The sequence below is a fragment of the Streptomyces sp. NPDC107562 genome (genome assembly GCF_055657325.1).
Genome location: NZ_JBVKBE010000005.1, coordinates 267656 through 379386, shown reverse-complemented (window position 1 = coordinate 379386; position 111731 = coordinate 267656). Strand labels below are relative to the sequence as shown.

Here is a 111731-nt window from a genome sequence, read left to right as displayed (position 1 = left end):
ACCGGGAACGACGGGAGCCGCCGTCTGGGTCCGGCCGGTCGCCGACGAAAGCGGCTGGGGTGCCGACATCGGGTGCATCGGGCTCATGGCCGTCGCGAAGCTCTGCGCCGTCGCCGCCGTGTGCGCGTGGCCGGACGCCGACACGTGCGCCGGTCCGCCCGCGGCCGCGATCATCGCCTGCCGCTCCGCCAGCGCCCGCGCCCCGGCGCGCAGCAACGCCCCCGCCCGTTCGTCGTCCAGGGACCGCAGGAGTGCCGACGCCTTCTCGTCGCGCGGCCGCAGGGCGTGCCAGAAGTCGACCGGCGGGACCAGCCGGGTGCCGGCGGCGTACTCGCCGCCCTGCTCCAGCGGCGTCAGCCGCCCCAGCTCCCGGGGGTCGCCGCCGCCGCCTCCCATGAAGAGGGCTATCTGACGGTACTGCGCGACGACGAGGGGCTCGGCGCCGCCGGGCAGCCGCAACGCGCCGAGCGGCACGTGGGGTGTCCGGCCGTCGTGCCGCGCCGGCAGCGTGGCGGTACGGCCGTCGGGCGTGCCGACGGTGACGCGCGCGTCGTCGCCCTGGCCCTCGCTGCGCACCCACCGGCCGAGGACCGTGCCGTCCGTACCGAACGGGCTTCCCTCCAGGCCGGGTTGCAGGGGCAGTACCGCACAGTGGTGTTGGAGCAGGCTCGCGCCCTCGCGGATGCCGGAGCGCAGGAACGCGGGCAGCGAGGCACGCCCGTGCGTGCCGGTGGCCGGGTCGTACTCCAGCCACACCTGCTGCCGTCCCTGCCGCCCCTGGCGCCAGTACGAGGTGCCGTCCCCCAGGATGCGGCGGGCCGGCGGCAGGACCGTGTCCCCGGCGTGCAGGACGCGCCCACCGGTGGCCCGTCCGCCGCCCGGCAGCGGGATCGAGGTCTCGCCCGCGTCGCCGGAGCCGCCGTACCAGCGCGGGACGCTCTCGCCGCCGAGGGTGAACACCTCAAGGGGGCGGGCCGACCAGTAGCCGTACTGCTTGCCGTCGTGGTGCCACGTCACCAGCAGCTCACCGTCGGTGTGCCGGAACGTCGGACGCTGCCAGCGGTCCAGCTCCACCGGGATCCGCAGGTCGTGCTCCAGCAGGATCTCCTGCGGGCCCACGACGATCGCCTTGTGCCGGCGCGAGAGGATCAGCGCCGGCCAGGCCTCCTGGACGGCGAGCGTGTCGTCCTCGCCGCGCCGGGTCTCCGCGTCCAGCCGCCGCAGCGCCTCTTCCAGGGCCGGCCACCCGAGTTCGTCCGGGATGCCGGCGCGCAGGGTCACCCCGAGCAGCGGTGCCACGTCGAGCGCGGCCACCCGGGCGACCGCCTGCGGGCCGACCTGGGCCGCCACCGCACGGAACGGGCGCATCCGCTCCAGCGCCGCGCGCGCGGCGGGCAGTCCGGCCGCCTCGACCAGTTCCGCGGCGGCGTCCTCCAGCCACTCCCGGAGCACGTCGGCGAGCACGGGGTGTCCGGCGACGCCCTGCTGCAGCCCGGCGTCGGGGCGATGACCGCTCAGATTGCCGATCGCCGAGCGCAGCAGGCGCCTCAGGCGCGGGTCCGCCGCGACGGCCGTCAGATCCCGTCGCCCGGGCCCGGTCTCCTGAAGCCACTGGCTGACGGGGAGGAAGACGTCGACGTCCGCCCCCGGCAGCGTCAGCGGCACGTCCTGTGCCGCGCACAGGTCCAGCAGGTCGAGGTCGGCACCGGCGTGCCAGCGGCCCGTGAACAGGTCCACCGGGCGGTCCTCGGCGCGCAGGCGCGCGGCCATGCGCCCGACGAGGGCGAGGGTGGCCTGCGAGCGGCCGCTGACCGAGCTGCCGTGCTTGCGGTGCAGCGCCCACCGGCTCAGCCACTCCGCCGCGTCGACGCCGTCCGCGTCCTCGGCCTCGCCCGTCAGCAGCCGGTCCGCACCGGTCTCGGCGAGCAGCGCCAGCCAGAAGTCGTCGTCCTGCGCGGACCGGCCCAGCCCGGCCGGCATGATCTCCAGCAGCCGGACCCGTACGGCGGGGCGCTCCTCGGCCAGGACGACGAGTGTGGCCCGGTAGGAGTTCCAGAAGGACGCGGGTGCACGGACCGCCGCGGGCGAGACGAGCAGATCCGCGACCAGGGCGCACTCCTCGGTCACCCGGGACAGCCCCGCCGCCTTGATCAGGGTGCGCGCGTCCTGGGGCAGCGAAGCGTACGGCGGCATGCCCGCCGCGCAGCGCTCCACCGTCAACTGCCGGAACTGCGCCCAGGCCTCGGCCGCGGTGAGGCGCGCCGCGAGGGCCTTCACGTGCTCCTTGAGCGCCTTGACCGTCAGTGCCCCGGCGAAGGCGAACTCCAGGAACACGGCCCGCTGCCGCTCCTCGTCCACCGCGAGGGCGTGCACCCGCTCCGCCTCGCGGGCCTTGCCGAAGAAGGCGGCGGCGTAGGTGGTGTTGTCGTGCTGGAGGAAGACGCGGGCCGCCTGCTCGTAGAAGGTGGGCAGGAAGTGCGGCACCGCCCGGCCGAGCCGCCCGCCGAGCGCCTCGAAGCCCTCCTTCGCCGTGCCGGGGCGGGACTTGGCCTGCCGCGCGAGCCGCTCGACGTCCTTGACCAGCGCGAGCGCGTGGTGTCCGTTCGCCGGGTCGTTGACCAGGGCCCACGCGGGGAAGCCGAGGGTCTCCCGGCGCACCTGCCCCACCTCGCGGACCTCCGGCTCCCGGGCCAGTCCGAGGAAGTCCAGGGCGAGGTCCTCCGCCTCCCCGAGCGTGCCCGGCACGAGCCGGACGACCTGGCGCTCGTCCAGCGCGGGATGCGTGTAGGTGCGGACGGTGAGGACGTCGGCGTCCTCCCGGCCGGTGGTGCCGGGGGGCAGGACGGCGCCGGCGTCCAGCAGCGTGGCGGCGGTGGTCTCGTCGTAGGTCGTCATGCCGCACGCTCCTCGTCCTCGATGTCGCGCCCGGCGTACAGCGCCGCCGCCATGCGCATGCCCTCCGACCAGGCCACCGGCCCGACCTGACCCAGCTTCAGCGTCCGCCCCGCGGGATCGGTGAAGACCAGGGGGCCGGTCTCGGTCTCCTCGTAGCCGTCGTAGTCGCCGATCCACACCCGGGCCTCGACGCCGCGGCCGTCCTCCAGCACGGAGCACACGGCGTGGCCGCCCCGCACCCGGTAGCCGAGCTGGGTCGTGCGGCCGTGCAGGAACCGCAGTTCCTTGAAGGCGCCGCCCGCGTACTCCTCGACCGAGGTGGCCTCGGCGTCCAGGACCGCGGGGCGGTGCCAGACCTCGCGGAAGAGCTGCTGGGCGCGCTGCTCGACGCCGAGTTCGACGGCGAACTCCCGCAGTTCCTCCAGGTCGTCGAGGAGCACGGGGTGCGGCAGCCGGACCAGGGCGGGGGTCAGCCGGACGGTGTCGCCGTCCAGGTCGACCAGGCCGAGGCCGCGCTCGGGGTCGGCGTCCCGCAGGAACCCGGCCACCACGCCGTCCGCGCCGGTGACCACCAGGTCGCGCAGGGCGGCCTGCCAGGCCGGGTCCGGCCACACGCGCGCCAGGACCGCGAACGGCACCGGCAGCGAACGCACCATCCACCGCTCCACGTCGGCCAGGCACTGCCGTTCGTGCCGCTCCAGCCACTCGACGAGCTGACGCAGTCCCACCACCGCCGGATCATCGGCGATCTTGGGCGGAACGGACTTCAGCCGCCGTCCGGCCGCGTTGCGGCACACCACCTTGCCGTCGTCGAGGGCGACTTCGTAGTCGCCGGCCGACACCCACCCCATGCGTGCCTCCCGCACCCGCAGTGATCAAGTGACGGGAACTGTAGAGCAGGCCTGTGACAACGCGGTGCGGGTGCGGCATGCAGGGGGTGGCCGCGGGCCGGCGTCACCCGCAGACCGTGCCGTGCCGCGCCCCTTGGCGGGACGGGACGTCCCCCGCGCAGGCCTCTCTCACGTGGGCGTGAGCACCATACGGAAGCGGGCGCGACCGGTGAGCATCTTCTGGTACGCCTCGCCGACCTCGCTCAGGGGCACGACCTCCACCACGGGACGGATGCCGTGCAACACGCTGAAGGCCATGGTCTCCTGCACGTCCTGCGCGGTTCCGGAGGGGTGACCGCGCATGGTCCTGGCGCGCATGATCAGTTGAGCCGGGCTGATCGGTACGGGAGCGGGATCGATCCCGATGACCACGAGCTCGCCGCGAGGGGAGAGCCCGTCGACCGTCGCCGCGATGGCGTCGGAGGCCCCGGCGGTCGCCAGCACCACCTTGGCGCCGCCCAGGGCTTGCAGGGCGTCCGCGACGCCTGTCGAGCCGGTGCTGTCGACGTAGTGGTGAGCGCCGAGCTGCTTGGCGAGATCGGCCTTGCCCGGGCCCCGCGCGATGGCCACCGTCTCAAAGCCCATCGCCACGGCGTACTGGACCGCGAGGTGACCGAGACCACCGATGCCCAGCACGGCGACCAGGTCACCCGGCAGTGCGGGGCTGCGCCGCAAACCGTGGTACGTGGTCACGCCCGCGCAGGCCAGCGGTCCCGCGTCGGCTGCCGTCAGCGAGTCGGGAATCCGGGCCAACGCGTCCACCGGCGCGACGAGGGACTCGGCGAACCCTCCCTCGTACGCCCAGCCGGGAACCTTGAGGGTCTCGCACACGATGAAGTCGCCCTGCCGGCACGGGGTGCAGTGACCGCAACTGCCGCCGAACCAGCCCACGGTCACGCGGTCGCCCACGTTCCACCCGTAGTCCTGGGCGCCTTCGCCGAGTTCCTCGATCCGCCCGGCGACCTCGTGCCCGGCGACCACCGGGAAGCGCACCCCGGGCACGCCACCGCTCACGAAGAAGTCGTCGCTGTGGCAGATGCCGCAGGCCTCCACGGCGATGCGCACATGACGGGGCCCCGGGTGCGGCACCTCACGCTCGACGATCTTGAAAGGTCCACTCGGGGTGGCGACCTGGGCGACTCGGTAGGTGCTCATCTCTGTCTCCTGATCACGCGCCTGACGCGAGCGAGCACCTCCATCGCACCACCGCCCCGGGAGCAGGGCAACCGGACCGCCCTTGCAGCGGGTAACGTCACCTGTCAACATGGTGACGTGAATCTGGAGCATGCCTTTCCGTGCGGAGATCCCGCCCTCGACTTCGCGGCGACGCTGCGCGCCCGGCGGTCGGTGCGCTTCGAGATGTTCGTCTCCGGGGACCGGCTGGACGCCTGGTACCTCGAATCCGGCATCGTCGACGCCGTGACACCGGCAGGCGCGTCCGACGTCGAGCGGGCGGTGACCGTGCGCGAGGCGATCTACGAGCTGGTCACGGCCCGTGTCGCCGGCGAGGAGTTCGACAGGGGGGCGCTCGCGGTGGTCAACAACGCGGCCCGCAGGCCACCGGCCGCGCCGCAGCTCACCGCGACCGGGCGATGGACGGACGCCACACAGGAAGAGGCACTGTCCGTCGTGGCACGCACCGCGGTGGAGCTCCTCAGCGGCCCGGACGTGCCGCTGATGAAGGAGTGCGGCAACCCGGAATGCACGCGTGTGTACATCGACCGGTCGCGCGGCATGCGCCGGCAGTGGTGCGGCATGGACTCCTGCGGGAACAAGCTGAAGGCGGCGGCCTACCGCGCGCGCAAGAAGCAGGCCCAGGCGGTCGGCTCCCGGTGATGCCTCGCCGGCCTTCGTCACCCCCTTGACGGGTGACAGGCAACGATGCGAATATCGTCACCACCTGAGCTGGTGACGTGAAGGCGTGAAGGCCGGGGTTCTGTCCGATCCGACGCGTGCGTGAGGGCGAGATGACACACGAAGAGACCGTTGACCCGACGGGCGCCGAGGCCGTGCGCCGTGAACGGTTCGGCAAGCTGCCGGAGCGGATCCGCCTGGAGGACACGGTGGAGGAACGGCCGGCCGTGCTGCCCGATCCCGCGAAGGACACGTACAACCCCGACGAGTGGCTCGTGCGCACCTGCCTGTGAGCCACCTGTCCGTCCCTCGAGGAAGGAGTGCCATGAATCTACCCAGGATCCTCGCGGTTCCGGCAGCGATCGTCGGTGCGGTCGCGATCGCGTTCGGCTGTTTCGCGCAGGTCTTCTGAATACAGCGAGAAGGCCGGTGGCACGGGGGTGAGGCCCGTGTGCGCCGGCCTTCTCCGTGCGCCCCCACGGCAAGCGCGACGAGCGCGGCCTTGGGGGCTTCGTCATGTGCTTCGCCATGTGCCGAAGCGGGGCCGCGGCATCTCTTTCGAGTGCCACGGCCCCGCGGTGGGCGGCGTGCCCGCCCGTGCTCCGTCGGCCGGTCGCCGCGCTACTCGGCGGTGGCGTTGATACGGACCTCGATGTTGCCCCGGGTGGCCTTGGAGTAGGGGCAGATCTGGTGCGCGGCCTCGGCGAGTTCCCGCGCCGTGCTCACGTCGACACCCCCGATGCGCGGGTTCAGGACGGCGGAGAGGCTGAACTCGCCGTCGTCGCCATGGGTGAGCGTGACGTCCGCGGTGATGGAGGTGCTGGTCAGCTTGATCTTGCGGAGGGTCGCGGCGCGACGCACGGCACCGAGGAAACAGGCCGCCCACGCGGCGGCGAAGAGCTGCTCCGGGTTGGTCGCGTCGCCGGCGCCGCCGAGTTCCTTGGGAATGGACAGGCTGTGCTCCAGCAGGCCGTCGGTGGAGCGGGCGGTGCCGCCGTTGCGGCCCTCGCCGATGACGTCGACCGTGCCGGTGTAGCTGACAGACATGCTGATCCCTCTTTCAGGTTTCCGGGTGCCTCACGGCGACGCCTCGTGCGTCACCGGTTGAAGCGGTGACGTAAGCATGACCCGCCTGTCGTCACCAGTCAAGCCGGTTACGGTGGGCGGATCCTGTCTGTCGGCTACGCCGGGCGCCGCGTGGCCTGGTACCTCGACCGCCCCCACACCAGCAGCGCCGAACAGGCGGCCCACGCCCCGAGGCAGAGCAGCGGGACCAAGGTGTGCGCGCCCCCGAAGTAGCTCAGGTTGGTGATCGCCCGCACCGCGGCCCCGGGCGGCAGGAGCGCCGAGACGAAGTGCGCGACGCCGGGCAGCAGGTCCTCGCCGATCGTCGCCCCGCTCGTGGCGTTGCCGATGGTCAGCAGGAGCAGCGTGGCCATCGGAATGCCCACCGGGCCGAAATACGTGCCGAGGAGCTTGGTCGTGAACGCCGCGGCGGCGGCCAGCAGGGCCAGGGTGAGGGCCAGGAGGGGGAAGGGCGCGGGCACCGCTCCCAGCACCGGGCCCGCCAGCGTCGCGGCGACGACACCCGCGACGACCGCGAAGCATGCCATCACGGTGAAGCGGTGTCGCAGGTGCAGGAGTTGCGACAGGCCCAGAATGCTCTGCGCGAGGGCGAAGCCGGAAAGGGTGACGCCGAAAGCGACGTAGAAGGCCGCGAAGCCCCGGCTGTCGTAGAGGGCCAGCGGTACGACGTCCTTCACCGTCACCGTCCTGCCCGCGCCATGGCCGTAGGCGGATATGAGGCTCTTCACGGCGCCCGTCGTCGACGGCCCGTTGGCCCCCGCGACCTCCAGGGACAGCCCGTCGGCTCCCCGTGGGAGCAGCACCCCGGCGACGTCGCGCTGTTTCAGCGCCTCGTCGGCCGCGGTGGCGCTCGGCTCGGGATGGACATCGACGCTGTCGCCGAGAGCCCGCTGGATCTGTGCCGACAGGTGGCTCCCGACCACCGCGACCGGGATCCGGTGCGGCTGCGGAGCGCGCGCCAGGCCGACGTAGCAGCTGATGAAGGCGGATACGACGACGAGCGCGATCAGGGTCGGCTGGAGCCAGGATCGGACCGGCGGCCGCTTGGGGGGAGCCGCATGGTGCGGACGGGAGGCGGCGGGGGCGGTGTCCATGGAAGGGCCTCGAAGGTCTCAGGTGGGTGGCGCCGGCAGGGCGACAGGGCCCTGGCGGGGGAACGTGCTCGACGGCTCGCCGTTGAGTCTCGAAGCGACACAGGTGAACGAGATTAGCTTATGTCGGTGCCGATTCCCGCAGGCGTGTCCCTGCGTGGGTGCGCGTCACCGGTTTGACAGGTGACGCGTGTGCTGTGAGGCTTCACCCGGCTCATCGGTTCCGTGCCAGGCGAGTGGCGTGGACCCCTGCCTACATTGAGAAGCGAAGAGAGAGGCCTCACATGATCAGCAGGCGGACTTTCGGCAAGGCATTGGGCACGAGCGTGGGGTCGGCGTCCTTGGCGGGTGCCTTCACCCCCACGACGGCGCACGCGTCGACCGCCCCGTCCCACGCGGGGAGGCAGGGCGCCGCGCGGACCGGGGCGGCACGCGGTGCGTCCAGGGCGGTCCTGACCGCCGACAGGAGTGTGCGCGCAGGCGTGCTCGACATCGGCTACGCCGAGGCCGGTCCGGCGCACGGCCCCGTGGTCGTCCTCCTGCACGGCTACCCGTACAGCATCCAGAGCTATGTCGACGTGGTGCCGCTGCTGGCGGCGGAGGGATACCGGGTCATCGTCCCCCACCTGCGTGGACACGGCACGACCCGGTTCGTGTCGGACAGGACGTTCCGCAACGCCCAGCAGTCCGTGATCGCCCTGGACATCATCGCGCTGATGGACGCCCTGAAGATCGAGAAGGCGCTCCTCGCCGGCTACGACTGGGGGTCGAGGACCGCGGACATCATCGCCGCCCTGTGGCCGCAGCGCTGCAAGGCGCTGGTGTCCGTGACCGGTTACCTCGTCACCAACCGTGAGGCCAACAAGCGGCCGCTGCCGCCGCAGGCCGAGTGGGCGTGGTGGTACCAGTACTACTTCGCCACGGAGAGGGGAGTGCTGGGACTGGAGGAGAACCGGGACGAACTCGCCCGGCTGATCTGGAAGTTCAACTCCCCGACCTGGGACTTCGACGACGCGACGTTCGAGCGCACCGCCGCCGCCTTCTCCCATCCCGACTACGTCGCCATCGTCGTGCACAACTACCGCTGGCGGCTGAGCCTGGCCGCGGGCGACCCGCGCTACGACGCCCTGGAGAAGAGGCTCGCCGCGGCGCCGGCCATCGGCGTCCCGACGATCACGCTCGACGGCGAGGTGGACCCGTTCACGCCTCCTGGTGACGGAGCGGCCTACCGCGACAAGTTCACGGGGAAGTACGCTCACCGGACCCTGAAGGGCATCGGCCACAACGTTCCGCAGGAGGCACCCGAGGCCTTCGCCCAGGCCGTCATCGACGTGAACGGCTTCTGATCCTCCCGCTCGCGGCGCGACGATGTCAGGGGGCGGTGCCGGCCGCCCGCCGACGGGCGCGGTAGGCGCGCAGGTTGGCGGCGTTGCCGCACACCTTGACGTCGTGCCAGACCCCGCTGTTGTTCCGGGAGCGGTCGAAGAAGGCCACGGCGCACCGGGGGTTGCGGCAGGTCTTGATCCGGTTCCAGGAGCCGTCGAGTTGTGCCTTGAACACCTCGACGGCGACCAGGGAGGCCACCGACTGCCAGCCGCTCCCGCGGGGGACCGGACACACTCGACCCCCGTCCCACCGCATGCCCATGGAGAGGGTCGGCAGCGCCGGGAAAGCCGGCCCGTCGGTCCCGGCCGGGTCGCCGCCGGGGGTGACGACGGTGCGCCGCAGGTCGTCGCGGAATGCGCGCAGACCCTCCAGTTCCACGGCGTCCAGTTCGAGCCCGGAGAGGCCCTGGGGCGGGTCGGGCAGGTGGGACAGCGCCTCGCGCAGCCAGTTCGCGGCGGATGCGGGGTCGGCGAGCAGGTCCTCCCGGAGCGGCTTGCCCGCGGCGATCGTGTTCATCAGTTCCTGCACGAAGGCCAGCCCTCCGGGCGCGGGCTCGACGCCGTAGCGGCGAAGCGCCGACCAGCTCACGTCGACCCCCTTGTCGTCCAGGCCGTGCCGACAGACGTCTTCGGCTTTCACATCTTACGGGGGAGGGACGCATCGGCGTATTCCGGGTGGCTGCGCCCCGCGGAGTGGCTTATGCATGGAACAACGCAAGCAGCCGAGGCACCGAGGAGTACGGCGTCATGACCCCAGGCGACGAAGCGATCACGTGTCCGTTCGACTTCAGCGAAGGCATGGACTTCGACCCCTCCCTGGCCGAGCTGATGGACCGCGAGACCATCGCCCGGATCCGGCTGCCCTACGGTGACGCCGACGCCTGGCTCGTCACCGGTTTCGAAGGGGTACGGCGGGTGACCACGGACCACCGGTTCAGCCGGGCGGCGATCGTGGAGTACGACTACCCGCGGCTGACCCCGGAGCCCATCGTCTCCACCGAGTCGATCAACGTGATGGACCCGCCGTACAGCAGCCGGCTGCGGCGCCTGGCGTCACAGGCGTTCACCCAGCGGCAGGTGGACGCGATGCGCGGGCGGATCACCCGGCTGGCGGACACCCTGCTCGACGAGATGGCCGCGCAGGGACCCGGGGCGGACCTGGTCCACCACCTGTCGGACCCGCTCCCTCAGCACACCATCTTCGACCTGTTCGGCATCCCCCGGCACGACTGGCCGCTCATGCGGCAGAACCTGCAGCACCTGCTCGCCACCGGCCCGGACAGCCGTACGACCGCCGCGACCGCCAAGGCCGATCTGCGGGCGTACTTCATCGACATGGTCCAGCAGCGGCGCAGAACGCCCCAGAAGGACCTGATCGGGGCGCTGGTCTCGGCGAAGGTCGGCGAGGACACGCTCGACGACCAGGAGATCGCGGTCATGGCCCTGACGCTGACGCTCAGCGGGCAGGACACGGCCACCTGCCAGATCAGCAACATCGTCTACCTGCTCCTGACGAACCCCGAGCTGATGAAGCGCCTGGACAGCCGGCCCGAGGACCTGACGAACGTCCTCAACGAGCTGCTCCGCGTCATCCCCTTCCGCAAGGGAGTCGGCATCCCCCGGGTGGCGTTGGAGGACGTGGAGATGGAGGGGGTGCAGATCCGCAAGGGCGACTTCGTCCACGTGTCGTACCTGACGGCGAACCGCGACCCCGAGCGCTACCCGGACCCCGACGTCATCGACCCGGACCGCCCCGCCCGGCCGCACATGACCTTCGGCTGGGGCGGACACCGCTGCATCGGCGTGCCGCTGGCCATGGCGGAGCTGGAAGTGGCCATCGGACGGCTGTTGCAGCGCTTCCCGGGGCTGCGACTGGCCGTGTCGCCCGAGGAGGTGCGCTGGGACAAGGGGACGATCCGGCGCTTCCCGATCGAACTGCCCGTCACCTGGTAGCGGCGGGCCCTCCCTCCTTCTCCCACGCCGTGTCGAGGACCAGCTCCGCCAGCCGGAACACCAGTTGGTGCCGGGGCTGGTCCGAACGGCCGTAGAGGCAGACGTGGTACGCGCCGTCGCCGTACCGGAAGATCTCGCGCCGCAGGGTCCGGCGCAGCGCGAACTCCGGTTCCCCGGTGATCGCCGCGTCGCGCAGGGCGGTCTCCGCCTCCTCCCGCGTGCCGTGGAACCTGGCGACCGTCCTGGTCGCGTAGTCGGTGTCGAGGGTCTCGACGGTGATCAGCCACAGAGCCATGAACTTCCCCCTTGGAGGCACGCGCCGTCGGCGTGCCGTTCGTCATGAGGGAATCATCGGACCGACGTCACCGCTGTGCGGCCTGTTCGATGAGGTTCTGCAGGTACAGCCCCCGGTGGGCGTCCAGTTCGGCCGGGGTGCCGGTGCGCACGGCGGTGGCGAAATCGCGCCGCAGGACGGGCCAGCACTCCTCATGGTCGATGCCCGCCGTGTCGTAGACCGCCTGTGTCCCCGAGCCGAACAGCTCGATGCGGGTCAGGGCGCGCGGTACCTCGACCGCCCCGGACAGCGAGGCCTGACTCACGGCGCCGTTCTCGTGTTCCATGGTCAGCTCGATCCAGCGGCGCGGGTCTCCGGTGCCGCGGATGTGCGTGATCGGGCCGATCGCGGCGTCCAGGAGGTCGATGAGGTGCGGCCCCAGGTCCAGCAGCGCTCCGTGCTCCAGCCGCCAGCCGGTCGCGAAGTCCCCGCTCAGGAAGGCGCCGTGCAGGTAGCAGGAGCGGGCGCCGGTCACGTCGAGCGCCCGGGCGGACTCCACGAAGGCCCGGGTGGTGGGGTGATAGCGCTTGGTCAGGACGAGCTGGGAGACGACCCCGGCCTCCGCCACGGCGTCGGCGACCCGGCGCGCGGACGCCAGGTCGGGGCCGAGGGGCTTCTCCAGCAGGACGGCCTTGCCCCGCTTCGCGGCCATCGGGGCGAGCTCGGCCTGGACGGCGGGCGGGACCGCGAAGGCGACGGCCTCGCAGCGGTCGAGCAGGTCCTCGAAGTCGACGGCCACGTGCGCCCCGTAGGGCTCCGCGGTCTGCTGGGCGGCCTCGGGACGGCGGGCCCAGACGGCGGCCAGCCGGGTCTCGGGCCCCGCGGCGAGCATCCGCGCGTGCATGGCGCGGGCCCAGGGGCCGGCACCCACGAGGCCGACCTCGACGGGCCGGTGGGTCCAGGAGGCGGGTGTGCTGGTCACGACGTTCCTGTCTGCGGGGGACAGCTCGCGTGCTCGGCGAGCGTCAGGCGGTTGAGGCGGGCGTCGGCGCGGGCCGGTGCGTAGAGCAGCTCGACGACCATGGCCGTCGCCCCGATCAGCCCGGCGTGGTCGCCGAGGCGTGAGGTGACGATCTGGAGGTTGGCGGTGGTGCGGGGCATGGCGCGCTGGTAGAGCAGCTCGCGGACACCGGTCATGAAGGGGACGCCCGAGAGGTCCCCGGCCAGCATCAGCACCCCGGGGTTGAGCAGGGTGACGACGGTGACGAGGACCTCGCCGACCCGTCGGCCGGCCTCGCGGGCGAGCCGGATGGCGTCCGGTTGCCCCTCGTCGAGGAGGCGTTTGACGTCGTGTCCGGAGGTGGTGTCCATGCCGAGGGCGGACAGTTCCTTGGCCAGTGCCCGACCGCTGGCGACGGCGGCCAGACAGCCGTAGGAGCCGCACATGCACAGGGCGTCGGGCCGGTCGTGCAGCCGGATGTGACCGATGTCGCCGGCGCCTCCGTCGACGCCGCGGTAGACGTCGTTGCCGACGACGACACCGGCGCCGATGCCGGTCGACACCTTCACCAGGACGAAGGCGGAGCAGTCGGCGTGGTTGGCCTGGTGCTCGGCCAGCGCCATGAGGTTGGCGTCGTTGTCGAGGAAGACCGGCACGGGGCCGTCCTCCATGCTGGGGCCGACATGGTCGGCGTACGCCTTCTGCATGCGCTCGCGAACGGCGTACCGGTCCCAGCCCGGCATGATCGGGGGTTCGATCACCTGGCCCGTCTCCCAGTCCACGGGGCCGGGGACCGACAGGCCGATGCCGGCGACATGGCCGGGTTCGACGCCGGCGGCGCCGATCAGTTCCGGGAGCCATTCGGCGAGTTGGTCCAGCACCCGGTCCGGGCCCGTGGTGATGTCCAGGGGCCCGGCGTGCTCCGCGAGGATCGTGCCGGCCAGGTCCAGCACGGCGACCCGGGCGTGCCGCGTCTCCAGGTCGACGGCGATGACCGACGCGTGCGACGGGTCGAAGACGATGCGGTGCGAGGGGCGGCCGCCGGTGGAGGTACCGGTGGTGTGCCGCAGCCACCCCGCGCGGTTGAGGACGTCCAGGCGCTGCCCGACGGTGGAGCGGGACAGTCCGGTGGCGCGTTGCAGGTCGGCGCGGGTGTGGGCACCGCCGCTGCGGATCAGTTGCAGCAGTTCGCCCGCGCTGACCTGGTTCGGCGTCATCGGATGTCCCCTCACGGTGTCAGCTCTTGTCGGCGCCGCTGGTCAGGCCCTCGGTGAGCAGGCGCTCCGCGGCGAAGAACAGAAGTACCACGGGGATCGTCAGGACCACCGAGCCGGCCATCAGGACGGTCTTGGAGACCTCGATGCCGTTGGAGAGCTGGGCCAGTCCGAGCGGGACGGTCCACTTGCCGGGCTCGGCGGCCAGGAAGAGCAGCGCGAACAGGAACTCGTTCCAGGCGATCATGAAGATGTACAGGCCGGTCGCCATGAGCGAGGGCAGGGCGAGCGGCAGGATCACCTTCCGGACGGTCTGCATCCGGCTGGCGCCGTCGAGGGCGGCCGCCTCCTCGATGGAACGGGGAATGGTGACCAGGTAGTTGCGGAGCATGTAGATCGACACCGGCACGGTCTGGGCGACGTAGACGATGGCGAGTCCGACCAGGCTGGAGGACAGCCCCAGTTTGGCGAAGACCACGAACAGGGGCACGGCCAGCAGCGTCGCCGGGAACATGTAGACGGCCAGGAATATCGCGCTGACCTGGCGGTGGCCGAAGAACTTCAGCCGGCTGACGGCGTAGGCGCCGGGCACGGCGGCCAGCATGGTCAGGGCGACCGTACCGAGCGAGACCAGCGCGGAGTTGAGCAGGAACTTCAAGAAGCCCTGGCCGCCGGCGTCGGTCGAGCGCAGCACGTCCTGGTAGGTGGACAGGGTGAAGTCCTTGGCCGAGATCCACAGGGATCCCGGGTCGAGCAGCAGCGCGTCGATGGGCTTCAGCGACAGCAGCAGCATGTAGTAGAAGGGCACCACGGTGATCACCGCGAGGAACGCGATGACGATCCACCGCAGGACTCCGAAGAATCCGTCCTCGAACCGTGCCCGGGTCATGGCGGCCTTGCGGGTCACGACTCCTCCTTGACCTTGTTGCCGAAGAACTTGAAGTAGAGGCCGAGCAGGATCATGAGCACCACGGCCAGCGCGAGAGCCTGGGCCGCTGCGGCCCCGACGTCGTAGCGGGCGGTGAGGAAGTCGTAGACCCGGACGGCGGCCACGTCGGTGCCCGCGCCACCACCGGTCAGGAGGTAGACGTCGTCGAACTTGTTGAAGGTGAGGATGAACCGCAGCACACACAACAGGGCGATGACGGGCATCAGCTGGGGCAGCAGGATGTGGCGGAAGCGCTGGCTGTGGGTGGCGCCGTCCACCAGGGCGGCCTCCTCCAGGCCGTCCGGCACCGCCTGGAGCCGGGCGAGGATGAACAGGAACGCGAACGGGAAGTAGCGCCAGCACTCGAAGGCGATGACGGTCAGCAGGGCCAGCGGGATGTCGAAGTGCAGGCCGAGCAGGTGCACTTCGTACTCGCGGGTCGAGAGGAAGGCGATGGGGTCGTCCCAGCCGAACAGTCGCCGGCCCCAGTCGTTCACCACGCCGTACTGAGGGCTGAGGGCGACCTCCCAGACGAAGGCCACGGCCACGACGGGGGCGACGTACGGCAGCAGCATCGCTGCGCGCAGCAGACCGCGGCCGCGGAAGGGCTTGCGCAGCGCGAGCGCGGCGACGAGTCCGAGGGAGACGGAGCCGAGCGTGGCACCCGCGGTGTAGAGGAGCGTGGTGCCCAGGCTGGACCAGAATCCGGCGGAGTCGAAGACCTGGGCGAAGTTGTCCAGGGACCAGTTGCCGAAGAGGCCCATGCCCTGGATGTCGACCAGTTTGGCGTCCTGGAACGCCAGGAGCACGGTCCACAGGATGGGCAGGATGACCACCACGAAGACCACGAGGAACGTGGGTGAGACGAACGCGAGTCCGGCGCGGTTCTCGCGACGGCTGGCGGTCATCGGGCGGCGGCCCCGCGGTGCGGGCCGCTCGGCGGGCCCGGGGCTGGTGTCCCGGCGCTCTGGCGCGCCGGCTGGAGCTGTAGTCATGAGGGGACCTTCGTGACGTGCAGGCGGGCGGCTACTGCAGGGACTTCTTGAGGGCGGCGACCTCGTCGCCGGCTTCGCGTGCCGCCTCCGCGGGGGAGGCCTGGCCGCTGGTCATGGCGCCGATGGCCTTGGGCACCGGCAGTTCACCGTTGGTGGCGCCGACGAGTGCGCCCTCGCCCTGGGTGATGCCCCAGCGGCGCATGTTGCTGACGCCGTCGGCGAGCTGGTTGAGCAGGCTCGCGGGGAAGACCTCGTCGAAGGGCTTCTTGGTGTCGACGCCGATCTCGCTGTGCCGCCACGCCTCGATGTAGCGCTCGGGCTCGGCGGCCGTGCCCTGCCGGACGGGGATCTTGCCCTCGGGCGCCATCCCGAACCAGGACTCGTAGCCGCTGCCCATCATGTACTGGATGAACTCGCGGGAGGCGGCGGTCTCGGCGGTCTTGGTGGTCACCCAGGAGGTGATCTCGCCGAACTGCGCGGCCTCGGTGGCGTCGGGGCCCTTCATCGCGGTGACGATGCCGCTGTGGGAGGAGAGGTACTCCGTGTCCTTGCGGCACTCGGGGCAGCTGGGCAGGGCGTCCTTGCGCAGGCCGGCGAGCTCGTCGAGCAGGAACGACGACCAGATGATCATCGAGGAGCGGCCCGCGAAGTAGGTGGCCCGGGTCGAGTCCACCGTCTGGGTGCCGGGGGCGCCGTAGGTGCGCGCCAGCTCGTCGTAGGTCTTGAACGCGGTCTCGCACTGCGGGGATTCGAGGGCGATCTCGTGGTCGTCGCCGACCAGCTGGCAGTCGTTGGCCAGGGCCACGCTCTCGAAGCTCTGCGAGGTGAAGACGTCACCGGGGTCGGTCGCGGCCGAGATGCCGTCGTTGCCCTTGCCGCTGAGCGCCTTGCCGGCCGCGAGCGCCCGCTCGTAGGTGTCGGGGGCCGCCAGCTGCTTCCGGTCGAACTGGTCCTTGCGGTAGACCAGCAGCTGGAGCCAGGCGTCGGAGGGCACTCCGAGACTGGTGCTCCCGTCGGAGGTCAGGTCCAGGGCGTTGGCGTTGAAGGTGTCGCGCCCCAGCTCGCCGATGATCTCCTTCGGGATGCTCGTGTTCAGCAGTCCGTTGGTGTACATCTGCCAGACCTGGCCCATCGGGGCCGCGCCGATGACGTCCGGCAGCGTGCCGGAGGCCGCCGCCGACATGATCAGCTGGGGCATCTGCCCCTCGTCGACTCCGACGAGACGGACCTTGATGCCCGTCTTCTTCTCGAACCCGTCGATGATCTTCTCTTGCACGGCGATGCGGTCCGGGAGGTTCTCCTGGGACCAGACCGTGATCTCCCGGTCCGGCTTCCCCGGCCCGGTGCTGCTGGAGCAGCCCGACAGCAGCCCGATCCCCAGGGCTGCCGTGACGCCCACCGCGATCGTCGTCGATCGCCGGCTCTTGGTGCGCATTGCGTGTCCTCGTTCCGACTTACGTCTACTGAGAACGCATCACAGCATCAGTTTTGCTTGTTGACAAGACATAAGTTGGGGTTATTGTCGACGCAACCGAAAAACCTGCAACTCTTCCGGAGCCCTCCGTGGAACGCGTCGTTCAATTCACAGGCCCCCGCCAGGTGGAGGTTGCCGAGCACGACAGAGCCGATCTGCCGCCCGGACACCTCCGCGTCCGCACCCGCTACTCGGGCATCTCCGCCGGTACCGAGCTCACGGCCTACCGCGGCACCAATCCCTATCTGACGCGGACCTGGGACCCCGAGGCGCGGCTGTTCCGCGACGGCGCGGCCGGCATCGAGTACCCGGTGGCAGGCTGGGGCTACTCGGAGGTGGGCGAGGTCGTCGAGGTCTCCCCGGAGCTGGAGGGCACCCCCGGGCTGCCCCGGCCCGGCGACCTGGTGTGGGGCATCTGGGGTCACCGCAGCGAGGGCGTGGTCCCGGCCGAGCGCATGATCGGCCACACGCTGCCCGCGGGCCTGGAGCCGTTGGCCGGCGCCTTCGCCCGGGTCGGCGCCATCGCGTACAACGCCGTGCTCGCCGGGGACATCCACGTCGGTGAGGACGTCGCCGTGTTCGGGCAGGGCGTCATCGGACTGCTCACCACCCGCCTCGCGCAGCTCAACGGTGCCCGCGTCACCGCGGTCGACGCGCTCGACGGCCGCCTGGAGACCGCCAAGCGGTACGGCGCCCACACCACCCTCAACGCCCGCACCGACGCCGTCGCCGAACGCGTCCGCGAGGCCACCGGCGGACTCGGCGCCGACCTCGCCATCGAGATCAGCGGTGTCTACCCCGCCCTGCACGACGCCCTGCGCTCCGTGGCCGTCGGCGGCCGCGTGGTCGCCTCCGGCTTCTACCAGGGCGACGGCATCGGCCTGCGCCTGGGCGACGAGTTCCACCACAACCGCGTACAGCTCATCTGCTCCCAGATCGGCGGCGTGCCCCCGCAGCTGTCCGGCCGCTGGACGGTCGAGCGTCTGCAGCAGACCTTCCTGCGGCTGGTCGCCGAGGGACAGGTGGACGTCACCTCCCTGGTGAGCCACGTGGTCCCCGCCGCCGAGGCCGCCGACGCGTACGTGCTGCTGGACGAGCGCCCCGCGGAGGCGCTGCAGGTCGTCCTGGAATTCTGAGAGCTCTGAAAGGCCCCCCTCATGCTCAAGACCGCCGTCCAGGAGCAACTCCTGCCCGGAGACACCCTGCAGGCCAAGTGGGACTTCGCCCAGCAGGCCGGCTACGACGCCATCGAACTGCGCGGCAAGGGCGACCTGGACTTCGCCGCCCGCCTCGACGAACTCCGCCAGGCCCGCAAGGACGGTGTGGTCATGCCCACCGTCTGCGTCGACATGCTGCACTTCCTCGGCGCCTTCGACGACGCGCAGCGCCGCGACGCGATCGCCCAGATGAAGTCCCAGCTCACCGTGATCGCCGAGATCGGCGGTCTGGGCGCCCAGACCCCCGCCTCGTACGGGATGTTCTCGCGCCGCCTGCCGCCCTTCGTACCCCCGCGCACCGAGGAGGAGGACCGCGAGGTCCTGCTGGCCGGACTGACCGAGCTCGGCGAGCACGCCCGCAAGGAGGGCGTCGCCCTCTTCCTGGAGCCCCTCAACCGGTACGAGGACCACATGGTCAACCGGCTCGAACAGGCCGCCGACCTGATTCGCGCGACCGGCCTGGACTCCGTGCGGATCGGCATCGACAGCTACCACATGAACATCGAGGAGAGCGACCCCGCCGCCGCGATCCTCGCCCACGCCGACGTCATCGGCCACGCCCAGGTCTCCGACTCCAACCGCTTCCAGCCCGGTGCCGGACACCTCGACTGGCCCGCCTGGCTCGGCGCCCTGCACACCATCGGCTACGACGGCTACCTGGCCCTGGAGTGCCGCCTGACCGGCGACCCGGTCGACGCCGTCCGCTCCGTTCCCGCCTTCCTCAAGAGGTCCGGCGCGTGAGCTCCCTCCTGGACCGACCCGTGCCCACCGCCTCCGCGCACCTGACACTGCGGCGCGGTGCGGCGCGGGTCCTCATCGACAACTGGACCGGTGCCTCCACCGTTCCCTCCCGCACCCTCTACCCCCACCAGTGGAGCTGGGACTCCGCCTTCATCGCCATCGGCCTGCGGCACCTGTCGGTGCGCCGCGCCCAGCAGGAGCTGGAGTCCCTGCTCGCCGGGCAGTGGGCCGACGGGCGCATCCCCCACATCCTGTTCAACCCCGCCCTGCCGCACGACGCGTACTTCCCGAGCCCCGACTTCTGGCAGTCCTCGCACGCCGGCCGCGCGGCCGGCGCCCCGTCGGCACCCGAGACCTCCGGCATCGTCCAGCCACCGGTGCACGCCCTCGCCGCCTGGCTCGTGCACCGGGCGGACACCGGAGAATCGCGCCGCCGGGGCTTCCTCGCCCGTGTGTATCCCCGGCTCGCCGCGTGGCACGAGTACCTCCTGACCCGCCGCGACCTCGGCGGCGGGGGACTGGCGGCCGTCGTCCACCCGTGGGAACCCGGCATGGACAACAGCCCCTGCTGGGACCCGCCCCTGCAACGCGTCACGCCCACCCCGCCCGACAGCTTCCAGCGCGCGGACCTGGACCACGGGCACCCCGCCGACCGTCCCACCGACCTCGACTACGGCCGCTACGTCCGCCTCGCGACCGACTACCGGGAGGCGGGCTACGACGACCGCGTGGTGCGGCACGGCTTCGCCGTGGAGGACCCCAGCTTCAACGCCCTGCTGATCGTGAGCGAGTGGGCGCTGGCCGAGATGGCCCGGGACCTCGGTGTCACCGGCGAACCCCACACCGCGCGAGCCGAGGCACTGACCCGGCGCCTGGTGGACCGGCTCTGGGACGCCGAAGCAGGCCTGTTCCGCGTGCGTGACCTGGGCAGCGACACCCTGATCGACGAGCGGAGCGTCAGCGGGCTCGTCCCGCTGGTCGTCCCGCATCTGCCGCCCGGCGTCGTCGCCGGCCTGCGCGAGACGCTCGACGGCCCGCACTTCACGGCGCCGGCCACCTCGCTGGTGCCCAGCTACGACCTGACCGGCCACGCCTTCGCGCGCACCCGGTACTGGCGGGGCCCGGCCTGGTTCAACACGGCCTGGCTGATCGAGCGGGGGCTGCGCGTCCACGGCCACCATGCGCACGCCGAGCGCCTGCGCCAGGGCTTCCTCGCCGAGGCGGGCAAGTCGGAGTTCGCCGAGTACGTCGACCCGACCACCGGCGCCGCGCGCGGGACCCGGCACTTCTCCTGGACCGCCGCCCTCACCCTCGACCTGCTGTGCGCCGACCCCGAGGAGAGCACCTCATGACCGCGGCCGACACCCGCGTCCAGTTGGTCCGCGACGCCACCTTCGCCCGCCTCGACAGCGAGGGCGGCATCACCGGCACCCGCGGCAGGACGCCCGACGGCGTGTTCGTGCGTGACGGCCGTCACCTCAGCCGCTGGCAACTCACCGTCGACGGCACCACCCCGACGGCCCTGGTGCCGGCCACGGCGGAGACGGACGACACCGCCACCGGCGTCCTGACCCCCCAGGGCACCCGCGACAACCCGCCCGCCTTCACCGTCTTCCGGCGGCAGACCGTCGCCGCGGGAACGCTGACGGAGCACCTGCGCCTGGTGAGCAACCGTCCCGACCCGGTGACCGCCCGCGTCGACCTCACCGTCGACGCCGACTTCGCCGACCTGTTCGAGCTGCGCGCGGACGACCGCCACTACCCGAAGCCCGGCGCCCGGTACGAGACCCGGCCGACCGACGAGGGCCTGCGCTTCGACTACCGGCGCGGCGACTGGCACGCCCGCACCACCGTCACGGGCAGCCCGGCCCCCGACGCCACGGAGCCCGCCGGGACGGCCGCGGACTCCACCGCGCACACCCTGACCTGGCACCTGGAACTGGACGGCCACGGTCAGGCCGAACTCCACCTGACCGTGCGCGCCGAGCCGCACGGCCCGGCGGTCCGCGCCCCGGCCGCCTCGGACCCGCACCGGCGGACGGCCGCACCGGCGGACGACTTCACCCGCACCTGCGAACGCGGGCTGGCCGACGTCGACCTGCTGACCATCCCGGTCACGGGAGTCGACGGCGAGGAGGTGTACGTCCCCGCCGCCGGAATCCCGTGGTTCCTCACCCTGTTCGGCCGCGACTCCCTGCTGACGTCGTACTTCCTGCTGCCCTACCGACCGGAGACGGCCGCCGCCACCCTGAGCGCGCTCGCCGCGACCCAGGGGACGGACCACGACGCCTTCAGCGGTGAGCAGCCCGGACGGATCGTCCACGAGACCCGCCACGGCGAACTCGCCCACTTCCGCCAGATCCCCTACGGCCGGTACTACGGCGCCGTCGACGCGACCCCCCTGTTCCTGGTCCTCCTGCACGCCCACCACGAGGCGACCGGCGACCGCACCCTGGCCGTCCGTCTGGAGCAGCACGCCCGGCGGGCCGTCGACTGGATGCTCACCGACGGCGGCCTGGACAAGCACGGCTACCTCGTCTACACCCCCGACCCCGGCGGTCTCGTCAACCAGAACTGGAAGGACTCCGCGGGCGCGATCTGCTTCACCGACGGCACCCAGGCCGAGGGCCCGATCGCGGTCTCGGAGGCCCAGGGCTACGCCTACGACGCACTCGTGCGCACCGCGGCACTCGCCAGCGACGTCTGGGGGGACGAGGCATACGCGCTCCGCCTGCGGGAGGCCGCCGCCCGGCTGCGCGCCCGCTTCCTGACGGACTTCTGGATGCCGGGGGCCGACTTCCCGGCCCTCGCCCTGGACGGGGCGGGCCGCCAGGTCGACGCCCTCGCGTCCGACGCGGGGCACCTGCTGTGGTCCGGCATCCTCGACACCGACCGCGCCCACCGCGTGGGCCGGCGCCTGCTGGAGGCGGACTTCTTCTCGGGCTGGGCCATCCGCACCCTGGCCGCCGGACAGCAGCCGTACCACCCGCTGTCCTACCACCGCGGCAGCGCCTGGCCCCACGACAACGCGGTCATCGCCCTCGGGCTGGCCCGCTACGGGCTCACCGACGAGGTCGCCACGGTCGCCGAGGGACTCCTCGCGGCGGCGGCCCGGCACGACCACCGCCTGCCCGAGGTCATCGCCGGCTACGCCCGCTCCGGCACCGCGGGCCCGGTGCCCTACCCCCACTCCTGCTCACCCCAGGCATGGGCGGCCGCCACCCCGCTCGCCCTGCGGACGGCGTTGCGTCAGGCGTGACGCCACGGAAGTGGCTGCGGTGTGGTGTGGATCACTTGCCCTAGGCTCGCTGCGGAACCGGAACACGCAGCGTCGGAGGGCGGGGCGCCATGCTCGCCGTAGCGGTCATCGCGGGGATTCTGTTCGTCTGGTCGCTGCTCGCGCACCGGCTCTCCCGCTGGAGCATCACGGCGCCCCTCGCCATGATCGCGGCGGGCGTCGCGATGACCGCCGGACCGCATCCGCCGCTCCGCTTCGACCTCGACACGGAAGTGTTCGAGCACGCGGTGGAGGTGATCCTCGCCCTGCTGCTCTTCGTGGACGCGGTCGAGGTGCCCGGGTCGGTGATCAGGCGGGAGAGGGGGCTGTTCGTACGCCTGCTGTCCGTGGCGCTGCCCCTCACGCTGTGCGCCGCCTTCCTCACCGGGTACCTCCTCTTCCCGGACCAGCCGGCCTGGCTGCTCGCCGTCCTCGCGACCGTCGTGGTCCCGCTGGACCTCGCCCCGGTCGCCGCCGTCGTCCGTGACCGCAGGATCCCGTCCCGGCTGCGGGACCTCCTGAACGTCGAGGGAGGGCTCAACGACGGCGTCGTCTCGCCGGTGTTCCTCCTGTGCATCGCCATCGGCGTCGAGTCACGCGGAGCCGACGCCGACTACCTCGACGCCCTCCTGACGGCGGTGGTGGCATCCGCCTGGGCACTCGCCACGGGCGCGGCGGTGGGCTGGGCGAGCGGTCGACTGCTGCGCGGGTCCTGGGCCCACGGCTGGACCACGCCGACGGCCGTCAGGCTGGGCGTCCTGGCCGTGCCCCTGGTCGCCTACGCCTTCTCGGTGGCCGTGGGAGGGAACGGCTTCGTCGCCTCGTTCGTCGCGGGCGTCTGCTTCGCCCCGGCGATGCGCCATCTCCCCGGCACCGCGGTGGAGATGACAGAGGATCTGGTGACCCTCCTGACCCTCGCCCTGTGGTTCCTGTTCGGCCAGATCGTCAACAGCGTGTTCGCGCACGGCCTTCAGGTCTCCGTGTTCGGCTACGCGCTGCTCGCCGTGACCCTGGTACGCATCGTCCCCGTGCTGATCGCCCTGGCGGGGACGGGCATGAACCCCGCCGACAAGCTGTTCCTGGGCTGGATGGGCCCGCGGGGCGTGACGTCGATCGTGTTCGGATCGCTGGCGATCATCGACGTCCCGGAGCGCTACGACGACGTCATCGCCAAGGTGATGGTGATGACCGTCCTGGTCAGCATCGTGCTGCACGGTCTGAGCTCGGAACCGGTCGCCCGGCTCTACGCCCGGCCCGGCGGGGTCGGTGCCCTGTGGCGCGGCCGGCCGCCGGGGTCCTCCTGAAGCCCGGGGGCCGGCGGACCGACGGCCGCGACCTCCTCCCCTGCGGGAGGTCGCGACCGCCGGTCCACCAGGGCCGGTGCCGGGTCAGCACTCGCCGCGCCACGTCACCTTGGTGAAGACGGCGTTGGCGCCGAAGCTCTGGGAGAAGGCGCCCGGCCCGGGGTTGAAGTGGATGCAGTCCGAGAAGCGGCCGCCGTCCTCCCAGCCCCACTCGACCTGAATGTGGTCGTAGCCGGGGAACGGGTTGCCGTTGTTGAAGATGGACATGCCGACCGCCCTGCCCGACCAGTCGGCGTCCGACTTCAGCACCAGCCGGCCCTGCTGCATGATGTCGGAGTAGATGCAGAAGTAGCCCTTTGGGCATCCGGGCGGATTCGGCGCGGCCGAGGCCGCCGGCGCCGTGCCCAGCACACCCGCGACAGCCGCCACCGCGGCCAGGGCTCCGAGTACACGCTTGCCCATCGCTGTTCTCCCTCACGTGAAGGTCGTCCCACCAGGTCGTCTCACCCGGGGGACGGCGCGTCGGTACCCGCCGTATGAGCCGCGCGCCGTCCCGGTAGGCGGGTCAGCAGACGGGCACCCCGGGCACCTGGTTCTCCGGCACGCTGAGGTAGATGTTGGTCATGTAGCCGTTGTACTGCGGCAGATAGGCCCACCAGTCGTTGACGTAGGGCGGCACGCTGACCTGCTGGCCGCGCTTCTGGCAGCCGACCAGGACCTCGACGCCGGCCGGCAGCGTCGTGAGCGGGCCGGAGGTGGTCGTCGTCTGGGTGCGGACACGGACCCCAGAACCCCAGGTGCCGACCCAGGTACCGGCCGGGCGGGTGGCGCCGGGAACGTTCAGCGAGCGGGTGAGGCGCCCGACGTCCGAATACGCCTTGCCGTAGGACGTGCCGGTCGGGTGCAGGGTGTAGACGACCACGATGGAGCGGTCGCCCGCGCCCACCACGCCCGTCGTGTGCAGCGCGGGACGCGCGAGGTCGACGGCGTCGGCCCCCGCCGGGGTCCGGGCGCCCGGGTCGGCCGCCGGACCGGCGTGCGGCTCCTTCGCGGCCGTCCCGGCCGCCGCGGCCGGTGCCGTGCACCCACCGGAACTGAAGCCCGACCAGCCCTGCTTGACGGCCCAGGGCCGGTTGAAGGAGCCGGCGATGCCGAAGTGCTGGTCGTAGCCGTCGGTGGCGCAGCGGGTGGACTGCCGCAGGTTGCCGAGCAGATAGTCACCGACCGCCGCGGGAGCGGTGTCCAGCAGGTAGCGGTAGATCTTCACGGTGTCGCGGGCCGAGAGCGCCGTGTAGCCCCAGAAGCCGGGGTGCGTGGCCGGCGGCCGGGCGGTGTCCGTCAGGCCCAGACGCGGGATCATCCGGTCGATGATCGCGCCCCCGCCGTTGTTCGCCCAGAACGTGCTCGCGGCCGCGTCGTCGCTGCCGCGCAGCATCGAGTCGATCCTCGCCCGGTCGGCGGCGGGCAGGGAGTCGGGGGTGCGGTTCCACAGGACGTCGAGGGCGATCAGCAGTTTCACCACGGACGCCGACCGGAACTGCCCCGCGGTGTTCAGCTGCTCGGTGAACGCGCCGGTCTGCCGGTCGAAGACGGCGACGCCCGCCGTCACCCCGGCCGGCACCTCGACCTGGACCGCCGCGGGCGGCGCGGAGGCCTCGGCGGAGGCGGCGGTCGCGGTGGTGCCCACGAGCGCCGCCAGGGCGGCGGCACACACACCGGCGTGCACCACGCGACGACGGGCGGACCGGGCCAGGCGCCCGCCACGTGCGCTGTTCAGAGTCTTCATGGTCATCCTCAGGTCGGGTGGTGGTGCGTCGCTCGCACCATCGGCTGGACGGCGCCGCACGCCACGCCGTATGAGGACCGGGCGGCCCGGGAGCAGGACGGGGCCGAAAGGCCACGATCCGGCCCGGCGCTCATACGACGACCCGCCCCCCACCGTCCCCCGGGTACGGGCCGGGGGCCGCCACCACCCGCGGGGGACGGCGCACCTGGCCCGGCACGCACCCATCCGGCCCTGCCCGGGCCCGACCCCTCCGGGAGAGCACCCATGTCCCAGCGCAGCACCCGCCTCGCCGCGGCCGGCCTCGCCGCCGGCGCCGCGCTCACCCTGTTCGCCACCACCGGCACCGCCCACGCGGGCGCCGCCGGCTTCTACGTCTCCTTGCAGACGAACAGCAACGTCCGCTCGGCGCCCGGCACGCAGAACGTGCCGGTGCTCAACACCGGCTCCACCAGGAACCGTTATTACATGGACGGGGTCTGCTACGTGCACGGCCAACCGGTCACCGCGGGCGGCTACCACACGGACGTCTGGTACCGCGGCACCGTCCACGACGGCGTCGACCTGTCCAAGGGCCCCTACCGGAACGTCTGGGCCTGGGGCGGCAACGTCAACGTCGGCCAGGACCCGGCCGACTCCGTGGACGTGTGCCCGAGCTGACGCCGAGTGCCGAAGCGCATGCCGATGCCCCTGGGACCACCAAAGTGGTCCCAGGGGCATCCGGCTGAGTGCGGCGGGTACGAGGCTCAGCAGGTCGGCAGACCGGCGTCGCGCTCGTCGTTCCCGCCCCCGACGAGGAAGATCTCGCTCATGTAGGCCGACGGCGCCATGCCCACCGCTGGGGTCTTCACCCACCAGGTGTGCCAGTAGCCGCCGTACTCCGCACGGCCGCCCTTGACCTGGCACAGCACCCTCAGCCACCCGCTGTCGGGCGACGTCGCGATGACGTCGGCCTGCTGGTCGGGCCGGGCGCGCAGATTGACGTTCGAGCCCCAGATCGGGCACCGGTAGGTGCCCGGGTAGTCGGGGTCGCGGGTGCAGGGCGCCGCGTCGGCGGCCTGCGCGGACGTGGTGAGGCCGGGTGTGAGGAGGGCCGCGGCGGCCAGGACGACCGCCGCGACACCCTTCCCACCGGCACGGAGGCCGGTCAGCACGTACGCACCCCCGGCAGCCAGGCGTCGGGGTGGTCGATGTAGATGTTGCTCACGTAGCCACCGAGGCCGGGGATGTAGGACCAGGCGTCGTTGCTGTAGCCCTCCGCGTTGACCAGGTCACCGCGCTTCTGGCACTCGACGAAGACCGCCGTCGGCCCCGTCAGCGTGCGCACCACCGCCGCGTTCAGCCGGGCGTCGGCCCGCACCCGGACACTGGTGCCCCAGGTGGTGAAGTTGGTGCCGGGCGTGCCGCTGCCCGGTGTGCACGGCAGGCTCACCCCACGCGCCGCCAGGTACGCCACCGGGTCCGAGCCGCGGGTGCTGGACGTGGAGCTGTGCGCCTCGAAGTGCAGGTGAGGGCCCGTGGACTGGCCCTCGGAGCCCATGCGCGCGATCAACTGACCGCCGCCGACCCGCTGGTTCACGGAGACGAGGCGCTCGTACATGTGGCCGTACTCGGTGACCGTGCCGTCGTCGTGCCGGATGCGGATCCACTGGCCGTAGCCGCTGGCGGTGCCGGAGACGATGACGGTACCGGGACCGGCGGAGTAGATCGGCGTACCGCGGTTGTTGGCGATGTCGACGCCGTCGTGACCGGAGTGGTAGCCCTGGGTGACGGTTCCGGCGGTCGGGCAGGAGCCGGTGTAGGCGGCGGGCCCCGCGGCCGGCGCGGCGTCGGCCGCGCCGGCCGTGAGCGGGACCAGCCCGGCCGCGGCGACCGTGGCGACGAGCATGCCGAGGGACTGGGGACGCGTGAGTGCGCGCATGACGAGTTCTCCTCCGTGCGGAAAGGGTGGTGGGGTTCGGTTCACTGGTCCGGGCCGCGCCCGTGGATCAGCAGGTCGGGACTCCGGGCAACCAGGCCTCGGGAGCGTCGATGTAGATGTTGGAGATCCAGGCCCGGTACTTTGGCAGATACGACCAGGCGTCGTTGCTGTAGCCCTCGGCGTGGACCATCTCGCCATGCGCCTGGCACTGCACGTCGACCGCGGTCGGGCCGGGCAGACGGGTCACGGGAGGCTTTCCGGTGCCGGGCTCCGGGCGCAGGCCCACCTGGGTGCCCCAGGTCATGAAGCGCTTGGTGCCGGCCGGCGGCTGCTCGCCGCCCGCGATCCGCAGGGCGCCCGCGTACTGCGCGTTGAGCCGCACGTCGCTGACCATCACGAGCGTTCCCGACTCGCGGGCCTCGACCATCTTGCCGCCACCGAGGTAGATGGCGATGTGGTGGACGCTGCCCAGGTTCGCCGGGTTCGAGCCCCACAGCAGCAGGTCGCCCGGCTGCAACGGGCCGAGGCCCTGGTCGCGGCCGAACCGCGCGGTGGCGCCGCTCCACTGGGCCTGGTTCCAGGAACCCTCGGGCAGGGCGATGCCGGCTCCCTGCCAGGCCGCGTACTGCACCAGGTGCGAGCAGTCGAAGCCCTTCACCTGGCTGTCGTGGGCGCCGGGCCCGCCGCCGGGGTAGTCCTGGCCGTACGTCGGACCGTGGATGGAGCCGCCGCCCCACGAGTAGGGCACCCCGATCTGGGAGCACGCGGCGTCGACGATCGCCTGCGCCTGGGCGGAAGCGCTCGCCAGGGCGCGGCAGTCGGCGGCGGCCACGGTCTTCGACGGAGCCGGTGACGACGCGGCCAGCGCCGTCCCGGTACAGGTCAGCGTGGTGGCGAGCAGCAGTCCTCCTGCCACCGCCAATGTGCGGTTCGTGCGGCGCATGCGGGTCCCCCTGAGGTGGTTCGGCGCTGTGCGGATGAGTCGGGTACGGATGCGTGGTGTACGGGCGTGCGGTCCAGGGACGGGCCCTTCGTCCGTGGGCCCGCGGGCGGGTCGGTCAGGGCCCGGCGGTCGGTCGGTCCGCCTCGGGCCGCCGGTCACGCCGTGGGCGTGGGCCGCGCGGTCCCTCGGGCCTTCGTGGTGGAGACGGGCGCCGCGGCCGGTTCGTATGCGTCGAGCGCGGCACGGATCTTGGCGAGTCCGCGCATCCGGTTGCGCTGCACCGTGCCGCGGTGGGCGCCGAGTCGTTCGCCCGCCATGTCGTGGGTCAGACCCTCGATGTCGACCAGGATCACGGCGGCCGCCTCCTTCGGGGAGAGCCCGCGCAGCAGCGCCGTCGCCACCGCCTCGGCCTCCCGGCTCGCGAAGCCCCCGTCCCAGCTCCGCTCCGGCAGCCGGTCGGTGGAACGCTCCTGCCGGGAGGGGTGCCGCCACTGGTCGCGCAGCAGGTTCAGCGCCGCGGCACAGGTGTAGGCGTACGGCTGCTGCTGCCGCACCAGGGTGCGGGCGCGCGCCCGCCGCGAGAGCCTCAGATACGTCTCCTGCAGCAGGTCGTCGGCGTCGTGCGGGTTGCCGGTCAGGGCCAGCAGGCGGCGCCGCAGCCTCGGCATCACGGCGGTGAAGGCCTCGTCGAACTCGGCCGCGGTCATGTGCTGGTCGAGGATCGCCGTGCCCGTGTCCGTGGTCTGCGCGGTCAGGGACGACTTGTTCGTCATCGTCGGTGCGATGCAGCTGCTTTCCATGGTGTTCCCCCGGGGTCCGTCCGTCTCGTACTGCGGTGGGTGTGGCGGTGGGTGTGTGTCTGCCTCGGGGCCGGCGCGTCACGGCCCGGGCAGGGTGGCGGGCCCGTACTTGGCCGAGGGCGCCGCGGTCATCAGCGCCCAGTACCGGTCCCCGTGGGACCAGTGCCACCACTCCGTCGGGTAGTTGACGAAGCCCGCCGCCGTCATCGCGCGGCTCATCACCGCCCGGTTGGCGCGGGCCTCGGCGTCGATGCCCGCCGCGCCGGTGCGGCAGCGTCCCTCGCTCTCCTCGGGGGTGGCGTTGACCTCGGTGCCCAGCGGGAGTTCCGCGCCGTCCGCGGTGCACAGCGTCAGGTCCACCGCGCCGCCGCTGACGTGCGGGGCGACCTCAGGGGGCGAGATGTACGCGCTGGCCAGCTCCCGGATCCGGTCCGGCCGTGCGTCCGGGTGGGCGGCGCGCAGGGTGGTCGCGTACTCGTCGAAGTAGCGGCGCTGCAGGGCGGCCGGCCGGAATCCCTCCACCATCAGCAGGCGGATGCCCGGGGGCAGCGCGTCCTGGGCGATCAGGAGCCGGCGCAGGACGCCGGCCCTGACATGCGCGTACGAGCCGTCGCCGTCGGCCTGCCGGGTGTCGACCCGCAGCGCGTCGACCTCCCGGACGTCGGCCAAGGGCTCGCCGTTGTCGGCGACTTGGGTACCGGCCACTCGGTGGTCCGAAAGCAGGATGATGTCCGTCACGCTCACAGCGTGGCGGGGGGCTCTGCAGAAGCTCTGCAGATCCGCTGCATGGCCTGCTGCATGGCCTGCCGCAGAGCCTCGGGTAGAGCTCCGTCCGGTCGGCTGCGGGGCCGTGGGCGGGTTGCCGGGCAGGGCCGGCACCCCCGGGTGCGGCGCGTTTTCGTGCGAAACGGGCGGCACGCGGAGCGACATGGGCCGAATGGCCCGTCCGCGCTCCGCGCACCGCCCGCCCCGTGGACCTGGCGACCGCGCCTGTGCCCTCGGTCGATCAGAAGCAGTCCTCGAAGTTCTGGGAAACTCCGGGAATGGGCTCGTAATTGTCGCCCCCACGCACGTATACGGCGCTGATCCAGCCGCGGGGCCCGCCGGCGTCCACCGCGACCCAGTAATTGTTCTCGTAGGGACCGTCCTTGACGGTGTCACCCGTGCTCTGGCAGTACGCCGTGACGTTCATCCGGCTCACCTTGATCCCGCTGTAGGGCGGGCAGTCGAAGGAGGCGCACCCGCGCATGTTCACGTCGGTCCCCCAGACGTAGACCGTGGTGGTGGCCGCGGCCTGGGGGGCCGGCGCGGCCGCGATCAGGGACACCCCCGCGCCGCAGGCCACCGCCGCGGCGGCCGCCGTGCGGCGCAGTCGGCTGATGCGGTTGGTCGTCTTTCCGGTCATGGAGCCCTCCGTCTGGTCGGTGTGAGGTCGTCACTGCGCCCGGATGACGGCCCCCGGGTGCGGCCCGTATGCGTCACTTCGGGAACCGCTCATACGGAGGGGCGGCCCGTTCCGTCCCCAGGTGGAAAGTCGGACAGTCTCTTCCGCGAATTGGGAGGAATTCTCACCGGACACCCAGCGATTTTTGGCCACTTTCCGTTCCCACCGCTCTGCCGTGAGAAGAAGGGCAGTGCGGTATGAGGCATGCCTGTCCGCAGGTGCCGGTATGTTGTCCCTGACTCGCGGGAACGTGAATTCGGGGGACAAGGTGGACGTTCGCCTTCTGGGTCCGGTCGAAGTGTCGAGCGGGGGGCAGCGGATTTCGCTGAACGGTGCGAAACCGACAGCGATACTCGCGGCTCTCGTCGTGCACCTGGGGGAGGTCCTGTCCGCCGAACGCCTGGTCGACCTGGTCTGGGAGGAGGAGCCGCCCGCCACCGCGCGGGCGCTCGTCGCCTCGCACGTCTCCGGACTGCGCCGCGCCCTCGCCGGACGGGAGGGCGGCGACGCGATCCGCACCCGGTCACCGGGCTACGTCGCCGAGTTCCCGCCCTCCGCCGTGGACGCCCGGCGTTTCGAGGACACGTGCGCCGCCGGCCGGAACGCGGCTCTCGACGGGCGCCCCGAGGAAGCCGTCGACATCCTCCAGGGGGCGGTGCGTCTGTGGCGCGGCCAGGACGCGCTGGAAGGGCTCGGCCAGAGCTTCGCCCGCGTCGAGGCCATGCGTCTGACGGAACTCCGGCTGGAGGCGCAGGAGTTCCGTTTCGCCGCCGAGCTGGACCTGGACCGCCGGACGGATCTCGTCGCCGAACTGGTCGCGCACGTCGCCGCCCACCCCCTGCGGGAGCGCCCGCGCGGCCAGTTGATGGCCGCGTTGTTCCGTACCGGCCGGGTGGCCGACGCGCTGCGCTGCTACGACGAGGGCCGCCGGCTGCTCCGTACGGAACTGGGCCTCGACCCCGGACCCGAACTGCGGGCGCTGCACCAGGCCCTGCTCCAAGGGGACATCACGGTGCTCGGGCCCCCGGCGCGCGGCGCGACCGCCCCCGCCGGACACGGTCCTGCCGGACGCAGCCCCGCCGCCCACGGCCCCGCCGGGCCGGGATTCGCGTCCGCCGAGGAGAGCGCGATCCGCCCGGCCGCCGACACGGACGCGCCGCCTGTGCCCCGCCCCCAGCGGTCCCACGACGACACACGTCGTCCCGTTCCCTCACAACTGCCGCCGGACGTGGCCGATTTCATAGGGCGCACCGAACAGATCTCCTGGGCGACCGCCCTCCTGGAGCAGGTACGTGACCCACTGCGCACCGCGCCGCCCGTCGGGGTCATCTCCGGCCGGTCCGGCACCGGCAAGACCGCTCTCGCCGTCCACGTCGGCCACCGCACCGCCGCGCTCTTCCCCGACGGCCAGCTCTTCGTGGACCTGCGCGCCTCGGACTCCGAGCCTGTACGGACCGTCGACGCCCTGACCCGGTTGCTGCGCGCCCTCGGCGCCGACCCGGGCACGGAGGTCCGCGACGAGGAGGAACTCCTCGGCCTGTACCGCACGCACATCGCGCGCCGCCGGGTCCTGCTCATCCTCGACAACGCCGTCAGCGAGGCGCTGCTGAGGCCCCTGCTGCCGCCGGGCGGCGGTTCGGCGGTACTGATCACCGGCCGTCGCCGGCTGGTCGCCCTGGAAGGCGCCACCCACCTCGATCTGGGCGTGCCCTCCGAACCGGAGGCGCTGGACCTGCTGGCCCGCGTGGCAGGCCCGACCCGCCCCACCCTGGAGCCGGGCCAGGCCGCCGAGATCGTCGCCCTGTGCGGCCGGCTCCCGCTCGCCCTGCGCGTCGCCGGCGCCCGGCTCGCCGCCCGCCCGCACTGGACGCCCGCCCGGCTCGCCGCGCGCCTGAAGGACGAACGCCGCCGCCTGGACGAACTCCAGGCGGGCGACCTGGAAGTGCGCGCGAGCCTCGGACTCGGCTACGCCGACCTCGACGCCCAGGAGCAGCGCGCCCTGCGCCGCCTGGCCCTGATGGACCTGCCCGACTTCGCCGCCTGGGTGGCCGGACCGCTCCTCGACGTGTCCTCGCACGAGGCGGAGGACGCGGTCGAGCGACTCGTCGACTGCCACTTCGTGGAGGTCGTCCGCACCGACGAGACGGGCCGGACCCGCTACCGCATCCACGACCTGGCGCGCGAGCACGCCCGCGAGCGCTGTCTGGCCGACGAGGACCCGCACGAGCGCGAGACGGCGGTCCGACGACTCGTGGAGAGCTGGCTGGGCCTGGCGCGCAGCGCGGCCGCCCGCGGTCCCGGCGGCGCGTCCCGGCTCCTGCCGGGCACCGCCTCGCAGGAACCGGCCGACCTGGCGGGCGAGCCGACGGCCTGGTTCGCCGCCGAGCAGCGCTGCCTGCTGGCCGCCGTCACGCACTGCGCGGAGCACGGCATGTCCGACGCGGCCCGTGAACTCGCCGCCGCCCTCATGGCCGCCTCCGCGGCGCTGTACAACCAGTTCGACTCCTGGTCCCGCTCGCACGACGTGGCCCTGGAGGCGGTACGCCGGGGCGGTGACGTGGAGGGCGAGGCCTGGCTGCTGAGCGGACTCGGCCAACTGCGCCTGGAGCAGGACCGCTTCGACGAGGCCCACGCGTTCTTCGCCGCGGCACTGCGGCTGTTCGAGGAGCGGGCGGTGCGCCGAGGCCGCGCCGAGGCACTTTCCGGCATGGGCGCGGCCCGTCGTGAACAGGCCCGCTTCGCCGAGGCGTTGACGCTGCTGACCTCGGCGCTCGAACAGTACCGGGAGCCGGAGGACATCGCGTCCATGGCCCATGTGCTCTACGGCATCGGATGCGTGCACCGGGACCAGGGCCGGCACGAGGAGGCCTGGGAGGCCCTCTCCCAGTCGCACCGGCTGTACGTCACCGCATGGGACCGCCACGGCGAGGCACTGGCGCTGCGCGCCCTGGGTCTGTGCCACCGGGCGCGGGGAGACCTGCCCGCCGCGGAGTCGCTGCTGCGCCGGGCGCTGGGCATCTTCGAGGAGACGGACGACGCCTTCGGTGTCATGTACGCGAGTCAGTCGCTGGCCAAGGTCGAGTTCCGGCAGGGCCGGCTGGCCGAGGCCCGGGTCCGTCTCGACCGGTGCCTGGAGATCACCCGCGAGCGCCAGGACATGTTCGGCGAGGCCCTCGTCCTGCGCACCCTCGGCGAGTGGCACCTCGCCGCGTCCGAATGGGAGACCGCGACCGAGATCCTGCGGCAGGCGCTCGGCCTGTGGGAGAAGCTCGCGCTGCCGCTGTGGCGTGCCCGCACCCTGCGCGACCTCGCCCGCGCCGAACTGGCCAAGGGCGCGCCGGCGGCGGGACGCGAACTGGAGGAGGAGGCGCGGCACATATTCCGCGAACTCGGCAGCCGGGAGGCCGTGGAACCCCTGGAGCCCGACGACGGTGTTCCGGCCCGCTGAGGCGGCCTCGCGCGGGCGACGCGGCCCGGTGGTCATACGGCGGGCGGCCTCCCCCCGTCGCAGGGGTGGACGGCGCGGCACCCCGCCGCCCGCGACCACCGGCGGGAGAGGACCCCATCATGACGGAGACGTCACCACGCACGGACGTACGCACTCAGGAGAGCCACAAGAGCCACGAGAGCCACAAGAGCGGCGCGGGACGGCGCTCCGCGCTCGGAGCGCTGCGTTCCTTCGTCGGACTCTTCGTGGTCGCCGCCTCGATCCTGCTGTCGTTCGCGCAGCCGGCGGCCGCGCACCCGCCGTCCGGGTCCGTGTACGTGTGGGCCAGCGACGTGCGGGTGCGTACCTGTCAGAGCACGTCCTGCGACCTCGCCACCACCGAGCGGCTCACGCGCGTGCGGGTCTCGGCCTACTGCCAGGTGGACAACGGCGCGGAGGGGCGCGTGACCGACGGTCCCTACACCAACACCTACTGGGTCCAGGTCATCACGCCCGGCACCAGGACCCTGGGCTGGATCTCGGCGGTGTACGTCAGCGGCGGCTCCAACAACAGTCCGGTGCCCGGAGCGCCGGTCGACAGCCCCAGCGACCCGACCATCGACTGCGAGTACCCCTGACCGGCACGGAATCCGACGTAATCCGGAGGAAGCATGAATACTGGGCACCTCGTCAAGGCGATGACCGCCACGGCCCTGACGGCCGGGCTCCTGGCCCTGGCCCCGGCCGCCTCGGCGGCGCCGGAACGGCCCGCCGTCACGACCGTCAGGGCGGACGCGTCGGCGGCCCTGACGTCTGTCTACATCTGGGCGACGAACGTGAACGTCCGTCATGACGGGGCGGACGCGGACTGCGTCTTCTACCCGTCGCGCGCCTCCTGCCCCACCGTCGTCGCGACCGTGTCCCGTACGACGGCCAAGGGCCACTGCCAGCGCGAGGGGGAGACCATCCACGACAGCGGCTACAGCAACCGCTGGTGGACGCTGGTCGAACTGGCGGACGGAAAGATCGGCTGGGTCAACAACATCTACATCCAGGGCGGCGAGAAGATCGCCGGGGTGCCCGACTGCGCCTGGTGACCGGCATGCCCCGGAGGGACCGCCGACGCCCGTCCACCCGGACGGGCGTCGGTGTCGTTTCATGGATCCGCAATTCATGCATATGAACACAGTTCATGTTCCAAGTCATCGTTCCGTCCGCAGTCTTGACCGGAACAGAGGTCGCCGCCACCGTTGTAGCTCACCAACGGGGGAGCTTCCCGTCGGGACCCTGTACGCCACGATTCACGTACATGAATCATCGTGCGGGCCGTGGAGTTGACGGACACGAAGGGAGTCGGCCGTGACGGCAGACGAGCGCCGGGGGAGCGACGCGCACCCCGTCGGAGGGATCACCAGACGTGGCCTGATCGCCGGTGCCGCGCTCGTGGCGGCCGGCGGAACGGTCGGCGCCGCCCCCGCCGACCGGGGAACCGGCCGGGGAATCGACCGCGGACAAGTGCCCACCCTCTGGCGGGAGTTCGCCCGGAACCCCTATGCCCACCCGCAGATCCCGTACGTCGGCCGCGCGGGCTTTCGCGGGGGAGCCGAGCGCCTGCCGCGCCGCCCGGTCGTGGCCGACGTACGCGACCACGGAGCCGTGGCGGACGGCACCGCCGACTCCGCCCCCGCCATCAACCGTGCCATCGCCGCCGCCGGAGAGGCCGGCGGTGGCACGGTCACCATCCCGCCCGGCACCTTCCGCATCGACGACCTGATCCGCGTCGGACACTCCAACGTCGTGCTGCGGGGCGCCGGCAGCGGCCGTACCACGCTGTACGCGACGCGGAACCTCACCGAGCTGATCGGTGCCTACGGGTCCCGGTACGGCGGCGACAAGTCCTCCTGGTCCTGGGCGGGCGGCCTCATCTGGATGGCCCCGCAGGCCCGTTGGACCTCGCTGGTGACCGCGATCCGGGCGCGGCAGTGGCCCTTCGAGGGCTGGACCGGCAACCGTCGTGACGAGTTCCGTCCCCTCACCTCGGTCGAACCCGCCCGGCAGGGCTCCTGGACCGTGCGCGTCGCCGACCCCTCGCGGCTGCGTCCCGGCGCAATTGTCCTGCTCCGTCTCTCCGACGACGCGGGCCACACCCTGCTGGAGCACATGGCGGGCGGCGGCCCCGGCCCGGAGGCGTACTTCTGGGACGACAAGACGAAGCTGACCTCGTACGTGCCCTACGAGTGGCCGGTCCGCGTCACACGCGTCCGCGGCCGTGAGATCACCCTGGAGCGTCCCCTCCCGCTCGACGTGCGCCCCGAGTGGCAGCCGCTGTTCACCACCCTCGTCACCCCGCTCACGGGCGCCGGGGTCGAGGGCCTGACCCTGGAGGCGGTGGAGACCCCCCAGGCCCCCCATCTGCTGGACAAGGGCCACAACGGCGTCGTACTGCAGTGTGCCTACGACTGCTGGGTCGACGACGTGACGGTGCGCCACGTGGACAACGGCTTCGGCCTGGTCGCCGCCTCGGCGTGCACACTGCGCCGCACGCGAGTGGCGGGACGGGGCACCCATCACCCGTACTACTGCCGCGAGGGCTCGCACGACAACCTCGTCGAGGACTTCACCATCGAGGAGCGCACCACCCCCGCGCCCGCGAACACCCAACTGCACGGCATCAACGTCGAGGGCCTGTCCTCGTACAACGTGTGGTCGCGCGGCCGGATGGCGATGGGCACCTTCGACAGCCACCGGGGCATGCCCTTCGCCAACGTCCGCACCGACATCACCGTCCACAACAACGGCCGCCACGGCGGCGACGCGAGCGCCGGCCCGCTGTTCGGCGCGCGCTTCACCCACTGGAACATCCGCGTCACCAACGGCCGCGCGGGACTGATGAAGATCGACGGCCTGGCACCGCGCTCCGCGACCGTCGGCATCAACGAGGTCACCGAGTTCGACCAGATCGACGTCCCCGACTTCACCGGTGATCTGCGCTCCCGCCTGGAGCTGTACGGCACCACCGACGTGGTGCGCCCGCGCAACCTGTACGACGCGCAGCGCGACCTGCGCGGGGACCGAAGGAGCAGGCAGCCATGAGTCCTTCCCGGCGTACGGTCCTCGCCACCGCGGCGGGCACGGTGGACGGACTGCGTGCCGCGGCCGACCACGCGGTGGAGAGGATCGCGTCGGCGGCGAGGTGCACCCGTTCACCGAACGGCTCTCGACGGCGGCACGAGGTCGCCGGCTGGCGCGGAGCGTCGTAGGAGCGGCGGGCCGCCGCGGGTCAACACCGGTCCGTGCGCGGTACGTCCGGAGCGGCGGTGTCCGCGTCGTCGGGCACCGCGCAGCCGGCGGGCGCATCGCCGCGGCCGTAGTGGTGGGTGGTGAACATGTACAGCAGGCCCGTGACCACGACCACCGCACCGCACAGCAGGACGATCCAGTTCTCGAACCACGGATCCTGCGGGTTGCGCGGCCAGGCGATGTTGACGATGGCGAAGATGCCGTAGGCCAGCGCCACCGCGTTCACCGGGAGGCCCCAGCGGCCGAGGGTGAACTCGCCCAGCGGACGCCACCCCTTGAGCCGCGCGCGCAACGCCGCCAGGACGACCATCTGGAAGCAGCCGTAGATGCCGAGGATGGCGAACGAGACGATGTCGGTGAGCGCGTCCTGCGAGACCAGCGAACCGAAGGCGATGAGCAGGGGTACCGCCGCGGACACCAGCAGCGCGTACCCCGGGACCGCGCGGGCGTGGGAGAACCGCCGCAGCAGCCGGTGACCCACGATCATCTCGTCGCGGGCGTAGGAGTAGATGAGCCGCCCGGCCGCCGCCTGGAGACTGATCGTGCAGGACAGGAAGGAGATGAGCACCACGGCCATCACCGCCCGGGCCCCGAACTCGCCCATGGCGTCGAACAGCACGCCCACCACCGGGTCGGGGTCCGCACCCGAGATGACCGCCTCGTAGTCGGTCACCGACAGCAGCAGCGACAGGCAGGTGAACGTCGCCGCGGCGCCGCCGATGTAGAGGGTGCGGCGCATCGCGCGGGGGATGACGTTGCCGGGGCGGGCTACCTCCTCCGCGGTGTCCCCGCATGCCTCGAAGCCGTAGTACTGGTAGAAGCCGATGATCGCCGCCGCCAGGAACACCGGCAGGTAGGAGCCGTTCCCCTCGGTGCCGTAGGTGTCGAAGACGACGCCGAGCCCGTGGTGGCGGTGCGTGACCAGCAGGTACACGCCGACGACGAGGGCGCCGACGAGTTCGCCCACGAAGCCGATCAGGGCGGCCGCCGACAGCGCCTTGGTCCCCGCGTAGTTGATCAGCACCGCGACGACGATGAGGACCGCGGTGCACAGCACGGTGGTGTGCACGGTCGGGGCGAAGCCGAAGAGCAGGGCGATGTAGGGGCCGGCGCCGTAGGCGACGGAGGTGATCGTCACCAGCAGCGCCCACATGTACACCCAACCGGTCATCCACGCCCAGCGCTTGCCCCACAGCCGCCGGGCCCACGGGTAGACACCGCCCGCGACGGGGTACTGGGCGACGATCTCGCCGAAGACCAGGGCGACCAGGAACTGTCCGCAACCGGCGAGCAGGAACGCCCAGATCATCGGGGGCCCGCCGGTGGCGAGCGCGGTCCCGAAGAGGGTGTAGGTGCTCACCACCGGTGAGAGGTAGGTGAAGCCCAGGGCGAAGTTGGCCCAGGGGCCCATGTCCTTGCGGAACTCCGAGCCCGGCTCGCCCTCGGGGGTGCCGGACGCCGGTGCGGTGGGCTGCGGACCGGTCACCGTCCCACCTCCCGTCCCGCCGGACCGGGACGGCCCGTGACGAGGTCGGCGGCCCGTACGGCGGCGAGCGGGACGGTCACCACGCCCTCGACCACTCCGAGAGGTCGGCGTCGGAGACGACCTCCGGGTGGAAGCCCAGGGCCGGATGCGCGGCGGGACCGGCGCCGCGCAGCCACATGCGGCCGACGGAGCGGGCGCGCGGCACGTTCGGCGTCATGCGCACGCCGTGCCGCGGCACCTGGCAGAAGTGGAGGGCCGACTCGGCGCCGGGCGCGGTGCTGATGGCCATGCGGTGCCCTTCCAAGGTGGCCGTCGGCGGGCGGGCGGCGAGCACCGCGCGACCGGGCGCGGTGGAGGGCGGCTGTCCCGGCCGGGACCCGGCACGCGGCCGGGGCCCGAGATGGGGAGCCACCGAGAACTCATGTCCCGCGCACGGGACGTCGTCACTTGCGGTAGCCGAGGATCGTCATCATGCCGGATTCGGAGTGGTACTGGTTGTGGCAGTGCAGCATCCACAGGCCCGGGTTGTCGGCGTAGAAGTCGATGACGAGCTTGCGGTGCGGCAGCACATGGGCGGTGTCCTTGCGGGCGCCCACCGCGTCGATGCCGGTCATCGCGAAGGTGTGACCGTGCAGGTGCACCGGGTGCCACATGTCGGTGGCGTTGATGAGGCTGATGCGGATACGTTCACCCTCCTGGATCGGGATGCGCTTCTCGATGGAGTAGGGCTCGTGGTCGAAGCCCCAGTCGAATTTCTCCATGCCGCCGGTCAGCTTGATGCGCATCTCCCGGTCCGGCTCGTCGTCGCTGAGGGCGACGGACTCGTGCGGAACGAGGCGTCTGGCGGGCACCAGCATGCCGTCGAGCTCGTCCGGGTGCGCGGTGGGCGGGGGGAGCGCGCCGTTGCTGGTGCGCAGAACCGCCATCGCCCTCGCGCCCTTGCCCTCGGCGATCGCGACCAGCGGGAACACCCCGTCCCCGGCGGTGATCATCACGTCGTAGCGCTCGGCCATGCCGAGCAGGAGCGCTTCCGTCCTCGTGTGCTCGACCGGGTAGCCGTCCGTGTGGGTCACCGTCATCTCGTGACCGCCGAGCGCCACCCGGAAGGCGGTGTCGCCGCCGGCGTTGATGATGCGCAGCCGGATGCGGTCCCCGGGGCGGGCCTCGTAGACCGAGGGAGCCCCCGGGAGGCGGCCGTTGATGAGGTAGTGCGGATAGTCGACGTTGCCGCCCATGCTCTCCAGGACGCGGCTGTACGAGTCGTGCAGGACGCGGTCGGGTCCGGCGGCCCTGGCGGAGGCCGACTCGCGCGGGCTCGCGGACTTGGCGCTGTTGGGGCCGTGCGCGCCCTCACCCATGTCCATCGGCATGGCCTCGCCGCCCCGCAGCTGACCGAGCACGCGGTCCGGAGTGGACCCGGAGACCCCGTCGACCCAGTCGTCCAGGACGATGACCCACTCCTTGTCGTAGGAGAGCGGCTCCTTGGGGTCCTCGACGATCAGCGGCGCGTACAGGCCGCGGTCGAGCTGCATGCCGGAGTGCGAGTGCAGCCAGTAGGTGCCGGGGTGCGCCACCGCGAAGCGGTAGGTGAAGTCCTCGCCGGGGTTGATGGAACGTTGCGTCAGACCCGGTACGCCGTCCATGTCGCAGCGCATCCGGATGCCGTGCGAGTGCAGCGTCGTCGCCTCGCGCAGATGGTTGGCGAGGGTGAGGTCGAGTACGTCGCCGGCCGTGATCCGGACCTCCTTCCCGGGCAGGGCGTCGCCGTAGGCCCATGTCCTGACGGTCCGGCCGCCCAGGTCGATGGACGCCTCGGTGGCGGTGAGCTTGTACTTGCGGACGGGACCGGACCCGCGCTTCTTCTCGGCGGCCAGGACTTCGGGATCTGACGGGTTGACGTATCCCTTGGGTCCCTTGGGGATGAAGTTGCCTGCACTGTGCCTGGCGCCCCTCTGGCCGGTGGCCCCGCCTTCGGATGGTGCGCCGGACCCGGAGCAGGCGGCCAGAGTTCCCGATCCGGCGGCCACGATCGAGGCACCGAGCAAGGTGCGCCGCGTAAATTTCTGCATGAACGTATAAGACCTGTTTTGTGCGCTTATATGTGAGATTCGGAGCGGCGCGTCTCACGAATCACGGGCACGGCCCGAGGGAAGCCGCGCCGGTAGCAGGCATGCGGTGCGCACGGCGACAACGAGGAGCTCGGCGTCCCCCGGGCGATCCCCGGCGGCGGTCTCGATCCCGGTGAGACTCCGCTGCGGGCCGCGAAGCGCGAGCTGCGCGAGGGGACCGGTGCGCCGGCGATTGCGGTGGCCCTCGGATTCGTCCCCCGTCGCTGACGCGGGCCGCGGTGAACGACGCCGTACTTCTGTTCGGCCGTCAGATGGCCACTCCGTATACTCCGCCGGAACGCCCCCCGTCCGACACCTGGCCAGAGAGTCCGCATACCGCCATGAAGAGCGCCCTTCCTCCGCTGTCGCCCAACTACGCCACCCAAAGGAACCGCGCCTACCAGGAGAGTGTGGAGGTGCACGGGAAGTGGCCGGTCGAGTTCCAGTTCCGCCCGGCCCAGGGCGACCACCCGCACCTCCTCGTCGTGTTCTCGTCCGTGGGCAGCAAGTACGGGTTCGGCAACGCGCTGGAGAGCGTCAAGTGCAACATCCTCCGGATCCGTGACCACTTCGACGGCGCGGCCTCGTACTACGTGGCGAGGAACATGGACTTCACCGTCACGGATTCCATACAGGCCCTCATCGAGGACCACATGCGGCGGCTGCGGGTGACCCGGGACGAGGTGACTCTCCTCGGCGCCTCCAAGGGCGGGAGCGCCGCGCTCTACTACGGACTGAAGTACGACTACAAGAACATCGTGGCCTCGACGCCGCAGTACTTCCTGGGCAGCTACTCGAAGGGCCACGGGCAGCTCGGCGACGCCGTCCTGGGCGAGGGGCAGCCCGACGAGAACGTCGCGACGATGGATGCCGTCATGAAGGACGTCCTGGCGCGAAGGACCGACCTCAAGCGGAACATATACCTGGTCTCGTCCCCCGGTGACTATCAGTACGAGCAGGAGGTCAAGCACTACCTCCCCGCCCTGCGGGAGTACGAGAACTTCAACTTCCTCTTCGTGGAGTCGCCCACGGTGCGGCGGCACGACGAGGTGGTACGGCAGGCGCTGCCGTCGATCCTGAGCATCGTGTACTCCCTGACGGAGGGCGCCGCGCCGCGCTGGGGCGAGGTCCGGATCGGGTCCGACGCGCAGGACCCGGCGGCGGCCGCCGAGCACCTTGCCGGGCTCCGGGCACGTGACACCGTCCTGGCCACCCTCCAGCGTGCCGAGTTCGCGCAGGGGAGTCTGCGGCTGAAGGGACAGGCCTTCCTGCCGGGCGTGTCGCCGGACGGCCCGGTGACCGAGACCAAGCGGCTCGTCCTGGAGAAGGACGGCGAGACCTGGACGTACCCGTTGGAGTCGACCAAGGAGATCAGGCTCTACCGGGACTACTTCGACGAGTACTTCTGCGAGTACGCCATGGGCGGTTTCGCCTCGGAGGGCGAGCTGACCTTCAGCGGCCTCCCGCGGGGCACGTACGACGTCTCCGTCTGCGTCACGAGCGAGGACGAGGGGATCGAACGGCGGACGCGGCTGATCTCCCAGAACGCGGTCGACCGGCGCCAGGCCTGTGGCGACTCGGAGCTGCTCCTCCGGGGCGGCAAGGGCGGGCTCAAGCTGGTCAAGCGGAACATCGTGGGACACGACTCGGCCGGGGTCTGCTTCTCGCCCGGGAAGGTGGAGGAGCGCGACCGGACGATCCACGCGGAGGGAGTGCTCTTCCTGCCCGGACGGAACGCCGACCGTGACACGCACGCCTTCTACTACCTCGTGCTCCAGGGCAAGGGCGAATGCCACTCCTTCCCCCTCGGGGTGCGCAAGAACCCGGACGCCGTACGCCCCCACAAGCTGTCCGGAGACCTCGGCACCTACGACTTCGGCTACTTCACGTCGGGAAGCGGGGTCGACGTCTCGGGGGTGCCGGCCGGGAAGTACACCCTGCTGGTGTCGATGAGCGTCGGCGGTGCCCTGTTCACCAGGAAGGCCGGGAAGGTCACCCTGAAGAAGGACCGCTGAGGACGGGAACCTCGCCGGGGAGACCTCGTGCGAGCACGCGTGGCCGCCGCGTCTCATCATGAGACTGTTATGGTCGGGACCATGAGACGGACGTCTTTCGATGGCTGGCCCTGCTCGATCGCCCGGACGGTGGACATCCTGGGCGACGGCTGGACGTTGCTCGTCCTGCGGGAGGTCTTCTACGGCGAGTCCCGCTTCGACGGCTTCATCGGGTCGCTGGGCATCGCCCGCAACACCCTCGCCGACCGGTTGCGGCGTCTGGAGGACGCGGAACTGCTGGAGCGCCGCGTCTACCAGACCGAGCCCGTCCGTCACGAATACCTGCCGACGGAGAAGGGCCGCGACTTCTTCGGCGTGCTGGCCGCCCTCAACGCCTGGGGCGACCGCTGGCTCGCCGGCGAGGAGGGTGTCCCGGTCGTCATGCGCCACACCGGCTGCGGCCACGACACCGAGGCCCAGGTGGTGTGCTCCTCCTGCGGCGAGCCGCTGCGGCACGCCGAGGTGGCCGTGACCACGGGGCCCGGTTACCCGGACCGCCTGCTGAGGCGGCCCGATGTGCGGGCCCGCTTCGGCCTCGACCCGCAGGGGTGAGGGGGGCTCACGCCTCGGCGTCGAGTTCGCGGACCAGTTCGATCGCCCTGCCCAGGGTGTCCAGCCGGTCCTGGAGGGTCTCGCCCGCCGGGTACAGGCGGACCGTGTCCACGCCGACGTCGCGCCATACGCGCAGTCGCCCGCGGACCATCTCCTCGGTGCCGATGAGCGTGGTGGCCAGCACCATCTCGTCGGTCACGAGGGCGGCCGCGCCGTCGCGGTCACCGGCCTGCCAGCGCTTCCGTACCTCCGCCGCCACCTCGGCCCAGCCCTGGCGGCTGTAGGCCCGGTTGTAGAAGTTGGTCGACGCCGAGCCCATGCCGCCCAGGCTGAAGGCGAGTTCCTTCCTGCGGCCCGCGACCAGGGCGCCGAGCGCCTCCTCGTCCGCCGCGAAGGAGACCTCCGCGCCCTGGCACACGTCGATGTCCGCGCGGTCGCGCCCGGCGGCGTCCAGACCCTCACGGAGCGGTGTGAAGTAGGCGTCCGCCGCGCCCTCGGGGACGAAGCTGGTGCCGAGCCAGCCGTCCGCCACCTGCCCGGTGAGCCGGAGCATGGCCGGTGAGAGGGCGGCCAGGTACAGGGGAACCGGATACTCGGCCCGCACGGAGAGCCGCATGGGCACGGCGTCCCCGCCGGGGAGCGGGATCGCGAACTCCGAGCCCGCGTGGGAGATCTTGCCGCCCGCGATCGCCTGCCGCACGATCTCGACGGTCTCGCGCACGCGCGCCAGGGGGCGGGCGAACGGCACGCCGTGCAGCCCCTCCATCACCTGCGGTCCCGAGGGGCCGAGGCCCAGCAGGAAGCGTCCGCCGGAGAGGTTGGACAGGGTGATCGCCGTCTGTGCGAGGGCGACCGGGGAGCGGGTGCCGACCTGCATGATCCCGGAGCCGAGCAGCATGCGTTCGGTGCGGGCCGCGTAGAAGCCGAGGGCGGAGGGGGCGTCGGATCCCCATGCCTCGGCGACCCAGCAGATGTCCAGGCCGAGCTTCTCCGCCTCGACGACGAAGTCGGCCTGCCGGGACCAGGTGCCGAAGCCGGACGCCTCGACGGTCGTCGCGGTGCGCATCAGGCCTCCGCCCACTGCTTGATGTGCTCCAGCGTGGTGGTCATGTTGCGCTCGAACTCCCGCATCCGGACGAACACGATCTTCTGCTCCTTGTCCGGCATGGCCTCGATCGCCAGGGACAGCCCCGAGGGGGCCGGCCCCATCTGCACCCACTGCGACACCTCGGTCCCGCCGTCCCTCGGCGTCAGCCGGAACCGCCAGACGGCCGTGGGGTGCTCCGGATCGACCACCGCCCACGCGAACACCTTCGGCCGTTCGCACGCGATGACGGTCGAGACCGTCTCCCATTCCCCGAGCTCCGGATGTGCGCTCCGGCCGAGGAACCGGGCCCCCACGCCCGGCCCGTCGGATCCGTCGACCCACTCCACCGATTGCAGCTCCACGCTCGTGCCGGGCATGCGCCGCACGTCCGAGACCAGCTCCCAGACCCGCTCCGGCGGCGCGTCGACCCAGGTCGTCACCTCCACCGTCGGTGTGTCGGCATACCGCGCACCCGTCCACTCCATCGTGTCCGCCTCCTCCTCGACAAGGTCGCCGACAGAAGAGTTGCGTAATAAGACTGACGAGGTCAAGGGTTTGGGGTCGGGGTGAAAGCCAGGGCGGCGCGGTCGTCGTCGTCGGACCGGGCCGACCAGTGCTGGGAGTCGGTGCGCAGGAAGGACACGACCGTCTCGGGGAGCGGCGTGCGTTCGCCGCGGAAGCGTCGGTCGAGGCGTTCCAGCACCGGGTAGAAGGCGCCGTCGGCGTCGCGGGCCTCGCTGACCCCGTCGGTGTACACGACGAGCACGTCCGCGGGACCGAGCGCGTGCACCGTGGTGTCGACCCCCTGCCGGGTCAGTCCGCCCAGGCCCAGCGGCAGCGCGGGCGCGGTGTTCAGGCACCGGGCGCCCCGGGGCCCGAGCACCAGCGGCGCCGGGTGGCCGCGGTCCACCACGCGGACCTCGCCGCCCTCCGGCGGAAACTCCAGGAGCAGCGCGGTCACGAACAGCTCGGGGTCGCCGTCCGGGCCGTCACCGGCGGGGCTGTTGCGGGCGATGCTCAGCTCCAGCCGTTCCGCCAGGCTGCTCAGGCTCTGCCACTCGTGGGCCGACACCCGGAAACTGCCCAGCACGGCGGCGACCGTCTGGACCGCGTTCAGTCCCTTGCCGCGGACGTCGCCGATGACGGCCCGCACCCCGAAGGGCGTCTCGCACACGTCGTACAGATCTCCGCCCACGATCGTGCCGCCCTCGCCGGCCTCGTAGAACGCGGCGGCCCGCAGCTGGCCGAGCCGGCGCGGCACCGGGCGCAGCAGGGTGCGCTGCATGGCCTCGGCGACGGAGTTGGCGCGGATCAGGTGCTGCCGGGTCCGCTCCCGCTGCCAGGACAGCGCGACGCTGGCGACGCCGATGAGTAACGTCGCGACGTAGACGGCGATGTGGTGCTGCTCGTCGAAGTGGCCGGGGCGGCGCCAGGCCATCCACATCTCCAGTCCCAGGCACACCAGCGTCGACAGGGCGGTGCCCCGGGGCCCGCGCGTCGCCGCGGCCAGCGGGGGGACGGCGATGAGCATGAAGCTCACCGGTTCGCGCCCGTGGACGAGGAACTCGGCGACCACGTCGAGCACCACCGCGAGCAGCGGCAGCCACCACACCCACCCTTGGCGCGGCGACGGCGGCCGCAGCGCGGCGCGAAGACTCCGGCTGGTCACCGCGCCCGCCCTACCGTCCGTCCCCGCCGGAGCGGGACACGAACCCGGGGACGCCGGCGGTCGTCGTACGGCGTTCGGCCTGACGGACCGTCTCGGGCAGGCTGTTCTCGATGCGTCGGAGCTGAGCGGTGAGGCTGCGCAGCCACACGTCCAGGTCGACCAGCGCGGGCATCGGCGTCGGGTCGGGCGGGGCGGGTGTCGGTCGCGAGGAGGAGGGCCCGTTGTCGGCCGGCCCCTGGTGTGGTGGCCGCGCCGCACCTGGCGGCCGGGCGACATCGAGCGGTGAGGCCACCTGCCCCGGCTCCGCCAGGTACGGCCCGTCCCGTTCGCCCTGGGACAGGTCACCCGCGCACAGTGCGGCGAGCCGGTCGGTGGTGCTCGCCAGTGCGCACGCGCCGGCCCGCGCGTGGTCGGCGGCATCGCCCGGCATGGCCTTGACGGGCAGGTCGACGCGCGGCAGCCACTGGGCGCCTAGCAGGATGTGGTTGGCGGCGATGAGCACGGCGTGCCAGTCGGTGTGGGCGTGCCTGCTGCTCCCCGGCTCGCTCCGGTACTGGGCGTAGGCCGACTCGGCGAGGCGCAGCCGGTGCAGGGTGGGGAGCGTCGACGGAGCGGGGGCCGAGCCCGGTGGCGCGGCGGCCAGGGTCGCGACGGTGCCCTTGATCAGCGGGCCGCATTCCCGCAGCAGCCCGGCCATGGTCCGCAGCACTTCCCGGCGGGCGCCGGACGGCCAGGCGAGCATGGCGCACAGCAGTCCGATGGCGCTGCCGGTCACGACGTCCACGATCCGGTCCGCGGCGATGTGCCAGGACGCGGGGGCGATCTGGGCGAACGCGGTGGCCACCACGAGGGTGAACAGTCCCTGGGCCCAGGCGATGCCGAGCAGCGGCCCGAGCGCGAAGGCGATCAGCATGCCCGGCGCCAGCAGCGCGGCGTACGCCTCGGTGTGCTGGCCGAGGCCGAGGAGCAGCGCGCCCGCCGCCACGGCACCGACGAGGTTGCCCGCGACGGCCTTGCGGATGGCGACCCAGGTCTCCCCGACGGTGGTGCGGCTCAGCGTCAGCACCGCCAGCAGCACCCAGAACCCGTGCGCCAGGTCGAGCGAACCGGCGACGAGCCGTGCGGCGGCGAGGGCCACGGCGATCCGCAGGGCGTTCTGGAACTGCACCGAGTGCAGCGTCATGTTGCCGAGGATCCGGCGCGACCAGAGAGAGGGGGCGGAGGCCCGGGTGTACCAGAACAGCTCCCGTGGCTCGATGGGCGGCGTGCGCCGCCCGTCGAGCGCGACCCGGACGGAGATCTCCAGGACCCGGACGGACTCGGCGATCGCCAGCAGTGCCGCCTGCCGTCGCAGCACCGGCACCGGCGGAACCCGGGGGGCCGCCCCGGTCACCTGCCGGATCCGTAGCTGCTGGAATCCGTCGATCGCCGCGTCCATGCGCTGGGAGCCGGGGGCGGCCCGGCCCGTCCGCAGGGCCGCGGCCGTCTCGTGGCACAGGGTCGCCACCTGAGGCAGCAGCGACCCGGACGCCACGTCGCAACTGCCCGCGCCGTCGGTGTGCCCGTCCCCGTCCCTCTCCGGGTCCGCGCCGGTGCCGTCCCGGACCAGCGCGCGCAGTTCCCCGGACTCGGCCAGATGGGCGAGCTGTTCGAGCAGCCGGCGCGTGGCGGAGCCCGCCTGGGACAGACCACGCGCGGCGCGGTCCGGTCCGGCGGGGCGTTCCGCCGGCGGGGTGTCGGACAGCCGCAGCCGCGCCCCGGCGTCCCGCAGTTCGAGGGGCGACAGACGGCTGCGTCCCGAGATCGTGTCGCCGGCCGTCGAGAGCGCCTGCGCGACGGTCTCCCGGTAGGTCGGGCCGGCGGGCTGCGGCAGCAGGAACAGCTCGCACAGCGCCAGCACCACCACGCCGTAGGTGAGCCCGCCCAGCCGCAGCCACAGGGTCTCGGGTTCGTACGGCGGGAAGCAGGCCAGGATGTAGAAGAGCTGGAGGCCGGGCGCCGCTCCGGCCGGCCGGGGGCCCGCGATCGCGGCGAAGGCGAGCAGGAAGCCGACGACGAGCATGCCCACCACCGCCGACCAGGTCTGCACCGCAAGCCCGGTCCCGAGGGCCACCAGCACCAGGCCCACCGGCAGCGCCTTGAGCATGACCTCGGCCCGTTGCCGCCCGGACCCGGGGATCGAGGACAGCAGACCGAGGGAGATCGGTCCGAACAGCGCGTACAGCGCCACGACCGGTTCGTCGAGCCCGTACAGGAACGGGTAGAAGCCCGCGGAGGCGGACAGCGACACCCGCAGCGACCGGCGCAGGATCTCCGTCCGCTGCGCTCCGCCCTTCACGGCAGGCACCCGTCGACACACGTGACGCGGAACAAGGCGGTCGCGACCGCGGTGAATGCCTCACTGCGCGCGGCCGGGGAAGCCTCAGCGCGCATCAGCACGCTCCTCTCGGGCGGCGCCGCGGTGTCACGGGCGGGCGGACAGGCGACCCGCTCCCCATTGTCGGCCGCTCCCGAACGGACCGCAGCCCGGCGCAGGCGCGCCGATCGGGCCGTTCCCGCCCGTGTGCGGTTACCGTCGGTGACATGGACGGCGTTCGCCAAGGGTGGCGTGTGTGCGCGCTCGCGGGCGCGGTGTTCGCGGTGTGCATGGCCGGCACCACGCTGCCGACCCCGCTGTACCCCCTCTACCAGCAGAAGTTCGGGTTCTCCGAATTCACGGTGACCGTCGTCTACGCCGTGTACGCCTTCGGGGTCATCGGCGTGCTGCTGCTGGCGGGCAACGCGTCCGACGCCGTGGGACGGCGAGCGGTGACGCTGTGGGGTCTGGGATTCGCGGCGGCGAGCGCGGTGTGCTTCCTGTGCGCGACGGAACTGGGCTGGCTGTACGCGGGGCGGCTGCTGTCAGGGGTGTCCGCGGGCCTGTTCACCGGGGCCGCCACGGCGTACGTGATGGAGTTGGCACCGCCCGGCGGTGCCTCGCGGGCCACCTTCGTCGCGACGGCCGCGAACATGGGCGGGCTGGGCTGCGGCCCGCTGCTCGCCGGGGTACTGGCGGAGTACGCCGTCTGGCCCCTCCAGTTGCCCTTCGTCGTGCACCTCGCGCTGGTGGCCGTCTCGGTGGTGGTCCTGCTGCGCCTGCCGGAGACGGTGCGGGAACGGAAGCCGCTGAGGACCGTGCGGCCCCAGGGGGCCGCTCTGCCCGCGCAGGTGCGGGCGGTGTTCGGGCCCGCGGCGATCGCCTCGTTCGTGGGGTTCGCGCTGTTCGGGGTCTTCACAGCGGTCAGCCCCGCGTTCCTCGCCGAGTACCTGGACATGCGGAACCACGCCGTGAGCGGGCTCGTCGTCGCGCTGGCCTTCTTCGCCTCGACGGGCGGGCAACTGTGTGTGGGGCGGATCGGGGTGCGGCGCTCGCTGCCGCTGGGCTGCGCCGGGCTCCTCGTCGGCCTCGCGCTGCTCGCCGGCGCGCTGTACTGGGACCAGCTGGCGCTGGTGGTGCTGAGCGCGCTCGTCGGCGGAGGCGGCCAGGGGATGACGTTCCGCGCGGCGCTGGCCGCGGTCGCCCACGCGTCTCCGGCGGACCGGCGCGCGGCGGTGATCTCGACGCTGTTCGTGGTGGCCTACGCGGGCATCTCGGTGCCGGTGATCGGGGTGGGGGCGCTGACGGGACCGATCGACCTGGAGGGCGCGGGGCTGGTGTTCATCGGCTGCATGACCGTGCTCGTCGTGTCGGCCGCCGCCTATCTGCTGCGACGGCCGGTCCCCGAGGAGGCGTGAGCGCCCGACGCCCCCTTCCGCCTACTGCCCCACTCGCCCGTCGACGCACTCGCGCAGCAGATCGGCGTGTCCGCAGTGGCGGGCGTACTCCTCGATGCGGTGGACCCACAGCTCACGGACGGAGGTACCGTCCTTGCCCACCCGCGTGCCGAGGTCGGTGTGGTCGAGCAGCGCCTCGTCGGTGGCCGCCTGTTCGCGGGCGAGGTCGGCGAACGCGCCGTCCACCACCGCCTGTTCCGCGACGGCGCCCTCGAAGTCGCGGTCGCGGGCGCCGTACAGCTTCGGTTCGGGGTCCTCGGGGCGGATCCAGTTGCGCCAGTCCCGCTCCACCTCGGCGAGGTGACGGACCAGCCCCAGCAAGGACATGGTCGACGGCGGGACCGAGCGGCGCGCCAGGTCCCGCGGACCCAACCCGTCGCACTTCATCCGCAGGGTCATGCGATAGCCGGCCAGGAAATCCCGCAGCGTCGCCAACTCGCCGTCCGGGCTCGCTCCCTCGCTGTTGCGCGGGTCCTCGTCGGGATCCACCCACATGTCTGCGTAGACGGTGGCCTTGGTCCATCGCTCCGGCTTGTCGCTCATCGCGCCCACGATGCCGAGCCGCGGCCCGACGCGCAAACCATTAGTCGGGTGCGCCCAGTGCGTCCCGCGCCGCGGCGAACAGACGGGCACAGCGCCGCGTCATGGCATCCACGGACTCCTCGGGATGGTTGATCCACCAGCGGACGAGGGCCGTGGCCATGCCCTGCCAGGCGTGGCTCAGGGCATCCGCGTCCAGTGGGTCGAAGGAGTCGGCCGCCAGCAGGACGTCGGCGGTACCCCGTGCCGCGCACGCGTCGACGTCGGCCCGGTAGCGGCGCGCGCGGCGGGCGGCCTCGCTGTCGGCCGGGAGCGAGATGTCGTGGAGCAGGAACCAGGCCTCCCGCTGCCCCTCCAGCGCGGTGAACAGGCCGCGCAGGACGCGCAGCGGTGCGGGCGGCGCCCACCCGTCGCCACGGCTCTCGGCGGCCTCGGCCGAGTCCCGCACGGCGGCGCGGACGGCCGCCAGGATCCGGTCGCCGACCGGGACCAGGCACGCGAGGTACAGGTCGTGCTTCGCACCGAAGTACTGGTGCAGCAGCGTCTTGGTGACCCCGACGCGGGCCGCGACCGTCGCGAGCGAGGTGCCCTCGTAGCCACGGCGGCCGAACTCCTCCGTGGCCGCGGCGAGGATCTGCTGCTCGCGCCTGGCACGCGGGACGCCTTTGGTGCCCGCCCGGGGTGAGGGGGTTGCCATGGAGGGAATTTACCACTAGGTAATTTACCTACAGGTAAGTTCTTGGTGAGCTCGACGAAGGAGCCGGCACATGTCCGCCGAGACCGTGGCCCGCACGTCCCGCGACCGCTCGTGGTGGGGATGGGGGTGGGCCGACGCCCAACCGGACGACGCCGAATGCGTCGCGCTGGGCGCCCTCGTGCCCGGCACCCTGGCCCGGCCGCTGCCCCTGCCCGAGGTGGCCGACCTGCACATCGGCAGGCCCGCCGCCGAGGCACCGCGCAGTCTCGGGCACCTGGTGACGTACGACCCCGAGGAGCGTGCCTCGCACGCCATGGGAAAGGCCTACCGCGACGTCGCGCGCGCCCTGCGGGGCCGGCCGGGCCGCATTCCCGACCTGGTCGCCCGTCCGGCCCGTGACCAGGACGTGGCCGACCTGCTGGAGTGGGCAGGTGAGCGGCGCGTGGCGGTCGTCCCCTACGGCGGCGGCTCCTCGGTCGTCGGCGGCGTGGAGTACCGCGGCGACGCGCATCGTGCGGTGCTGTCACTGGACCTGACCGCCATGGACCGCGTCCTGGAGATCGACGACGACAGTCGCGCCGCCCGCATCCAGGCCGGCGTGCTGGGCCCCGCGCTGGAGGACCGACTCCGCCCGCACGGCCTCACGTTGCGTCACTTCCCGCAGAGCTTCGAGTTCTCCACCCTCGGCGGCTGGCTGGCCACCCGGGCCGGCGGGCACTACGCGACCGGCCGGACCCACATCGACGACTTCACACAGTCCCTCCACGTGGTCACCCCCGCCGGTACCAGCACCTCCTGGCGGCTTCCCGCATCCGGTGCGGGCCCCTCGCCGGACCGTCTCTTCCTCGGGTCCGAGGGCACCCTGGGTGTCATCACCGAGGCGTGGATGCGGGTGCAGGAACGCCCCCGGCACAAGGCGTCCGCCTCGGTGTCCTTCACCGACTTCCCGGCCGCGCTCCTCGCGGTGCGCGCCCTCGCCCGGTCCGACCTCGCGCCCGCCAACTGCCGGCTGCTCGACGCCGGCGAGGCCGCTCTCTCCGGCGCATCCCGGGACGGCCACGCCGTGCTCGTCCTCGGTTTCGAGTCCTCGACCGGCCCCGTGGCCGATCGCCTCTCCCAGGCACTGGAACTGGCCCGCGCCAACGGCGGCCGGGCCGACGCGGACGGCCAGGACCGGGGCGGGCCCGCCGACGGAGCGGTCGGCGCCTGGCGTTCCGCCTTCCTGCGGATGCCCTACCTGCGGGACGGGCTCGCGCGGATGGGCGCCATCACCGAGACCTTCGAGACGGCCAGCACCTGGGACCGGCTGCCCGCCCTGATCGACGCCGTCCGCACGGAGGTCGGCGCCGCCGCGCACAAGGCGACAGGGCACCCGGCGCTCGTCAACTGCCGCCTCACGCACGTCTATCCCGACGGCGCCGCCCCCTACTTCACGGTGATCTCCGGGGGGCGGCCCGGCGACGAGGTGGCCGTCTGGGACGACCTGAAGGCGGTCGCGGGGGAGGTTCTCCACCGCCATCGGGCCACCGTCACCCACCACCACGCCGTCGGTCGCGACCACCGCCCCCACTACGACCTCCAGCGCCCCGAGCCCTTCGCCCGGGCCCTGCGCGCCGTGAAGCGCGCCCTGGACCCGGCCGGAATCCTCAACCCCGGCGTGCTCCTGGACGGTTGACCGTGCCGGCGGCCCTCGCGTGCCGGTCCGGTCCGGGATCGTTCGCGGTGCCGCCCTTCGCCGGAAGGCACCCGGCGAGACATGTTGCTACGCTCGAAATGGCCTCATCGAGCGGATGGCGCCTCGCCGTGGAGGCCCCCGGCGCAGTGCTCGGCGAAGGGCGGCCGCGCCGCTCCGGCCAGGCACGCGCCGGAGATCGTGCGAGCGCGGTCGCTCCGTACCGCCGTGGCAACTCGCCGAGTCCGGTGCCGTGGTGCGCCTCGACCTGGAGAAGCAGGCCGGCACCCCGGCGGGAGACGCGCCCGTGCTCACCCTGGAAGGTGATGACCGGATGGATCTCAAGTTCGAAGTGGTCGTCCTCCCCGTGTCCGACGTCGACCGTGCCAAGGCCTTCTACGAGGGACTGGGCTTCCGGCTGGATGTCGACCACGTGGGCGACGAGGGCTTTCGCGTGGTGCATCTGACGCCGCCGGGATCGCAGTGCTCGGTCCTCTTCGGCAACGGGGTGTCGAACGCGGCGCCGGGCTCGGCCGAGGGGCTGCACCTGATCGTCGACGACATCGAGGCCGCCCGCGCCGAACTCCTCGCACGCGGCGCCGACATGAGCGAGGTGTTCCACGACGCCGGCGGCGTCTTCCACCACGCGGGGGAGGAGGGGCGCGTCGGCGGCCCCGAGCCGGAGCGCGCGAGCTACGGCTCGTTCGCCTCGTTCAGCGACCCGGACGGCAACGGCTGGGTGCTCCAGGAGGTCACGACCCGGCTTCCCGGGCGCTGACCCGGCACGCGCCGCCCCGTGACCGGACCCGCGAACACGCGGCACACAGACGCAGGAGCAGCAGTGGACGACACCTCCCGCACGTACGACGTCGTCGTCATGGGCGCCGGCCCCGTCGGTGAGAACGTGGCCGACAGGACCAAGGCGGCCGGGCTCAGCACCGTGATCGTGGAGAGCGAGCTGCTCGGCGGCGAATGCTCCTACTGGGCGTGCGAACCCAGCAAGGCGCTGCTCCGGCCGGTGCTGGCGCGTGCGGACGCGCGCCGTGTGCCCGGGTTGAGGAAGGTGGTGGCGGGGCCGCTGGACGTTCCGGCGGTCCTCGCGCACCGCGACGACATCGTCTTCCACTGGCAGGACGACGACCAGGTCGCCTGGCTCGACTCGGTCTCCGTCGACATCGTGCGGGGCCACGGCCGTCTCGACGGCCCCCGCCAAGTCGCTGTGACCACCCCCGACGGCGGTACGGTGCGCCTGACCGCACGCCATGTGGTCGCGGTCTGCACCGGCACCCGCGCCGCGCTGCCGGACCTCCCCGGCCTGGACGAGGTACGGGTGTGGACCAGTCGCGAGGCCACCAGCGCCGCCGCCGTGCCGGGGCGTCTCGTCGTGGTCGGCGGTGGTGTGGTGGCCGTCGAGATGGCCACCGCCTGGCGTGCGCTGGGCGCCGAGGTGACCCAGCTCGTCCGGGGCCAGGTCCTGCTCCCGGGCAGGGAGCCCTTCGCCGGGGAGCTGGTCGCGGAGGGACTGCGCGAGGCGGGCGTGGACGTCCGCTTCGGAGCCTCCGTCACATCCGTCACGCGGGAGGGCGGGCCCGACGGCGAGGCCCGCGTCACCCTGGCGGACGGCGAGCAACTCGTCACCGACGAGATCCTGTTCGCGATCGGCCGGGCGCCCCGCACCGACGACCTCGGCCTGGAGACCGTCGGCCTCACCCCCGGCGACTGGCTGGCGGTCGACGACACCTGCCGGGTGGGTGCCGTCGAGGACGGCTGGCTCTACGCCGTCGGGGACGTCAACCACCGAGCGCTGCTGACGCACCAGGGCAAGTACCAGGCGAGGATCGCGGGCGCCGTGATCGGAGCCCGCGTGCACGGCGAACCGCTCGACGAGGAACGGTGGGGCGCCCACGTCACGACCGCCGACAGCGAGGCCGTACCGCAGGTGGTCTTCTCCGACCCCGAGGTCGCGCACGTGGGCCTCACCGCGCGGGCCGCGGAGAGCGCCGGCCGCCGGGTCCGGGTGGTGGACAACGACTTCCTGAGCGTGGCCGGCGCGGTCCAGTACGCGGAGGGCTACCGCGGCAAGGCCCGTATGGTGGTCGACCTCGATCGCGGCACCGTCGTCGGCGTCACCTTCGTGGGACCGGCTGTCGCCGAACTGCTCCAGTCCGCGACCGTCGCCGTCGTCGGCGAGGTGCCGGTCGCCCGCCTGTGGCACGCCGTTCCGCCCTTCCCGACGATCAGCGAGGTGTGGTTGCGCCTGCTGGAGGCGTACCGCGGGTAGGGCGGGCGGCGGCTCGGCGGGCCACGGCGGCGGGATCAGCCCCGGACGGGGTAACGGCTGGTGATCGCGACGCGGTTGAAGGCATTCATGACCGTCGCCAGCCACGACACCGCGGAGATCTGCTCCGCGCTGAGGACGTCCGCCGCGGCGTCGTAGTCCTCGTCGCTCACGTGGCCGTGGGACACGCCCGTGATCGCCTCGGTCAGCCGCAGCGCCGCGCGGTCGACGTCGGAGAACAACCCGGTCTCCGCCCACGCGGGCAGCACGGCGAGCCGGTCGGGGTTCTCGCCCTTCTTCAGGGCGTCACGCGTGTGCATCCGCAGGCAGAAGGCGCAGCCGTTGATCTGGGAGGCGCGGATCTTCAGCAGCTCGACCAGGAGCGGGTCGAGGCCCGCCGCCGTGGTCGCGCTCTCCGCCTCCGCCGACAGGGCGAGGAGGGCCTGGTAGGCGGCGGGGTGCTGCTTGCCGATGTTGACGCGCTGGGTCTCGGTCATGATTCCTTCGCTTCGCTCATGTGGCCCGCGCCACGGTGGGCACCGCGGCCGGGGTTCTCACGAGGGAGACGAGCCGGCCCCGCCGGGTGTGACGGGCGGAGCGAGGAGAACTTCCCCGGGTTGAGCACCCTGCGGTACACCGTGATCAGACCGTCCCTGACCTCTGCCGTGTCGACGCAGTGGACGCGTCCGCGCCGGTGGAGGACGAGCGCCGGCTCGCCGCCGACCTCGACGACGTCGATGCGCTCCGGGCGCCACTGACGCACCAGGCGCACCATGACCCCGGCGATCCGCTCGCCGCCGTGGAGGGGTTTGCGGGCCGCGAAGACCTCGCCCCCGCCGTCGGTGACGAAGACGGCGTCCGGATGCAGGAGCCGGACCAGAGCCGCGAGGTCCCCCGCCTCGTAGGCGGCACGGAACGTCGCCAGCACCCGCTCACGTTCCGCCCGGGGCGCCCGCGGTACGGACTCCTTCGCCTTGGCCACCCGCCGGCGCGCTCGCGAGGCCAGCTGCCGGGCGGCGGGCGCGGAGACGTCCAGCACCTCCGCGATGCGGGCGAACGCGACGCCGAAGACGTCGTGCAGGACGAACGAGACCCGCTCGGGCGGGCTCAGTTCCTCCATGATCAGAAGCATCGCCGAGCCGACCGACTCGTCCACGAGGACGGGTTCGGCCGCGTCCGGCCCCGTCAGCAGCGGTTCCGGCAGCCAGGGCCCGACATAGGTCTCCCGGCGCAGGCGCGCGCTCTTGAGGATGTCGTACGACCGCCGGGCGCTCACCGTCACCAGCCAGGCCCGCAGGTCGTTCACTGCGCGCAGGTCCGCGCCGGCCGCCCGCAGCCAGACGTCCTGGGTCACGTCCTCGGCATCGGCCACGCTGCCCAGGAGCCGGTAGGCCACGCCGAAGACCGCCGGGCGGTGCGTCTCCCACTCGGCTCCGAGCAGGTCCTGCTGCCGGGATCGCTCAGGCGCGTGCCCGTCGCCCATGTGCATCGCTTCCTTCTCGACCCGCGGTTCCAGCTTAGCCGTCCTGGTCCGGACGCCTCCCGACGGCCCGGTGGCGAGGGGCCGTTCAGTAGGTGGCGCCGTCGGCCTGGAGGGTGAAGACCTGGTCGAGGCCGACGACGGTCAGCACCCGCAGCGTGTTGGCGGGGACGGCGGTCAGGACCACGTCGGCCCCCGCGGCGAGGGCGTGCTGACGGGCGGCGAGGAAGGCGGTGATGCCGCTGGAGTCGCAGAAGGTCAGCTCGGCGAGGTCGATGACCAGGCGCTGGCCGGGTCGCAGGGCCAGGGACTCGACCCGTCGGCGCAGGTCCGCGGCGTGGGCGTGGTCGAGGTCGCCGGCGACCGCCATGACGGGACCGGTGGACGTGGTGCGTTCGGTGATGTGCAGAGGGTTCATCGATCGTGACTCGTTGCCGTTCGGGGATGCGGACGGGCGGCGGGAACGCCGAGGGCGAGCAGGGCGGTGTCGTCGTCGAGGCCGTCGCCGAAGCTGTCCAGCAGCCCGGTCAGCGCGGCGACGACCTCCTGAGGACCGGCGGGCGCGTGGGCGGCGACGAAGGCGTGCAGGGCGTCCTCGCCGTACAGGCTGTCACGGCCGGGTCCGGTACGCGCCTCGGTCAGGCCGTCGGTGTACAGCAGCAGGGTGTCGCCCGGTCCGAGCGTGGTCGCGGCCGTGGCGAAAGGCGCGGTCGGCAGGACGCCGACGAGCAGACCGCCGGGGGTGGCGAGGTACTCGACCTCCCCGGTGGACCGCAGGACCAGGGCCGGGGGATGGCCGCCCGAGGCGACGCGCACCTGGGGACGCCCGGGGTCGGCCCCGGTGTCGACGACGCCGAAGACGGCGGTGCAGTACCGGGGGTCGCCGCCGGCCGTGTACCGCTCGTGCAGCACCGCGTTCAGCGTGGTCAGCGCGGCCTCCGGCGCCGCGTCGTGCAGAGCGGCGGCACGCAGCGTGTAGCGGGTCAGCGACGTCAGGGCAGCGGCCTCGGGACCCTTGCCGCACACGTCTCCGAGGAAGAACCCCCAGCGGGTGCCGTCGAGGGGGAACAGGTCGTAGAAGTCGCCGCCGAGCTGGTCGGGGGAGGCGGTGTGGTAGTGGACGGCCGTCTCCATGCCGGGTACGGCCGGCAACGAGGCCGGCAGCAACGACTGTTGCAGCACGGCGAGCGCGTCGGCCAGTCGCGCCCGGTCGGTCTCGGCCCGCCGGTGCGCCGCCTCCGCCTCCGCGCGCGCCTGCTCGGCCTCGGCGCGGGCCTGGTCGGCCTGCCGCTTGCGGCGCAGGAGTTCGGCCTCGTAGGCGCGGCGGTCGGTGGCGTCGAAGACGGTGGTGCGGATCAGCAGCGGCTCCCCTTCGCCGCTGTGCTTGATCACGGACGAGACCAGCACCGGCAGCCGGCCGCCGCCGGCGACCTTCATCTCCAGGGCGATACCGGTGATCTCCCCCCGCATCCGGAGCAGGGGCGCGTAGTGCGTCTCGTGGTAGAGCCTGCCCCCGACCGTGAGCAGGTCGGTGAAGCGCAGCCGGCCCACCACCGCCTCGCGTTCCAGGCCCAGCCAGTCGAGCAACCGGGCGTTGATCCTGGCGACGGTGCCGTCCATCAGCGTCGAGAGATACCCGCACGGAGCGGACTCGTAGAGCTCTTCGGCGCTGTCCTCCATCAGCGAGGTGAAGACCGCGCTGATGTCCGTCTCGTCCCCGGCTCCGGACGGATCGGGGTCCTGGGCGGGTGGGCGCATCACAGGGACTTCAGGAACTCGAGGATCGCGTCCGCCGTGGGCCCCGGCGCGCTCAGCTGGGGACAGTGCCCGGTGGCGTCGAGAGTCACGAGGCTGGAGGAGGGGATCGCCGCGTGTACGTAAGCGCCCACCTCGCGCGGGGCGATGACGTCCTCGGCGCACTCCAGCACCAGCGTCGGCACGCGCACGCCCGTCAGGTCCTCGCGGCTGTCGGACAGGAACGTGGTCCGTGCGAAGACCCGGGCGACGTCCGGGTCGGTCGCGCAGAAGCTCTCGGTCAGCTCCTGGCCGAGCTCGGGCCGCTCGGGGTTGCCCATGATGACCGGGGCCATCGCCGAGGACCAGCCGAGATAGTTCGACTCCAGCGACTCCAGCAGCTCGTCGATGTCCTCGGCGGCGAACCCGCCCAGGTAGCCGTCGTCGTCGATGTACCGGGGCGAGGGCGCCACCATCGCCAGCGCCCCGATCCGCTCCGGTGCCGCCTGGGCGGCCAGCACGCCGACCATGGCGCTGACCGAGTGCCCGACGAGGACCGCCCGCCGAAGGTCCAGCGCGTCACACACGTCCACGACGTCCTGGGCGTAGCCCTGGAGCGAGGCGTAGCGCTCCTGCGTCCAGGCGGACCGGTCGGAGCTCCCTGAGCCGACGTAGTCGAAGAGGACCACCTGGTGGTGCTCGGCCAGGGCGGGCACCACGAGGCGCCACATGTTCTGGTCGCAGCCGAACCCGTGTGCCAGCACCACGGCCGGCCCGTGCGGACGCCCGGTCACGACGACGTTGTTCCTGCTGCGGATGTCCATACCGGTCATCCTGCCATCCGCCCGGGACCGGCCCGGACGGCGGTCACGACAGGGGTACCCCGCGGCCCACGACGGTGACGCGCGGGGCCCGGCGAAGGGCGTGCGGGGGCCCCGAGGGGTGTGCCGGGGGCCCGCGAGGGGTGTGCGGGTGGCGTCGCGGAGATGCTGCGGTACGCGATGTGCGCGAGAATCGAGTGCGCGCAGATCGCGGGAATGGGGGCGCGCCATGCCGATCATCTCACCCGGATTCCACGGTCGAGCGCGCGATGCGCGACACAAACTGCCGCCAGGACAGTACGAGACCGAAGGATTTCCCGTGCTGTCGGCGGGACCGACCCCCGCGGTGGACCTCGACGCGTGGGAGTTCACCATCCGCACGGAGACCGGCGCACGGCACAGCTGGAACTGGGCACAGTTGCTGGCGTTGCCCAGCCAGACGCCGACCGTCGACATCCACTGCGTCACCAAGTGGTCCAAGTTCGACACGCAATGGCAGGGGGTCTCCCTGGACCTGCTGCTGGAGGACGTGGAGACCGGCGCCGACTACGCGCTCGTGCACTCCTACGGCGACTACACCACCAACCTGCCCCTGGAGGACCTCCTCGACGGGCAGGCGTGGATCGCGTACCGCTTCGACGGCTACGAACTCCCGGCGGAGCACGGCGGCCCCGCCCGGCTGCTGGTCCCGCACCTGTACTTCTGGAAGTCCGCGAAGTGGGTGCGCGGCATCCAGCTGCTCGACGAGGAGGAGCGCGGCTTCTGGGAGAGCGTCGGCTACCACAACTATGGGGACCCATGGCGGGAGCAGCGGTATCAAGGCGACTAGGTGACCGGCTGCGCTGGAAGACGGCCCGTCTCACCGATCGGCGCGCCGAGTCCGAGGTGGCCCACACACTCGTCCTCGACGTGCCGGACTGGCCGGGCCACCTGGCCGGGCAGCATGTCGACCTGCGCCTCACGGCGGAGGACGGCTACAGCACCCAGCGCAGCTACTCGCTGGCGTCCGCGACCGACGGGGACAGTGTCGAGCTGACCGTCCAGTGTGTCGAGGACGGAGAGGTCTCGCCGTATCTGACGGAGGTCCTCGCCGTGGGCGGTCCGGTGGAGCTGCGCGGCCCGATCGGCGGCTGGTTCGTGTGGCGGCCCGAGCAGACGGAGCCGGTCCTGCTCGTCGGCGGCGGCTCCGGCCTGGTGCCGCTGATGGCGATGATCCGCACACGCCGCGCCGTCGGCAGCCGTACGCCCTTCCGGTTGGTGCACTCCGTGCGCAGCCCCGAGTACCGGCTGTTCGTCCCGGAGTTGCGGCAGGACGACCCGGGCCTGGACAAGACGTATCTCTACACCCGCGCCACCCCACCGGACTGGCCGCGGCCCCTCGGCCATGTCACCGCCTCGGACCTGTCCACCGCGGGATGGCCACCGGACTTCGAACCCACCTGCTACGTCTGCGGCTCCACCGGCTTCGTGGAACGGGCCGCCGGACTGCTGGTGGCACTCGGCCACCATCCCGGCCGCATCCGCACGGAGCGGTTCGGACCCAGCGGCTAGGTCTGCCCGGATCGGGCCGCAGCGAGCAAGCGAGCAGACGAGCCGACGTACCCCGGTACGTCGTCACGACCCGAGGGAGCTGAATCCCATGACCCAGATGCCCGGCTTCCTGGACGGCAACGCCGCCGCGGGGGATCTGCAGACCCTGTTCGGGACCGACATGACCATGGCCTCCGGACGCTGCCGCGGCTGCGGCGAACAGATGCTGCTCGCCCAGACGCACGCCTACCTGGACGGCCCCGGGACCGTGCTGCGCTGTCCCGGCTGCGAGGGCGTCCTGATGCGCCTGGTCCGCACGCCCTCCGACACCTGGCTCGACGCCGGCGGACTGGCGCACCTCAGGATCCCGACACCGGCGTGAGGCAGACCTCATGGCAGACAACACCGACCGCCTGCAAGAGCTCGCCTCGCGCGTGCGCACCCCCGACGTCGTCGACGCCATGGGGCGGATGCACCGTCACCGGTGCCACATCGACGACCTGGTGAGTCCGACGCCGGGCCGCGTCCTTCTGGGACCCGCGCTGACGATGTCGTACTTCCCCTCGTGCGAGAAGGCACTTCCGGCGGAGCACCACACCTTCACCCGTCTCCTCTCCGAAGCCGTCGAGGACGGCGCCGAGGGGAGGGTGCTGGTCCTGGCCGGCAACGGGCATCCCGACGTGTCGCTGGGAGGGGGATCGAAGCTCTCGCTCGTCGCCGCGCACGGTCTCGCCGGGGTGCTGGCCGACGGCCGACTGCGGGACTTCGTCGAACTCGCGACCCACGACTTCGCGGTCTACTGCCGGGGACAGACCGCGAAGTGGGGCGGCGACGTGGTGACGCCGTACGAGACCGACCGGCCCGTCGTCGTGGCCGGCGTGGCGGTCCGCCCGGGCGACTGGGTCTTCGCGGACGTCTCCGGCGCGGTCGTCGTCCCCGCCGCGCAGGTCGTCGAGGTGTTCGAGGAAGCCGGCCGCATCGCCCGGACCGAGGAGGCCTTCGTCGACGACGTCGACCCCGACGCCCCCGCCCGTCCCTGACCGCCGCGCCACGATCACGGGTCCGTACGGCGGCCCCCCGCGGGCGTGGGAACGCGCGCGGAGCGCGCCACCCAGGGGAAGATCGAGCCATGGTGACCAGCAATCTCGTACTCATCGCCCACACCGGCGGCGTCGGCCGGGCGGTCCTGGAGAATCTGCGTGCCCAGGGCGTGCCGGTGCGCGCCATGGTGCGACGTGACGACGAGCGCGCGGACGAGCTGCGCGCACTCGGCGCGGAGATCGTCGTGGGGGATCTGACCCGGCCCGAGAAGGTCGCGCCCGCGCTGGAGGGTGTCGCGCGGATGTACTTCGCGATGCCGGTGTCGCCGGACCATCTGCTGGCGGCGACCGTCGTGGCCAGCGTGGCCCGCGAATACGGGCAGCTGGACGGGCTGGTCGGCATGTCGCAGATGACGGTGTCGCAGATGACCGCCACCAGCACCGCCGAGTCGCATCAGCAGCGGCTGCACTGGCTGGCCGAGCAGGTGCTCGACTGGTCGGGTCTGCCGGTCGTGCACGTCCGGCCCACGGCCTTCTTGGACAACCCGCTCTTCACCGCGCTGCCCGCCCTGTCGATCCGCGAGAACGGCACCATCGCGCTGCCCTTCGGCGCCGGCCGCACCTCCCCGGTCGCGGTGGCCGACGTGGCCCGGGTCGTCTCCACCGTGCTGCGCGAGCCCGCCGCGCACATCGGCCACGTCTACGAACTGACCGGCCCCCGCGCCATGGACATGACCGCGATGGCGGAGGAGTTCTCCCGGGCCCTCGGGCGTCCGGTGTCCTACGTGGACATGCCCCCGGACCAGTGGCGGGCCGAGGTGCTCGCCAAGGTGGGCCTGCCCCCGCACACCGAGGAGCACATCCTCACCATGGCCCGGCTGCACCGCGAGAACCGCTACGACCGCGCCACCCGCGACGTCGAAGGCGTCACGGGCATCCCGGCCCAGTCGGTCGAGGTGTTCGTCGCCGCGCGCCGGGACTTCTACACGGGGTAGGCCGCCGGGACCGGCCGGTCCGGGACCTGGTGCCCGCGCGGCCGGCCCGATCCGCGGCGAACGGCAGGACAGGGCCGCCCGGGCACCGCTGGTCCGTCAGTCCTTGGCGCGGGCGGGGAGCCGCCAGCCCGGACGGACGAAGTGGCAGGTGTATCCCTCGGGATAGCGCTCCAGGTAGTCCTGGTGCTCGGGCTCGGCCTCCCAGAAGGGGCCGACCGGCTCCACCTCCGTGACGACCTTGCCCGGCCACAGCCCCGAGGCCTCGACGTCGGCGATGGTGTCCTCCGCCGTCGCCTTCTGCTCCGCGTCCACGTAGTAGATCGCCGAGCGGTAGCTGAGGCCGATGTCGTTGCCCTGGCGGTTCTTCGTCGTGGGGTCGTGTATCTGGAAGAAGAACTCCAGAAGCGCTCGGTAGTCGGTCTGCTCGGGGTCGTAGGTGATCTCGATCGCCTCGGCGTGCGTGCCGTGGTTGCGGTACGTGGCGTTCGGCACGTCTCCGCCCGTGTAGCCGACGCGGGTCGACAGCACCCCGGGAAGCCGCCGGATCAGGTCCTGCATGCCCCAGAAGCACCCACCTGCGAGAACGGCTCTCTGCGCCTGTCCAGTCATCTCGGTCCTCCGCGTGATGTCGTCGCTGCTACGCCTCAGCCCCAGCCTACGGCGACGGAACCGCGGGGTTTCGCCGACGGGATGCGCACCCCCTCGCACGAGCGCATGGTGGAGTCGTCCGTTGCCGGGACCGCGTCCGGCTCCGCGAGGCGGCTGCCGGCTGGTCGCGTTCCCCCTCCCCAGGCTCTGGTAGGTGATCAAGGTGGATGAGACCGTCCGGCAAGTGATCGTCGTCGGCTCCGGGCCGGCCGGCTACACCGCCGCGCTCTACTGCGCCCGCGCACTGCTGCGCCCGCTGGTGTTCGAGGGGTCCGTCTCCGCGGGCGGCGCGCTCATGAACACCACCGACGTGGAGAACTTCCCCGGGTTCCCCGAGGCGGTGCTGGGGCCGGATCTGATGGAGAGGATGAGAACGCAGGCGGAGCGGTTCGGCGCCGAGATGGTCCCCGACGACATCGTGGAGGCCCGGCTCGACCAGGACGTCAAGGAGGTCGTCGACAGCGCGGGAGTCGTCCACCGGGCCAAGGCGGTCGTCCTCGCCACCGGATCCAGCTACCGCGAGCTGGGGCTCGCCAACGAGAAGCGGCTGTCGGGGCGCGGGGTGAGCTGGTGCGCCACCTGCGACGGCTTCTTCTACCGCGACCAGGACGTCGTGGTCGTGGGCGGCGGCGACTCCGCGCTGGAGGAGGCCGACTTCCTCACGAAGTTCGCCCGCACCGTCACCGTGGTGCACCGCCGCGACCGGCTGCGCGCCTCGAAGATCATGCAGGAGCGGACACGACGCAACGAGAAGATCCGCTTCCTGTGGAACCACGAGGTGGTCGACGTCCTGGGCGAGGACAGGGTCACCGGTGTGCGCATCCGTGACGTGAACACCGGCCAGGACACCGACATGCCCGTGACCGGGGTGTTCATCGCCATCGGACACGATCCGCGGGTCGACCTGGTCCGGGACCAGGTCTCCCTGGACCACGCCGGATACGTGGCCGTGGAAGGCCGGTCCACGCGCACCAACCTCAACGGCGTGTTCGCCTGCGGCGACGTCGTCGACCACGACTACCGGCAGGCCGTCACCGCCGCCGGGACCGGCTGCGCGGCGGCCCTGGACGCCGAGCGGTACCTCACCGCGCTGGACGACTGCCTGTCCCCGGACGAGGCCCGCCTGGAGGCCGTGGCCGTGGCCGAGCTCGCGCACTGACCCCGGCGCCGCCGCTCTCGGGGTAGTGGGTGGCGCCCACCTGCGAATCTGGGGGCCGTCACCGATGGTGCCCCCGCCCCGGCACCTGCGAGCGTGGAGCCACGCCGCGCCCAGGGCCGCCGTACGGCTCCGCCTCGAGAGCGGTGGCCGGGCGTACGACGAAGGAGGACGTATCCACCCCTGTCCGTCCAGGAACGACCGACCCGGCGCGTGGCCGAAGGGGGTGACCCGTGGGACATGCTGACACCTTGCTCGCCATGGGCGGCGCCTTCCTGGCCGCCGCCTTCCTCGCCCGTCTCGGCGGCAGGATCGGACTGCCGACCATTCCGCTGTTCATGCTCGCCGGCATCCTGCTCGGCCCCCACACACCCGGCCTCGTCCTCGTCGAGGACGCGCACGACTTCGAGATGCTCTCCGCGCTCGGACTGGTCCTGCTGCTGTTCTACCTGGGCCTGGAGTTCCATCTCGACGACCTCAGGAACGGGGGGAAACGGCTGCTGACCGCGGGCGGTGTCTACCTCCTGCTGAACGTCGGTGCCGGACTCGGGTTCGGGTTCGCCCTGGGATGGGGCGTGCGGGAGGCGCTGGTGCTCGCCGGTGTCCTCGGGATCTCCTCGTCGGCGATCGTCACGAAGATCCTGATCGACCTGGGGCGGCTCGGCCGCCCGGAGACCCGCCTGATCCTGGGCGTCATCGTGGTGGAGGACATCTTCCTCGCCCTGTACCTGGCCGCCCTCCAGCCCGTCATCAGCGGTGCGCAAGGCGTCACCGAGATGGTCCTCCAAGGGGCCAAGGCGTTCGCGTTCCTGCTGGTGCTGGCCGCCGCCGCCCGCTACGGCACCCGGCTGGCCGGCCGGCTGATCGTCACCCGCGACAACGAGCTGCTGGTCATCAGCTTCCTGGGCGCGGCCGTCCTCGTCGCGGGCGTCTCCGAGGTGCTCGGTGTCGCCGATGCCATCGGCGCGTTCATGGTGGGCCTGATCCTGGCCGGCACACCTTCGGGGCCGCGCATCCGTGAGCTGGTGCATCCCTTGCGCGACGCCTTCGCGGCGATCTTCTTCTTCGCGTTCGGACTCGCCATCGACCCCGGCGACCTCGCGTCCGTCGCGGTGCCGGTCGCCGCCGCGGCGGCGCTGACCCTCTCCATGAACGTCGCGGCGGGGCTCCTGGTCGCCCGGCTGTACCGCTACGGCACCGACACCGCCGCCGAGATCGCCACGACGCTGGTGGCCCGGGGCGAGTTCGCTCTGATCCTGGCCGCGATGGCCGCCGGCGCGGGGCTCGACGCCCGTCTCGCGCCGTTCATCGCCGGATACGTCCTCGTCCTCGCCGTCCTCGGCCCCGTCGTCGCCGGACGCGCGCACCTGCTCGCCCATGCACTGCGGTCCGCGAGCGCCTTCGCGTCCGGCCGGGGGAGTGACACGGGCCCGCCGCGGGGCACGGCACCGCAGGACGACGGCGCGCCCCCGGCTCCCGCTCCGTCCGCCTCGTCGGCGCGGCCCGTCGAGGCCGAGCGCTGAGGGAAGACCCGGGACGGCACCCGCGGTCAGGGTTCGATCAGTCCGACGCGGATCGCGTACCGGGTGAGTTCGAGGCGGTCCTTCAGGCCGAGCTTCTGCAGCAGGTTGGCGCGGTGGCGTTCCACGGTCTTGGGGCTGATGACGAGCAGGTCGGCGATCTCCTGCGAGGTGTGGCCCTCGGCGACGAGCTTGAGGATCTCCTCCTCGCGGTGGGTGATCGCCTTGGCGGGCAGGGCGCGGCCCTCCCGGAGGCGGTCGAGGTAGTTGCGGATCAGGGCGTTGACGGCGCCCGGATAGAGGAACGATTCCCCACGCATCGTCGCGCGGCACGCTTCGACCAGGTCCCGGTCGGCGACGGACTTGAGGACGTAGCCGGACGCGCCGACGGCGAGGGCCTCGAAGAAGAACTGCTCGTTGTCGTACATGGTCAGGATGAGGATGCGCATGTCCGGCTGGATGCGGGACAGTTCACGGGCGGCCTGCAGACCGGTCAGGCGGGGCATGGCGATGTCGAGGATGGCCAGGTCGGGGTGGTGGGCCCGGGCCTGTTCCACCGCCTCGGCGCCGTTGTCGGCCTCGGCCACGACGGTGAGGTCGGGTTCGCCGTCGAGGATGAGACGGACCCCGCGCCGGACCAGGGCGTGGTCGTCGGCGAGCAGGATGCGGGTGGGGGCGGCTGCTTCAGGCATGGTCAACTGTTCCGGTCGGGGACGGTGAGGCGTACGTCGGTGCCGCCGCCGCGGCCCGGCTCCAGGGAGAGCCGGGCGCCGATGAGCAGGGCGCGTTCGCGCATGCCGCGGATGCCGGCGCCCTCGGGGGCGGCGCCGATGCCCCCTCCGTCGTCGTGGACGCGCAGTTCGACGCCCGAGGCGGTGCGTTGGAGGGTGAGCTCGGCGTGGCGGGCCCGGGCGTGGCGGGCGGTGTTGGTCAGTCCCTCCTGGGCGACGCGGTAGAGCACGAGTTCGGTGTCGCGGCCGAGCGGTGGCAGGTCCGGGTCCAGGTGATGCCTGACGGACAGCCCGGGATGGGTGAACTCGGTCGTCAGAGCCTTCAGCGCGGCGGTCAGGCCGAGTTCGGCCAGGACGCCGGGGCGCAGCCGGCGGGCGATCCGGCGGATCTCCTCCAGGCTGCCGCGGGTGGTCTCCTGCACCTGGCGCAGTTGCTCGCGCACCGCGGGCGGGGCATCGCCCGCGACGCGTGTGAGTTCGAGCAGCATGGCGGTGAGCGTCTGGCCCACCTCGTCGTGCAGTTCCTGGGAGACGCGGTGCCGTTCGGCCTCCTGGGCGGACAGGGCACGGGCGCTGCTGGTGGCGCGTTCCTCCTCCAGACGGTCGAGCATGGTGTGGAAGGCCGTGATCAGCTCCGCGATCTCCCCGTGGCCGCTGACCGCCGGACGGCGGCCGGGGCGCAGCAGGTCGGTGGTGGTCATGGCGCGGGTGAGGCGCTCCAGCGGGGCCAGCCCGATCCGCAGCAGGAGGGAGTTGGCGACGAGCATGGCGGCCAGGCCGCCGGTGAGGACCGCGGCCTCGGTGAGCAGGACGGGGGTGGACACGGTCACCGGGCCCAGCAGCAGGGCCGTGGCCGCGAGGAGCACGACGCCGTTCAGCAGGAAGATCCGCCAGTACAGGGGCACGACGTATCGCCTCCTCCTTCTGGTCCTGGCGGCCCGCCATGCTTCATCGTGAGGGGTGACCTCACGGTCCGCCATCCGTGGCGACACCCACCTTTCCGATGCGCAGCAGGCGTCGGCCCCGCCTCCCGTGGGGTCCCGCCGGTCCGGGGGATGGGGGACGGCGCCGATGGTGGGCGGGGGTCACCAGGCGGAAGCCTGGTGTGCGGACGAAGACCGCAGAGCCCGGGAGGGAGGCGCCGTGCCCCGGTACGACGACGAACGTCTGGTGGCTCTCGCCGCACGGTCCGAGCGTGACGATCCGCGCTTCACCCACGCACTGAGAACCGGCCGCCCCGTGCGGCCCCGCGAGTACCGGCGCACCCGGGCCTGGTGGACGGTCGGTGTCGCCCTGGCCGTGCTGGTGACCGGCGTGGTCGTGGCCGACGGGCTGCTCATCGCGGTGGGCCTGATCCTGGCCGGCTTCGGCGCCCAGCTGTTCGACCCCCACCGCACCCGCCCGGGACGGCGTCCCCGGCCGCCCCGTTGAGAACGGCGGCCCGGCGCTCGTCCCGGGGTGGCACCGCCCGCGGCCGCTTCCTGCAACGGGCGGCACCACCGGTTCCGGGGCGCGGGATCCGCGCGGCCGGTCCGCGCGACTCCCTGACGCGACCACCGTAGGCGGAGAAACCCCCGTACCGCGGGCCGGTCCCGCCCTGTCACGACTCCGTAAGACGCCCGGTGCCCCACACCCGTGTGCCGGTGCGTCGCACCCGCACCGCGCGCGACTTCCGCGAGACGCTGCCGTGGGCATCCCGCCCCGACCCCCTTCGCCCCCCTCCCGGAGTTCGCCATGGCAGCACCGTCCGCCCCGTCCACCGGGGACGGTCACCGCTTCGACGACCTGCGTGCCCTCTTCATCAACTGCACGCTGAAGCCCTCCCCCCAGCTCAGTCACACCCAGGGTCTGGTCGACAAGAGCCGGGCCGTCATGGACTCGGTGGGGGTGACCACGGAGGTCGTGCGGGCCGTCGACCACGACCTCGCGCCGGGCGTCTACCCCGACATGACCGAACACGGCTTCGCCACCGACGCCTGGCCGGCCCTGTACGAGCGGGTGCTGGCCGCCGACATCCTCGTGCTGGCCGGGCCCATCTGGCTGGGCGACAACAGCTCGGTCACCAAGAAGGTCGTCGAACGGCTGTACAGCTGCTCCAGCCTGCTGAACTCCCAGGGCCAGTACGCCTACTACGGACGCGTCGGCGGATGCCTGATCACCGGCAACGAGGACGGCGTCAAGCACTGCGCCATGAACGTCCTCTACAGCCTCCAGCACCTCGGCTACACCATCCCGCCGCAGGCCGACGCGGGCTGGATCGGCGCGGCAGGTCCCGGACCCTCTTACCTCGACCCCGGTTCCGGCGGCCCGGAGAACGACTTCACCAATCGCAACACCGTGTTCATGACCTGGAACCTGATGCACCTGGCGGCGATGATCAAACGCGCCGGGGGCATTCCCGCCCACGGCAACCAGCGCTCGGAGTGGGACGCCGGCTGCCGGCCGGGGGCGGACAACCCCGAGCACCGCTGAAGCCGTGGCGTAAGGATTTCGTCATCGGCTGCGCCGTACGGCGCGGCGGCCCGCTTCCGTTGAATGGGAGGGCAACAGACGAACTCCCAGGAGAAGAGGCGGAGATGGCGCGCGTGCGCGAGGTACTGACCCGGCCGTTGGTCGTCGCGGTACTGGTGGTGGCGACCGGCGGAGCCGGCTTCGGGCTCTACTGGTTCCAGCCGTGGAAGCTGTGGCAGGACACGACCGTCGACGAGGCCCTGCCAGGGGTCGTCACCTCCGAACCGTCCGCCGGGGCGCCCCCGGCCGGGTCCTCCGGGCAGCCCTCCCCGGCTCCCGGTCCGCGCACGCTCGCGAGCGGCGAGCTGATCAGTCACGAGCACGAGACGACGGGCACGGCGAAGCTCGTACGGCTGCCGGACGGGTCGCACGTCCTGCGGCTGGAGGACCTGGCGACCAGCAGCGGGCCTGACCTGCGGGTCTGGCTGACCGACGCGCCGGTGAAGCGGGGACCGGCCGGGTGGCGTGTCTTCGACGACGGCGCGTACGTCAGCCTCGGTGCGCTCAAGGGGAACAAGGGGAGCCAGAACTACGTCCTTCCCCCGGACGTCGACCCGGCGGGCTACAGCAGCGTGAGCATCTGGTGCGACCGCTTCGACGTCTCGTTCGGCGCCGCCGAGCTGGCTCGCGCCTGACGACGTCCGGGGGCCGGATCGGCCATCATGGCCGGGCGTGTCGTGACAGCGGCACGGGGCACTCGGGTGGGATGGGCGTTCCCCGGCAGCCCTGGGATCGAGCGGAAGGATGGGGCCGCGTGGACCAGCGGGCGGCAACCCCGGTCGGCAGCGCGAAGGAGACCGGCGGCATCGGTTCCGGCCCGGCCGGCACCGGCCGTGACCCGGCGGACGTGCGCCGCCGGATTCCGCGTACCGACGCGCTGCTGCGCGAGGCGCGCCTCGCGCAGGCGGCCGACCGGCTCGGGGCGGAGGTGGTCAAGACGGCCGTCCGCCGGGCCCAGGAGCGGGCGCGGGACGGCTCCGTGCCGCCGGAGGCCGTCGCGGACACGGCTCTCGCCCTGCTGCCGTCCACGGCCGGCGGGCTCCGGCCGGTCGTCAACGCCACCGGGGTGGTGCTGCACACCAACCTCGGCCGGGCGTCCCTGTCCGCGGCGGCCCGCCGGGCGGTGCAGGAGGCCGCCGGGCCCACCGACGTCGAACTGGACCTGCGCACCGGTGTGCGCGCCCGCCGCGGCCGGACGGCGCTCGCCGCACTGTGCGAGCGGGTGCCGTCGGCCGCCGCGGTGCACGTCGTCAACAACGGCGCCGCCGCTCTCGTCCTGGTGGCCACCGCGCTCGCCGGCGGCAAGGAGATCGTCATCAGCCGGGGCGAGATGGTGGAGATCGGGGACGGCTTCCGCCTGCCGGACCTGCTGGTGTCCACCGGGGCCCGGCTGCGGGAGGTGGGCACCACCAACCGCACCACCGTCGCCGACTACGCCGCCGCGGTCGGCCCGGAGACGGCCTTCGTGCTGAAGGTGCACCCCTCCAACTTCCGCATCACCGGCTTCACCCGCACCGCCGACGCCGGGCAGCTGACGGATCTCGGCGTCCCGGTGGTTGTCGACATCGGCTCCGGGCTGCTCCGGCCGCACCCCCTGCTGCCGGACGAGCCCGACGCCGAGTCCGAGCTGCGAGCCGGGGCGTCGCTGGTCACCGCGAGCGGCGACAAACTGCTCGGCGGACCGCAGTGCGGACTGCTCCTCGGTTCCGAGGACCTGGTGCGGAGCGTCTCCCGGCATCCGCTCGCCCGCGCGCTGCGCGTGGACAAGCTGACCCTGGCCGCCCTGGAGGCCACGCTGACCGGGCCCGAAACCCCGACCGCCGCCGCACTGGGCGCCACCTCGGCGAACCTCCTCGACCGTGCCGGGCGGCTCGCGACGGCCCTCGCGGCCCACGGCGTCGACGTCCGGGCGGTCGCGAGCACCGCGACGGTGGGGGGTGGCGGCGCCCCCGGTGTGACGTTGCCGAGCGCCGCGCTGTCGCTGCCCGAGCGGTACGCGGCCGCGCTGCGGACGGGCGCGGTCCCCGTGGTCGGGCGGCTGGAGGCGGGCCGCTGCCTGCTCGACCTGCGGGCGGTGCCGCCCGAGGACGACGAGCGGCTGGCCGAGGCCGTGCGCTCGGTCCCGGACCCGGCCACGGAAGGACGCGCGCGATGAAGGTGCTGGCCACCGCCGGGCACGTCGACCATGGCAAGTCCGCCCTCGTACGAGCGCTGACCGGGATGGAACCCGACCGCTTCGAGGAGGAACGGCGCCGGGGACTCACCCTCGACCTCGGCTTCGTGTGGACCCGCCCGGACCCGGACGGCACGAGCGCCACCGCAGGACCGGGCGGGGAACCCATCGCGTTCGTGGACGTACCCGGACACGAACGGTTCGTCGCCACCATGCTGGCCGGTGTCGGACCCGTGCCCGCCGTGCTGTTCGTCGTCGCCGCCGACCAGGGCTGGCAGCAGCAGTCGCAGGAGCACCTGGAGATCCTGGACGCCCTCGGCGTACGGCACGCCGTGCTCGCGGTGAGCCGCAGCGACCTCGCGGACCCCGAACCCGTGCGCGCGGACGCCGTCGCCCGCATGGCCGCGACCTCCCTCGGCCCCGTGCCGTCCGTCGCGGTGAGCGCGGTGACCGGCGCCGGACTGGACCGGCTGCGCCGGGAACTGGTCCGGCTGGGCCACGCGCTGCCCGTCCCGTCCGCCGCCGCGGACGTCCGGCTGTGGCTGGACCGCGCGTTCACCGTGCGCGGTCACGGCACGGTCGTCACCGGCACCCTGAGCGCGGGCACCCTCCGCGTCGGCGACCGGCTGATGCTGGGGGACGGCGCGACCACGCTCCGGGTGCGCGGACTGCAGTGCCTGCACGAGGACGTCGCCACCGTCAGCGGGGTGGCGCGCGTGGCGGTCAACGTGCACGGTGCCGCCGAGGGCCTTCTGCACCGCGGCCAGGTGCTGCTGACCCCGCAGCGCTGGCTGCTGACCGGCCTGGTCGACGTGCGGGTCGGCGGGGTGCCGCTGGACGACCTGCCCCGGGCGCTCACCCTGCACGTCGGGACCGCCGCGGTGCCGGTGACCGTGCGCCCGCTCGGCCCGGACACGGCCCGGCTGACCTTGGACCGCGCGCTTCCCCTGCGGGTCGGCGAGCGCGCCGTGCTGCGCGAACCGGGCGGCCGGCGCATCGCGTGCGCCGCGACCGTCCTCGACGTACGACCGCCCCGGCTGACCCGGCGCGGAGCGGCCCGGGCCAGGGCCGCCGAGCTCGCGGACATGACCGGACGACCGGACGGCGTGGCGGAGCTGCGGCGGCGCCGGCTGGTCCGCGGCTCCGAGCTGGCCGCGATGGGGGTGCCGGCGCCCGCCGCGCCGGTGGCCGGAGACTGGCTGGCCGACGCGGCCCACTGGACGGCACTGCGGGACCGCCTGGAGGCCGAGGTCGAACGCCATGCGGCCGAGCACCCGCTGGAGCCCGGCCTGCCCACCGAGGCGGCCCGTCGGCTGCTCGGCCTGCCCGACCGGGCCCTTGTCGACGCCCTCGTCGGCACGTCCGGGAAACTGCACGGCAGCCAGGGACGGCTGTACGGACCCGGGGACCTGCGGCCCACGCTGCCGCCGCCCGTCCGGTCGGCCGTCGAGGCCCTGCGGGAGGAGCTGGGGCGGGCGCCGTTCCGCGCCCCGGAGGCGGGCCGCCTCGCCGAGTTGGGGCTCACCCGCAAGACCCTGGCGGCAGCGGTCGCGGCGGGCGCGCTGCTGCGGGTCGGCGAAGGGATCGTGCTGCTGCCCGACGCGGACGTGCGCGCGGCCGCCGTACTGCGCCGCCTGCCGCAGCCGTTCACCCTGAGCGAGGCCCGTCGGGCCCTCGACACCACACGCCGGGTGGCCGTCCCGCTGCTGGAGTTCCTGGACGCCCGAGGGCACACGGAACGCGTGGACGATCAGCGCCGGCATTGCCGTACGGACGCGGGGAGCGGAGGCGGACGGGAATCGAACCCGCCTGCCCGAGATCCTCGGACACCTCGGTTTTGAAGACCGGGAGGGCCACCAGGCACCCACACGCCTCCATCGCCCGCCCAGGCTACCGGAGGGCCACACCGACGACCGGGAGGACCCGGCATGACCACCACACGTGAAACACCCGTGCGCCTCACCCAGTACGCCCATGGCGGCGGCTGTGCCTGCAAGATCCCACCCGGCGAACTGGAGGCCGTGCTCGGCGGGCTGGCCCGGCCGGCGACCGCGAGCGACGGCACCCTCCTGGTCGGGCTGGCCACCGGGGACGACGCGGCCGTCGTCGCCCTGCCCGCCGGAGGCGGTGCCTCGGCCGGGGCGGTGGTGTCCACGGCGGACTTCTTCACGCCCGTCGTGGACGACCCGTACGACTGGGGACGCATCGCCGCGGCCAACGCGCTCTCCGACGTGTACGCGATGGGCGGCCGTCCGCTCGTCGCCGTCAACCTCCTGGCGTGGCCGCGCGACGTCCTGTCCTTCGACCTGGCCCGCGAGGTGCTGCGCGGCGGGCTCGACATCGCCACCGAGGCGGGCTGTCACGTGGGCGGCGGACACAGCGTCGACGACCCCGAACCCAAGTACGGCATGGCCGTCACCGGCCTGGCCGATCCGGCGCGGCTGCTGCGCAACGACGCGGGCCGGCCGGGCACGCCGCTGTCGTTGACCAAGCCCCTGGGCCTGGGAGTGCTGAACAACCGGCACAAGGCCACCGGTGAGCGCTTCGAGCAGGCGGTGGCCACGATGGTGGCGCTCAACCGCGACGCGTCGGCCGCGGCCCTGGCGGCAGGCGCGACCTGCGCGACCGACGTGACCGGCTTCGGCTTCCTCGGGCACCTGCACAAGCTGGCCCGCGCCTCGGGCGTGACCGCGGTCGTCGACACCGCCGCCGTGCCCTATCTGGACGGGGCGTGGGAGGCGGTCCGGGACGGCTACGTCAGCGGCGGCACCCGGCGCAACCTGGAATGGGTCGCGCCGTTCACGGACTTCGGGAACGCGGACGACGACACGCGGCTGCTCCTGGCCGACGCGCAGACCTCGGGCGGTCTGCTGGTGGCCGGAGAGGTGCCCGGGGCACCGGTGGTGGGAGAACTCGTCCCGCTGCGGGAGCACTCCGTCGTCCTCGCCTGAGAACGGAGAACGGCGGACGGCGGACGGCAGAAGTGCCTCAGAGCTCCCTGCCCGTTCGCTCGTCGATGCCGGCCCGCGCCCGGTAGCCGCGCACCAACTCCACGGCGGCCGGGCCCCGGGGCCGGCGCCCCGGCCTGATGTCGACGGCGAACGCCTTGGTCTCCTGGATGTGCGTGTTCGGGTCGAGCGCCATGTGCACCAACTCGTTCGCGGCGTCCCCGGTGCTGTAGCCGTTCGTGCCCCAGTGGTACGGAAGGCCCACCTGGTGCAGCGGACGCCCGTGCACAATCAGGGGCGGCACGCGGTCCGTGACGAGCACGCGGGCCTCGATCACGCCCCGGGCACTGACGATCGTCGCCCAGCCGGTGTGCTCCAGGCCGCGCTCGGCGGCGAGCTCGGGGGAGACCTCGCAGAAGAACTCCGGTTGCAGCTCCGCCAGATACGGCTGCCACCGGGACATGCCGCCCGCCGTGTGGTGCTCGGTGAGCCGGTAGGTGGTGGTCACGTACGGGAACACGTCCGAGCCGGGCTCACCGCCGCTCGGCTGGTAGCGGTTGTCCGGGTGCGGCGGCAGCAGATGCCGAACCGGGTTGCGCTGCCGGCCGTACAGCAGGTTCGGGAACGGCGAGTCCTGCGGCTCGTAGTGCGTGGGCAGCGGGCCGTCGGTCAGCCCGGAGGGCACGTACAGCCAGGCCTTGCCGTCACCCTGCATCACGAACGGGTCGGTGCCCGACAGCCCCTCGGGACCGGTAGCGCCCTTCGGCGGCCGGTGGTCGGGGGACTTGTCCTTCTTGAAGTCGGCGATGTCGTGGCCGGTCCACTCGCCCCGCTGCGCGTCCCACCACACCAGCGCCTTGCGCTCGCTCCAGGGCCTGCCGTCGGGATCGGCCGAGGCGCGGTTGTAGAGGATGCGCCGGTTGGCGGGCCACGCCCAGCCCCACTCGTTCGCCACCCAGTTCTGCTCCTCGCCCGGCCTGCGGCGGGCGGCCTGGTTGACGCCGTCGGCGTAGACACCGCAGTAGATCCAGCAGCCGCAGGCCGTGGAGCCGTCGTCGCTCAACTGCTCGTACGAGGACAGCGGGTTGCCCTCGGCGTCATGGCCGTTGATCTCGGCGAGGACGGCCTCGGCGTCCGGCTCGGCGATCTCGCCCTTCGTCGGGTAGTCCCAGGCGAGGTCCAGCACGGGCCGGTCCATGGCGTCGGTGGAGGCGGCGAGCTTCTGCCGCACGAGCCGTCCGAGGTGATAGGTGAACCACAGGTCGCTGCGCGCCTCACCGGGCGGTTCCACGGCCTGGTGGTGCCACTGCAGCAGGCGCTGGGTGTTGGTGAAGCTGCCGTCCTTCTCGGTGTGCGCGGCGGCCGGCAGGAAGAACACCTCGGTACGGATGTCCTCGGTGCGCAGCTCACCCGTCTCGATCTCCGGTCCGTCCTGCCACCAGGTGGCCGACTCGATCAGGGAGAAGTCCCGCACGACGAGCCAGTCCAGGTTGGCCATGCCCAGCCGCTGCATCTTCCCGTCCGCCGACCCCACCGAGGGGTTCTCGCCCATCAGGAAGTAGCCCTTGCAGGTGCCGTCCAGCTGCGCCATGACCGTCTCGTAGGTGGAGTGCGAGCCGGTCAGCCGCGGCAGGTAGTCGAAGCAGAAGTCGTTCTCCGCGGTCGCGGCCTCGCCCCAGTACGCCTTGAGCAGGCTGACCAGGTACGACCGCATGTTGCCCCAGTAGCCCTTGCGGGCCGCGTCCGCCCGCACGAAGGCGTCCAGGTCCTGCTGGTGGTGGGCGTGCGGCATCGGGATGTAGCCGGGCAGCAGGTTGAACAGCGTCGGGATGTCCGTCGACCCCTGGATCGAGGCGTGCCCGCGCAGCGCGAGGATGCCGCCGCCGGGCCGGCCGATGTTGCCCAGCAGGCTCTGCAGCACGGCGGCCCCGCGGATGTACTGGACGCCCACCGTGTGCTGCGTCCAGCCGACCGCGTAGGCGAACGCGGTGGTGCGGTCCCGTCCGGAGTTCTCGGTGACCAGTTCGCACACCTGACGGAACAGGTGCTGCGGGACGCCGCAGATGGCCTCGACCATCTCCGGGGTGTAGCGGGCGTAGTGCCGCTTGAGGACCTGGAAGACGCAGCGCGGGTGCGAGAGCGTCTCGTCGCGTTCGGGTTCCTCCTCGCCCACGTCGGCGCCGCCCGCGCCGTGGGCCTCGCCGCGGGCCGCCTCCGTCACCGCGCTGCCGTCGCCGGTGCGCGCGGCGAACTCCTGGTCGCGCTCGCCCGACGCCGACTGGTACTCCGTACCGGCGTACTGCCAGGTGGTGTTGTCGTAGCTGCGGGTGTCGGGGTCGAGGCCGGAGAAGACGCCGTCGAGGTCCTCGGTGTCGCGGAAGTCCTCGCGCAGGACGACGGGACCGTTGGTGTACGCCACCACGTAGTCACGGAAGTACTTGTCGTTGCTCAGGACGTAGTTGATGATCCCGCCGAGGAAGGCGATGTCCGAGCCCGCGCGCAGCGGCACGTGGACGTCGGCCATCGCGCTGGTCCGGGTGAAGCGCGGGTCGACGTGGATCACCTTCGCGCCGCGGGCCTTCGCCTCCATCACCCACTGGAACCCGACCGGATGGCACTCGGCCATGTTCGAGCCCTGGATGACGATGCAGTCGGAGTTCTGCAGGTCCTGCTGGAAGGTGGTCGCGCCGCCGCGGCCGAACGTGGTTCCCAGACTGGGAACGGTGGAGGAGTGTCAAACACGCGCCTGGTTCTCGATCTGCACGGCACCCAGCGCGGTGAACAACTTCTTGATCAGGTAGTTCTCCTCGTTGTCCAGCGTGGCCCCGCCCAGGCTGGCGATGCCGAGCGTGCGCCGCGTGCGGGTCTCGTCGACCTCCCACTGCCAGCCCGCCCGGCGCGCCTCGATGACCCGGTCGGCGATCATGTCCATGGCCGTGTCGAGGTCGAGGCGTTCCCACGCGGTGCCGTACGGGCGCCGGTGGAGGACGTGGTGCTCGCGGGCGCCGCCGGTGGTCAGCTGGAGGCTCGCCGAGCCCTTGGGGCACAGCCGGCCGCGGGAGATGGGCGAGTCGGGGTCACCCTCGATCTGCGTGACCCGCTCGTCCTGGACGTACACGTTCTGGCCGCAGCCCACGGCGCAGTACGGGCAGATGGACTTGACCACGCGGTCCGCCGACGCCACCCGGGGAGCGAGCGTTGCGCTCCTGCCGCTCTTCGCGGCGGCACCGCGGCCCAGCGGGTCCGTGCCCTTCAGCTGGCGGTAGACCGGCCAGGAGTCGATCCATGTGCGCACGCCCATGTCTGTCCGCCCTTTCTCCGCCACCCTCCGCGCGGCCCATTTTCCCGCAACCGGGTCCGCGCGGCATCCGCTGCCCGACTACCGTGCGTGGCACCGCGCGGAGTACCCGGCGGAGCCACGCCGAAACGCTCAGCCGGGCCCGGGCCCGGGCCCGGGCCGGTGGCCGTCGGGCCGTGCGCGGGCCTCCAGCCGCTCCCGCTGCGGTACGACGGTGTACTTCGGGTCCTGGGCGGAGGCCACGCCCGCGTGGAACACGCCGAAGCGCAGGGCCGCCGAACCGGCCAGCAGGGCCGCGCCCGCCGCCGCGGCGAGCAGCCGGGCCCGCCCGCTCGCGTGGCCCCGGCCCTCCGTGTACGCCGCCAGCACGGCACCGCCCGCCGTGAGCACCTCGGCCGCGCGCAGCTGCCGGCGCTGCGCACCCTGCTCGTAGGGCTCGGCCGCCAGGCCCATACGGCGCTTCATCAGCCCGAAGGCGCCCAGTTCCAGACCGGCGCCCAGCACCGCCATCCGGCGCGCGGGCCCGGTCTCCCGCAGCGGCGCGCAGACCAGGGCGAACCCGGCCGCCGCGGTGGCCGCCGAACCCGCGAAGACGAACGGCATCTCCCGGTGGCCCTCGTGCCACGACGGCACCGCCGTGTCGGACAGCAGGACCGCCGTGTACGTCGCGACGGCCGGGCCGAGCGCCGCCGCGCCGCCCGTGGCGGCGGCACCGACGGTCCCGTGGCGGCGGGCGACATCGGTGGCGAGGGCGGCGAAGGTGAGCGGCGCGTAGCCCGCCAGCAGCCACGACCCCAGGTTCATCGGCGAGGTGGGCTTGAAGACGCGGAGCATGTTGAGGAAGCGGGCGGGGCGTCCCAGGTCGTGCACGAGCGCCACCAGGGACAGCGAGATCGCCCCGGACGCGCCCAGTTTCGCCGCGCGGGCCAGCGCCGGGCGACCGGTGGCCTGACCGCCGGCGGCCAGCAAGGAGGACGCTCCCGCGAGTCCGCCGAGGTAGAGGTAGCCCGCGATGTCCGGCGCCTTCCACGTCGGCTTGTTCAGGATCGGCTTGCCGTAGTACGAGGAGAACTCCGCCTCCGGCACCATCGCCTGCTCACCACGCCCACGGCGGCGGCGACGCCGCCCGGCCTGGGCCCCGGTGCGGGCGTCACGTCCGGGGCGCGCGCCGTCCGTCCCGTGCGGGGTGACGTCGGACCCGCTCGTCGGGGCCTGCGGGGGGAACGGCTCGTCCTGCTCTCCGTGCCGGACACCCCGTCCCGGCATCCAGGCGAATCGCCTCATCGCGGCCTCCGGGCGAAACTGACTGCGGCCAGCGCGGCGAGCGACGCGGCGGCCGCCGCCGCGTGCCGCCACATGGCGGGCAGATCACGGGTGGTGACGACGGGGTCGGGCGGCAGCCCGTAGACCTCCGGCTCGTCCAGCAGCAGGAAGAACGCCCCGTCGCCCCCGACGCCGTCCTGCGGGTCCTCGCCGTACAGGCGGGCGTCCGTGACCCCGGCCGCGTGCAGCTGCGTGACCCGGGCCGCCGCGCGCTCGCGCAGTTCGTCCAGGGGACCGAACTGGATGGAGTCGGTGGGGCACGCCTTGGCGCAGGCCGGTTCCATGCCGACGCCGAGGCGGTCGTAGCACATGGTGCACTTCCAGGCCCGGCCGTCCTCCTTGCGCTGGTCGATGACGCCGTACGGACAGGCCGGGATGCAGTAGCCGCAGCCGTTGCAGATGTCCTCCTGGACGACCACCGTGCCGAACTCGGTGCGGAACAGTGATCCGGTGGGGCACACGTCGAGGCACGCCGCGTGCGTGCAGTGCTTGCACACGTCCGAGGACATCAGCCAGCGCAGTTCGGTACGTCCGTCGGGCGCGACGGGGGAGACAGGAGCGGGTGCGGGAGCGGGAGCGGGAGCGGCGCCCAGATTCGTGGCGGCCGTGAAGACGTCGACGTCCTCGTGGCCGATGCCTGGTTCCTGCCCGACGAGCGGCTTGCGCTGCTCGATGAAGGCGACGTGCCGCCAGGTGCTGGCGCCGAGCCCTTCGGTGTTGTCGTAGGACATGCCGGTCAGCTGCAGGCCGTCCTCCGGGATGGCGTTCCACTCCTTGCACGCCACTTCGCACGCCTTGCAGCCGATGCACACCGAACTGTCGGTGAAGAAGCCCATGCGCGGCGGATGGTCGGGGTAACCGGCGGCCCCGGCCGGGTCGGGCCACTGACCGGCCGGCCGGCCGCCGTGGGCCGCGCCCTCGCCTGTCCCCGCACGTGCGGTGCCGTCCTCCGTCATGCCCGGAACCTCCTCGCTCACCACTCGTCGGCCCCCTGTGGCCGAACGCCTTCCCGAGGCGGTGCTCACTGCTCACGGAACCGGCGCAGCACCCGCGGCCCGGGTGCCCACGGCGGTGACACCCCACGCACGAAAGTGTCCGCGTGTTCGTCACCACCGGCCGGAGCGAGTCGTGCCGCCGCGCCCGTCCCCCCTCCAGCAGACGCCCTGTCCCGGGTGTCCGCAGCCCGGGCGGGCCCGTTCGCGGCGCGAAGGCCCGGCGGCGGCCCCGCCGCCGGGGTCGCGGGCCTGGCCGCCAGTCAGGCGGCGAACGCGTCCACGCCTGTCAGTTCGGCGGACAGGGCCCACAGGCGGGCGGCCTGCTCGGGATCCGTGGCCCACTCCTTGACGCCCACCCGTGCACCGTCCGCCGGGGCGGGTCCGGCGATGTCGCAGTCCTCCAGGTAGACGCCGCCCATGCCGTCCAGCTGGGGCGAGGTCGCCGCCCAGACCTGCGTCGCCGCGCCCTGCTGCGGCGTCTTGAACGCCTCGGGGTGGAGCACGTCGCCGTCCTCGTCGATCCAGCCCCGCTCGACCATCTCCTGCTTCGCCAGATGCCGCTGAAGGGGGGTGAGGATGCCGCCGGGGTGCAGCGAGAAGGCCCGCACGCCCCGCTCCCGGCCGAGCCGGTCGAGATGCACGGCGAACAGGGCGTTCGCCGTCTTGGCCTGGCCGTACGCCTCCCACTTGTCGTAGCCGCTCCGCCAGTGGACGTCGTCCCAGTGGACGGGGGAGCGATGGTGACCGGACGAGGAGACCGCGACGACGCGGGCGCCGCCCGGCTCGATCGCCGGCCAGAGGCGGTTGACGAGGGCGAAGTGACCGAGGTGGTTGGTGGCGAACTGCGCCTCCCAGCCCGGTCCCACCCGCGTCTCCGGGCAGGCCATGACCGCGGCGCTGTCGATGACCATGTCAAGGCTCCGGCCCGAGGCGAGGAACCGCTCGGCGAACGCGCGCACGCTGTCCAGGTCGGCGAGGTCCAGTTCGTCCACCTCGACGCCGTCGATCCCGGCCAGGTTCTCCCGAGCCGCGTCGACCCGGCGGGCCGGGACGACGACCCGGGCGCCTGCCTTGGCGAGCGCCCGCGTCGTCTCGACGCCGATGCCCGAGTAGCCGCCGGTCACCAGGGCGAGCCGCCCCGTGAGGTCGATCCCCGTCAGGACGTCGTCGGCGGTGCTCCGGGCGCCGAACCCGGAACCGAGCTTGTGCTGGGGTGTGGTGCTGTGGTTCATGAATCCACGCTACGAATTCGAGCGCTCTCGAAGTCAAACGTGGTCCCGGTCAAACGTGGTCCCGGTCGGACCGTGGCCACACGTAGGGCAGATCGTCCGGTACCCCGGGGAACGCGTCCGCGTACGACTCCGGGTCCTTGCGCACGAGCGCGGAGCGGTGACTGAGGTGGAAGGCGGCGTCGCCCAGCCAGGGCGGCAGCTCCCCGGCGGCGGCGAGCGCGGCCTGGTCCCGCACGGGGGTGCCCGGACGGGACGCACCGAGGCCCGCGACGAGCGAGGCGGCACAGCTGTCCTGGTGCCCCTGCTCGCGCCACACCCGGCAGACCTCCAGGCCGTAGCGGACCAGCGCCTCCTCGTACCCGTGCCACATGCGCACCGCCGGGTGCCTGCGCCAGCCGTACCCCGGCACGGTCAGGCCCCGCAGCACCTGGAGCGCCTCGACCCGCTGCTTGCCCAGACGGCGACGGTCGAGCAGCAACGCGGAACGGCGGAAGTCCGGATCGGGCAGGAACGTCTGCATGAGCGCCGTCCTGACGTGGGGGAGGTGCGGATGCGCCGCCGCCTTCGGGCGGTCCGGCCGGCCTCGGGGGCGGCGCACCACCATTCTCACGCGGGCGGGTCGGCACCGCCCGGATCGTTGGGGTGGGGCTCCAGCTCGGTGACGACAGCGGTCATCCAGGGCCACAACGGCAGCGTGCCGAGGACGTCCCGCCGCAGTTCCGCCTCGTCGGCGGCGCGCCAGACGCCGATGCTGCGCCGCTCCCCGACGGGGCGCCACAGCCGTACCAGGTGCCCGCCGGCCGCCAGTTCCCCGGCACGTGCGGACTCCGCGGCCCGGACCCGGTCGACCTCCGCCGGGTCCGTGCCCTCCGGGACGGTGGTGGTGAGTTCGACGAGGAACTCTCGCATGGTCGTACTCCCTCTCGTGTGTGCGTCTCGGCGCCCGGGAAGGGAACGGGGACCGCCGTGCGCGGCCCCCGTCGCGGTGCCTCAGTCCTGGGGAGCGGTCCGGGACACGTGGTACTGACGTATCTTCCAGTCGTTCTCGTCGCGCCGCAGGACCAGCGACAGGTGCACCTTCGCCTCCCACCCCGCCGGGTCGCTGAAGGTGACGTCGGCGAAGCCGCCCGCCACGCTCTCGCCGAGGGCGTAGGTGTGCAGAACCGTGACGTCGGCGCGCCGGTCCGGCGCGACCGCCGCGTAGTAGGACCGGACGCTGTCGCGGCCGACCGTGGGCACCGGCCCGAAGCCCTGGAAGAGCGCGTCGGGGGTGAACAGCTCGGCCATCACGTCCGGCCGGTGGTGGTCGAAGGCGTCCTTCCAGCGGGTGAGGACGTCGTGCATGGGGTGGCTCATGGCCTTGCTCCTCCTGATCCGCGGGATCGAGGTCGACGGGGTCAGTGCCCCGCGGTCTGGCCGCCGTCGACGGGGAGGATCGCGCCGGTGACGAAGGGGGCGTTCTCCAGGTAGAGGATCGCGTCGGTGATGTCGGTGACCTCTCCCATGCGGCCCACGGGGTGCATGGCGGCAAGCGTCTCGTGGTGCTCCTCCGGGTGCATGGGCGTCTTGATCGTGCCGAGGGCCACCGCGTTGGCGCGGATGCCGCGGGAGGCGTACTCGATGGCCAGCGCCTTGGTGGCGGCCTGCAGCCCGCCCTTGGACAGGGACGCGAGCACGGACGGCACTCCCGAGTTGGGGTGGTCGACCAGGCTGGTGGTGACCTGGACGACGTGGCCGCCGCCCTGTCGGAGCATCTGCGCTATCGCGAGCTGGCTGATGCGGAAGAAGCCGTCGACGTTCACCCCGAGGACCGCCTCGTAGTCCTCCTGCGTGTACTCGGTGAAGGGCTTGGCGAGGAAGATCCCCGCGTTGTTGACGAGCGTGTCGATCCGGCCGAAGCGCTCCACGCCGGCCGCGATGACGCGCTCGGCGGTGTCACGGTCGGCGATGTCTCCCTGGACGGTGAGGACGTCGGGGTCCTGCGACGGGGCGATGCCGCGCGAGGTGGCGACGACGGCGTAGCCCAGCTTGCGGTACGCGGTGACCAGGCCCGCGCCGATGCCCTGCGACGCACCGGTGACGACGGCGACCTTCTGTGCCTGACTGCTCATGATGACCTCTCCGGAGGGGGTGACCGGTCGATAGCCGACCGGTCGTCTAAAGTAGACGACCGGTCGAGTATGCGCAAAAGGAGGGAGCGGTCGAGGAGGTGTGAGATACGAGACATCGCCTCCCGTGCCCTCCCGGAGGACTGCCCGCGTCCGGCCCCGGCGGGCCCGCGTGCGCGCGCTGGTGGCGGCGAGGGACGATGGAGTGGCCGTCGTAGGGAAAGCCGGCCCGTGGTCCGGTCCGGCAGGCCGATCGGCGGCCGGAAGGAGCCAGGGGTATGCGTGCGACCGAACCCCTCCGGAGCGCTCCCGGCACGTCGGGTGTGGTCGCGTCGGGGTCCGGTGGTCTGCTGGACGTGCTGAACGTGGCCGCCGTCCTGCTGGACGCCGAGGGCCGGATCGATCTGTGGAGCCCCCAGGCCGAGATCCTCTTCGGCTACAGCGCCGAGGAGGCGCTGGGCCGGTACGCCGCCGGGCTGCTGATCGACGAGGAGGACCTGGAGACGGTTCTGGACCTGTTCGCCCAGGTCATGCACGACGGCCAGAGCTGGGCCGGGGTCTTCCCCGTCCGGCACAAGGACGGCAGCAGGCGCCTGGTGGAGTTCCGCAACATGCGGCTGCTGGACGAGCAGGGCGACTACTACGCGCTCGGGCTGGCCGCGGACCAGGCGACGCTGCGCCAGGTGGAGCGCAACCTCTCCCTGTCCGATCAGCTGGTGTCCCAGTCACCGATCGGGCTGGCCATGCTGGACGGCGACCTGCGCTACATCTCCGTCAATCCCGCGGAGGAACGCATGAACGGCGTGCCGGCCGCCCAGCACGTCGGTCGTCACGTCAGTGAGGTGCTGCCCCACCTGGACCGGTCCTTCGAGCTGTCCATGCGCGAGGTGCTGGCCACCGGGACGCCGATCCTGGACCAGTACACCGTGGGCCGTACGGCGGCCGACCCCGACAACGACCACGCCTGGTCGGTCTCGTTCTACCGGCTCGAAGCCTCCAGCGGCACGGTACTGGGCGTGGCCACCTCCAGCGTCGACGTCACCGACCGGCATCGCGCCGTCGAGGAGCAGCGCCGCACCGCCCTCACCCTCCAGCGCAGCCTGCTGCCGCACCCGCCACCGCGGCGCCCCGGCCTCGACGTCGCCTACCGCTACCGTCCCGCACTGGCCACCGTCGAGATCGGCGGCGACTGGTTCGACGTCATTCCGCTGGCGGGCGACAAGACGGCACTCGTCGTCGGCGACGTCATGGGCAGTGGCGTCACGGCCGCGGCGGCCATGGGGCAGCTGCGCACCGCCACGCGGACCCTGGCCGACCTCGATCTGCCGCCCGCCCAGGTGCTGCACCACCTCGACCACATCACCGATGATCTCGAAACCCTCGCGACCTGCGTCTACGTCGTCTTCGACCCCGGCGCCGCGCAATGCCGGATCTCGCTGGCGGGGCACCTGCCGCCCGCCCTCCTGCACGCGGACGGGACCTGTGAACTCCTCGTCCTGCCCACCGGCGCGCCGCTGGGCGGCTGCGGCATCGCCTTCGACTCCACCTCGTTCGCCTTCGGGTCCGGCGACCAGCTCGTCCTGTACACCGACGGCCTCGTCGAGCGGCGTGACCGGTCCATCGACACCTGCCTGGAGGTGCTCCTCGCCGCCCTGGACGATCCGGCCCGATCGCTGGACAGCACCTGCGACCGGCTGCTGCGCATCCTGCGCACCGGAGGGGACCGCGACGACGTGGCGCTGCTCATCGCCCGGGCCGTGTGAACGGCATCGGCGGGCAGGCCGAAACCCACCCGACTGACCGAGATCGGCCGGTGCGCCACCGCCGCGTCCGGACTCCCGGACCCGACCGCGCGATCGGTACGCGCCAAAGGCGCCACCGCCGCGTCCGCGGATCCCGGCCCGCACCGCCGCCCGTGGCGCCCTCGCCGTACCGGGCTCGGCGTGCACGTATACGATCCGCGAGCTCTCGTCACACTTCCCCCGCACCACCTTCACGTGAAGCACACTTTCGGTCGTCCCCGGAGCGCGGCCTCCCTCCGGGGGCAGACGGCCGGTCGCCCCCGTGCCTAGCCTCCCTGGCCATGCGATCACCTCTGATGAGACGCCTCGGTCTCACCACCGTCCTCGCCCTCGTCCTCGCCGTGTTCGGCCTGGCCCCCGCCGCGAGCGCCGATCCGGCCCCCGCCGAGCTGTCCTTCACCACCGATGCCGCCACCACCACGCCGGGCGGCACGGTCAACGTGTCGATGACGCTCACGAACAACAAGACGTACGACATCTGGTTCGTCTACCAGACGATCGACCCCACCTGGCTGACCACCCAGCGCCCGGACCTCAAGTACTCCTTCACCGGCTGCGCCCTCGCCACGCCGAGCGGCACCAGCTCGTGTGCCGGCACCGGCCCCGCCAACCTCGGCGCCAACTACGGCGCCACGATCCCGCCCGGCCAGAGCCGCACCGTGACGCTGACCCTGCAGGTCGCCCCGGACTCCGGCTGCAACGGGAACATCGGCTTCTACTCGTACTTCTACGCCGAGTTCAGCGACACCACGAGCATCAGCGGCGGTCCCGTGCACACGCCCGAGACGCGCGTGCTGTGCGCCTGACGCCCGGCGCGGGGCGGGACGCCATGACCAGAAACCCCTCCATGGTCGTCCGCCGCGCGGTCCGTTCCCGATGACAGCTCCGCCGGCGGGCCCACAGGGCCCGCCGGCGGCTTGCTTCACCCCTCCCACCTGGGCAGTCGCCCTCGAAGTGGGAGTCCGTCGGGGGTGGGTGACGGGTGGTGGGACAACCGGCCCGAGCCGAGTCGGTGCCTGCCGGCCACCTGCTTTTTTCCGTCAGGTTTCGCAACGGAACCACAAAAGCTTCACAGGTACCCCACCATTTGACGCGACGGATGCGTGAACGACCGGTCTCTGAGGGGGAAGCCGGCGGCACGCGAGGGGGTGCGTCCGCTCCGCGGAGCCGTACTCACCCCTGCCCTGGGGAGGGGACAGCACCGCATGAAGCGGACTTTTCGCACCACTCTGGTGACGACGGGCGCGCTGATAGCCGCCCTCTGCGTGCCGGCGGCGGCCGCACCGGCGGACGCCGCCGACGCCCGTGTCGACCTGCGGGTGCTCGTCGTGACCGACGGTGGCCCGGCGACCGACGCCATCGCGGCCGAACTGGACGCCGCCGGAACGCCGTACACGGAGATCGACCTCACCCGTGCCGACCGGCCCGTGATCGACGCCGGCTATCTCGCGGACACCGTGGACGGCCGGGACCGCGCCAGGTTCCAGGCCGTGGTGCTGCCCAACGACAACCCGTTCCCGGCGAACTCCCCGGAGATGGCCGCGCTCGTGGCCTACGAGCGGACCTACGACATCCCGCAGGTCGACGCGTACACGTACGCGCGTCCCGAGGCCGGGCTCCAGTACCCCGTGTTCGGCGGTTACTCCGGCAGCCTCGACGGGGTGAGCGCCCAGATCACCGACGCCGGCCGGTCCGGGCCGTTCGGCTACCTCGACGGTGCGGTGCCGTTCGAGGACAACTCGCCCACCGTGGGCGAGAGTTACGCCTACCTGTCGACGCCGGTCGCCGGCGCCGACTTCACCCCGTACGTCGAGGCGGCCGTCCCGGGCACCGGCAGGCGCGGCTCGCTGGTCGGCGAGTACCGGCACGACGGACGGCGCGAACTCGTCGTGACCTTCGTCTACAACCAGTACCAGCAGCAGTTCCGGCTGCTGGCCCGCGGCATCGTGGCCTGGATGACCGACGGCATCCACCTCGGCGCCTCCCGCAACTACTTCGCCGTGCACGTCGACGACGTCTTCGCGGCGGACGACCGCTGGAACTCCACGCTCAACTGCACGCCCGGCGACGTCGACTGCACGGACCCGAACGCCACACCCGACCCGATCCGCATGGTCCCCGCGGATGTCGACCACGCGGTCGCCTGGCAGCGTGAGCGCGGCTTCACCCTCGACTTCGCCTACAACGGCGCCGGCAGCGTCGACCACCGCGAGGACCACGGCGGCGCCGACCCGCTGGCCGACCGGCTCCTCACCGAACGCGGCGAGTTCCGCTGGATCAACCACACCTACACGCACGCCTTCCTCGGCTGCGAGCAGGACACCGCCGTCGTGCCCTGGCGCTGCGCCACCCACGCCGACGGATCCGTCAAGTGGGTCAGCCGCAACGACATCGCCGACGAGATCGCGGCCAACCGGGCGTGGGGACGCCTCGCCGGACTGCCCCTGGACGACGCCGAGTTGGTCACCGGCGAGCACTCCGGACTGCGGGTCCTGCCGCAGCAGGCGGTGGACAACCCGAACCTCGCGCCCGCCCTGGCCGACAACGGCGTCGACTGGCTGGCCTCGGACAACTCCCGCGACCCCGAGCAGCGGCGGGTCGGGGCGGCCACCACGGTGCCCCGCTACCCGATGAACGTCTTCTACAACGCGGGCAGGGCGGCCGATCAGGTCGACGAGTACAACTGGATCTACACCAGCCGCGCACAGGGCGGCAGCGGCATCTGCGAGGACAACCCGGCCACCACCACCTGCCTGCCCGCCCCGCTCGACCTCGCCACCGGCTACGCGGACCACATCGTCCCGCTGGAGCGGCAGATCGCCCTCGGCCACGTCCTGGCCAACGACCCCAAGCCGCACTTCATCCACCAGTCGAACCTGGCCGAGGACCGCATCGCCTACCCCGTCCTCGACGGGGTCCTCGACGCCTACGACACGCTCTTCGCGTCGAACACCCCCCTGGTGAACCTGCCGATGGCGGGCATCGGGGCCGAACTCCAGCGCCGCGCCGCCTGGCGCGCCGCCGTGCGGGACGGACAGGTCACCGCCTACCGCGTCGGCACCACCGTCACCGTCGAGGGCCCGGCCGGCGTGACCGTCCCCGCCACCATGCCCGACGGCACCACGCGGGCCGGCTCCGCCTTCGGTGAGGCCTACGCGGGCGACCGGTCCGGATGGACCGCCTCCGCCGGCGCGCCGCTCACGCTCACCCTGCCGGGCTCCGCCACCACCTCCACGGCCTCCGACACGGTCGGCTCCGTGCCCGCCGGTGCGCCGGCGCCGGACACCCGCGTGCCCGAGGGCGTCGCCGAACCCCTTTCCCCCGGCGCGGGGAGCTGACCGGACCACCGGCAGCGAGGTCCCGGCCGCCCGTCGGCGGCCGGGACCGGCACGACCACCCACACCTCGGCCGTGGAGCACATCGATGCACGTTCACCCCAGCGGGCGGCCCGTCGGCGCGACCCGCGTCACCCTCCTCACCGAAGGCACCTACCCCCACAGCCACGGCGGTGTGAGCGTCTGGTGCGACCAGCTCGTCACCGGCATGCCGGACATCGACTTCGACGTCATCGCCGTCACGGGCACCGGCCGTGAGCCGGTCGTGTGGGAACTGCCGGACCACGTCTCCGGCGTCCTGTCCGTCCCCATGTGGGGCGACGCCCCGGCGGGCGGCCCGCCCCGCGGCCGCGCCCGCAGACGGCTCGCGGACGCCTACGAGCGTTTCGTGACCGCGCTGCTCGACCCGGGCGCCGAGCACGACTTCGCCCCCGCCCTGTACACGCTGGCGGGGGCGGCGGCGGACGGAGCGCTGAGCCCCTTCCTGCGCGGCGACACCGCGATCGCGGTGCTGACCGCCGTATGGCGGCGGCCTGGGCTGGCCGTGCGCGAGGCGGGCCCCACCCTGCACGACGCCCTCACGGCGACCGGGCTGCTCGAACACGCCCTGCGCCCGCTGGCCGCACCGCCACCCGAGAACGGCGTCGCGCACGCCGTGAGCGGCGGGGTCGCCGTCCTGCCGGGGCTCGCGGCCCTCGAACGCCACGGTGTGCCGCTGCTGTTGACCGAGCACGGCGTCTACCTGCGAGAGCGCTACCTCGGCTACCGCACCGCTCCCTACCGCTGGCCCGTGAAGGCGGTGATCCTGGGATTCTTCCGGCTGCTGGCGGAGGAGAGCTACCGCCGGGCGGCACTGATCACCCCCGGCAACCGCTACAACCGGCTGTGGGAGGAGCAGGGCGGCGCCGACCCGGCGTCGATCCGCACGGTCTACAACGGCGTCGACCCGGCCGCGTTCCCGCCGGCCGGACCCGAGCCGGCGACGCCGACCCTCAGCTGGGCCGGGCGGGTCGACCCGATCAAGGACCTGGAGACCCTCATCCGGGCCTTCGCCCTCGTCCGCGACCGGCTGCCCGACGCGCGGCTGCGGATGTTCGGCGGGACCCCCCGGGGCGGGGAGGCCTACCGGGAGCGCTGCGAGGCGCTCGCCGCCGAGTGGGGACACGCCGACGCCGTGACGTTCGAGGGACGCGTCGACGACATCAAGGACGCCTACGCGGCGGGCAACGTCGTGATGCTGTCCAGCATCAGCGAGGGCTTCCCGTTCACCCTGATCGAGGCCATGTCGTGCGGACGGGCGACCGTCTCCACCGACGTGGGCGGTGTCCGGGAGGCCGTGGGCGACACCGGTCTCGTGGTGCCGCCGCGCGACCCGGAGGCGATGGCCGCGGCCGCCCTGGAACTGCTCGGCGACCCCGCCCGGCGCCGGGCCATGGGTGAGGCGGCCCGGCTGCGCGTGATCGAGCAGTTCACGCTCCGGCAGACCATCGACTCGTTCCGCGCCATCTATCACGAACTCGCCGCGGGCCCGCAGCGCTCGCCCGACCGGATCGTCCTGCCCGCCCCGGCGGTCACCGGCACCGGGAGCCTCGCCGTATGAGCGGGCCGATGTCCCTCGAACCCGGCGGCGTCGAACAGGACACGCTGGCGCTGCGGCTGGCCCGGCCCCGGCGCCGCCGCCCCCGCTGGGCCCTCGACGACACGGCGGACGACAGGACGCTCGCGATCCGGGTGCCGCGCCAGGGCCCCGACGAGGAGGCGGTCAGCGCGCTGGCCGCCGAACTCGCCGACCGCATAGGCCCGGCCGTCCACCCCTACGAGGTGGCCGCGCTGCTGGAGGCGGACGGCCTGTCCGCGTCCGTCGTGGGCGAGCGCTACGGCCATCCGAACCTGTTCTCCCTGGCGTCCGCGCTGTACGCGCGCGTGCCACGGTCGTTCCCCGAGCCGTCCGCGCCGCCCGACCCGTGGCGGCCCGACACGGTCCGCTGCCTGCTGCGCGGGGTGCTGTTCGCCCTGCCCGCGCTGGCCTACCTGCTCACCGCCCCGCTGTGGCCCGTCGCGCGGTACGCACCCGTCCTGGTCGTGGCGGGCATCGCCTCCTGGGCCTGGGGACAGGCCCTCGGACACCGCGCGCACCTCCGACTGGTGAGGGGCCGTCGGGAGGCCTCCGGCACCCTGCTGACCGGATCCCTGCTGGGCGCGGCGGTGGCCACCGGGCTCGCCGCACTGCCCGCCGGAGGCGGCGGTACGGTCCTCGCGGTGGCGGCCGGACAGTCGCTGTACCTGGCGGCGGCCGGGGTGCTGCTCGTACTGGCCCGGGAGAGGCTGCTGCTGGCCGCGCTCAGCCCGCTGATCGCCGGGGCCGCGCTGCTGCCGTGGTGGGAACCGGGTCCCGTCCTGCGATGGGGCCTGCCCCTGCTGGCGCTGCTGGCCACCCTCGCCGCCACCGCCCACGTCCTGCGGGCGGGATTCGCGACCCCGGCCGCCCCCGGCGGTCCGCGCCCGCCCCTGCTGTCCTCCCTCCCGTACGGCCTGTTCGGGCTGGCCGCGGCCGTGCTGGTCATGCTGGAGGGCCGACGGCACCCGTACGCGGTGATCGCGCTGACGCTGAGCATGGGCCCGGCCGAGTGGCTGCTGTACCGCTACCGGGGCTGGTCGGTCGCCGCCTTGCGGGTCAGCCGGACACCGCGGGCGTTCGTACGCCGCTCGGCCGCCGTCCTCGGCCTCTGTCTGACCTGCTACCTGCTGCTGTTGCTGCCCCCGGCGCTGCTGACCGGGGCCGACCCCGCCGCCGTGCTGCTCCTCGCGGCGGCCCTGTGGACCGCGCTCCTCCTGCAGGCCTTCGGCATCGCCTGGCCGCCGGCCGTGCTCTGCCTGGCGGCCGCCGGCGCCGCCGGCGCGGTCACCTGGCTGCACCTGCCACCCGGCCCGGCCGTGCTGCCGGCCGCCTGCGGAGTGGCCGCCCTCTGCCTCGCGGCCTGTGCGGTACGCCTGCTCGGCAGGCCGTCCCCGCACGTCTGACCTCGCCCCTGCCCACCCGCCGCGCGCGCCCACCGGAGCGGCACCTTGCCCTTGCCACGACGAAAGGAACCGAAGAGTTGACCTCCGCACCGCTCGCCGCCGTCACCGGAGCCGAAGGATTCATCGGCTCGCACCTCACCGAGGCGCTCGTCGCCTCCGGACACCGCGTCAGGGCCATGGCCCAGTACAACTCCTTCTCCTCCTACGGATGGCTGGAGACCCTGCCCGCCGACGTACTCGACCAGGTGGAGATCGTCCTCGGCGACGTACGAGATCCCGGCTCGGTACGCGGACTGCTCGACGGCGCCGACTGCGCCTACCACCTGGCCGCGCTCATCGCGATCCCGTACTCCTACCAGGCCCCGCACAGCTACGTGGACACCAACGTCACCGGCACCCTCAACGTGCTGGAGGCGGTACGCGCGCTGGGCACACCGCGCATGGTGCACACCTCGACCAGCGAGACCTACGGCACCGCGCAGACCGTGCCGATCACCGAGGACCACCCCATCAACACCCAGTCCCCGTACGCCGCTTCGAAGGCAGGGGGCGACCGGCTGGCCGACAGCTACCACGCCAGCTTCGGCACCCCCGTCGTGACGCTGCGGCCCTTCAACACCTTCGGCCCGCGCCAGTCGATGCGCGCGGTGATCCCCACCGTCGTCGGCCAGGTGGCGGCCGGGCAGCGCACCATCACCCTCGGCGACCTGCGGCCCACCCGGGACTTCACCTACGTCGAGGACACCGCGCAGGCCTTCCTGGCGGTGGGCACCGCCCCGGCCGAGCAGGTCGTGGGCCGCACCTTCAACGCCGGGACCGGCGGCGAGATCTCCGTCGGCGACCTGGTCGCGCTGATCGGCAAGGTCATGGACGCCCCCCTCGACGTCCGTGAGGACGCCGAACGCCTGCGCCCCGCGGCCTCCGAGGTGATGCGCCTCGTCGCCGACGCGACCCGGCTGACGGCGGCGACCGGCTGGCGGCCCGGTCACACGCTGGAGGAGGGACTCTCGCGCACCGCGCGGTGGTTCGCCGATCCGGCCAACCTCGCCCGCTACAAGACCGGCATCTACAACATCTGACCCGACCGGACGTACTCGCAGGAGGTATGCCATGCACGCAGTCATCCTGGCCGGAGGAAAGGGCGTTCGGCTGCGGCCGTACACCACGGCGCTGCCCAAGCCCCTGGTCCCCATCGGCGACCAGCACGCCATCCTGGAGATCGTGCTGCGCCAGTTGTCCACGGCCGGTTTCACCCACTGCACCATCGCCATAGGCCACTTGGGCGAGATCATCCGCGCCTATGTCGGCGACGGCGCGCAGTGGGGCATGAGAGTCGACTACGCCACCGAGGAGAGCCCGCTCGGCACCATGGGCCCGCTGCTCAACCTGCGCGAGCGTCTCCCGGAGCACTTCCTGGTCATGAACGGCGACGTGCTCACCGACCTCGACTACGCCGACGTGCTGCGCCGGCACGAGGAGTCGGCGGCGCCGCTGACCATCGCCACGTACGCCCGCAAGGTGCACATCGACTTCGGCGTGCTGACGACCGACGACAGCCGCGTGGTCGCCTTCACCGAGAAGCCCAGCATCGACTACCGGGTGTCCATGGGCGTCTACGGTGTCTCGCGGGACACCCTCGACGGCTACACGCCCGGACTTCCGCTGGGCTTCGACGAGCTGGTGCTGGATCTGCTCGCGGCCGGACAGCCGCCGCACGCCTACGAGTTCGAAGGCTACTGGCTGGACATCGGGCGCCCCGACGACTACGACCGGGCCAACGCGGAGTTCACCAGCCGCAAGTCCTTGCTGCTCAAGGGAGCCTGAGCACTGATGCGCATCCTCGTCCTCGGCGCCACCGGCTACCTGGGCGGACACGTCGTCGAGCGGCTGCGTGCCCGCCCCGGCACGCACCTGCTCGTCGGCGGCCGCTCACCCGACGCCGACGTCGCCGTCGACCTCGCCCGTGGCGGCCCGCGCGAACTGGCCGAGGCGCTGGCCGCGGCCGCGCCCGCGGCCGTCGTCAACTGCGCGGGCGCGACCGGGGGCGACGCCGTCACCCTCGCGGAGGTCAACGCGCGCGGCCCCGCCGCGCTGTGCGCCGCACTGCGGGAGGCGGCTCCCGCGGCCCGCCTGGTCCATCTCGGCTCGGCAGCCGAGTACGGTCCTGGCACGCAGGGCCTGCGGGTGCGGGAGTCGGACCCGGCCTGCCCGGTCGGGCCCTACGGCGCGACCAAGCTGGCGGGCACGGTGGCGGTGACCGCGTCGGGTCTGGACGCGGTGGTGCTGAGGGTGGGGAACCCGGTGGGACCGGGAGCCCCGCCCACCGGGCTGCCCGGGCGGGTCGCCGCGCTGCTCGGCGAGGCCGGGTGCGATCCGGACGCGACGCTTCGGCTCGGCGACCTCTCGGCGCACCGCGACTTCGTGGACGTGCGCGACGTGGCCGCCGCGGCGGAACTCGCGGCCACCGCCGGGGGTCCGCTGCCGCCCCTTCTCAACATCGGGGGCGGTGAGGCGGTCCCGGTACGGGACCTGGTGCGGGGGCTGGCGACGGCCGCCGGGTTCAGGGGCCGCATCACCGAAGCGGGCGGCGGCGGATCCGCGCGCTCCGCCCAGGTGTCCTGGCAGTGCTCCGACATCACCGCCGCACGCGACACCCTCGGCTGGCGGCCGGCGCACGACCTCGACGCGTCGGTGGCGGCCCTGTGGGCGGCTCGCGCGGCCCGGTCCCCGCGCCCCGAAGGGGTACCGGCACCGTGAGCCTGCTGATCCCGCTCTACGTCCATCCGGCCGAGGACCCGGGCGCGTGGCACCGCCTCATCACCTGCGCCGCGCGCACCCACGCGGTCGTGCTCAACCCCGCGAACGGACCCGGTGAGGTGAAGGACCCGGCGTTCCTCGCCGCCGCGCAGGCGCTGCGCGCGGCGGGGGCCCGGCTGCTCGGCTACGTCGACACGGACTACGGGGCGCGCGAACCGGCGCAGGTGATCGCCGACATGCGCCGGCACCAGGAGTGGTACGCCGCGGACGGCTGCTTCCTCGACCGGACGACGGCGGACCCCGACGGATTGCCGGCCTGCCGCCGTCTGGTGCGCTCCCTGCGCAAGCTGGGCGTGTCGACCGTGGTCCTCAACCCGGGCGTCCACCCCGCCCCCGGCTACGTGGCCCTCGCCGACCTGACCGTCACCTTCGAGGGCCACTGGTCCACGTACGTCACCTCGTTCAGCCGCCCGACGTGGACCGAGCGGCAGCCGCCCGAACGGTTCTGCCACCTGGTCTACGGCGTGCCCGCCCCGCTGGTTCCGCTCGCCGTGCGCACCGCGCTCCAGCGTGGCGCGGCGGTGTGCGGGCCGGTGACGGGCGAACCGCCCAACCCCTGGTCGGGGCTGACCCCCGCACTGGCCGAGGCGGACCGATGAGAGGGCCGGTCGCGGCGTTCACGGCCGTGCTGCTGCTCCTGGCCGCCCTCGCCGGATGCTCGGAGGAGCCCGAGCGCGCGCCCCGCGCGCTGTGGCAGCCGCGCCCGGGACTCGCCTGGCAGTGGCAGCTCGACGGCAAGGTCGACCCGTCCGTCGACGTGCCCGTCTACGACATCGACGGCTTCGAGAACAGCGCCGACGACGTGGCCCGCCTGCACCGCGACGGCCGCAAGGTGATCTGTTACATCAACGTCGGCGCCTGGGAGGACTACCGTCCCGACCAGAAGGCCTTCCCGCGTTCCCTGTTGGGCAGGCCCAACGGCTGGCACGGCGAACGCTGGCTCGACATCCGCCGCATCGGCGTCCTGCGGCCCCTCATGGAACGCCGCTTCGACATGTGCCGCGACAAGGGCTTCGACGCCGTGGAACCCGACCTGGTGGAGGGCTGGGCGAACGACACCGGATTCCCCCTGACCGCGAGCGACCAGCTCCGCTACAACCGCATGATCGCCGAGATCGCCCACGAGCGCGGCCTTGCCGTGGGTCTCAAGAACGACCTGGCCCAGATCCCCCACCTGCTCGACGACTTCGACTTCGCCGTGAACGAGGAGTGCGCGCAGTTCGACGAGTGCGCGCTCCTCGCACCCTTCATCGCCGCCGGCAAGGCGGTCTTCCACGTGGAGTACGCGCGGCCCACCGGAAGCTTCTGCGCACAGGCCCGGCACCTGCGGTTGTCGTCGATGCGCAAGAAGTTGGAGCTGGGCACCTGGCGCGAACCGTGCTGAGCGCGGTCACGCGGCGGCGCGGCGGGGGAGCAGCAGCGGGGTCGCCAGCAGGAGCACACCCGCCAGGCCGATCGCCGTGCGCGGGCCGAGCAGGCCGCCGAGCACGCCCCAGAGGGCCGTCAGGAGCGCGGTCGACGCCCGGGTCGTCACCGCCCAGGCGGTCAGGGTGCGGGTCACCCGGTCGGTCGGGGTGCGCTCCAGGCGGCAGGTGGCGTGGACGGGGTTGAAGACACCGCAGCAGAGGATGAGCGCGAACTCGACGCCCGTCACCAGCAGCAGCCCGCCGGTGCCCGGCCCGAGGAAGGCCAGGCCGACGGGCCAGGCCGCGCGCAGCGCCCCGGCCGTGACCAGGACCCGGTGCTGCCCGAACCGGGTGACCAGGCGCGGGGCCAGCCGGGCGCCGAGCAGCCCGCCGATCGAGGGCGCGGCGAAGGCCAGGCCGTACTGCCACGGCGCGAAGCCGAGGTGCCCGAGCATCAGGACGGCCAGCAGCGGTGAGACGGCCATCACCAGTCCGTTGAAGAGCGCGGTGTTCAAGAACAGCGGACGAAGGGTGGCGTCGGCGAGGATGTACCGCCAGCCGTCCAGCAGGTCAAAGGCCCGCAGGCGCGCGGCCGCGCGGGGCTCGGGCGGCGGCTCGTGCCCGCCGATCGCGCGGATGCCCAGGGCCGAGGCCAGATGGCTGACCGCGTCGGCCATCACGGTGACCGTCGGACCGAGGAAGCCGATCGCCGCACCGCCCAGCGGCGGCCCGACGATCGTTGCCGTCCAGGCCGTGGACTCGAACCGGGCGTTGGCCACGAGCAGGTGCTCGGCCGGCAGCAGCGTCTTCAGGTAGGCGCCGGAGGCGGCGCGGAAGGTGATGTCGGCCGCCGCGACGATCACCGAGACCAGCAGGAGCTGAAGGAAGGTGAGCGCGCCGAGGGCGTACGCGGCGGGGACCGTCAGCAGCGCGGCGCACCGCACCAGGTCCGTCGCGATCAGCACCTGCCGCTTGCGGCGGAACTCCACCCACGGGCCGAGCGGCACCGCCACGGCCGCGCCCACCGCGGCCCCCACGGCGGAGAGCGCCGCGACCCCGGCCGGCCCGGCGTGCAGCACCTGGAGGGCGATCAACGGGAACGCGCCGAAGGCGAGCCAGGTGCCGATCGCACTGGTTCCGTACGCTGCCCACAGCCACCCGAATCGCCGGCCCAGCCGCTGCCCGTACCCCATGACCGACGCCCCTCGCCCTCCGCCATGCACAACGGACATGTACAACCGATGCGCGACCGGAGGTATCAAAACGAGCGTCGTCAACCGCGGTCAAACAACCATGGAGCCGGTGTGCCACAACCAGTGGTTGTGCCCCTAGGGTGTCGGCATGGACCTCGACACCGTCCGCACGTTCGTCGTCGCCGCCGACGCGGGGCGGTTCCAGGAGGCCGCGGCCGAGCTCGCCGTCACTCAGCAGGCCGTCTCCAAGCGCATCGCCTCGCTGGAGCGCCACCTCGGGGTGCGGCTGTTCACGCGCACCCCGCGCGGCGCCGAACTCACCATCGACGGCCAGGCGTTCCTTCCCCACGCCCGCGAACTGCTGCGCGTCGCCGAGCGGGCCGTCGCCTCCGTGCACACCGCCCGCCGCCCGCTGCGCGTCGACATCATCGCCTCGCGCGGCGCCGCGTCGGGCCTCCTGCGCGGCTTCCACCGGGCGTACCCCGAGATCGAGCTCGACGTGGTGATGCTGTTCGACATCGAGACGGCCGTCGCCGCGATCCGCTCCGGCGCCGTCGACGCGTCCTTCCGCGCCGTCGGCGCGCCCGGCCGGCCCCTGCCCGAGGACATCGCCTCCGTCCGGGTGCTGGACGAACCGCTCCAGCTCCTCACCGGCCCCGCGCACGCGCTGGCGGGCGCACGTGCGGTGACCCTCGCCGAGCTCGTGGGGCACCGGATCTGGATGCCCGGCATCGTCCCCGGAACCGAGTGGGCCGCCTACTACGACGACCTCGTCGCCGCGTTCGGCCTCACCATCGAGGCGACCGGCCCCAACTTCGGCTCCGACGCGCTCCTCGACACCGTCGCCGACACCCCGGCCCTGGCCACGTTCATGGGCGGGCACACCCGGCTCGTCTGGCCCGCCGGCCACGGACTGCGCCGCATCCCGGTGACCGGCCCGACACCCGTCTACCCGCACTCCCTCGTGTGGCGCCGCGACGACCCGCACCCGGCGCTGGCCACCCTCCGTGCCCATCTCGCCGCCATGGCGGACGGCCACGACGCCGCCGGGACCTGGGTGCCGGAGTGGACACCGGACCGGACACCGCAGGGGCCGCGGGACCGGGTGTCGTCGCGCTGATCAGTCCACGGGGTGGCCGGGCTCGATGCCGTAGGTGTCACTGAGCCGGAGCAGCGGCCCGCCGGAGGCGTCCCGCCCGCCCCACTCGACCGGGTCGAGGACGAAACCGACGTGATCGCCTCCGCCGACCCGCTCCAGGGCCCGTCCGACGAACCACGCCTCGGCGTCCTCCAGCACCGCGCTGCCGCCGTGCCCGGGTCGCCACCGGACGTCCCGGAACTTGTCGTGCCCGTCGTCGCCGGTCCGCCCGCCGAAGATCTCCGCCAGCCCCAACTGCTCCGGGCCCAGCAGATGGACGGCCAGGAACCGCGCGGACCGCGCCACCCGGAAGGTGCGGTTCGCCTCCGACAGCCACACCACGAACCGCACCGGGCGCAGGGAGCACTGCGAGGCGAACCCGACGAGGCATCCGGCGCGTTCCCCGCCCGCCACGGCGGTCACCACGCACATGTCGGGATCGAGCCGGTCCGTGAAGTCGTCCATGTGCGGCATGTTCGAACCCCTCCTGCTCCGTGCAGCGTGCGACCGTGCGACCCACAAGTGCCCCGAAAACGGCTTCCTTTGCCGGCCCGAGCAGTCGCGGCCACCGGACGCGTCCCGCGTCGCAACTGCGCCATGGCACAACCGCGACGCCACCCGGCTCTTGAGCACGGTCGGGGGCGGCCCGACGATCAGGGTCTTCCACTCTTCACCACGGTCTGAGGAGTCCTCTTGCGCATGGTTCCCCACCCCAGGCCCGGCCTGCTGGCGCTCGGCGCGGTCGCGGCCCTGGTTCTCGGGGCCGTACCGGCCGCGACCGCCGTACCCGGGCACCCGGCCGGTGCCGAGCCGTCCGCCGGCACCGCACCACGGTCACCCGGCAACGGCAGCACCCACACCGTCACGCTGATCACCGGCGACAAGGTGACCATCGGCACCGCCGCCGACGGCACCGTCGTCCGGTCCTTCGAGGGCGCGAACGGCACCACCACCGGCTACCACCGCGCGGTCCTCGACGGCGCGACCTACGTCTACCCGGACTCCGTCCTGCCCTACGTCAGCGCCGGAAAGCTCGACAAACGGCTGTTCAACGTGACGCAGTTGATCGCCGACGGCTACGACGACGCGCACGCCGACCGGCTACCGCTCATCGTGCGCTACACCGACGCCGCGGCGAGGTCACGGACCCGGCCGGCCGTGGCGGGCGCGACCGTCGTGCGCCGGCTGAACAGCATGCAGGGCGCGTCCCTGGCCCAGAACCGCGAGAAGGCGACGGTGTTCTGGTCCGCGCTCACCGGCGACCCGGCCCCGGCGGCGGCCCGTGGCGCGCGGCCCGCCTTCACGAACGGCATCGCCAAGGTGTGGCTGGACGGCAGGGTGCGGGCCGACCTGTCGGAGTCGACCGCGCAGGTCGGCGCGCCGCAGGTGTGGGAGAAGGGGAACACCGGCAAGGACGTGAAGGTCGCGGTCCTCGACACCGGCGTGGACCCCGAACACCCCGATCTCGCCGAACAGATCGACGCCCGTGCCACCTTCGTCCCCTACGAGGAGGACGTCACCGACTACCACGGGCACGGCACGCACGTCGCCTCGACGATCGCCGGCACCGGCAGCGCCTCCGAGGGCAAGGAGCGTGGCGTCGCCCCCGGCGCCCGGCTGGGCATCGGCAAGGTCCTCGACAACGAGGGCCGGGGCCAGGAGTCCTGGATCATCGCGGGCATGGAATGGGCCGCCCGGGACCAGCAGGCCAAGGTCGTCAACATGAGCCTCGGCGGCGGCGGGGACCACACCGACCCGATGAGCGAGGCCGTCGACCGGCTCAGCCGCGAGACGGGCGCGCTGTTCGTCGTCGCCGCGGGCAACGGCGGCCCGAAGTCCGTCACCAGCCCCGGTGCCGCGGACTCGGCGCTCACCGTGGGCGCCGTCGACGCGGCGGACCGGCTCGCCGAGTTCTCCAGCCAGGGCCCGCGTGACGGCGACGCCGGCCTCAAGCCCGAGATCACCGCGCCGGGCGTCGACATCCTGGCGGCGCGCACCCACTACCAGCGGGGCGGCACGGGCCACTACACCACGATGAGCGGCACGTCGATGGCGACACCGCACGTCGCCGGCGCCGCCGCGCTGCTGGCCGCGGTGCACCCGGACTGGACCGGCGCGCGCCTGAAGGAGGCGCTGGTCAGCAGCGCCGAGGCCACCCCGGCGTACACGCCGTACCAGGCGGGCGCCGGACGGCTCGACGCCGCCGCGGCGGTGCGTGCCTCGGTCTTCGCGACCGTCAGCGCCTACTCCGGCTTCCACACCTGGCCCGCGAAGCCGGGAGAGACCGACGTCCGCGAGGTGACGTACACCAACGTCGGGGACGCCCCGGTCGACCTGGACCTCGCGATCGACGCCGACACCGCCCCGGCGGGGCTGTTCGGCCTCTCCGAGGGCCGGATCACCGTGCCCGCCCACGGCACCGCCTCGGTCTCCCTGACCGCGGACCTTCCGCTGCTTCCCGCCGACCGGCCGGTCAGCGGCATGATCACCGCCACCGACGGTGCCGGTGAGGTCCGGGCCCGCACCCTGATCGGCGGGGCCCGGGAGGGACTGCGGCGCGACCTGACCTTCGTCGCCAAGGACCGTGCGGGCCGGCCGCTGTCCGGCCGGGTCTACCTCCTGTCCAAGGGCCGCTTCGAGGTCCTGGACCTCGACGCGTCCGGCAGCGGCACGGCCCGGCTGCCCGAGGGCAGCTACAACGGATGGCTCACCGCCGACGTGGCGGGGGCCGAGGGACCCCACTCGCTGGGCATGGCGCTGCTCGCCTTCAACGACGTCCGGCTCGACCAGGACCGCACGGTCACCCTGGACGCCCGCGAGGCGCGCCGGATCCTCGCGCGCGCACCCCGGCAGACCACCGCCGTCGCACCCCGCCTGGACGTCCAACGGTCCTTCGGCGACAGCCTGTTCGCGAGCTCCATGCTGCCCTCGCCGGCCTACGACAGCATCTGGGCGCTGCCGACCGGCCGGAAGGTCACGGAGGGGGCCTTCGACTTCGGTGCCCGCTTCCGCCTGGAACAGCCGGCGCTCACCGTGGGCACGGGGACCCGAACCTACGACGACCCGCTGGTCAAGCGCGCCGCCCAGCCGCTCCCGGCCGGGACCAGGACCCTGAAGGCGGTCTTCGCCGACGCGGGGACGCCCGAGGCCCTGGCCCGGCACGACGTGCGCGGCAAGGCCGTCGTGGTGCGGTGCGGCGACATGAGCGAGATCCGGGAGCAGGCGGAGGCCGCCGCGGCCGCCGGCGCGCGGCTGCTCCTCGTCGTGAACGACGGCATCGGCCGGCTGCAGCCCTGGGACGAACACCCCTTCAGCCCGGCGAGTCCGGCCCCGCTGACGGTGGCGACGCTCGACGCCGACCAGGGCGCCGACCTGATCGACCGGCTGCGCCGCGGCGCGGTCGCCCTGAAGGTGACCTCGCATCCCACCACCGACTACGCCTACGACGTGGTGCGGCACTGGAGCGGCGCGGTCCCGGCGGACCCGACCTGGCGCGTGGAGCCGCGCGAACTGGGCCGGGTGGACGTCTCCTTCCGCAACCCCCGGCCCGGCAAGGCCAACGAGTTCCGCTACGACCTGTGGGAGGGCTGGACGGCCGGCAACCAGCTCGCGGCGCCCGCCCAGGGGGAGCGGACCGACTGGGTCACCGCCGGCGTGGACTGGGTGGAGGCCGCCCACGTCGTGGGGGAGACCGGACAGCAGTCGATCGACGTCCTGCGCCACGCGCCCCGCAGGACCGCTGACGTCAAGTGGTTCGGCCCGGTCCAGCGGCCCCGGATGAGCGCGCGTGGCTTCCAGCCGGTGCGCTACCTCGACACGATGTACGTCCCCGCCCCGGGCTGGGGGGACTCCGGTGCGGGCCACGTCGGGGACGCGTACGGCAACTTCGACGCGGTCAACCGGGTGTCGTTGCACCAGGGCGACCGCGAGCTCGACTGGGGCAACGCCGAGCGGCTCACGACTCCCGAACTCTCCGCCGAGCGCCTGCCCTACCGGCTGGTGATCGACAACGACCGCGGCGCCTGGGAGCACCCGTACTCGACGCACACCTCGACCGAGTGGACCTTCACCTCCGGTGTCACCGGTACCGAGTCGGCCGAGGCGCTCCCGCTGATCCAGCTGGACTACGACGTGGACACCGACAAGGCCGGCCGGGCCGACCGGCGCGCCGGACTGACGGTGACGGCCTCGCATCTGCCGGGGACGGCCGCGACCGTCGGGAAGCTCTCCGTCGAGGTCTCCTACGACGACGGGACGACCTGGCACCGGTCGGACGTGGTCCGTCACGGTGACGGCTGGCGCACGAGCCTGAAGGCCCCGAGGAGCGCGGGCTTCGTCACCCTCCGGGTCACCGGCAGGGACAGCGCCGACAACACCGTCACCCAGACGATCATCCGGGCCTTCGGCCTGCGCTGACGTCCCGGAGCAGCACGCGCACGGGCGGGACCGCATCCAGCGGCCCCGCCCTTCGCCGTCCGGCCGGCCCTCGTTGCACGCTTGCAGCACCGCAGCCGCCCGAATCTTGACCGTGGGTTCAAGCCCTCACATACTGACGGCCGAAGCGACGGGAACCGCGATGACGGATGCCGGCACGCGCCGCCCTCGCGGGCGCGGGAGCGGAGTGCGGCACGGTGAGTACCCAGACCCTGGCGGTCCTCGCCCTGACGGTGGCCGCCGCGGCGTTCGTCCAGGGCAGCAGCGGGCTCGGCTTCGCACTGATCGTCGCGCCGGTGGCCGGGATCCTCGACCCCGGTCTGGTCCCGGTCTTCGTGCTGGCGTCGATGATCCCCCTCAACCTGTACGTGGCCTGGCGCGAACGGGCGTCGCTCGATCTGCGGGGCGCGGGCTGGATCATCGGGTCGCGGCTCGCCGCCACCCCCGCCGGGCTGGCCCTGCTCCGGCTGATCCCGGAACGGAGTCTCGGCCTGTTCGTCGGCGCCGCCACCGTCCTCGCGGCCGCCGTGAGCCTCGCCGCGCCCGCCTTCACACCCGGACGGGCCGCCTACGTCGGCGCGGGCGCCGTCACCGGACTGACGGAGACCGCGACGGGGGTCGGCGGCCCCCCGCTCGCGCTCGTCTACCAGCACCGGCCGCCGGCCGAACTGCGCTCCACCGTCGCGGCGTGCTTCCTGGTCGGTGAAGTCGCCTCCCTGGCACTGCTGTTGGCCGCGGGGAAGGCCCAACCGGCGGAACTCACCCAGGCGGCGGCGCTGCTCCCGGCGATCGCGGCGGGCGCGTGGCTCAGCCGCGTGACGCACGGGCGCCTGGACGGCCGCAGGATGCGGTTGTTCGTGCTGGTGTTCGCGCTGGTGTCGGGGGCGGTGCTGATGCTGGGGTTCTGACCCGGCCGGTGGGTTTTCCGTGCCGCGGATGTTCCTGCCAGGCTGTACGCCAGACGACCCGTCAGTCACGTTCCGAGAGGTCCGCCATGCAGCCGCCCCCTTCGACCTCGCCTCGTCCACCCAGGAACCTGGGGGCGGTCGACCGGGCCTTCCGCGCGGTGGCCGCCGGTCCGCTGCCCATGGGCATCATGCTCGACTTCGAGGGTCCCGCCCCGACCCTGTCCAGCCTGCGCGCCCGGGTCGCCGAACGCGTCGCGGACATCGCCTCCCTGCACTACCAGGTCGACGGTGACGAGAGGAGGCTGCGGGCGGTCACCGCGCTCGCGGTGGACGAGCACGTGCACCGGCTCGACCTCACGCGGGAGGAGTACGAGAGCCCGGACGACGCGGACCGGGCGGCCGACCGCAGGATGATCACTACTCCGCTGACGTCGAGCCGGCCGCCATGGGACCTGTGGCTGATCCCCAGGGCGCGGGGCCACTCGCTGTGCTTCCGTTCCGACCACGCGCTCAGGGACGGCGCCGCCGCCGTCTGCATCACCCGTGCCCTGCTGGACGACCGGCCCGGCTGGCGGCCACGGATGCATCCCGCGGTGACCCCCGGCGTGCGCGGGTTCACGTCGGTGACGGGGCAGGCGCTGCGGGCCCTGCGCTCACCGGAGGTGCCGCCGGCCTTCGCCGGCGCCCCCGGCGGGACGCACAGCATGTTCCACGCCGACGCCCCCCTGGACCGGCTGCACGCGGCGCGCCGCCTTCACGGCGGCACCGTCAACGACGTCTATCTGGCGGCCCTTTCGCAGGCCGTCCGACGCTGGCACGAGGAGCGCACCGGCCGGACGCACCCCCCGATGCCGATCTCGATGCCCCTCTCGGTGCGGGCGCCGGGTCAGGAACTGGCCGTCGGCAACGCGCTGGTGACCGCACGGGTGACCCTGCCCTGCGCGCACGGCGACTCCCGCGGGGCTCTGCGGCACGTCATCTCCCAGACAGGACCCCTCCGGCGCAGCCACCATCGGCACGCCGCCCGCGTCCTGTTGCGCAGCCTGCCCCCGGCCGTCGGCATGCGGGCGGCCCTGCGGCTGGCCGACGCCGAGGCGGTCCCCGCCCTGGCGTCCACCATGGAGGCCGGCCCCGAGTTGACCCACCAGGGCCGACGGGCCACGCGCGCCGCCATGTTCATCGCCCTGGCCGGCGGACTGCGCTGCTACACCGCCCTGACGACGTATCGGGACAACGCCCGGCTCACGGTCGTCCACGACGACGCCCTGACCGGCATCGACCGCCTCGGCGACCACTGGCGCACCGCCCTTGACGAACTCGTCACCACCCACCCGAGCCCCTGAGACGAGACCGGCCGGGGCCAGGAAAAGGGCTTCGTCCTGAGCCACGAGCCGGGCAGGATGCGCTGGTGCACACGGAGGGCGGCGCGCGGGGGCGTCACAAGCTGATGAGGACGGCACACGGCGACGCCTGTGGCGTGTGCGTCGCCATGGACGGACTCCATGAGCTCGACGGGCGGCACGTCACCGACCTGCGCGGCCTCTGCCTCGCGCTCGGCGAAGCGGTGCACGGGCCGGGCGGTTACCTCGGCGGCTGCCTGGCCGCCGTCGACGACTGTCTGCGCGGCACCGTCCGCGCGACCCTGCGCCGGCGGGACTCCGCGACGGCCCGCGAGCATCTGTCCCGCAGGCTGACCCCGGACGGCCGTCCCTACGACGTGTTCGCCGAGGTCCTCGACGTCCTCGCCGAGCACGGCATGCGCGTCGGCCTGGAGTGAACCGCCGGGCCGTGGTGACCGTGGTGATCACCCGCCCGGCCCCGCCGAGCGGGCCCGGCGGGGCGCGGGGACCTAGCGTCGAAGTGCCTTGCGCCAACCGGGCCGCAGGGCCCGGGCGGCCCCCGTACCTCTGCGCCCTGGGCTGGGGTCGCCCAACCTCTGATCGGCGAACGCCGTCAGGGTCGTGCCGCGGTGGGCGCGGACGAGGGCGATCACCGTCTCCGCGGTGCGGGCGAGGTGGGTGCGGCCGTCGGGCAACTGCGCGGCGGGGCTGATGTAGCTGAGCGGACCGACGTGCGTGGCCGGGTCCAGCCGGTGCGACGTGATCTTCCCGGCCCGGACGGCGCGGTTCCAGGCGCTGGCCCGAAAGAGCGGCCAGCGCTGCGGGAAGATCCAGGTGCCGAGCCGCTCGATCCGGTCGCCGGCGCTGGTCAGCCGGTGGAGGTGGTCGGCATGGGCGAGGTCGTTGGCGCCGTTGTGGAAACCACCGAGCGTGATCAGCAGCAGCGGGCAGCGCAGTTGCGCGTGCAGTTCCGCGACGGCGCCGCAGGCGACCTGCGCGCCGCCGCTGTAGCTGAGCAGCACCACCGGGATGCCGCTGTCGGGCAGGTAGCCCGCGAGCCGTAGCTGCGTGGCGATCTGGGAGCCGACCGCCCGGTTGTACAACGGGCGGTAGCGGCGGTCGGCGGCGACGAAGATCTGCATGACGTTGTGCAGGAAGAGCAGCAGTCCGACGCGGCGCTGCAGCCACGCCCACACCGGCCGGTCGGCGAGCGGGTCGGCGAGCGGCGAGTACGGCTGCACCTGGCCCAGCACCCGCAGCTCCGGCGCCCCGGCGAGCAGGGCCTTCACCAGCTGACCACCGTCCCTGCTGTCGCGCACGCGCCGCTTGCCGATGCCGTCGAGGTAGACCAGGTAGGCGTGCGGGGGAGTGTCGGGCTCGGCGCCCCGGGCGTAGGGCACCCCCCGGGGCAGCACGGTGACCGGGGCCCGCCAGCCGGCGCCGTAGGCCAGCACCTCGTAGCGGGCCAGCAGGGCTTCGGCCAGCAGGGCGGGCCCGATCGCGAAGACCCAGAGCAGGAAGCTGTTCATGCGAGCGACTCCCGCGTTCCGGCGGCGCTGAGGCGGACGACGACCCGCCGAACGGCCTCGACGGCGGCACCGAGTCCGGCGCCCGCGACGGCGACGCACCCCACGGCGGTCCACCAGCCGAGCTCGGTGGCCGTGGCGAGGGGCCCGGCGAGACCGGCTCCGACCCCGACGAAGAGCAGCAGGTGCAGCACCGGGCCGAGCCAGGGGAACGCGAGGACGGCGGAGAGCACCAGCGGGGCGGCCACGCCCGGCGTCCACACCAGCCCGTCACCGGGCGGCGGGGAGGACAGCACCAGTTCGGCCAGGGTCCACGCGGTCAGCGGCCACAGCGCGAACACCACGCCCTCGACGAGTCCGCCGGCCAGCAGCAAGGAGGCCACGAGGCTCCGCGGCATGCCGGGCCGGCGCACCACCAGGGGCAGGATGCGCCCGGCGGCCTCCGACACCCCCGCGAGCAGCAGCAGGAGGACGACGACAAGTGACATCGCTCAGCCTCGCCGCACCGGGGCGCCGGACGACCCGGCCGCACGCACGTACCGTTCGAGTTCGTCGGCGGCGCGCCGGTAGCCGCCCGCCGCGTGCAGGGCGTCCCGCAGGGTGGCAGCGGACTCGCGGAAGTGGTCCTCGCGCAGCAGCCGCCGTGCGAGGGCTCGCACGGACTCCTTGGTGACGTCCTGGGGAGGCAGCGAGAGTCCGGCGCCGAGGTCCATGACGCGGCGGGCCACCAGCGGCTGGTCGGCGCCCAACGGCACGACCAGCATCGGGACCCCGGCGTACATGGCCTCGTTGACACTGTTCATCCCACCGTGGGTGACGAACAGCGCGGCACGGGCGAGCACCTCCGGCTGCGGGACGAAGCGGCGGGCGAGCACATTGGCCGGCAGGGGGCCCAGCGCGTCGGGTTCGGTCTGCCCGGTCGAGACGACCACGGTGCCGGCCAGGGGCGCGAGCGCGGTCGCCAAGCTGCGCAGGATGCGGGGGTCGGCGCTGAACACGGTGCCCAGGGAGGCGTAGAGCACGGGGTCGTGCAGCCGCTCGACGGAGAACGACGGATCCGCCGGCCGGGCGCCGATGCTGGGGCCGACGAACCGGTAGCTGTCGTCGAAGCTGTCGGCGGCGGGCTGGAACTCCCGGGCGGTGTAGACGAGATTGAGGGGCTGGCGGATGTTCAGCATGTCGAACCACGGCAGCCCCTTGGTGTTGTAGTCGTGGCGCAGTCGCAGACGTGAGCGCAGATGGCGCCCGAGGCTGCCCGGACGGGCCGCCGCCGCGACCAGCAGGTCCCGCGAGGCGCGGGTGGGGCTGTGCACCCGCCGGTTGAACGCGAACGTGGTGAACGACGACGCCGCCGGCACCCCGAGTTCGCGAGCGGCGACGGCGCCCCACGGACAGGTGTTGTCGTGCACGATCAGGTCGGGCCGGATCTCGCGCAGGTCCTCGAGCACCGTGGGCAGCAGGTGGGTTGCCGTGTCCGTCAGTCCCTCGATCAGGGTGAGCGGGATCGGCGGATCGGGGAGCGGCTGGTCGGCACCGGGATACAGGAACACCTTCGCGCCGGTGGCCGCGATCCGGCCGAAGAAGGCCGGGGAGGTGTGGTACGTGACGGAGTGGCCACGTCGTACGAGCTCCGCCACGAGGGGCAGCGTCGGGTTGACGTGCCCGTGCATGGCGATGCCGAGAAAAGCGATGGTACTCACATGGCGCTCCGCGAGAAGGAATAGGTCGATGCCTCGCCGCCCGGTTCGGCCGATGCCTCCGGGGGCTCCTCGGTCCGGTACGGACCGGGACCACTGATGCGCGGCCCGTCGGGGAACCGACCGGCCGTGCGGTGTGCGGTGCTGATCAGCCGCTGCGACCCGCCGAAGTCGCCGTCGGGCCGCGGGCCCGGCACCGGGGCACATGGCCCCGGGTCCGGACCCACGTCGTCGTTCGCGGGCCGGCGTCCGTGGAGGTCACGTCCCCGCGTCGCGTCGCGGCCGAAGCCCGAGCGCACCCCTGCGACCGGAACCCGGCCACAAGCAATCCTCATTGATCAACCTCTCTTGCCACGCCACGCCGAGCCACGCCACGGATCGGGACCGGCTCTCAGCCCGCGGGCGGCACCCCGATCTGGGACGCGAGCCGGCCCATGCGTCGGGTGAGGCCGTCACCGAGGCGCGCGACGACGCCCCGTACCCCCCGAGGCCGAGACGCGGGACGCCTCGCGGGAGCCGTGCTCGTGATCCGCGGCCGGGAGGGCTTCGAGGCCGCGCGGCCCGCCGTCCGCTCGGGCGGACGCCGAAGGGACGCGGCGCCCGGCGTGTCGACGAACGTGACCGTCTCGTCGAGCGGCGCCCGGCCCGTGCGGGGCTGCCACGAGCCGGCGTCCGCGAAGCCGATCGACATGCCGCAGAAGAGGAGGAGATCGTCCGGCGGTGCCAGGATTTCCGCGACGGACGCGTGGAACTTCGCCCACGCCATCTGCGGGCAGCTGTCCAGACCCTCGTCGCGCAGGAGCAGCATGACGGTCTGCAGATAGCCGCCGACGTCGGACCACTGGGCCGGGCCCATGTCGCGGTCGACGTAGCAGAACAGGGCGGCGGGCGCGCCGAAGCAGTTCCAGTTCTCGGCGGACGCCCGCTGGCGGGCCTCCAGGTCCTCGCGCGGGATGCCGAGCGCGCCGTAGCGCTGCTCACCGAAGGCGGACCGGCGCTCGCGGTACGGGGACTTCAGGACGGGTGGGTACTGCTGGTACCCCGGCTGGTCGAAGGCGTCGCCCGCGGCCAACCGCCTGCCCGTGCGCTTCTTGAGCTCCGCGAGCGCCTCGCCGGTGAGCACGTAGGTGTGCCAGGGCTGAAGGTTCGACCCGGAGGGCGCCCAGGCCGCCGCGGACAGCACGCGCTCCAGCACCTCCCGCGGGACGTGCCGGTCGGAGAACGCCCGTACCGCCCGTCTGCTGGTGACCGCCTCATAGACGTCCGACATCGTCTCCACCTCCCGGTGCTCGGCATTCATACTGGTTGCATTCACGATAGTATCACTCGATACCGTCTCGGCCGTAACGATCATCGAGCAGGAATCCGCAGCCCAGGGCCCTGTCGCCTTGGTTGCCGCACCCCGGAGGAAGCCCATGGCCTCGCTGTTGCACATCGACTCGTCCTTGTATCCGGGCGGCCTGTCCGCGTCCCGCGCGGTCACGGACGCCTTTCGCAAGGCCTGGGAGGAGCAGCACCCCGACGGCACGGTGATCTACCGCGACCTCGCCGCCGCCCCGGTCCCCCACATCGGCATCGACGCCCACGCCGCCGCCTTCGCCGCCCCGGCGGACCGCACTCCGGAGCAGTCCGCCGCCTTCGCCGTGCGCATGACACTCATCGAGGAGTTCGAGCGGGCGGACGCCATCCTGATCGGCGCCCCCATGTACAACTTCACGATCCCGTCGACCCTCAAGGCATGGCTGGACAACGTCATCCTGCCCGGCCGCACCACCGGGGAGGCGCCGTCCGCCGAGGGCACCCCGGTCACCGTCGTCGCCAGCCGAGGCGGCTCCTATGTGCCGGGCACGCCCCGTGAGGGCTTCGACTTCGTGCAGAACTACCTGGAGGCCGTCCTCAAGGGCAGCCTCGGCCTGGAGCCCGACTTCATCGTCCCGGAACTGACCATGGCCCCGCGCACCGCGGCCATGTCCGATCTCGTCCCCCTCTACGAGGCCTCCCGCGAGCGCGCGTTCGCCGACGCGGCGACCAAGGCCAAGGCGCTCGCGGAACGGCTCGCGCGCTGACCCCAGGGGCGCGGGCAGCGTGTGACGCCGTCGTCCAGGTCGTCACACGGCGCCGTCACGGCCCCGTCGGCCGCGCGCGATCAGGACTCTTCGCCGCGCGGATAGGCGAAGCGGGTCAGCAGGTCCGCCAGTTGCTCGGGCTCCCCGGGGGCCAGTTCGGCGACCAGGCGCTCGGCCAGGGGCCCCGCGGCCACATGGGCCGCGTCGAAGAGCGCGAGGCCGTCAGGCGTGATCTCCACGGCCCGCGCCCGACGGTCCCCCGGAACGGCCTTGCGTTCGGCGAGCCCCCGGCGCTCCAGATCGTCCACCACCCGCATGACCCCCGCCTTGTCCGACCCGGTGGCGGCGGCCAAGTCCCGCTGCATCGTGGGCCCGTGCTCCACCAGCACGATCAGCACGGCGAAGTGGCGCAGCTCGATGCCGAGCGGCCGAAGCGCCTCCGTCATCACCGCGGCGGCACGCCAGTGCGCCCGGCGCAGCAGCAGACCGAGCGCGAAGGGTGAGGCGTCCCCCGGACGGTCGGTCGCACGTGAGGTGGCGGATTCGTCAGGTGCGTCGGCTGCCATGGATGCACAGTAGCAGCCACGTTTCACTCGATACGGTCTCGTCCGATTCCAAGTGCGGCCGTGCGTGCGACGGCCCTCGGCCGCGGCGGTCCGTCTCCCCGACGGGGGTCGGGGTGACGGGGAGACGGACGGTGTGGTCAGCCGAACTGGCCGGGCTGGTAGCTGCCGGCGGGCTGCTGGTTGATGACGTTGATGCGGTTGTAGGCGTTGATGACGGCGATGAGGGAGATGAGGGCGGCGAGTTGGTCCTCGTCGTAGTGCTTGGCGGCGTTGTGCCAGGCTTCGTCGGTGACGCCGCCGGCGGCGTCGGCGATGCGGGTGCCTTGTTCGGCGAGTTCGAGGGCGGCGCGTTCGGCGTCGGTGAAGACGGTGGCTTCGCGCCAGGTGGCGACGAGGTTGAGGCGTTGCTGGGTTTCGCCGGCGTGGGTGGCGTCCTTGGTGTGCATGTCGGTGCAGAAGCCGCAGCCGTTGATCTGGCTGGCGCGGATCTTGACGAGTTCCTGGGTGGTGGTCGGGAGGGTGGACTCCGTGACGACCTTGTTGGCGGTGTTGATGTGGCGGAGCACCTTGCCGGCGAAAGCGTTGCCGAAGAAGTTCAGACGCGGTTCCATGGTGATCTCCTGGTCGGGTACCGGGTACGCAGTTCAGACAGGGCAGCCCCACCGCCTGTGACACCCGGACCCGAAGGACGGGGTGAGTGGCTCAGGCCGCCGCGGTCCGCGGGTCCGGCTCGCCCGCGCCGGTGCTGTCTGTCCTGCCGCCACCCGACAGGCCGCCGGGGACGAGCCGCAGATGGCGGCGGCGCCGGGCGTGCCGGGCGGGCTGGGGATCCTCGTGGAGCTTGTCCTCTATACGGCTCATCATGATCAGCAGCAGGCTGAGACCGGGCAGCAGCAGGACGGCGAGCATCAGCACGGGCTTTCCCCTCCCTCGATCGCCATGCCGGGCGGGTGCCCCGGAATCGCCCGGTGATATGTGCGCGACCGCAAAAAGGTGCGCGCCGCTGGCGTGGTGGTGGGGGGGTGTGCCCCCCCCCCCCCACCCCGGTCCCCCCGGGGGACAGAGCCACGCCCCTCCGGCAGGTCGC

General features: G+C 72.8%; 103 protein-coding genes, 1 tRNA gene and 3 pseudogenes (1 of these 107 cut by a window edge). 51 read left to right on the top strand and 56 right to left on the bottom strand.

What is annotated here, in order from left to right; all coding sequences use genetic code 11:
- From ACZ7LV_RS18125 to ACZ7LV_RS18115, 3 genes are all read right to left on the bottom strand, one after another.
- Positions 1-2895: the 5' portion of a hypothetical protein gene (locus ACZ7LV_RS18125; protein ID WP_471940392.1), read on the bottom strand. The gene continues 2232 nt to the left of window position 1, outside the view; the window shows 2895 of its 5127 coding nt (coding positions 1-2895); it begins with the start codon at positions 2893-2895; the stop codon falls past the left edge of the window.
- Complete coding sequence (locus ACZ7LV_RS18120; RefSeq protein WP_471940391.1) at positions 2892-3746, bottom strand: DUF4132 domain-containing protein; 855 nt, start codon at positions 3744-3746, stop codon at positions 2892-2894. The genes ACZ7LV_RS18125 and ACZ7LV_RS18120 overlap by 4 nt, the downstream gene beginning before the upstream one ends.
- A gap of 168 nt (positions 3747-3914) precedes the next feature.
- Positions 3915-4940, bottom strand: a complete 1026-nt coding sequence (locus tag ACZ7LV_RS18115; protein WP_471940390.1) for an alcohol dehydrogenase — start codon at positions 4938-4940, stop codon at positions 3915-3917.
- Between the two features lie 117 nt (positions 4941-5057).
- Between ACZ7LV_RS18115 and ACZ7LV_RS18110 the strand changes: the two genes are divergently transcribed.
- Both ACZ7LV_RS18110 and ACZ7LV_RS18105 read left to right on the top strand, forming a co-directional pair.
- Complete coding sequence (locus tag ACZ7LV_RS18110; RefSeq protein WP_471940388.1) at positions 5058-5621, top strand: CGNR zinc finger domain-containing protein; 564 nt, start codon at positions 5058-5060, stop codon at positions 5619-5621.
- A gap of 131 nt (positions 5622-5752) precedes the next feature.
- On the top strand, positions 5753-5932 hold the full coding sequence (locus ACZ7LV_RS18105) for a hypothetical protein (RefSeq protein ID WP_471940387.1): 180 nt from the start codon (positions 5753-5755) through the stop codon (positions 5930-5932).
- Between the two features lie 328 nt (positions 5933-6260).
- Here the strand turns inward: ACZ7LV_RS18105 and ACZ7LV_RS18100 are convergent, their stop codons facing one another.
- The 3 genes from ACZ7LV_RS18100 to ACZ7LV_RS18090 all read right to left on the bottom strand — a co-directional run bounded on the left by ACZ7LV_RS18100 (position 6261) and on the right by ACZ7LV_RS18090 (position 8309).
- Positions 6261-6686: an organic hydroperoxide resistance protein gene (locus ACZ7LV_RS18100; protein WP_471940386.1), complete on the bottom strand. Its 426-nt coding sequence runs from the start codon at positions 6684-6686 to the stop codon at positions 6261-6263.
- A 134-nt stretch (positions 6687-6820) separates the two neighbouring features.
- Positions 6821-7819, bottom strand: a complete 999-nt coding sequence (locus ACZ7LV_RS18095; RefSeq protein WP_471940385.1) for a hypothetical protein — start codon at positions 7817-7819, stop codon at positions 6821-6823.
- Between the two features lie 277 nt (positions 7820-8096).
- On the bottom strand, positions 8097-8309 hold the full coding sequence (locus ACZ7LV_RS18090) for a hypothetical protein (RefSeq protein ID WP_471940506.1): 213 nt from the start codon (positions 8307-8309) through the stop codon (positions 8097-8099).
- Here ACZ7LV_RS18090 and ACZ7LV_RS18085 point away from each other — a divergent pair.
- Positions 8287-9162: an alpha/beta fold hydrolase gene (locus tag ACZ7LV_RS18085; RefSeq protein WP_471940384.1), complete on the top strand. Its 876-nt coding sequence runs from the start codon at positions 8287-8289 to the stop codon at positions 9160-9162. The genes ACZ7LV_RS18090 and ACZ7LV_RS18085 overlap by 23 nt on opposite strands.
- Before the next feature lie 25 nt (positions 9163-9187).
- On the opposite strand, the gene ACZ7LV_RS18080 is transcribed toward ACZ7LV_RS18085, so the two are convergent.
- Positions 9188-9790: a CGNR zinc finger domain-containing protein gene (locus ACZ7LV_RS18080; RefSeq protein WP_471940383.1), complete on the bottom strand. Its 603-nt coding sequence runs from the start codon at positions 9788-9790 to the stop codon at positions 9188-9190.
- Between the two features lie 158 nt (positions 9791-9948).
- Between ACZ7LV_RS18080 and ACZ7LV_RS18075 the strand changes: the two genes are divergently transcribed.
- Positions 9949-11154 carry a cytochrome P450 gene (locus tag ACZ7LV_RS18075; protein ID WP_471940381.1) on the top strand — a complete coding sequence of 402 codons (1206 nt, stop codon included), beginning with the start codon at positions 9949-9951 and terminating at the stop codon, positions 11152-11154.
- On the opposite strand, the gene ACZ7LV_RS18070 is transcribed toward ACZ7LV_RS18075, so the two are convergent.
- From ACZ7LV_RS18070 to ACZ7LV_RS18045, 6 genes are all read right to left on the bottom strand, one after another.
- Positions 11144-11449 (bottom strand): hypothetical protein, encoded by a 306-nt coding sequence (locus tag ACZ7LV_RS18070; protein WP_471940380.1) that lies wholly within the window; start codon positions 11447-11449, stop codon positions 11144-11146. The two genes, ACZ7LV_RS18075 and ACZ7LV_RS18070, sit on opposite strands and share 11 nt — an antisense overlap.
- A 67-nt stretch (positions 11450-11516) precedes the next feature.
- A complete protein-coding gene (locus ACZ7LV_RS18065) occupies positions 11517-12410 on the bottom strand; it encodes a Gfo/Idh/MocA family protein (RefSeq protein WP_471940379.1) in 894 nt (297 codons plus the stop codon).
- Positions 12407-13645 carry an ROK family transcriptional regulator gene (locus tag ACZ7LV_RS18060; protein ID WP_471940377.1) on the bottom strand — a complete coding sequence of 413 codons (1239 nt, stop codon included), beginning with the start codon at positions 13643-13645 and terminating at the stop codon, positions 12407-12409. Before ACZ7LV_RS18060 ends, ACZ7LV_RS18065 begins: the two co-directional genes overlap by 4 nt.
- A 19-nt stretch (positions 13646-13664) precedes the next feature.
- Entirely contained in the window at positions 13665-14531 is an 867-nt protein-coding gene (locus ACZ7LV_RS18055; protein ID WP_401672306.1) for a carbohydrate ABC transporter permease, read from the bottom strand.
- Positions 14532-14545: 14 nt separating this feature from the next.
- On the bottom strand, positions 14546-15565 hold the full coding sequence (locus ACZ7LV_RS18050; protein ID WP_471940376.1) for a carbohydrate ABC transporter permease: 1020 nt from the start codon (positions 15563-15565) through the stop codon (positions 14546-14548).
- Positions 15566-15596: 31 nt separating this feature from the next.
- Positions 15597-17000, bottom strand: a complete 1404-nt coding sequence (locus tag ACZ7LV_RS18045; RefSeq protein WP_471940374.1) for an ABC transporter substrate-binding protein — start codon at positions 16998-17000, stop codon at positions 15597-15599.
- A 128-nt stretch (positions 17001-17128) separates the two neighbouring features.
- On the opposite strand from ACZ7LV_RS18045, the gene ACZ7LV_RS18040 reads away from it, so the two are divergent.
- From ACZ7LV_RS18040 to ACZ7LV_RS18020, 5 genes are all read left to right on the top strand, one after another.
- Positions 17129-18175, top strand: coding sequence for a zinc-dependent alcohol dehydrogenase (locus tag ACZ7LV_RS18040; protein ID WP_471940373.1), 1047 nt, complete (start codon positions 17129-17131; stop codon positions 18173-18175).
- Positions 18176-18196: 21 nt separating this feature from the next.
- Positions 18197-18997 (top strand): sugar phosphate isomerase/epimerase family protein, encoded by an 801-nt coding sequence (locus ACZ7LV_RS18035; RefSeq protein WP_471940372.1) that lies wholly within the window; start codon positions 18197-18199, stop codon positions 18995-18997.
- Complete coding sequence (locus tag ACZ7LV_RS18030; protein WP_471940370.1) at positions 18994-20349, top strand: MGH1-like glycoside hydrolase domain-containing protein; 1356 nt, start codon at positions 18994-18996, stop codon at positions 20347-20349. Before ACZ7LV_RS18035 ends, ACZ7LV_RS18030 begins: the two co-directional genes overlap by 4 nt.
- The gene (locus ACZ7LV_RS18025; RefSeq protein WP_471940369.1) at positions 20346-22256 is read left to right on the top strand and encodes an amylo-alpha-1,6-glucosidase; all 1911 of its coding nucleotides are present in this window, start codon (positions 20346-20348) and stop codon (positions 22254-22256) included. Before ACZ7LV_RS18030 ends, ACZ7LV_RS18025 begins: the two co-directional genes overlap by 4 nt.
- An 89-nt stretch (positions 22257-22345) precedes the next feature.
- Positions 22346-23578, top strand: coding sequence for a cation:proton antiporter (locus tag ACZ7LV_RS18020; RefSeq protein WP_471940368.1), 1233 nt, complete (start codon positions 22346-22348; stop codon positions 23576-23578).
- An 84-nt stretch (positions 23579-23662) separates the two neighbouring features.
- Here the strand turns inward: ACZ7LV_RS18020 and ACZ7LV_RS18015 are convergent, their stop codons facing one another.
- Together ACZ7LV_RS18015 and ACZ7LV_RS18010 are read right to left on the bottom strand one after the other, a co-directional pair.
- Positions 23663-24040 carry a peptidase inhibitor family I36 protein gene (locus tag ACZ7LV_RS18015; protein ID WP_471940366.1) on the bottom strand — a complete coding sequence of 126 codons (378 nt, stop codon included), beginning with the start codon at positions 24038-24040 and terminating at the stop codon, positions 23663-23665.
- 103 nt (positions 24041-24143) lie between these two features.
- Positions 24144-25364, bottom strand: a complete 1221-nt coding sequence (locus ACZ7LV_RS18010; RefSeq protein ID WP_471940365.1) for a hypothetical protein — start codon at positions 25362-25364, stop codon at positions 24144-24146.
- Positions 25365-25628: 264 nt separating this feature from the next.
- Here ACZ7LV_RS18010 and ACZ7LV_RS18005 point away from each other — a divergent pair, with 264 nt between their 5' ends.
- Complete coding sequence (locus ACZ7LV_RS18005; protein WP_471940363.1) at positions 25629-26021, top strand: hypothetical protein; 393 nt, start codon at positions 25629-25631, stop codon at positions 26019-26021.
- Positions 26022-26107: 86 nt separating this feature from the next.
- Here the strand turns inward: ACZ7LV_RS18005 and ACZ7LV_RS18000 are convergent, their stop codons facing one another.
- The 6 genes from ACZ7LV_RS18000 to ACZ7LV_RS17975 all read right to left on the bottom strand — a co-directional run bounded on the left by ACZ7LV_RS18000 (position 26108) and on the right by ACZ7LV_RS17975 (position 30430).
- Positions 26108-26515 (bottom strand): hypothetical protein, encoded by a 408-nt coding sequence (locus tag ACZ7LV_RS18000; RefSeq protein WP_471940362.1) that lies wholly within the window; start codon positions 26513-26515, stop codon positions 26108-26110.
- The gene (locus tag ACZ7LV_RS17995; RefSeq protein WP_471940361.1) at positions 26509-27282 is read right to left on the bottom strand and encodes a M23 family metallopeptidase; all 774 of its coding nucleotides are present in this window, start codon (positions 27280-27282) and stop codon (positions 26509-26511) included. The genes ACZ7LV_RS18000 and ACZ7LV_RS17995 overlap by 7 nt, the downstream gene beginning before the upstream one ends.
- A 67-nt stretch (positions 27283-27349) precedes the next feature.
- The gene (locus ACZ7LV_RS17990) at positions 27350-28225 is read right to left on the bottom strand and encodes a C40 family peptidase (RefSeq protein WP_471940359.1); all 876 of its coding nucleotides are present in this window, start codon (positions 28223-28225) and stop codon (positions 27350-27352) included.
- 155 nt (positions 28226-28380) lie between these two features.
- Complete coding sequence (locus tag ACZ7LV_RS17985; protein WP_471940500.1) at positions 28381-28932, bottom strand: RNA polymerase sigma factor; 552 nt, start codon at positions 28930-28932, stop codon at positions 28381-28383.
- A gap of 171 nt (positions 28933-29103) precedes the next feature.
- A complete protein-coding gene (locus ACZ7LV_RS17980; protein ID WP_471940358.1) occupies positions 29104-29763 on the bottom strand; it encodes a M15 family metallopeptidase in 660 nt (219 codons plus the stop codon).
- 268 nt (positions 29764-30031) lie between these two features.
- Positions 30032-30430 carry a hypothetical protein gene (locus ACZ7LV_RS17975; RefSeq protein WP_471940357.1) on the bottom strand — a complete coding sequence of 133 codons (399 nt, stop codon included), beginning with the start codon at positions 30428-30430 and terminating at the stop codon, positions 30032-30034.
- Positions 30431-30695: 265 nt separating this feature from the next.
- Here ACZ7LV_RS17975 and ACZ7LV_RS17970 point away from each other — a divergent pair, with 265 nt between their 5' ends.
- From ACZ7LV_RS17970 to ACZ7LV_RS17950, 5 genes are all read left to right on the top strand, one after another.
- The gene (locus ACZ7LV_RS17970) at positions 30696-33917 is read left to right on the top strand and encodes an AfsR/SARP family transcriptional regulator (protein ID WP_471940356.1); all 3222 of its coding nucleotides are present in this window, start codon (positions 30696-30698) and stop codon (positions 33915-33917) included.
- A gap of 119 nt (positions 33918-34036) precedes the next feature.
- Positions 34037-34534 carry a hypothetical protein gene (locus ACZ7LV_RS17965; protein WP_471940355.1) on the top strand — a complete coding sequence of 166 codons (498 nt, stop codon included), beginning with the start codon at positions 34037-34039 and terminating at the stop codon, positions 34532-34534.
- A gap of 33 nt (positions 34535-34567) precedes the next feature.
- On the top strand, positions 34568-34993 hold the full coding sequence (locus ACZ7LV_RS17960; protein ID WP_471940353.1) for a peptidase M23: 426 nt from the start codon (positions 34568-34570) through the stop codon (positions 34991-34993).
- A 262-nt stretch (positions 34994-35255) separates the two neighbouring features.
- Positions 35256-36989: a glycosyl hydrolase family 28-related protein gene (locus ACZ7LV_RS17955; protein WP_471940352.1), complete on the top strand. Its 1734-nt coding sequence runs from the start codon at positions 35256-35258 to the stop codon at positions 36987-36989.
- Positions 36986-37156: a hypothetical protein gene (locus ACZ7LV_RS17950; RefSeq protein ID WP_471940351.1), complete on the top strand. Its 171-nt coding sequence runs from the start codon at positions 36986-36988 to the stop codon at positions 37154-37156. Before ACZ7LV_RS17955 ends, ACZ7LV_RS17950 begins: the two co-directional genes overlap by 4 nt.
- 20 nt (positions 37157-37176) lie before the next feature.
- Here ACZ7LV_RS17950 and ACZ7LV_RS17945 read toward each other — a convergent pair whose 3' ends face one another.
- From ACZ7LV_RS17945 to ACZ7LV_RS17935, 3 genes and pseudogenes are all read right to left on the bottom strand, one after another.
- Positions 37177-38682 carry an APC family permease gene (locus ACZ7LV_RS17945; protein ID WP_471940350.1) on the bottom strand — a complete coding sequence of 502 codons (1506 nt, stop codon included), beginning with the start codon at positions 38680-38682 and terminating at the stop codon, positions 37177-37179.
- Positions 38679-38920 (bottom strand): annotated as a pseudogene (locus tag ACZ7LV_RS17940) (hypothetical protein); the annotation flags it as partial. The pseudogene ACZ7LV_RS17940 and the gene ACZ7LV_RS17945, both read right to left, overlap by 4 nt.
- A 205-nt stretch (positions 38921-39125) precedes the next feature.
- A complete protein-coding gene (locus ACZ7LV_RS17935; protein WP_471940348.1) occupies positions 39126-40751 on the bottom strand; it encodes a multicopper oxidase family protein in 1626 nt (541 codons plus the stop codon).
- A gap of 147 nt (positions 40752-40898) precedes the next feature.
- On the opposite strand from ACZ7LV_RS17935, the gene ACZ7LV_RS17930 reads away from it, so the two are divergent.
- The 3 genes from ACZ7LV_RS17930 to ACZ7LV_RS17920 all read left to right on the top strand — a co-directional run bounded on the left by ACZ7LV_RS17930 (position 40899) and on the right by ACZ7LV_RS17920 (position 43396).
- A complete protein-coding gene (locus ACZ7LV_RS17930) occupies positions 40899-41018 on the top strand; it encodes an NUDIX domain-containing protein (protein ID WP_471940498.1) in 120 nt (39 codons plus the stop codon).
- A gap of 113 nt (positions 41019-41131) precedes the next feature.
- Entirely contained in the window at positions 41132-42805 is a 1674-nt protein-coding gene (locus ACZ7LV_RS17925) for a hypothetical protein (RefSeq protein WP_471940346.1), read from the top strand.
- Positions 42806-42886: 81 nt separating this feature from the next.
- Complete coding sequence (locus ACZ7LV_RS17920; RefSeq protein ID WP_471940345.1) at positions 42887-43396, top strand: winged helix-turn-helix transcriptional regulator; 510 nt, start codon at positions 42887-42889, stop codon at positions 43394-43396.
- A 7-nt stretch (positions 43397-43403) separates the two neighbouring features.
- On the opposite strand, the gene ACZ7LV_RS17915 is transcribed toward ACZ7LV_RS17920, so the two are convergent.
- The 4 genes from ACZ7LV_RS17915 to ACZ7LV_RS17900 all read right to left on the bottom strand — a co-directional run bounded on the left by ACZ7LV_RS17915 (position 43404) and on the right by ACZ7LV_RS17900 (position 48490).
- Positions 43404-44462, bottom strand: coding sequence for an LLM class flavin-dependent oxidoreductase (locus tag ACZ7LV_RS17915; protein ID WP_471940344.1), 1059 nt, complete (start codon positions 44460-44462; stop codon positions 43404-43406).
- Entirely contained in the window at positions 44462-44968 is a 507-nt protein-coding gene (locus tag ACZ7LV_RS17910; protein ID WP_471940342.1) for an SRPBCC family protein, read from the bottom strand. Before ACZ7LV_RS17910 ends, ACZ7LV_RS17915 begins: the two co-directional genes overlap by 1 nt.
- 62 nt (positions 44969-45030) lie before the next feature.
- The gene (locus ACZ7LV_RS17905; protein ID WP_471940341.1) at positions 45031-46152 is read right to left on the bottom strand and encodes a PP2C family protein-serine/threonine phosphatase; all 1122 of its coding nucleotides are present in this window, start codon (positions 46150-46152) and stop codon (positions 45031-45033) included.
- A gap of 10 nt (positions 46153-46162) precedes the next feature.
- Positions 46163-48490 carry an FUSC family protein gene (locus ACZ7LV_RS17900; protein ID WP_471940339.1) on the bottom strand — a complete coding sequence of 776 codons (2328 nt, stop codon included), beginning with the start codon at positions 48488-48490 and terminating at the stop codon, positions 46163-46165.
- Between the two features lie 245 nt (positions 48491-48735).
- On the opposite strand from ACZ7LV_RS17900, the gene ACZ7LV_RS17895 reads away from it, so the two are divergent.
- Entirely contained in the window at positions 48736-49926 is a 1191-nt protein-coding gene (locus ACZ7LV_RS17895) for an MFS transporter (RefSeq protein ID WP_471940338.1), read from the top strand.
- 21 nt (positions 49927-49947) lie between these two features.
- Here ACZ7LV_RS17895 and ACZ7LV_RS17890 read toward each other — a convergent pair whose 3' ends face one another.
- Both ACZ7LV_RS17890 and ACZ7LV_RS17885 read right to left on the bottom strand, forming a co-directional pair.
- Positions 49948-50508 (bottom strand): DinB family protein, encoded by a 561-nt coding sequence (locus ACZ7LV_RS17890; protein ID WP_471940336.1) that lies wholly within the window; start codon positions 50506-50508, stop codon positions 49948-49950.
- A gap of 40 nt (positions 50509-50548) precedes the next feature.
- Positions 50549-51202, bottom strand: coding sequence for a TetR/AcrR family transcriptional regulator (locus ACZ7LV_RS17885; RefSeq protein WP_471940335.1), 654 nt, complete (start codon positions 51200-51202; stop codon positions 50549-50551).
- Positions 51203-51272: 70 nt separating this feature from the next.
- Between ACZ7LV_RS17885 and ACZ7LV_RS17880 the strand changes: the two genes are divergently transcribed.
- The 3 genes from ACZ7LV_RS17880 (at position 51273) to ACZ7LV_RS17870 (ending at position 55155) form a co-directional block, all read left to right on the top strand.
- The gene (locus ACZ7LV_RS17880; RefSeq protein ID WP_471940333.1) at positions 51273-52877 is read left to right on the top strand and encodes an FAD-binding oxidoreductase; all 1605 of its coding nucleotides are present in this window, start codon (positions 51273-51275) and stop codon (positions 52875-52877) included.
- Positions 52878-53208: 331 nt separating this feature from the next.
- The gene (locus ACZ7LV_RS17875; protein ID WP_471940496.1) at positions 53209-53652 is read left to right on the top strand and encodes a VOC family protein; all 444 of its coding nucleotides are present in this window, start codon (positions 53209-53211) and stop codon (positions 53650-53652) included.
- Positions 53653-53715: 63 nt separating this feature from the next.
- On the top strand, positions 53716-55155 hold the full coding sequence (locus ACZ7LV_RS17870; protein ID WP_471940332.1) for a dihydrolipoyl dehydrogenase family protein: 1440 nt from the start codon (positions 53716-53718) through the stop codon (positions 55153-55155).
- 35 nt (positions 55156-55190) lie between these two features.
- Here ACZ7LV_RS17870 and ACZ7LV_RS17865 read toward each other — a convergent pair whose 3' ends face one another.
- The 5 genes from ACZ7LV_RS17865 to ACZ7LV_RS17845 all read right to left on the bottom strand — a co-directional run bounded on the left by ACZ7LV_RS17865 (position 55191) and on the right by ACZ7LV_RS17845 (position 59190).
- A complete protein-coding gene (locus ACZ7LV_RS17865; RefSeq protein ID WP_471940330.1) occupies positions 55191-55649 on the bottom strand; it encodes a carboxymuconolactone decarboxylase family protein in 459 nt (152 codons plus the stop codon).
- Positions 55646-56635: an RNA polymerase sigma factor SigJ gene (gene sigJ / locus ACZ7LV_RS17860; RefSeq protein WP_471940329.1), complete on the bottom strand. Its 990-nt coding sequence runs from the start codon at positions 56633-56635 to the stop codon at positions 55646-55648. Before sigJ ends, ACZ7LV_RS17865 begins: the two co-directional genes overlap by 4 nt.
- 85 nt (positions 56636-56720) lie before the next feature.
- Positions 56721-57050 carry an STAS domain-containing protein gene (locus tag ACZ7LV_RS17855; RefSeq protein WP_471940328.1) on the bottom strand — a complete coding sequence of 110 codons (330 nt, stop codon included), beginning with the start codon at positions 57048-57050 and terminating at the stop codon, positions 56721-56723.
- Positions 57047-58390, bottom strand: coding sequence for a PP2C family protein-serine/threonine phosphatase (locus ACZ7LV_RS17850; protein ID WP_471940326.1), 1344 nt, complete (start codon positions 58388-58390; stop codon positions 57047-57049). Before ACZ7LV_RS17850 ends, ACZ7LV_RS17855 begins: the two co-directional genes overlap by 4 nt.
- On the bottom strand, positions 58390-59190 hold the full coding sequence (locus ACZ7LV_RS17845; RefSeq protein ID WP_471940324.1) for an alpha/beta fold hydrolase: 801 nt from the start codon (positions 59188-59190) through the stop codon (positions 58390-58392). Before ACZ7LV_RS17845 ends, ACZ7LV_RS17850 begins: the two co-directional genes overlap by 1 nt.
- Before the next feature lie 226 nt (positions 59191-59416).
- Here ACZ7LV_RS17845 and ACZ7LV_RS17840 point away from each other — a divergent pair, with 226 nt between their 5' ends.
- The 5 genes from ACZ7LV_RS17840 (at position 59417) to ACZ7LV_RS17820 (ending at position 62752) form a co-directional block, all read left to right on the top strand.
- A complete protein-coding gene (locus ACZ7LV_RS17840; RefSeq protein WP_471940323.1) occupies positions 59417-60016 on the top strand; it encodes a sulfite oxidase-like oxidoreductase in 600 nt (199 codons plus the stop codon).
- Positions 59986-60738, top strand: a complete 753-nt coding sequence (locus ACZ7LV_RS17835) for a ferredoxin reductase (protein WP_471940321.1) — start codon at positions 59986-59988, stop codon at positions 60736-60738. Before ACZ7LV_RS17840 ends, ACZ7LV_RS17835 begins: the two co-directional genes overlap by 31 nt.
- 88 nt (positions 60739-60826) lie before the next feature.
- Positions 60827-61099: a DUF6510 family protein gene (locus tag ACZ7LV_RS17830; RefSeq protein WP_471940320.1), complete on the top strand. Its 273-nt coding sequence runs from the start codon at positions 60827-60829 to the stop codon at positions 61097-61099.
- 10 nt (positions 61100-61109) lie between these two features.
- The gene (locus ACZ7LV_RS17825; protein WP_471940318.1) at positions 61110-61757 is read left to right on the top strand and encodes an RraA family protein; all 648 of its coding nucleotides are present in this window, start codon (positions 61110-61112) and stop codon (positions 61755-61757) included.
- A gap of 89 nt (positions 61758-61846) precedes the next feature.
- Positions 61847-62752: an NAD(P)H-binding protein gene (locus tag ACZ7LV_RS17820; protein ID WP_471940317.1), complete on the top strand. Its 906-nt coding sequence runs from the start codon at positions 61847-61849 to the stop codon at positions 62750-62752.
- Between the two features lie 96 nt (positions 62753-62848).
- On the opposite strand, the gene msrA is transcribed toward ACZ7LV_RS17820, so the two are convergent.
- Complete coding sequence (gene msrA / locus ACZ7LV_RS17815; protein WP_471940316.1) at positions 62849-63361, bottom strand: peptide-methionine (S)-S-oxide reductase MsrA; 513 nt, start codon at positions 63359-63361, stop codon at positions 62849-62851.
- A 193-nt stretch (positions 63362-63554) separates the two neighbouring features.
- Here msrA and trxB point away from each other — a divergent pair, with 193 nt between their 5' ends.
- Together trxB and ACZ7LV_RS17805 are read left to right on the top strand one after the other, a co-directional pair.
- Positions 63555-64559, top strand: a complete 1005-nt coding sequence (gene trxB, locus ACZ7LV_RS17810; protein ID WP_471940315.1) for a thioredoxin-disulfide reductase — start codon at positions 63555-63557, stop codon at positions 64557-64559.
- 230 nt (positions 64560-64789) lie between these two features.
- Positions 64790-66079: a cation:proton antiporter gene (locus tag ACZ7LV_RS17805; RefSeq protein ID WP_471940314.1), complete on the top strand. Its 1290-nt coding sequence runs from the start codon at positions 64790-64792 to the stop codon at positions 66077-66079.
- Between the two features lie 26 nt (positions 66080-66105).
- Here the strand turns inward: ACZ7LV_RS17805 and ACZ7LV_RS17800 are convergent, their stop codons facing one another.
- Complete coding sequence (locus tag ACZ7LV_RS17800) at positions 66106-66768, bottom strand: response regulator (RefSeq protein ID WP_401670488.1); 663 nt, start codon at positions 66766-66768, stop codon at positions 66106-66108.
- Between the two features lie 2 nt (positions 66769-66770).
- Positions 66771-67712 (bottom strand): HAMP domain-containing sensor histidine kinase, encoded by a 942-nt coding sequence (locus tag ACZ7LV_RS17795; RefSeq protein WP_471940313.1) that lies wholly within the window; start codon positions 67710-67712, stop codon positions 66771-66773.
- 238 nt (positions 67713-67950) lie between these two features.
- Between ACZ7LV_RS17795 and ACZ7LV_RS17790 the strand changes: the two genes are divergently transcribed.
- The 5 genes and pseudogenes from ACZ7LV_RS17790 to ACZ7LV_RS17770 form a co-directional block, all read left to right on the top strand.
- On the top strand, positions 67951-68238 hold the full coding sequence (locus tag ACZ7LV_RS17790; protein WP_471940311.1) for a DUF3040 domain-containing protein: 288 nt from the start codon (positions 67951-67953) through the stop codon (positions 68236-68238).
- Between the two features lie 303 nt (positions 68239-68541).
- The gene (locus ACZ7LV_RS17785; RefSeq protein WP_471940310.1) at positions 68542-69279 is read left to right on the top strand and encodes a flavodoxin family protein; all 738 of its coding nucleotides are present in this window, start codon (positions 68542-68544) and stop codon (positions 69277-69279) included.
- Between the two features lie 104 nt (positions 69280-69383).
- The gene (locus ACZ7LV_RS17780) at positions 69384-69953 is read left to right on the top strand and encodes a DM13 domain-containing protein (protein WP_471940308.1); all 570 of its coding nucleotides are present in this window, start codon (positions 69384-69386) and stop codon (positions 69951-69953) included.
- Between the two features lie 170 nt (positions 69954-70123).
- The gene (gene selA, locus ACZ7LV_RS17775) at positions 70124-71473 is read left to right on the top strand and encodes an L-seryl-tRNA(Sec) selenium transferase (protein ID WP_471940494.1); all 1350 of its coding nucleotides are present in this window, start codon (positions 70124-70126) and stop codon (positions 71471-71473) included.
- A pseudogene (locus ACZ7LV_RS17770) lies at positions 71470-73239 on the top strand (SelB domain-containing protein); the annotation flags it as partial. The gene selA and the pseudogene ACZ7LV_RS17770, both read left to right, overlap by 4 nt.
- 35 nt (positions 73240-73274) lie before the next feature.
- On the opposite strand, the gene ACZ7LV_RS17765 reads toward ACZ7LV_RS17770, so the two are convergent.
- Positions 73275-73367: transfer RNA gene (locus tag ACZ7LV_RS17765), tRNA-Sec, on the bottom strand.
- A 52-nt stretch (positions 73368-73419) separates the two neighbouring features.
- Here ACZ7LV_RS17765 and selD point away from each other — a divergent pair.
- Positions 73420-74442 carry a selenide, water dikinase SelD gene (gene selD, locus ACZ7LV_RS17760; RefSeq protein ID WP_471940307.1) on the top strand — a complete coding sequence of 341 codons (1023 nt, stop codon included), beginning with the start codon at positions 73420-73422 and terminating at the stop codon, positions 74440-74442.
- Between the two features lie 37 nt (positions 74443-74479).
- On the opposite strand, the gene fdh is transcribed toward selD, so the two are convergent.
- The 8 genes from fdh to ACZ7LV_RS17720 all read right to left on the bottom strand — a co-directional run bounded on the left by fdh (position 74480) and on the right by ACZ7LV_RS17720 (position 83398).
- Positions 74480-77740 carry a formate dehydrogenase gene (fdh, locus tag ACZ7LV_RS17755; protein WP_471940305.1) on the bottom strand — a complete coding sequence of 1087 codons (3261 nt, stop codon included), beginning with the start codon at positions 77738-77740 and terminating at the stop codon, positions 74480-74482.
- A gap of 129 nt (positions 77741-77869) precedes the next feature.
- Positions 77870-78826, bottom strand: a complete 957-nt coding sequence (nrfD, locus tag ACZ7LV_RS17750) for an NrfD/PsrC family molybdoenzyme membrane anchor subunit (protein ID WP_471940492.1) — start codon at positions 78824-78826, stop codon at positions 77870-77872.
- Positions 78827-79017: 191 nt separating this feature from the next.
- The gene (locus ACZ7LV_RS17745) at positions 79018-79896 is read right to left on the bottom strand and encodes a 4Fe-4S dicluster domain-containing protein (RefSeq protein WP_471940490.1); all 879 of its coding nucleotides are present in this window, start codon (positions 79894-79896) and stop codon (positions 79018-79020) included.
- Positions 79897-80315: 419 nt separating this feature from the next.
- On the bottom strand, positions 80316-81287 hold the full coding sequence (locus ACZ7LV_RS17740) for an SDR family NAD(P)-dependent oxidoreductase (RefSeq protein WP_471940304.1): 972 nt from the start codon (positions 81285-81287) through the stop codon (positions 80316-80318).
- A gap of 49 nt (positions 81288-81336) precedes the next feature.
- The gene (locus ACZ7LV_RS17735; protein ID WP_471940302.1) at positions 81337-81807 is read right to left on the bottom strand and encodes an MSMEG_6728 family protein; all 471 of its coding nucleotides are present in this window, start codon (positions 81805-81807) and stop codon (positions 81337-81339) included.
- 86 nt (positions 81808-81893) lie between these two features.
- Complete coding sequence (locus ACZ7LV_RS17730; RefSeq protein ID WP_471940300.1) at positions 81894-82196, bottom strand: muconolactone Delta-isomerase family protein; 303 nt, start codon at positions 82194-82196, stop codon at positions 81894-81896.
- 81 nt (positions 82197-82277) lie between these two features.
- The gene (locus ACZ7LV_RS17725; RefSeq protein ID WP_471940299.1) at positions 82278-82643 is read right to left on the bottom strand and encodes a YybH family protein; all 366 of its coding nucleotides are present in this window, start codon (positions 82641-82643) and stop codon (positions 82278-82280) included.
- A 41-nt stretch (positions 82644-82684) separates the two neighbouring features.
- On the bottom strand, positions 82685-83398 hold the full coding sequence (locus tag ACZ7LV_RS17720) for an SDR family NAD(P)-dependent oxidoreductase (RefSeq protein WP_471940297.1): 714 nt from the start codon (positions 83396-83398) through the stop codon (positions 82685-82687).
- A 275-nt stretch (positions 83399-83673) separates the two neighbouring features.
- On the opposite strand from ACZ7LV_RS17720, the gene ACZ7LV_RS17715 reads away from it, so the two are divergent.
- From ACZ7LV_RS17715 to ACZ7LV_RS17670, 10 genes are all read left to right on the top strand, one after another.
- Complete coding sequence (locus tag ACZ7LV_RS17715) at positions 83674-85158, top strand: SpoIIE family protein phosphatase (protein WP_471940295.1); 1485 nt, start codon at positions 83674-83676, stop codon at positions 85156-85158.
- Positions 85159-85478: 320 nt separating this feature from the next.
- The gene (locus tag ACZ7LV_RS17710; RefSeq protein ID WP_471940294.1) at positions 85479-86003 is read left to right on the top strand and encodes a hypothetical protein; all 525 of its coding nucleotides are present in this window, start codon (positions 85479-85481) and stop codon (positions 86001-86003) included.
- 399 nt (positions 86004-86402) lie between these two features.
- Positions 86403-88535 carry a hypothetical protein gene (locus tag ACZ7LV_RS17705; RefSeq protein ID WP_471940293.1) on the top strand — a complete coding sequence of 711 codons (2133 nt, stop codon included), beginning with the start codon at positions 86403-86405 and terminating at the stop codon, positions 88533-88535.
- An 85-nt stretch (positions 88536-88620) separates the two neighbouring features.
- Positions 88621-90132: a GT4 family glycosyltransferase PelF gene (gene pelF, locus ACZ7LV_RS17700; RefSeq protein ID WP_471940291.1), complete on the top strand. Its 1512-nt coding sequence runs from the start codon at positions 88621-88623 to the stop codon at positions 90130-90132.
- Positions 90129-91553 carry a hypothetical protein gene (locus ACZ7LV_RS17695; protein WP_471940290.1) on the top strand — a complete coding sequence of 475 codons (1425 nt, stop codon included), beginning with the start codon at positions 90129-90131 and terminating at the stop codon, positions 91551-91553. Before pelF ends, ACZ7LV_RS17695 begins: the two co-directional genes overlap by 4 nt.
- Positions 91554-91630: 77 nt before the next feature.
- Positions 91631-92632, top strand: a complete 1002-nt coding sequence (locus ACZ7LV_RS17690) for an SDR family NAD(P)-dependent oxidoreductase (RefSeq protein WP_471940288.1) — start codon at positions 91631-91633, stop codon at positions 92630-92632.
- 31 nt (positions 92633-92663) lie between these two features.
- Entirely contained in the window at positions 92664-93377 is a 714-nt protein-coding gene (locus ACZ7LV_RS17685) for a nucleotidyltransferase family protein (RefSeq protein ID WP_471940287.1), read from the top strand.
- A gap of 6 nt (positions 93378-93383) precedes the next feature.
- The gene (locus tag ACZ7LV_RS17680) at positions 93384-94310 is read left to right on the top strand and encodes an NAD-dependent epimerase/dehydratase family protein (RefSeq protein ID WP_471940285.1); all 927 of its coding nucleotides are present in this window, start codon (positions 93384-93386) and stop codon (positions 94308-94310) included.
- Entirely contained in the window at positions 94307-94969 is a 663-nt protein-coding gene (locus tag ACZ7LV_RS17675) for a spherulation-specific family 4 protein (RefSeq protein WP_471940284.1), read from the top strand. The genes ACZ7LV_RS17680 and ACZ7LV_RS17675 overlap by 4 nt, the downstream gene beginning before the upstream one ends.
- Complete coding sequence (locus ACZ7LV_RS17670) at positions 94966-95754, top strand: endo alpha-1,4 polygalactosaminidase (protein ID WP_471940282.1); 789 nt, start codon at positions 94966-94968, stop codon at positions 95752-95754. Before ACZ7LV_RS17675 ends, ACZ7LV_RS17670 begins: the two co-directional genes overlap by 4 nt.
- A 6-nt stretch (positions 95755-95760) precedes the next feature.
- Here ACZ7LV_RS17670 and ACZ7LV_RS17665 read toward each other — a convergent pair whose 3' ends face one another.
- Positions 95761-96969, bottom strand: a complete 1209-nt coding sequence (locus ACZ7LV_RS17665) for an MFS transporter (protein ID WP_471940280.1) — start codon at positions 96967-96969, stop codon at positions 95761-95763.
- A gap of 148 nt (positions 96970-97117) precedes the next feature.
- Here ACZ7LV_RS17665 and ACZ7LV_RS17660 point away from each other — a divergent pair, with 148 nt between their 5' ends.
- Positions 97118-98089 (top strand): LysR family transcriptional regulator, encoded by a 972-nt coding sequence (locus ACZ7LV_RS17660; protein ID WP_471940278.1) that lies wholly within the window; start codon positions 97118-97120, stop codon positions 98087-98089.
- Here ACZ7LV_RS17660 and ACZ7LV_RS17655 read toward each other — a convergent pair whose 3' ends face one another.
- On the bottom strand, positions 98090-98581 hold the full coding sequence (locus tag ACZ7LV_RS17655; protein ID WP_471940277.1) for a flavin reductase family protein: 492 nt from the start codon (positions 98579-98581) through the stop codon (positions 98090-98092).
- A 225-nt stretch (positions 98582-98806) separates the two neighbouring features.
- Between ACZ7LV_RS17655 and ACZ7LV_RS17650 the strand changes: the two genes are divergently transcribed.
- The 4 genes from ACZ7LV_RS17650 (at position 98807) to ACZ7LV_RS17635 (ending at position 105226) form a co-directional block, all read left to right on the top strand.
- A complete protein-coding gene (locus ACZ7LV_RS17650; protein WP_471940276.1) occupies positions 98807-102523 on the top strand; it encodes a S8 family serine peptidase in 3717 nt (1238 codons plus the stop codon).
- 215 nt (positions 102524-102738) lie between these two features.
- The gene (locus ACZ7LV_RS17645; RefSeq protein WP_471940275.1) at positions 102739-103449 is read left to right on the top strand and encodes a sulfite exporter TauE/SafE family protein; all 711 of its coding nucleotides are present in this window, start codon (positions 102739-102741) and stop codon (positions 103447-103449) included.
- Positions 103450-103535: 86 nt separating this feature from the next.
- Positions 103536-104792 (top strand): wax ester/triacylglycerol synthase domain-containing protein, encoded by a 1257-nt coding sequence (locus tag ACZ7LV_RS17640; RefSeq protein ID WP_471940273.1) that lies wholly within the window; start codon positions 103536-103538, stop codon positions 104790-104792.
- Between the two features lie 146 nt (positions 104793-104938).
- Positions 104939-105226: a barstar family protein gene (locus ACZ7LV_RS17635; protein WP_471940272.1), complete on the top strand. Its 288-nt coding sequence runs from the start codon at positions 104939-104941 to the stop codon at positions 105224-105226.
- A gap of 72 nt (positions 105227-105298) precedes the next feature.
- Here the strand turns inward: ACZ7LV_RS17635 and ACZ7LV_RS17630 are convergent, their stop codons facing one another.
- From ACZ7LV_RS17630 to ACZ7LV_RS17615, 4 genes and pseudogenes are all read right to left on the bottom strand, one after another.
- Positions 105299-106318, bottom strand: a complete 1020-nt coding sequence (locus ACZ7LV_RS17630) for a hypothetical protein (RefSeq protein WP_471940270.1) — start codon at positions 106316-106318, stop codon at positions 105299-105301.
- Positions 106315-106803 (bottom strand): hypothetical protein, encoded by a 489-nt coding sequence (locus ACZ7LV_RS17625; protein ID WP_471940268.1) that lies wholly within the window; start codon positions 106801-106803, stop codon positions 106315-106317. Before ACZ7LV_RS17625 ends, ACZ7LV_RS17630 begins: the two co-directional genes overlap by 4 nt.
- Before the next feature lie 3 nt (positions 106804-106806).
- Entirely contained in the window at positions 106807-108015 is a 1209-nt protein-coding gene (locus ACZ7LV_RS17620; protein ID WP_471940266.1) for a macrolide family glycosyltransferase, read from the bottom strand.
- Between the two features lie 604 nt (positions 108016-108619).
- Positions 108620-109282 (bottom strand): annotated as a pseudogene (locus tag ACZ7LV_RS17615) (nitroreductase); the annotation flags it as partial.
- Between the two features lie 145 nt (positions 109283-109427).
- Between ACZ7LV_RS17615 and ACZ7LV_RS17610 the strand changes: the two are divergent.
- Entirely contained in the window at positions 109428-110078 is a 651-nt protein-coding gene (locus ACZ7LV_RS17610; protein ID WP_471940265.1) for an FMN-dependent NADH-azoreductase, read from the top strand.
- 80 nt (positions 110079-110158) lie between these two features.
- On the opposite strand, the gene ACZ7LV_RS17605 is transcribed toward ACZ7LV_RS17610, so the two are convergent.
- From ACZ7LV_RS17605 to ACZ7LV_RS17595, 3 genes are all read right to left on the bottom strand, one after another.
- Positions 110159-110644 carry a MarR family winged helix-turn-helix transcriptional regulator gene (locus ACZ7LV_RS17605; protein ID WP_471940263.1) on the bottom strand — a complete coding sequence of 162 codons (486 nt, stop codon included), beginning with the start codon at positions 110642-110644 and terminating at the stop codon, positions 110159-110161.
- A gap of 137 nt (positions 110645-110781) precedes the next feature.
- Positions 110782-111255 (bottom strand): carboxymuconolactone decarboxylase family protein, encoded by a 474-nt coding sequence (locus tag ACZ7LV_RS17600; protein WP_471940261.1) that lies wholly within the window; start codon positions 111253-111255, stop codon positions 110782-110784.
- A 91-nt stretch (positions 111256-111346) separates the two neighbouring features.
- Positions 111347-111553 carry a hypothetical protein gene (locus tag ACZ7LV_RS17595; RefSeq protein WP_471940489.1) on the bottom strand — a complete coding sequence of 69 codons (207 nt, stop codon included), beginning with the start codon at positions 111551-111553 and terminating at the stop codon, positions 111347-111349.
- Positions 111554-111731: the final 178 nt, after the last annotated feature.

Coding starts and splice junctions, on each gene's coding strand:
- ACZ7LV_RS17695 (WP_471940290.1), top strand. CDS start 90,129: ATGAGCGGGCCGATGTCCCTCGAACCCGGCGGCGTCGAACAGGACACG.
- ACZ7LV_RS17800 (WP_401670488.1), bottom strand. CDS start 66,768: ATGCCTGAAGCAGCCGCCCCCACCCGCATCCTGCTCGCCGACGACCAC.
- ACZ7LV_RS17830 (WP_471940320.1), top strand. CDS start 60,827: ATGACCCAGATGCCCGGCTTCCTGGACGGCAACGCCGCCGCGGGGGAT.
- ACZ7LV_RS17880 (WP_471940333.1), top strand. CDS start 51,273: ATGTCCGCCGAGACCGTGGCCCGCACGTCCCGCGACCGCTCGTGGTGG.
- ACZ7LV_RS18025 (WP_471940369.1), top strand. CDS start 20,346: ATGACCGCGGCCGACACCCGCGTCCAGTTGGTCCGCGACGCCACCTTC.
- ACZ7LV_RS17595 (WP_471940489.1), bottom strand. CDS start 111,553: ATGCTCGCCGTCCTGCTGCTGCCCGGTCTCAGCCTGCTGCTGATCATG.
- ACZ7LV_RS17855 (WP_471940328.1), bottom strand. CDS start 57,050: ATGAACCCTCTGCACATCACCGAACGCACCACGTCCACCGGTCCCGTC.
- ACZ7LV_RS17705 (WP_471940293.1), top strand. CDS start 86,403: ATGAAGCGGACTTTTCGCACCACTCTGGTGACGACGGGCGCGCTGATA.
- ACZ7LV_RS18045 (WP_471940374.1), bottom strand. CDS start 17,000: ATGCGCACCAAGAGCCGGCGATCGACGACGATCGCGGTGGGCGTCACG.
- ACZ7LV_RS18100 (WP_471940386.1), bottom strand. CDS start 6,686: ATGTCTGTCAGCTACACCGGCACGGTCGACGTCATCGGCGAGGGCCGC.
- ACZ7LV_RS17650 (WP_471940276.1), top strand. CDS start 98,807: ATGGTTCCCCACCCCAGGCCCGGCCTGCTGGCGCTCGGCGCGGTCGCG.
- ACZ7LV_RS17925 (WP_471940346.1), top strand. CDS start 41,132: ATGAAGAGCGCCCTTCCTCCGCTGTCGCCCAACTACGCCACCCAAAGG.
- sigJ (WP_471940329.1), bottom strand. CDS start 56,635: ATGGGCGACGGGCACGCGCCTGAGCGATCCCGGCAGCAGGACCTGCTC.
- ACZ7LV_RS17785 (WP_471940310.1), top strand. CDS start 68,542: ATGGCAGCACCGTCCGCCCCGTCCACCGGGGACGGTCACCGCTTCGAC.
- ACZ7LV_RS17725 (WP_471940299.1), bottom strand. CDS start 82,643: ATGAGCCACCCCATGCACGACGTCCTCACCCGCTGGAAGGACGCCTTC.
- ACZ7LV_RS17865 (WP_471940330.1), bottom strand. CDS start 55,649: ATGACCGAGACCCAGCGCGTCAACATCGGCAAGCAGCACCCCGCCGCC.
- ACZ7LV_RS17885 (WP_471940335.1), bottom strand. CDS start 51,202: ATGGCAACCCCCTCACCCCGGGCGGGCACCAAAGGCGTCCCGCGTGCC.
- ACZ7LV_RS18055 (WP_401672306.1), bottom strand. CDS start 14,531: ATGACCCGGGCACGGTTCGAGGACGGATTCTTCGGAGTCCTGCGGTGG.
- ACZ7LV_RS17875 (WP_471940496.1), top strand. CDS start 53,209: ATGGATCTCAAGTTCGAAGTGGTCGTCCTCCCCGTGTCCGACGTCGAC.
- ACZ7LV_RS17845 (WP_471940324.1), bottom strand. CDS start 59,190: ATGGACATCCGCAGCAGGAACAACGTCGTCGTGACCGGGCGTCCGCAC.
- ACZ7LV_RS17610 (WP_471940265.1), top strand. CDS start 109,428: ATGGCCTCGCTGTTGCACATCGACTCGTCCTTGTATCCGGGCGGCCTG.
- ACZ7LV_RS17975 (WP_471940357.1), bottom strand. CDS start 30,430: ATGACCGGAAAGACGACCAACCGCATCAGCCGACTGCGCCGCACGGCG.
- ACZ7LV_RS17935 (WP_471940348.1), bottom strand. CDS start 40,751: ATGCAGAAATTTACGCGGCGCACCTTGCTCGGTGCCTCGATCGTGGCC.
- selD (WP_471940307.1), top strand. CDS start 73,420: ATGACCACCACACGTGAAACACCCGTGCGCCTCACCCAGTACGCCCAT.
- ACZ7LV_RS17910 (WP_471940342.1), bottom strand. CDS start 44,968: ATGGAGTGGACGGGTGCGCGGTATGCCGACACACCGACGGTGGAGGTG.
- ACZ7LV_RS17660 (WP_471940278.1), top strand. CDS start 97,118: ATGGACCTCGACACCGTCCGCACGTTCGTCGTCGCCGCCGACGCGGGG.
- ACZ7LV_RS18010 (WP_471940365.1), bottom strand. CDS start 25,364: ATGAAGACTCTGAACAGCGCACGTGGCGGGCGCCTGGCCCGGTCCGCC.
- ACZ7LV_RS17915 (WP_471940344.1), bottom strand. CDS start 44,462: ATGCGCACCGCGACGACCGTCGAGGCGTCCGGCTTCGGCACCTGGTCC.
- ACZ7LV_RS17780 (WP_471940308.1), top strand. CDS start 69,384: ATGGCGCGCGTGCGCGAGGTACTGACCCGGCCGTTGGTCGTCGCGGTA.
- ACZ7LV_RS17605 (WP_471940263.1), bottom strand. CDS start 110,644: ATGGCAGCCGACGCACCTGACGAATCCGCCACCTCACGTGCGACCGAC.
- ACZ7LV_RS17835 (WP_471940321.1), top strand. CDS start 59,986: ATGGCGGGAGCAGCGGTATCAAGGCGACTAGGTGACCGGCTGCGCTGG.
- ACZ7LV_RS17670 (WP_471940282.1), top strand. CDS start 94,966: ATGAGAGGGCCGGTCGCGGCGTTCACGGCCGTGCTGCTGCTCCTGGCC.
- ACZ7LV_RS18075 (WP_471940381.1), top strand. CDS start 9,949: ATGACCCCAGGCGACGAAGCGATCACGTGTCCGTTCGACTTCAGCGAA.
- ACZ7LV_RS17985 (WP_471940500.1), bottom strand. CDS start 28,932: ATGACCGCGGCCGAGTTCGACGAGGCCTTCACCGCCGTGATGCCGAGG.
- ACZ7LV_RS17825 (WP_471940318.1), top strand. CDS start 61,110: ATGGCAGACAACACCGACCGCCTGCAAGAGCTCGCCTCGCGCGTGCGC.
- ACZ7LV_RS18120 (WP_471940391.1), bottom strand. CDS start 3,746: ATGGGGTGGGTGTCGGCCGGCGACTACGAAGTCGCCCTCGACGACGGC.
- ACZ7LV_RS17710 (WP_471940294.1), top strand. CDS start 85,479: ATGCGATCACCTCTGATGAGACGCCTCGGTCTCACCACCGTCCTCGCC.
- ACZ7LV_RS17665 (WP_471940280.1), bottom strand. CDS start 96,969: ATGGGGTACGGGCAGCGGCTGGGCCGGCGATTCGGGTGGCTGTGGGCA.
- ACZ7LV_RS17625 (WP_471940268.1), bottom strand. CDS start 106,803: ATGTCACTTGTCGTCGTCCTCCTGCTGCTGCTCGCGGGGGTGTCGGAG.
- ACZ7LV_RS17965 (WP_471940355.1), top strand. CDS start 34,037: ATGACGGAGACGTCACCACGCACGGACGTACGCACTCAGGAGAGCCAC.
- ACZ7LV_RS18090 (WP_471940506.1), bottom strand. CDS start 8,309: ATGTCGAGCACGCCTGCGCGCACACTCCTGTCGGCGGTCAGGACCGCC.
- ACZ7LV_RS17740 (WP_471940304.1), bottom strand. CDS start 81,287: ATGAACCACAGCACCACACCCCAGCACAAGCTCGGTTCCGGGTTCGGC.
- ACZ7LV_RS17960 (WP_471940353.1), top strand. CDS start 34,568: ATGAATACTGGGCACCTCGTCAAGGCGATGACCGCCACGGCCCTGACG.
- ACZ7LV_RS17735 (WP_471940302.1), bottom strand. CDS start 81,807: ATGCAGACGTTCCTGCCCGATCCGGACTTCCGCCGTTCCGCGTTGCTG.
- ACZ7LV_RS17990 (WP_471940359.1), bottom strand. CDS start 28,225: ATGCGCCGCACGAACCGCACATTGGCGGTGGCAGGAGGACTGCTGCTC.
- ACZ7LV_RS17890 (WP_471940336.1), bottom strand. CDS start 50,508: ATGAGCGACAAGCCGGAGCGATGGACCAAGGCCACCGTCTACGCAGAC.
- ACZ7LV_RS17895 (WP_471940338.1), top strand. CDS start 48,736: ATGGACGGCGTTCGCCAAGGGTGGCGTGTGTGCGCGCTCGCGGGCGCG.
- ACZ7LV_RS17685 (WP_471940287.1), top strand. CDS start 92,664: ATGCACGCAGTCATCCTGGCCGGAGGAAAGGGCGTTCGGCTGCGGCCG.
- ACZ7LV_RS17840 (WP_471940323.1), top strand. CDS start 59,417: ATGCCGATCATCTCACCCGGATTCCACGGTCGAGCGCGCGATGCGCGA.
- ACZ7LV_RS17970 (WP_471940356.1), top strand. CDS start 30,696: ATGTTGTCCCTGACTCGCGGGAACGTGAATTCGGGGGACAAGGTGGAC.
- ACZ7LV_RS17630 (WP_471940270.1), bottom strand. CDS start 106,318: ATGAACAGCTTCCTGCTCTGGGTCTTCGCGATCGGGCCCGCCCTGCTG.
- ACZ7LV_RS17680 (WP_471940285.1), top strand. CDS start 93,384: ATGCGCATCCTCGTCCTCGGCGCCACCGGCTACCTGGGCGGACACGTC.
- ACZ7LV_RS18105 (WP_471940387.1), top strand. CDS start 5,753: ATGACACACGAAGAGACCGTTGACCCGACGGGCGCCGAGGCCGTGCGC.
- ACZ7LV_RS17850 (WP_471940326.1), bottom strand. CDS start 58,390: ATGCGCCCACCCGCCCAGGACCCCGATCCGTCCGGAGCCGGGGACGAG.
- nrfD (WP_471940492.1), bottom strand. CDS start 78,826: ATGGTGCCGGAGGCGGAGTTCTCCTCGTACTACGGCAAGCCGATCCTG.
- ACZ7LV_RS17640 (WP_471940273.1), top strand. CDS start 103,536: ATGCAGCCGCCCCCTTCGACCTCGCCTCGTCCACCCAGGAACCTGGGG.
- ACZ7LV_RS17950 (WP_471940351.1), top strand. CDS start 36,986: ATGAGTCCTTCCCGGCGTACGGTCCTCGCCACCGCGGCGGGCACGGTG.
- ACZ7LV_RS17745 (WP_471940490.1), bottom strand. CDS start 79,896: ATGGGCTTCTTCACCGACAGTTCGGTGTGCATCGGCTGCAAGGCGTGC.
- ACZ7LV_RS17720 (WP_471940297.1), bottom strand. CDS start 83,398: ATGAGCAGTCAGGCACAGAAGGTCGCCGTCGTCACCGGTGCGTCGCAG.
- ACZ7LV_RS18015 (WP_471940366.1), bottom strand. CDS start 24,040: ATGGGCAAGCGTGTACTCGGAGCCCTGGCCGCGGTGGCGGCTGTCGCG.
- msrA (WP_471940316.1), bottom strand. CDS start 63,361: ATGACTGGACAGGCGCAGAGAGCCGTTCTCGCAGGTGGGTGCTTCTGG.
- ACZ7LV_RS18035 (WP_471940372.1), top strand. CDS start 18,197: ATGCTCAAGACCGCCGTCCAGGAGCAACTCCTGCCCGGAGACACCCTG.
- ACZ7LV_RS17820 (WP_471940317.1), top strand. CDS start 61,847: ATGGTGACCAGCAATCTCGTACTCATCGCCCACACCGGCGGCGTCGGC.
- ACZ7LV_RS17730 (WP_471940300.1), bottom strand. CDS start 82,196: ATGCGAGAGTTCCTCGTCGAACTCACCACCACCGTCCCGGAGGGCACG.
- ACZ7LV_RS18095 (WP_471940385.1), bottom strand. CDS start 7,819: ATGGACACCGCCCCCGCCGCCTCCCGTCCGCACCATGCGGCTCCCCCC.
- ACZ7LV_RS18070 (WP_471940380.1), bottom strand. CDS start 11,449: ATGGCTCTGTGGCTGATCACCGTCGAGACCCTCGACACCGACTACGCG.
- ACZ7LV_RS18020 (WP_471940368.1), top strand. CDS start 22,346: ATGCTCGCCGTAGCGGTCATCGCGGGGATTCTGTTCGTCTGGTCGCTG.
- ACZ7LV_RS17715 (WP_471940295.1), top strand. CDS start 83,674: ATGCGTGCGACCGAACCCCTCCGGAGCGCTCCCGGCACGTCGGGTGTG.
- ACZ7LV_RS18050 (WP_471940376.1), bottom strand. CDS start 15,565: ATGACTACAGCTCCAGCCGGCGCGCCAGAGCGCCGGGACACCAGCCCC.
- ACZ7LV_RS17635 (WP_471940272.1), top strand. CDS start 104,939: ATGGACGGACTCCATGAGCTCGACGGGCGGCACGTCACCGACCTGCGC.
- ACZ7LV_RS17920 (WP_471940345.1), top strand. CDS start 42,887: ATGAGACGGACGTCTTTCGATGGCTGGCCCTGCTCGATCGCCCGGACG.
- ACZ7LV_RS18005 (WP_471940363.1), top strand. CDS start 25,629: ATGTCCCAGCGCAGCACCCGCCTCGCCGCGGCCGGCCTCGCCGCCGGC.
- ACZ7LV_RS17995 (WP_471940361.1), bottom strand. CDS start 27,282: ATGCGCGCACTCACGCGTCCCCAGTCCCTCGGCATGCTCGTCGCCACG.
- ACZ7LV_RS17655 (WP_471940277.1), bottom strand. CDS start 98,581: ATGCCGCACATGGACGACTTCACGGACCGGCTCGATCCCGACATGTGC.
- ACZ7LV_RS17600 (WP_471940261.1), bottom strand. CDS start 111,255: ATGGAACCGCGTCTGAACTTCTTCGGCAACGCTTTCGCCGGCAAGGTG.
- ACZ7LV_RS18115 (WP_471940390.1), bottom strand. CDS start 4,940: ATGAGCACCTACCGAGTCGCCCAGGTCGCCACCCCGAGTGGACCTTTC.
- ACZ7LV_RS18060 (WP_471940377.1), bottom strand. CDS start 13,645: ATGACGCCGAACCAGGTCAGCGCGGGCGAACTGCTGCAACTGATCCGC.
- pelF (WP_471940291.1), top strand. CDS start 88,621: ATGCACGTTCACCCCAGCGGGCGGCCCGTCGGCGCGACCCGCGTCACC.